The 115,343-nt window shown below is 42.8% G+C and carries 109 protein-coding genes, 13 tRNA genes and 7 rRNA genes (1 of these 129 cut by a window edge); 26 read left to right on the forward strand and 103 right to left on the reverse strand.

Translation table 11 applies throughout. The features are described from left to right. From EL244_RS16680 to prfH, 4 genes are all read left to right on the forward strand, one after another. Positions 1-288: the 3' portion of an APC family permease gene (locus EL244_RS16680; RefSeq protein ID WP_006814583.1), read on the forward strand. 1,086 nt of this gene lie to the left of the window's left edge; 288 of the gene's 1,374 nt are visible here — the last part of the coding sequence; its start codon lies beyond the left edge, outside the window; the stop codon is at positions 286-288. 98 nt (positions 289-386) lie between these two features. Beyond that, complete coding sequence (locus EL244_RS16685; protein WP_126462403.1) at positions 387-2,108, forward strand: amidohydrolase; 1,722 nt, start codon at positions 387-389, stop codon at positions 2,106-2,108. A gap of 878 nt (positions 2,109-2,986) precedes the next feature. After that, positions 2,987-4,120 (forward strand): RNA ligase RtcB family protein, encoded by a 1,134-nt coding sequence (locus tag EL244_RS16695; RefSeq protein WP_126462406.1) that lies wholly within the window; start codon positions 2,987-2,989, stop codon positions 4,118-4,120. Continuing rightward, a complete protein-coding gene (gene prfH, locus EL244_RS16700) occupies positions 4,120-4,731 on the forward strand; it encodes a peptide chain release factor H (RefSeq protein WP_126462409.1) in 612 nt (203 codons plus the stop codon). The genes EL244_RS16695 and prfH overlap by 1 nt, the downstream gene beginning before the upstream one ends. A gap of 198 nt (positions 4,732-4,929) precedes the next feature. Here prfH and EL244_RS16705 read toward each other — a convergent pair whose 3' ends face one another. From EL244_RS16705 to lptM, 8 genes are all read right to left on the reverse strand, one after another. After that, a complete protein-coding gene (locus tag EL244_RS16705) occupies positions 4,930-5,514 on the reverse strand; it encodes a 2OG-Fe(II) oxygenase (RefSeq protein WP_126462412.1) in 585 nt (194 codons plus the stop codon). A 236-nt stretch (positions 5,515-5,750) separates the two neighbouring features. Continuing rightward, positions 5,751-6,524, reverse strand: coding sequence for a hypothetical protein (locus EL244_RS16710; RefSeq protein WP_126462415.1), 774 nt, complete (start codon positions 6,522-6,524; stop codon positions 5,751-5,753). Positions 6,525-6,730: 206 nt separating this feature from the next. Further along, complete coding sequence (gene uvrD, locus EL244_RS16715; protein ID WP_039854886.1) at positions 6,731-8,893, reverse strand: DNA helicase II; 2,163 nt, start codon at positions 8,891-8,893, stop codon at positions 6,731-6,733. 219 nt (positions 8,894-9,112) lie between these two features. Beyond that, positions 9,113-9,829 carry a 5-amino-6-(5-phospho-D-ribitylamino)uracil phosphatase YigB gene (gene yigB, locus EL244_RS16720; RefSeq protein WP_006814591.1) on the reverse strand — a complete coding sequence of 239 codons (717 nt, stop codon included), beginning with the start codon at positions 9,827-9,829 and terminating at the stop codon, positions 9,113-9,115. After that, a complete protein-coding gene (gene xerC / locus EL244_RS16725; protein ID WP_269471767.1) occupies positions 9,829-10,764 on the reverse strand; it encodes a tyrosine recombinase XerC in 936 nt (311 codons plus the stop codon). Before xerC ends, yigB begins: the two co-directional genes overlap by 1 nt. Then, positions 10,740-11,444 (reverse strand): DUF484 domain-containing protein, encoded by a 705-nt coding sequence (locus tag EL244_RS16730; protein WP_126462418.1) that lies wholly within the window; start codon positions 11,442-11,444, stop codon positions 10,740-10,742. The genes xerC and EL244_RS16730 overlap by 25 nt, the downstream gene beginning before the upstream one ends. A 25-nt stretch (positions 11,445-11,469) precedes the next feature. After that, the gene (dapF, locus tag EL244_RS16735; protein ID WP_039854887.1) at positions 11,470-12,294 is read right to left on the reverse strand and encodes a diaminopimelate epimerase; all 825 of its coding nucleotides are present in this window, start codon (positions 12,292-12,294) and stop codon (positions 11,470-11,472) included. A 21-nt stretch (positions 12,295-12,315) separates the two neighbouring features. After that, complete coding sequence (gene lptM, locus EL244_RS16740; RefSeq protein WP_006814595.1) at positions 12,316-12,501, reverse strand: LPS translocon maturation chaperone LptM; 186 nt, start codon at positions 12,499-12,501, stop codon at positions 12,316-12,318. 214 nt (positions 12,502-12,715) lie between these two features. Between lptM and cyaY the strand changes: the two genes are divergently transcribed. Further along, positions 12,716-13,033 carry an iron donor protein CyaY gene (gene cyaY / locus EL244_RS16745; protein ID WP_006814596.1) on the forward strand — a complete coding sequence of 106 codons (318 nt, stop codon included), beginning with the start codon at positions 12,716-12,718 and terminating at the stop codon, positions 13,031-13,033. A 55-nt stretch (positions 13,034-13,088) separates the two neighbouring features. Here the strand turns inward: cyaY and EL244_RS16750 are convergent, their stop codons facing one another. Next, the gene (locus EL244_RS16750) at positions 13,089-15,662 is read right to left on the reverse strand and encodes a class I adenylate cyclase (protein WP_115164777.1); all 2,574 of its coding nucleotides are present in this window, start codon (positions 15,660-15,662) and stop codon (positions 13,089-13,091) included. A 617-nt stretch (positions 15,663-16,279) separates the two neighbouring features. Here EL244_RS16750 and hemC point away from each other — a divergent pair. From hemC to EL244_RS16775, 5 genes are all read left to right on the forward strand, one after another. After that, positions 16,280-17,224 (forward strand): hydroxymethylbilane synthase, encoded by a 945-nt coding sequence (gene hemC / locus EL244_RS16755; protein ID WP_126462421.1) that lies wholly within the window; start codon positions 16,280-16,282, stop codon positions 17,222-17,224. Then, on the forward strand, positions 17,221-17,976 hold the full coding sequence (locus EL244_RS16760; protein ID WP_126462423.1) for a uroporphyrinogen-III synthase: 756 nt from the start codon (positions 17,221-17,223) through the stop codon (positions 17,974-17,976). The genes hemC and EL244_RS16760 overlap by 4 nt, the downstream gene beginning before the upstream one ends. Before the next feature lie 3 nt (positions 17,977-17,979). Beyond that, positions 17,980-19,254, forward strand: coding sequence for a uroporphyrinogen-III C-methyltransferase (hemX, locus tag EL244_RS16765; RefSeq protein WP_126462426.1), 1,275 nt, complete (start codon positions 17,980-17,982; stop codon positions 19,252-19,254). A gap of 2 nt (positions 19,255-19,256) precedes the next feature. Next, on the forward strand, positions 19,257-20,456 hold the full coding sequence (gene hemY / locus EL244_RS16770; RefSeq protein WP_126462429.1) for a protoheme IX biogenesis protein HemY: 1,200 nt from the start codon (positions 19,257-19,259) through the stop codon (positions 20,454-20,456). Positions 20,457-20,711: 255 nt separating this feature from the next. Beyond that, positions 20,712-20,942, forward strand: a complete 231-nt coding sequence (locus tag EL244_RS16775) for a DUF4014 domain-containing protein (protein ID WP_006814603.1) — start codon at positions 20,712-20,714, stop codon at positions 20,940-20,942. A gap of 269 nt (positions 20,943-21,211) precedes the next feature. Here the strand turns inward: EL244_RS16775 and EL244_RS18355 are convergent, their stop codons facing one another. From EL244_RS18355 to trxA, 20 genes are all read right to left on the reverse strand, one after another. After that, positions 21,212-21,346, reverse strand: a complete 135-nt coding sequence (locus EL244_RS18355; RefSeq protein ID WP_265497414.1) for a hypothetical protein — start codon at positions 21,344-21,346, stop codon at positions 21,212-21,214. A 356-nt stretch (positions 21,347-21,702) separates the two neighbouring features. Next, positions 21,703-21,779, reverse strand: a tRNA-Pro gene (locus EL244_RS16780). A 42-nt stretch (positions 21,780-21,821) separates the two neighbouring features. Then, positions 21,822-21,907 (reverse strand) — tRNA-Leu (locus EL244_RS16785). Between the two features lie 16 nt (positions 21,908-21,923). Further along, positions 21,924-21,999, reverse strand: a tRNA-His gene (locus EL244_RS16790). A 79-nt stretch (positions 22,000-22,078) separates the two neighbouring features. Then, positions 22,079-22,155: transfer RNA gene (locus EL244_RS16795), tRNA-Arg, on the reverse strand. 162 nt (positions 22,156-22,317) lie between these two features. Beyond that, positions 22,318-23,697 (reverse strand): bifunctional threonine/serine APC transporter ThrP, encoded by a 1,380-nt coding sequence (gene thrP / locus EL244_RS16800; RefSeq protein ID WP_039854890.1) that lies wholly within the window; start codon positions 23,695-23,697, stop codon positions 22,318-22,320. A gap of 238 nt (positions 23,698-23,935) precedes the next feature. Then, on the reverse strand, positions 23,936-24,673 hold the full coding sequence (wecG, locus tag EL244_RS16805; protein ID WP_006814606.1) for a lipopolysaccharide N-acetylmannosaminouronosyltransferase: 738 nt from the start codon (positions 24,671-24,673) through the stop codon (positions 23,936-23,938). 9 nt (positions 24,674-24,682) lie between these two features. After that, positions 24,683-26,038 (reverse strand): ECA oligosaccharide polymerase, encoded by a 1,356-nt coding sequence (gene wzyE / locus EL244_RS16810; RefSeq protein ID WP_112837585.1) that lies wholly within the window; start codon positions 26,036-26,038, stop codon positions 24,683-24,685. 8 nt (positions 26,039-26,046) lie between these two features. After that, positions 26,047-27,129 carry a TDP-N-acetylfucosamine:lipid II N-acetylfucosaminyltransferase gene (locus EL244_RS16815; protein WP_126462432.1) on the reverse strand — a complete coding sequence of 361 codons (1,083 nt, stop codon included), beginning with the start codon at positions 27,127-27,129 and terminating at the stop codon, positions 26,047-26,049. Beyond that, positions 27,126-28,376: a lipid III flippase WzxE gene (wzxE, locus tag EL244_RS16820; RefSeq protein ID WP_006814609.1), complete on the reverse strand. Its 1,251-nt coding sequence runs from the start codon at positions 28,374-28,376 to the stop codon at positions 27,126-27,128. Before wzxE ends, EL244_RS16815 begins: the two co-directional genes overlap by 4 nt. Further along, complete coding sequence (gene rffA, locus EL244_RS16825; RefSeq protein ID WP_126462435.1) at positions 28,376-29,506, reverse strand: dTDP-4-amino-4,6-dideoxygalactose transaminase; 1,131 nt, start codon at positions 29,504-29,506, stop codon at positions 28,376-28,378. Before rffA ends, wzxE begins: the two co-directional genes overlap by 1 nt. Beyond that, on the reverse strand, positions 29,493-30,233 hold the full coding sequence (gene rffC, locus EL244_RS16830) for a dTDP-4-amino-4,6-dideoxy-D-galactose acyltransferase (RefSeq protein WP_126462438.1): 741 nt from the start codon (positions 30,231-30,233) through the stop codon (positions 29,493-29,495). The genes rffA and rffC overlap by 14 nt, the downstream gene beginning before the upstream one ends. Beyond that, a complete protein-coding gene (gene rfbA, locus EL244_RS16835; RefSeq protein WP_006814612.1) occupies positions 30,211-31,092 on the reverse strand; it encodes a glucose-1-phosphate thymidylyltransferase RfbA in 882 nt (293 codons plus the stop codon). The genes rffC and rfbA overlap by 23 nt, the downstream gene beginning before the upstream one ends. An 8-nt stretch (positions 31,093-31,100) precedes the next feature. Then, complete coding sequence (rffG, locus tag EL244_RS16840) at positions 31,101-32,174, reverse strand: dTDP-glucose 4,6-dehydratase (protein ID WP_172597532.1); 1,074 nt, start codon at positions 32,172-32,174, stop codon at positions 31,101-31,103. Next, positions 32,165-33,427, reverse strand: coding sequence for a UDP-N-acetyl-D-mannosamine dehydrogenase (gene wecC, locus EL244_RS16845; RefSeq protein ID WP_006814614.1), 1,263 nt, complete (start codon positions 33,425-33,427; stop codon positions 32,165-32,167). Before wecC ends, rffG begins: the two co-directional genes overlap by 10 nt. Then, positions 33,424-34,554 (reverse strand): non-hydrolyzing UDP-N-acetylglucosamine 2-epimerase, encoded by a 1,131-nt coding sequence (gene wecB / locus EL244_RS16850; protein WP_039854893.1) that lies wholly within the window; start codon positions 34,552-34,554, stop codon positions 33,424-33,426. The genes wecC and wecB overlap by 4 nt, the downstream gene beginning before the upstream one ends. 97 nt (positions 34,555-34,651) lie before the next feature. Continuing rightward, positions 34,652-35,710 carry an ECA polysaccharide chain length modulation protein gene (wzzE, locus tag EL244_RS16855; RefSeq protein WP_126462444.1) on the reverse strand — a complete coding sequence of 353 codons (1,059 nt, stop codon included), beginning with the start codon at positions 35,708-35,710 and terminating at the stop codon, positions 34,652-34,654. Positions 35,711-35,738: 28 nt separating this feature from the next. Then, the gene (wecA, locus tag EL244_RS16860) at positions 35,739-36,824 is read right to left on the reverse strand and encodes a UDP-N-acetylglucosamine--undecaprenyl-phosphate N-acetylglucosaminephosphotransferase (RefSeq protein ID WP_006814617.1); all 1,086 of its coding nucleotides are present in this window, start codon (positions 36,822-36,824) and stop codon (positions 35,739-35,741) included. 625 nt (positions 36,825-37,449) lie between these two features. After that, positions 37,450-38,709 (reverse strand): transcription termination factor Rho, encoded by a 1,260-nt coding sequence (gene rho / locus EL244_RS16865; RefSeq protein ID WP_006814618.1) that lies wholly within the window; start codon positions 38,707-38,709, stop codon positions 37,450-37,452. A gap of 569 nt (positions 38,710-39,278) precedes the next feature. Beyond that, positions 39,279-39,605, reverse strand: coding sequence for a thioredoxin TrxA (gene trxA, locus EL244_RS16870; RefSeq protein ID WP_039854894.1), 327 nt, complete (start codon positions 39,603-39,605; stop codon positions 39,279-39,281). Positions 39,606-39,722: 117 nt separating this feature from the next. Between trxA and rhlB the strand changes: the two genes are divergently transcribed. Both rhlB and gppA read left to right on the forward strand, forming a co-directional pair. Beyond that, the gene (rhlB, locus tag EL244_RS16875; RefSeq protein ID WP_126462447.1) at positions 39,723-41,009 is read left to right on the forward strand and encodes an ATP-dependent RNA helicase RhlB; all 1,287 of its coding nucleotides are present in this window, start codon (positions 39,723-39,725) and stop codon (positions 41,007-41,009) included. An 11-nt stretch (positions 41,010-41,020) separates the two neighbouring features. Then, on the forward strand, positions 41,021-42,523 hold the full coding sequence (gene gppA, locus EL244_RS16880; RefSeq protein WP_006814622.1) for a guanosine-5'-triphosphate,3'-diphosphate diphosphatase: 1,503 nt from the start codon (positions 41,021-41,023) through the stop codon (positions 42,521-42,523). Positions 42,524-42,562: 39 nt separating this feature from the next. Here the strand turns inward: gppA and rep are convergent, their stop codons facing one another. Then, the gene (gene rep, locus EL244_RS16885) at positions 42,563-44,590 is read right to left on the reverse strand and encodes a DNA helicase Rep (protein ID WP_126462450.1); all 2,028 of its coding nucleotides are present in this window, start codon (positions 44,588-44,590) and stop codon (positions 42,563-42,565) included. Between the two features lie 308 nt (positions 44,591-44,898). Further along, positions 44,899-46,374, reverse strand: a complete 1,476-nt coding sequence (gene ilvC, locus EL244_RS16890; protein WP_126462453.1) for a ketol-acid reductoisomerase — start codon at positions 46,372-46,374, stop codon at positions 44,899-44,901. Positions 46,375-46,562: 188 nt separating this feature from the next. On the opposite strand from ilvC, the gene ilvY reads away from it, so the two are divergent. After that, a complete protein-coding gene (ilvY, locus tag EL244_RS16895) occupies positions 46,563-47,459 on the forward strand; it encodes an HTH-type transcriptional activator IlvY (RefSeq protein ID WP_126462456.1) in 897 nt (298 codons plus the stop codon). On the opposite strand, the gene ilvA is transcribed toward ilvY, so the two are convergent. The 6 genes from ilvA to ilvL form a co-directional block, all read right to left on the reverse strand. Further along, positions 47,451-49,025: a threonine ammonia-lyase, biosynthetic gene (gene ilvA, locus EL244_RS16900; RefSeq protein ID WP_039854897.1), complete on the reverse strand. Its 1,575-nt coding sequence runs from the start codon at positions 49,023-49,025 to the stop codon at positions 47,451-47,453. The genes ilvY and ilvA overlap by 9 nt on opposite strands. 2 nt (positions 49,026-49,027) lie before the next feature. Continuing rightward, on the reverse strand, positions 49,028-50,878 hold the full coding sequence (ilvD, locus tag EL244_RS16905; RefSeq protein ID WP_126462459.1) for a dihydroxy-acid dehydratase: 1,851 nt from the start codon (positions 50,876-50,878) through the stop codon (positions 49,028-49,030). 61 nt (positions 50,879-50,939) lie between these two features. Next, on the reverse strand, positions 50,940-51,869 hold the full coding sequence (locus EL244_RS16910; protein WP_006814628.1) for a branched-chain amino acid transaminase: 930 nt from the start codon (positions 51,867-51,869) through the stop codon (positions 50,940-50,942). A gap of 13 nt (positions 51,870-51,882) precedes the next feature. Next, positions 51,883-52,152, reverse strand: coding sequence for an acetolactate synthase 2 small subunit (gene ilvM / locus EL244_RS16915; protein WP_126462462.1), 270 nt, complete (start codon positions 52,150-52,152; stop codon positions 51,883-51,885). Then, a complete protein-coding gene (gene ilvG / locus EL244_RS16920; protein ID WP_126462466.1) occupies positions 52,149-53,795 on the reverse strand; it encodes an acetolactate synthase 2 catalytic subunit in 1,647 nt (548 codons plus the stop codon). The genes ilvM and ilvG overlap by 4 nt, the downstream gene beginning before the upstream one ends. A gap of 133 nt (positions 53,796-53,928) precedes the next feature. Further along, positions 53,929-54,027: an ilv operon leader peptide gene (gene ilvL / locus EL244_RS16925; RefSeq protein ID WP_112837475.1), complete on the reverse strand. Its 99-nt coding sequence runs from the start codon at positions 54,025-54,027 to the stop codon at positions 53,929-53,931. A 481-nt stretch (positions 54,028-54,508) separates the two neighbouring features. Here ilvL and EL244_RS16930 point away from each other — a divergent pair, with 481 nt between their 5' ends. After that, entirely contained in the window at positions 54,509-56,035 is a 1,527-nt protein-coding gene (locus EL244_RS16930) for a YifB family Mg chelatase-like AAA ATPase (RefSeq protein WP_126462469.1), read from the forward strand. A gap of 78 nt (positions 56,036-56,113) precedes the next feature. Here EL244_RS16930 and EL244_RS16935 read toward each other — a convergent pair whose 3' ends face one another. Next, complete coding sequence (locus EL244_RS16935) at positions 56,114-56,452, reverse strand: MaoP family protein (protein WP_006814634.1); 339 nt, start codon at positions 56,450-56,452, stop codon at positions 56,114-56,116. A gap of 111 nt (positions 56,453-56,563) precedes the next feature. Here EL244_RS16935 and hdfR point away from each other — a divergent pair, with 111 nt between their 5' ends. Then, positions 56,564-57,391 (forward strand): HTH-type transcriptional regulator HdfR, encoded by an 828-nt coding sequence (hdfR, locus tag EL244_RS16940; RefSeq protein WP_126462472.1) that lies wholly within the window; start codon positions 56,564-56,566, stop codon positions 57,389-57,391. 218 nt (positions 57,392-57,609) lie between these two features. On the opposite strand, the gene EL244_RS16945 is transcribed toward hdfR, so the two are convergent. The 6 genes from EL244_RS16945 to EL244_RS16970 all read right to left on the reverse strand — a co-directional run bounded on the left by EL244_RS16945 (position 57,610) and on the right by EL244_RS16970 (position 63,083). Further along, positions 57,610-57,685: transfer RNA gene (locus EL244_RS16945), tRNA-Trp, on the reverse strand. Between the two features lie 7 nt (positions 57,686-57,692). Next, positions 57,693-57,769, reverse strand: a tRNA-Asp gene (locus EL244_RS16950). Between the two features lie 59 nt (positions 57,770-57,828). Beyond that, positions 57,829-57,944 (reverse strand): 5S ribosomal RNA (rrf, locus tag EL244_RS16955). Positions 57,945-58,086: 142 nt separating this feature from the next. Beyond that, a 23S ribosomal RNA gene (locus tag EL244_RS16960) occupies positions 58,087-60,995 on the reverse strand. Positions 60,996-61,329: 334 nt separating this feature from the next. Further along, positions 61,330-61,405: transfer RNA gene (locus EL244_RS16965), tRNA-Glu, on the reverse strand. Positions 61,406-61,542: 137 nt separating this feature from the next. Next, a 16S ribosomal RNA gene (locus EL244_RS16970) occupies positions 61,543-63,083 on the reverse strand. The 16S, 23S and 5S rRNA genes sit together here with 3 tRNA genes alongside, the layout of an rRNA operon. A gap of 565 nt (positions 63,084-63,648) precedes the next feature. Between EL244_RS16970 and EL244_RS16975 the strand changes: the two genes are divergently transcribed. Then, positions 63,649-64,194: a gamma carbonic anhydrase family protein gene (locus EL244_RS16975; protein WP_126462475.1), complete on the forward strand. Its 546-nt coding sequence runs from the start codon at positions 63,649-63,651 to the stop codon at positions 64,192-64,194. On the opposite strand, the gene EL244_RS16980 is transcribed toward EL244_RS16975, so the two are convergent. The 5 genes from EL244_RS16980 to dprA are packed head-to-tail and all read right to left on the reverse strand — an operon-like array spanning position 64,170 to position 67,487. Then, complete coding sequence (locus EL244_RS16980; protein ID WP_006816308.1) at positions 64,170-64,430, reverse strand: DUF1488 family protein; 261 nt, start codon at positions 64,428-64,430, stop codon at positions 64,170-64,172. The two genes, EL244_RS16975 and EL244_RS16980, sit on opposite strands and share 25 nt — an antisense overlap. Beyond that, positions 64,430-65,245 (reverse strand): shikimate dehydrogenase, encoded by an 816-nt coding sequence (gene aroE, locus EL244_RS16985; protein WP_126462478.1) that lies wholly within the window; start codon positions 65,243-65,245, stop codon positions 64,430-64,432. Before aroE ends, EL244_RS16980 begins: the two co-directional genes overlap by 1 nt. A 6-nt stretch (positions 65,246-65,251) precedes the next feature. Continuing rightward, a complete protein-coding gene (tsaC, locus tag EL244_RS16990; RefSeq protein ID WP_126462481.1) occupies positions 65,252-65,821 on the reverse strand; it encodes an L-threonylcarbamoyladenylate synthase type 1 TsaC in 570 nt (189 codons plus the stop codon). Positions 65,822-65,834: 13 nt separating this feature from the next. Then, positions 65,835-66,374 (reverse strand): topoisomerase DNA-binding C4 zinc finger domain-containing protein, encoded by a 540-nt coding sequence (locus EL244_RS16995; RefSeq protein ID WP_126462484.1) that lies wholly within the window; start codon positions 66,372-66,374, stop codon positions 65,835-65,837. Positions 66,375-66,407: 33 nt separating this feature from the next. Further along, the gene (dprA, locus tag EL244_RS17000) at positions 66,408-67,487 is read right to left on the reverse strand and encodes a DNA-processing protein DprA (RefSeq protein ID WP_126462487.1); all 1,080 of its coding nucleotides are present in this window, start codon (positions 67,485-67,487) and stop codon (positions 66,408-66,410) included. Positions 67,488-67,617: 130 nt separating this feature from the next. On the opposite strand from dprA, the gene def reads away from it, so the two are divergent. From def to mscL, 5 genes are all read left to right on the forward strand, one after another. Beyond that, the gene (gene def, locus EL244_RS17005; RefSeq protein WP_126462490.1) at positions 67,618-68,139 is read left to right on the forward strand and encodes a peptide deformylase; all 522 of its coding nucleotides are present in this window, start codon (positions 67,618-67,620) and stop codon (positions 68,137-68,139) included. Positions 68,140-68,166: 27 nt separating this feature from the next. Then, entirely contained in the window at positions 68,167-69,114 is a 948-nt protein-coding gene (fmt, locus tag EL244_RS17010) for a methionyl-tRNA formyltransferase (RefSeq protein WP_126462493.1), read from the forward strand. Between the two features lie 74 nt (positions 69,115-69,188). Further along, on the forward strand, positions 69,189-70,475 hold the full coding sequence (gene rsmB, locus EL244_RS17015) for a 16S rRNA (cytosine(967)-C(5))-methyltransferase RsmB (RefSeq protein WP_126462495.1): 1,287 nt from the start codon (positions 69,189-69,191) through the stop codon (positions 70,473-70,475). A 33-nt stretch (positions 70,476-70,508) separates the two neighbouring features. Further along, positions 70,509-71,885 carry a Trk system potassium transporter TrkA gene (trkA, locus tag EL244_RS17020; protein ID WP_126462500.1) on the forward strand — a complete coding sequence of 459 codons (1,377 nt, stop codon included), beginning with the start codon at positions 70,509-70,511 and terminating at the stop codon, positions 71,883-71,885. Between the two features lie 114 nt (positions 71,886-71,999). Beyond that, positions 72,000-72,413, forward strand: a complete 414-nt coding sequence (mscL, locus tag EL244_RS17025) for a large-conductance mechanosensitive channel protein MscL (RefSeq protein WP_006816317.1) — start codon at positions 72,000-72,002, stop codon at positions 72,411-72,413. On the opposite strand, the gene EL244_RS17030 is transcribed toward mscL, so the two are convergent. From EL244_RS17030 to EL244_RS17210, 37 genes are all read right to left on the reverse strand, one after another. Continuing rightward, a complete protein-coding gene (locus tag EL244_RS17030) occupies positions 72,414-72,614 on the reverse strand; it encodes an alternative ribosome-rescue factor A (protein WP_126462503.1) in 201 nt (66 codons plus the stop codon). A 29-nt stretch (positions 72,615-72,643) separates the two neighbouring features. Beyond that, positions 72,644-73,060, reverse strand: coding sequence for a Zn(2+)-responsive transcriptional regulator (zntR, locus tag EL244_RS17035; RefSeq protein ID WP_126462911.1), 417 nt, complete (start codon positions 73,058-73,060; stop codon positions 72,644-72,646). A gap of 132 nt (positions 73,061-73,192) precedes the next feature. After that, positions 73,193-73,579 carry a 50S ribosomal protein L17 gene (rplQ, locus tag EL244_RS17040; RefSeq protein ID WP_004907152.1) on the reverse strand — a complete coding sequence of 129 codons (387 nt, stop codon included), beginning with the start codon at positions 73,577-73,579 and terminating at the stop codon, positions 73,193-73,195. A 37-nt stretch (positions 73,580-73,616) separates the two neighbouring features. After that, positions 73,617-74,606 (reverse strand): DNA-directed RNA polymerase subunit alpha, encoded by a 990-nt coding sequence (locus tag EL244_RS17045; RefSeq protein WP_006816321.1) that lies wholly within the window; start codon positions 74,604-74,606, stop codon positions 73,617-73,619. Between the two features lie 25 nt (positions 74,607-74,631). Continuing rightward, positions 74,632-75,252, reverse strand: coding sequence for a 30S ribosomal protein S4 (gene rpsD, locus EL244_RS17050; RefSeq protein WP_006816322.1), 621 nt, complete (start codon positions 75,250-75,252; stop codon positions 74,632-74,634). 37 nt (positions 75,253-75,289) lie between these two features. Next, complete coding sequence (gene rpsK / locus EL244_RS17055; RefSeq protein WP_004388621.1) at positions 75,290-75,679, reverse strand: 30S ribosomal protein S11; 390 nt, start codon at positions 75,677-75,679, stop codon at positions 75,290-75,292. 16 nt (positions 75,680-75,695) lie between these two features. Beyond that, positions 75,696-76,052 carry a 30S ribosomal protein S13 gene (gene rpsM / locus EL244_RS17060; protein ID WP_004907144.1) on the reverse strand — a complete coding sequence of 119 codons (357 nt, stop codon included), beginning with the start codon at positions 76,050-76,052 and terminating at the stop codon, positions 75,696-75,698. 144 nt (positions 76,053-76,196) lie between these two features. Continuing rightward, positions 76,197-76,313, reverse strand: coding sequence for a 50S ribosomal protein L36 (gene rpmJ, locus EL244_RS17065; RefSeq protein ID WP_006816323.1), 117 nt, complete (start codon positions 76,311-76,313; stop codon positions 76,197-76,199). Between the two features lie 45 nt (positions 76,314-76,358). Continuing rightward, the gene (secY, locus tag EL244_RS17070; RefSeq protein ID WP_006816324.1) at positions 76,359-77,684 is read right to left on the reverse strand and encodes a preprotein translocase subunit SecY; all 1,326 of its coding nucleotides are present in this window, start codon (positions 77,682-77,684) and stop codon (positions 76,359-76,361) included. Between the two features lie 7 nt (positions 77,685-77,691). Further along, entirely contained in the window at positions 77,692-78,126 is a 435-nt protein-coding gene (gene rplO, locus EL244_RS17075; RefSeq protein WP_006816325.1) for a 50S ribosomal protein L15, read from the reverse strand. A gap of 3 nt (positions 78,127-78,129) precedes the next feature. Then, complete coding sequence (gene rpmD, locus EL244_RS17080; protein ID WP_004265475.1) at positions 78,130-78,309, reverse strand: 50S ribosomal protein L30; 180 nt, start codon at positions 78,307-78,309, stop codon at positions 78,130-78,132. 6 nt (positions 78,310-78,315) lie between these two features. Continuing rightward, positions 78,316-78,816 (reverse strand): 30S ribosomal protein S5, encoded by a 501-nt coding sequence (rpsE, locus tag EL244_RS17085; protein ID WP_006657022.1) that lies wholly within the window; start codon positions 78,814-78,816, stop codon positions 78,316-78,318. A gap of 14 nt (positions 78,817-78,830) precedes the next feature. Continuing rightward, positions 78,831-79,184, reverse strand: coding sequence for a 50S ribosomal protein L18 (gene rplR / locus EL244_RS17090; RefSeq protein WP_006816326.1), 354 nt, complete (start codon positions 79,182-79,184; stop codon positions 78,831-78,833). 9 nt (positions 79,185-79,193) lie between these two features. Continuing rightward, positions 79,194-79,727 (reverse strand): 50S ribosomal protein L6, encoded by a 534-nt coding sequence (rplF, locus tag EL244_RS17095; RefSeq protein ID WP_006816327.1) that lies wholly within the window; start codon positions 79,725-79,727, stop codon positions 79,194-79,196. A 14-nt stretch (positions 79,728-79,741) separates the two neighbouring features. Beyond that, positions 79,742-80,134: a 30S ribosomal protein S8 gene (rpsH, locus tag EL244_RS17100; protein ID WP_004907134.1), complete on the reverse strand. Its 393-nt coding sequence runs from the start codon at positions 80,132-80,134 to the stop codon at positions 79,742-79,744. A 34-nt stretch (positions 80,135-80,168) separates the two neighbouring features. Next, on the reverse strand, positions 80,169-80,474 hold the full coding sequence (gene rpsN, locus EL244_RS17105) for a 30S ribosomal protein S14 (protein WP_004265458.1): 306 nt from the start codon (positions 80,472-80,474) through the stop codon (positions 80,169-80,171). Positions 80,475-80,486: 12 nt separating this feature from the next. Then, positions 80,487-81,026, reverse strand: coding sequence for a 50S ribosomal protein L5 (gene rplE, locus EL244_RS17110; RefSeq protein WP_006816328.1), 540 nt, complete (start codon positions 81,024-81,026; stop codon positions 80,487-80,489). Between the two features lie 15 nt (positions 81,027-81,041). Next, positions 81,042-81,356, reverse strand: coding sequence for a 50S ribosomal protein L24 (gene rplX / locus EL244_RS17115; protein ID WP_006816330.1), 315 nt, complete (start codon positions 81,354-81,356; stop codon positions 81,042-81,044). An 11-nt stretch (positions 81,357-81,367) separates the two neighbouring features. Continuing rightward, positions 81,368-81,739, reverse strand: a complete 372-nt coding sequence (gene rplN / locus EL244_RS17120) for a 50S ribosomal protein L14 (RefSeq protein WP_004265449.1) — start codon at positions 81,737-81,739, stop codon at positions 81,368-81,370. A 176-nt stretch (positions 81,740-81,915) separates the two neighbouring features. Next, positions 81,916-82,170, reverse strand: a complete 255-nt coding sequence (gene rpsQ / locus EL244_RS17125) for a 30S ribosomal protein S17 (RefSeq protein ID WP_006657018.1) — start codon at positions 82,168-82,170, stop codon at positions 81,916-81,918. Next, positions 82,170-82,361: a 50S ribosomal protein L29 gene (gene rpmC, locus EL244_RS17130; RefSeq protein WP_006816331.1), complete on the reverse strand. Its 192-nt coding sequence runs from the start codon at positions 82,359-82,361 to the stop codon at positions 82,170-82,172. Before rpmC ends, rpsQ begins: the two co-directional genes overlap by 1 nt. Then, on the reverse strand, positions 82,361-82,771 hold the full coding sequence (gene rplP / locus EL244_RS17135; RefSeq protein WP_004926449.1) for a 50S ribosomal protein L16: 411 nt from the start codon (positions 82,769-82,771) through the stop codon (positions 82,361-82,363). The genes rpmC and rplP overlap by 1 nt, the downstream gene beginning before the upstream one ends. A gap of 11 nt (positions 82,772-82,782) precedes the next feature. Further along, a complete protein-coding gene (rpsC, locus tag EL244_RS17140) occupies positions 82,783-83,484 on the reverse strand; it encodes a 30S ribosomal protein S3 (protein WP_004907131.1) in 702 nt (233 codons plus the stop codon). Between the two features lie 17 nt (positions 83,485-83,501). Further along, positions 83,502-83,834, reverse strand: a complete 333-nt coding sequence (rplV, locus tag EL244_RS17145; RefSeq protein WP_006816332.1) for a 50S ribosomal protein L22 — start codon at positions 83,832-83,834, stop codon at positions 83,502-83,504. A 15-nt stretch (positions 83,835-83,849) separates the two neighbouring features. Continuing rightward, positions 83,850-84,128, reverse strand: coding sequence for a 30S ribosomal protein S19 (gene rpsS, locus EL244_RS17150; RefSeq protein WP_004265426.1), 279 nt, complete (start codon positions 84,126-84,128; stop codon positions 83,850-83,852). A 14-nt stretch (positions 84,129-84,142) separates the two neighbouring features. Next, complete coding sequence (gene rplB / locus EL244_RS17155) at positions 84,143-84,967, reverse strand: 50S ribosomal protein L2 (protein ID WP_006816333.1); 825 nt, start codon at positions 84,965-84,967, stop codon at positions 84,143-84,145. Between the two features lie 19 nt (positions 84,968-84,986). Further along, on the reverse strand, positions 84,987-85,289 hold the full coding sequence (gene rplW / locus EL244_RS17160; protein ID WP_006657015.1) for a 50S ribosomal protein L23: 303 nt from the start codon (positions 85,287-85,289) through the stop codon (positions 84,987-84,989). Further along, positions 85,286-85,891, reverse strand: a complete 606-nt coding sequence (gene rplD, locus EL244_RS17165) for a 50S ribosomal protein L4 (protein ID WP_006816334.1) — start codon at positions 85,889-85,891, stop codon at positions 85,286-85,288. The genes rplW and rplD overlap by 4 nt, the downstream gene beginning before the upstream one ends. A gap of 16 nt (positions 85,892-85,907) precedes the next feature. Continuing rightward, on the reverse strand, positions 85,908-86,537 hold the full coding sequence (rplC, locus tag EL244_RS17170; RefSeq protein ID WP_006816335.1) for a 50S ribosomal protein L3: 630 nt from the start codon (positions 86,535-86,537) through the stop codon (positions 85,908-85,910). A 32-nt stretch (positions 86,538-86,569) separates the two neighbouring features. Beyond that, complete coding sequence (rpsJ, locus tag EL244_RS17175) at positions 86,570-86,881, reverse strand: 30S ribosomal protein S10 (protein ID WP_001181005.1); 312 nt, start codon at positions 86,879-86,881, stop codon at positions 86,570-86,572. A 322-nt stretch (positions 86,882-87,203) separates the two neighbouring features. Then, complete coding sequence (bfr, locus tag EL244_RS17180; RefSeq protein WP_006816336.1) at positions 87,204-87,677, reverse strand: bacterioferritin; 474 nt, start codon at positions 87,675-87,677, stop codon at positions 87,204-87,206. Between the two features lie 122 nt (positions 87,678-87,799). Then, positions 87,800-88,000 carry a bacterioferritin-associated ferredoxin gene (bfd, locus tag EL244_RS17185; RefSeq protein WP_112837477.1) on the reverse strand — a complete coding sequence of 67 codons (201 nt, stop codon included), beginning with the start codon at positions 87,998-88,000 and terminating at the stop codon, positions 87,800-87,802. 188 nt (positions 88,001-88,188) lie between these two features. Further along, on the reverse strand, positions 88,189-89,373 hold the full coding sequence (gene tuf, locus EL244_RS17190; RefSeq protein WP_112836004.1) for an elongation factor Tu: 1,185 nt from the start codon (positions 89,371-89,373) through the stop codon (positions 88,189-88,191). Between the two features lie 122 nt (positions 89,374-89,495). Beyond that, positions 89,496-89,571: transfer RNA gene (locus tag EL244_RS17195), tRNA-Thr, on the reverse strand. A 6-nt stretch (positions 89,572-89,577) separates the two neighbouring features. Then, positions 89,578-89,652 (reverse strand) — tRNA-Gly (locus EL244_RS17200). A gap of 72 nt (positions 89,653-89,724) precedes the next feature. Further along, a tRNA-Tyr gene (locus tag EL244_RS17205) sits at positions 89,725-89,809 on the reverse strand. A gap of 15 nt (positions 89,810-89,824) precedes the next feature. After that, a tRNA-Thr gene (locus EL244_RS17210) sits at positions 89,825-89,900 on the reverse strand. Between the two features lie 428 nt (positions 89,901-90,328). Here EL244_RS17210 and coaA point away from each other — a divergent pair. After that, positions 90,329-91,279 carry a type I pantothenate kinase gene (gene coaA / locus EL244_RS17220; protein ID WP_006816341.1) on the forward strand — a complete coding sequence of 317 codons (951 nt, stop codon included), beginning with the start codon at positions 90,329-90,331 and terminating at the stop codon, positions 91,277-91,279. Between the two features lie 31 nt (positions 91,280-91,310). Here coaA and birA read toward each other — a convergent pair whose 3' ends face one another. The 10 genes from birA to btuB all read right to left on the reverse strand — a co-directional run bounded on the left by birA (position 91,311) and on the right by btuB (position 102,215). Continuing rightward, positions 91,311-92,288 (reverse strand): bifunctional biotin--[acetyl-CoA-carboxylase] ligase/biotin operon repressor BirA, encoded by a 978-nt coding sequence (gene birA, locus EL244_RS17225; protein ID WP_126462506.1) that lies wholly within the window; start codon positions 92,286-92,288, stop codon positions 91,311-91,313. Further along, positions 92,285-93,319, reverse strand: coding sequence for a UDP-N-acetylmuramate dehydrogenase (gene murB, locus EL244_RS17230; RefSeq protein ID WP_126462509.1), 1,035 nt, complete (start codon positions 93,317-93,319; stop codon positions 92,285-92,287). Before murB ends, birA begins: the two co-directional genes overlap by 4 nt. A gap of 174 nt (positions 93,320-93,493) precedes the next feature. Beyond that, positions 93,494-93,609 (reverse strand): 5S ribosomal RNA (rrf, locus tag EL244_RS17235). Positions 93,610-93,635: 26 nt separating this feature from the next. Continuing rightward, positions 93,636-93,711: transfer RNA gene (locus EL244_RS17240), tRNA-Thr, on the reverse strand. 47 nt (positions 93,712-93,758) lie between these two features. Further along, positions 93,759-93,874 (reverse strand): 5S ribosomal RNA (rrf, locus tag EL244_RS17245). Between the two features lie 142 nt (positions 93,875-94,016). After that, positions 94,017-96,925 (reverse strand): 23S ribosomal RNA (locus EL244_RS17250). Between the two features lie 357 nt (positions 96,926-97,282). Continuing rightward, positions 97,283-97,358, reverse strand: a tRNA-Glu gene (locus EL244_RS17255). 137 nt (positions 97,359-97,495) lie between these two features. Further along, positions 97,496-99,036 (reverse strand): 16S ribosomal RNA (locus EL244_RS17260). Between the two features lie 445 nt (positions 99,037-99,481). Next, positions 99,482-100,345 (reverse strand): glutamate racemase, encoded by an 864-nt coding sequence (gene murI, locus EL244_RS17265; protein ID WP_126462512.1) that lies wholly within the window; start codon positions 100,343-100,345, stop codon positions 99,482-99,484. After that, the gene (gene btuB / locus EL244_RS17270; RefSeq protein ID WP_126462515.1) at positions 100,290-102,215 is read right to left on the reverse strand and encodes a TonB-dependent vitamin B12 receptor BtuB; all 1,926 of its coding nucleotides are present in this window, start codon (positions 102,213-102,215) and stop codon (positions 100,290-100,292) included. Before btuB ends, murI begins: the two co-directional genes overlap by 56 nt. Positions 102,216-102,698: 483 nt before the next feature. Here btuB and trmA point away from each other — a divergent pair, with 483 nt between their 5' ends. Next, on the forward strand, positions 102,699-103,796 hold the full coding sequence (gene trmA / locus EL244_RS17275; RefSeq protein ID WP_126462518.1) for a tRNA (uridine(54)-C5)-methyltransferase TrmA: 1,098 nt from the start codon (positions 102,699-102,701) through the stop codon (positions 103,794-103,796). A 71-nt stretch (positions 103,797-103,867) separates the two neighbouring features. Here the strand turns inward: trmA and EL244_RS17280 are convergent, their stop codons facing one another. Both EL244_RS17280 and fabR read right to left on the reverse strand, forming a co-directional pair. Beyond that, entirely contained in the window at positions 103,868-104,257 is a 390-nt protein-coding gene (locus EL244_RS17280; RefSeq protein ID WP_126462521.1) for a YijD family membrane protein, read from the reverse strand. Between the two features lie 13 nt (positions 104,258-104,270). Continuing rightward, positions 104,271-104,927, reverse strand: a complete 657-nt coding sequence (gene fabR / locus EL244_RS17285) for an HTH-type transcriptional repressor FabR (protein ID WP_006816241.1) — start codon at positions 104,925-104,927, stop codon at positions 104,271-104,273. A gap of 336 nt (positions 104,928-105,263) precedes the next feature. Here fabR and sthA point away from each other — a divergent pair, with 336 nt between their 5' ends. After that, positions 105,264-106,661 (forward strand): Si-specific NAD(P)(+) transhydrogenase, encoded by a 1,398-nt coding sequence (sthA, locus tag EL244_RS17290; RefSeq protein ID WP_006816242.1) that lies wholly within the window; start codon positions 105,264-105,266, stop codon positions 106,659-106,661. A gap of 89 nt (positions 106,662-106,750) precedes the next feature. Here the strand turns inward: sthA and oxyR are convergent, their stop codons facing one another. Next, the gene (oxyR, locus tag EL244_RS17295; RefSeq protein ID WP_006816243.1) at positions 106,751-107,656 is read right to left on the reverse strand and encodes a DNA-binding transcriptional regulator OxyR; all 906 of its coding nucleotides are present in this window, start codon (positions 107,654-107,656) and stop codon (positions 106,751-106,753) included. A 1,329-nt stretch (positions 107,657-108,985) separates the two neighbouring features. On the opposite strand from oxyR, the gene EL244_RS17300 reads away from it, so the two are divergent. After that, a complete protein-coding gene (locus EL244_RS17300; RefSeq protein ID WP_126462524.1) occupies positions 108,986-109,339 on the forward strand; it encodes a hypothetical protein in 354 nt (117 codons plus the stop codon). A 48-nt stretch (positions 109,340-109,387) separates the two neighbouring features. Here the strand turns inward: EL244_RS17300 and argH are convergent, their stop codons facing one another. The 4 genes from argH to argC form a co-directional block, all read right to left on the reverse strand. After that, complete coding sequence (gene argH, locus EL244_RS17305; RefSeq protein WP_126462527.1) at positions 109,388-110,764, reverse strand: argininosuccinate lyase; 1,377 nt, start codon at positions 110,762-110,764, stop codon at positions 109,388-109,390. An 80-nt stretch (positions 110,765-110,844) separates the two neighbouring features. After that, on the reverse strand, positions 110,845-112,065 hold the full coding sequence (locus tag EL244_RS17310; RefSeq protein ID WP_006816250.1) for an argininosuccinate synthase: 1,221 nt from the start codon (positions 112,063-112,065) through the stop codon (positions 110,845-110,847). A gap of 68 nt (positions 112,066-112,133) precedes the next feature. Next, a complete protein-coding gene (gene argB, locus EL244_RS17315; protein WP_006816251.1) occupies positions 112,134-112,910 on the reverse strand; it encodes an acetylglutamate kinase in 777 nt (258 codons plus the stop codon). A 34-nt stretch (positions 112,911-112,944) separates the two neighbouring features. Next, positions 112,945-113,949, reverse strand: coding sequence for an N-acetyl-gamma-glutamyl-phosphate reductase (argC, locus tag EL244_RS17320; protein WP_126462530.1), 1,005 nt, complete (start codon positions 113,947-113,949; stop codon positions 112,945-112,947). Positions 113,950-114,051: 102 nt separating this feature from the next. Between argC and argE the strand changes: the two genes are divergently transcribed. Continuing rightward, positions 114,052-115,206, forward strand: coding sequence for an acetylornithine deacetylase (argE, locus tag EL244_RS17325; RefSeq protein ID WP_006816253.1), 1,155 nt, complete (start codon positions 114,052-114,054; stop codon positions 115,204-115,206). The last annotated feature ends 137 nt before the right edge of the window (positions 115,207-115,343 follow it).

Below are 115,343 nucleotides of genomic sequence, written 5' to 3' on the forward strand. Positions count from 1 at the left end.
TTTGGGGCATTAATCGCATTCACCTTTGTGAATTTGTCGGTGATTAAACATTTTTATATCGACCGCAAAGCCCCTCTTGATAGCACCAAATTGCTGACCTGCTTAGTCATGCCATCCATTGGTGTCATACTCACTTTATGGTTATGGACAAGTCTAGATGCAGAAGCCTTCACTGTTGGCTTATGCTGGCTAGCAGCAGGGGCAGGTTACCTCACGCTTCTGACTCATGGTTTTACTCGTCGTCCTCCGGCTATTTCTGACGCCGAAACCGAGATGATTATTAATTAATTTTTACTATTCGACTTAATGATTACGGGGAAGCTAAGCCTTCCCCGTTATTTTTTTAATTCTGGCTCCTAACGAGCCCTTGATACAGACGGTTTACGATGAATAATAAAATTGCTGATGTTATTTATTTCAACGGTTATATCTATACCGCAGACAGTCAGAATAGTGTTGTCGACGCTATCGCCTTAAAAGAAGGTTATATTCTTGCAACAGGGACTTCAGACGAATTACATCAATATGTTGGTCCAGAAACCGAGAGCATCGACCTTGAAGGTAATATGATGATGCCGGGGATTATTGATGGACATATGCACCCGTTTTGGGGCGGTATCCAGCTGTTCGGTTGTCACCTAAATTATGAATCCCTGACTATCGACCAAATTTTACAGCGCGTGCAAGATCACCTCGATAAAGATCCTCGTACCGGCGAAAATGACTGGCTAAAAGTCACTGCATGGTTACGCCAAGGCATGTTACCAGCAGGTATTGATATGTACCGTGAAGATATGGACAAGCTCAATACAAAGCGCCCAGTGGTACTATTTTCCAATGACTGCCATACCTTATTAGCCAATAGCCGTGCCTTAAAATTATTTGGCATCACTAAAGAAACCCCCGATCCAGCAGATGGCAAAATCGGTAAATATGAAAATGGTGAACTTAACGGTATTTTGGAAGATGCTCCTGCAATGCGTGCTGCCGATAGCATCCCTTCAATTCGTGCAGATCAGGCTGTCGAAGTCGCCGAATTAGTCCAAAAAGTTCTCAATCAACAAGGCGTTACCATGGTGATGGATGCGCGAGTTTCTGAACAGCAACTTGAAGCTTTTGCACAGTTACAGCAACGTGGCGATCTCACTTTACGCTTTCAAGCTGCCCGTGAAATTACTCCAGATAATACGCCAAATGTCGCTGCTGTTGCAGCTGCAGTCGATGAAGCCGTCGCATTTGCGAAGAAATGGCACCAAGCACAATGGACTCCTGAACCGGGAATTGGTCTGCGTAATATCAAAATGTTCGTGGACGGCGTGCTGCAATATCCAACCATGACCGCATCATTATTACAGCCATACCGTGTGAATAAAGGGACAGATAGCGCACCTAATTGGGTAGAAACTGATAACTACGGTGACCTGTATTTTACGGCTGAAATTCTTGATGAACTTCTCGAAAAAATTGCTGCTGCGGGCTACGATCCTCACTTACATACCGTAGGTGAAGGCGCGGTTTCCATCGTCTTAGATGCCATTGAAAAAATGCGTGCCGCCCATCCTGAAAAAGATATCCGTCCAGGATTAGCACATAATGAATTAGTTGATGCAAAAGATTATGAGCGCTTTGCGCGTTTAAAAACTATTGCTTGCCTCTCATTCCAATGGGCTGCACCAACACCAGAGTTAGCAATTTTTGAAAAAAATATGCTGGGTGAAACTCGCTTTGAACAACTTGAACCTATCGCAAAATTCATTGATGCGGGTGCCGTTGTTGCTTTTGGTAGCGACTGGCCAATTGATGATTTCGATGAATGGTATGATTTGAAAGTCGCAGCAACCCGCCGTGGCCGTGATATTAATGGCCAGCCAGCCCCAAGACTGGATAACGACCGTGATATGACCGTAGTCGAGGTTTTACGTTCAGCGACCATTGATTCAGCCTATGCGCAACATCGTGAAGACGTTTTAGGCTCACTTGAGGCGGGTAAATTTGCAGATATGATCGTTCTAGACCGCAACGTGTTTGAGATCCCTGCTGACGATATAGAGAATGTAAAAGTATTACGTACTATTGTGGGTGGAAAAACCGTTCATATCGCTTCGTAGTTTTTTAATTAGTTAAAATAGTAAAAGTGCCCCAATTATATTGGGGCACTTTAGTTTGGGTGCTTGATATCCCAACCGGTAATAAAAAAGAAGAAAGAGTGGGAAATTAACTGTCATTAAACTGAATTAATTTAGGTTAAATCGATTTAATTTCCCTACTCGATGATTAATTGATTTCGTAATCCAATTTCACCTGAACAACTGTATTGTCATTATCAATATGCAAATAGCTTAATCTATCCTTTATTAAAAATGAGCAACCCAATATTGTTACGCAAATAGAAACTACCGCTATCATTGCGTACTTTGTCATTTCTCCTTGACCTCTTTTTTATTAAGAGGCACACTCCCGATTGTCTGGTTGGGAGTGCAGCCTCGTTGGTGAATATCACTAACGGGGCTTTTTCTTTCCCAGACCAAAAATAAATGCTTGAACTGAGCAAGATCAAGCACCCAGCAAAAGAGTAGCAAAGTTAAAATAGTGAAAATATACCTATTTGCGCTTATCTTAATGAAATATTTTTATAATATTCAAATCTAGAATTAAATATAAATTTGAGTTTTTCATTATTATTTATCATGAAAATAATTAATTTCTCATTTATTAATTACGTTAGGATAAAGATTAATTTTACACTTTTTTTCCCTTCCCTCTTGCAAAAGAAAAATGTTCTCGTTACTATCCGCCGCGTTTTCATTCATTCAATCAATTCACTGCAAGGAGGTTCATCATGACAACAATTAATCAAACTCTTTGCGGGCAGAACCAGAAATAGTCTTAGACGTTAAAAATCGTTTTAAACGTTAGTTCAGCTATCGTCTCAAAATTTGCCTGCTAATCACCTTATTTTTCACATTAAAAATGAGTTTAATAGCTTATGGGCAATACCCTTCATTCTGTGGGCGAACATATCCGTTATATCGCGACAGAATCTACATGGATTGAAAGTAAAGCAATCCAGCAATTACAAATAACCGCTAATTTACCCGACATGGTTTCTGTGGTCGGCATGCCTGACTTACACCCTGGGCGTGGCTACCCAATTGGTGCTGCATTTTTCTCTGCTAAACGCTTCTATCCGGCGTTGGTGGGTAACGATATCGGCTGTGGCATGAGCCTGTTCCAAACCGATATTAAGCGTGCCAAAGTTAACTTGGATAAGCTGGAAAAACAGCTGTCTGAAATGACGGATCATGCACCATTGGAGTGGCTAGATGAGCTCGTTCCTGAGTTCATGAAGTCCCATGATTTTATGGCATCCCTCAGTTCCATTGGGGGCGGTAACCACTTTGCGGAATTCCAGTCCGTCGATAAAATCGTAAACCAAGCGCTGTTTGAGCAAAGCGGTCTTGATAAACAAAAATTATTGTTGCTCGTACACAGTGGCTCGCGTGGTTTAGGGCAATCCATTCTACGTCAACATGTTGAACAACATAGTCATAATGGGCTGGATGAGCAATCTGATGATGCTGAAATTTACCTCAACGCACACCAAGACGCACTACAGTTCGCACAAATCAACCGCCAATTAATTGGACTGAGGATGATGCAACAAGTTAAGACATCTGGAGAGCAGCGTTTCAGTCTCAATCATAATCTTGTAGAGCCATGTCGTATCGACGGTATTGACGGCTGGCTACACCGCAAAGGTGCCACGCCATCAGATAGAGGTTTCGTGGTTATCCCCGGCTCTCGAGGTGATTACAGCTATTTAGTCGCACCGATTGCCAGTGATTTAAGCTTAAATTCCCTTGCCCATGGCGCAGGACGAAAATGGATGCGAGCAGAATGTAAAGGTCGTTTATCTCATCGTTATACGCCGTTACAGCTATCTCGCACCGCCTTGGGCAGTCGCGTTATTTGTGCAAACAAACAATTGATTTATGAAGAAGCACCGCAATCCTATAAATCCATTGAGTCCGTTATCGAAAGCATGGTAAACGTCGGCATCATTCAGGTTATTGCCCGCTTAGCGCCGGTGATCACCTATAAAACGAGCGGAGATTGCTAATGACATTATTACAATTTTCCTCAGCTCAAGGGCCGGATGAATGTTGCATCGCCGTGGAAAAAGCTTTTTCCTACTTTTTAAAAGAGGCCGCTTTGTTAGATGTTCAAATTGATGTGTTGGAATCTTTTCCCTCAAAACAGGGGTTAAAGTCCTTGTTAGTCTCCTTAGAGGGGAAACAGAGCGAGCAACTGGTCAACGTGTGGAGTGGAACCGTTCAATGGCAATGCCAAAGCCCCTTACGACCACGTCATAAACGCAAAAACTGGTTTATCAGCGTGATTGCGTTTTCGCCTATCCAGCCTTTAGAAGAGAGTGAAATCGAATATGAATTTACGAAATCTCAAGGTGCTGGTGGCCAGCATGTGAATAAAACCTGTTCTGCGGTACGTGCCAAGCATGTCTCAACAGGGATTAGTGTGAAAGTCCAATCAGAGCGTAGCCAACATGCAAATAAGAGGCTAGCGAAAGAGTTAATCCATTGGAAGCTCAGTGAATTTCAATCTCAACAGAGAACGGATCTCGATAAACAACGTCATCATTCTCACTATCAGATTGAGCGTGGAAATGCATCAATAACGTTTGTTGGGAATGAGTTTAAACGAGTTAACTAAGTTATGGGGAACCACAATATATCTGTGGTTCTCCAATTAACTACCTAGCAGCAGTACTGAGTACCAAGATAATAACTTTAAAATAACGGAATTAATTTAAAAAAATAAACTCATAATTCATATACAACTTTTAGTTTTATTATTGGGATTATTAATTACAGCCCGCCCCTTTGCAGAGGCGGCATAGACGAGAAAGGGTTACAGTATTTTTTCGGTTAGGAACCAACCGGCAATACTTTCACGCTTTTGTTGGGTAGGCAGAACTTCATGGGGAAAATCTTCTGATAAGAAAAACACCATACGACCCGCTAGTGGTTCTAGCTTAAATAGCGCTTTATCTTGTAAATCATACATCACTAGCTCACCACCATCACCCAGTTGCCATGACTCATTCATATAGAGTACCGTGGTGATTTTACGACGCCCTTGCCCTTTAAAATTATCCACATGTTTCTTATAAAACCCGCCATTTGGATATCGACAAAAATGAGTCTCAAAATCACGCAATCCTAAAAATAACTGATAATTCAGCTCCTGACGCAGGCTTCCCATTTTATCCAGATAGCGAACAATTGGTGCCCCCATATTCGATTCGAGCCAAACAGTTTGGTCTCCACGTATCCCTTTATTGTCTTGTAATGTACTTTGATAGCCAATGCGTGCATCTTGCAACGTTTCGGGAATACATTTTTTAATAGCCTGTACGTCTGATAAATCAAGAAAATCATCCCACACATACCAACCTTGTGAGGCAAGTGAATCAATAAGTTTATCGATGGACATGATGAATCTAAGAGTGGTTATTAGGTAATATTTTATACTTTATTATCAGAAAAAATTAAAATTAAAAACGTGAATCTTGATGATTCAACAAATATATCGATAATTAATACTAAGAATAAGCTTTGATAAAATAATATTTATCACTTTGATATAAAAGTAAATATATACCATTATAGATATTAAAAGGGCTCACCATAGCAGGAGAGCCACCTAGTCCAATCTACAAAATTATAGGGTTAGTGTGTCGCTCCACACATAGCCGTTCTACCCAAGCATACTCGATGACTATTTAGTTTTTGATCCTGTATCGGAGTGTCTATACTTATCAATGAACTGCTTTCATCACTAGGTTTAAATTCTGAAATTTGTTCACTAATCAATGAATCCCCACTATGGGTAGTATTCCTTAGTGCCAACACTTCACTATTCAACGCATTTTGTTTTTTCTGAATATAATCATTGATTATCTCTTTTTTTAACTCTGCAATTTCAGCTAATGCATTATTAATATGCTCAGACTCATTGTTTAGCTTAACAATGTTTCTTCTTATTGCGTTCGGCAATGTATATTTATAATTATTCGACATTTTTTGTGACACTTTTGCAGCTAAAATTCGTTCCTTCCTTGCATCTAAAGCAATGTCATATTGATTTTCATTAATCGCATTATCTTGGTTATTAAACTCTTGATTATTTTTTCCATTATTAAATAATGCCTTATCTTTGAATATGGTACTTTTCATTTCTGAAATAGAATTTAACGTAAGATCATATTTTTCTTTAAACGAATAAAATTTTGCACCTACAATAAACATTTTCATTTGATAGGCATTTATTACCCCATCTGATGCAATAGAAGTATCAAATTGATATTTAGATATTTCCCTTCCCATCTGTTTATCTAAGGAAGACCTTAATTTATTAATTTTATCAATTCTATTTTCGACTGAGTTTAATAGACTACTTAATCTTTCATATTTTGAATAATTCAAATCAAAATCAATTTTCATGTATAAAAATCCCTTTAAAATAAAAGAACATGAATTTTATTTTAATAATATAAAAATAACTAATTTATATTTAATATATTAGATAATAAAAATATAAATAAAATGAACATTAGTTTTAGTCACAATGATTTAATTTAAATTTTTATTTATATGAAAGGATGAAGCAGAAATTAAACATTATTTCTGCTTCATTTTACTCACAATAGCTAGATATTTTCTAGCCGTGCATAAGATGCCACCAGCCATTTAATCCCTTGCCCTTGAAAAGCAATTTGTAGGCGGCAATGCTCCCCACTACCTTCAAGATTGATAATGGTGCCTTCCCCAAATTTAGGGTGCATCACTCGCTGCCCTAATGCATAGCCAGAATCATTTTGGCTAATTGGCGTACCTAAACGTTGATGGCTAACAGGACGAGAAATTGTGGCTCTTAAGCGAACTTCTTCCACGCACTCCGTCGGCAGCTCACCAATAAACCGTGAAGGACGATGGTAAACTTCTTTGCCATATAAGCGGCGGCTTTCTGCGTAAGTGATGGTCAATTTTTCCATCGCACGGGTAATTCCCACATAAGCAAGGCGACGCTCTTCTTCAAGGCGACCACTTTCATCCATCGACATTTGGCTTGGGAACATGCCTTCTTCCACGCCCACCATAAATACAACAGGGAATTCCAGCCCTTTTGCTGAGTGAAGCGTCATTAGCTGTACGGCATCTTGGCTCACATCCGCCTGACTTTCACCAGATTCCAACGCAGCGTGAGATAAAAATGCCTGTAGTGGCATTAAGTCTTGGTCTTCATCTTGATAACTAAAATCACGGGTGGCGTTAACCAGCTCTTCCAAGTTTTCGATACGCGCTTGGGCTTTTTCCCCTTTTTCTTGCTCATACATCGCTCGCAGGCCTGAGTCCTTAATCACGCGATCAGCCTGAACATGCAGCGGCATATCTTGGGTTTCTTTAGCGAGGGCATCGATTAATTCAAGGAAACGTTCAATAGAACTTGCAGCTCTTCCGCCGAGGACTTGCTCACGAAGTAAATATTCACAAGCTTCCCAGAGGGTTAACTGCTGGTCCCGTGCCGTTTGGCGAACCGTATCTAGCGTACGCTCACCAATTCCACGAGTTGGAGTATTCACAACGCGCTCGAAAGAGGCATCATCGTTACGGTTAGCAATTAATCTTAAATAAGATAATGCATCCTTAATTTCTTGGCGTTCAAAGAACCGTTGGCCACCATAAATCCGGTATGCCATAGCACTTTGAATTAACGCCTCTTCCAGCACACGGGATTGGGCGTTACTGCGATAAAGAATGGCGCAATCTTGCAATGCACCACCATTTTCATGCCACTGCTTGATGCGTCCAACCACATAGCGAGCTTCATCTAATTCATTAAATGCACAATAGAGAGAAATTGGCTCACCATCACCGTCTTCCGTCCATAAATTCTTACCTAGACGGTCGCTGTTATTGGCGATCAGTGTGTTTGCTGCTTTCAAAATATTATTGGTAGAACGGTAATTTTGCTCAAGACGGATCGTTTCTGCGCCGGGGAAATCATTCAAGAAGCGCTGAATATTTTCCACTTGAGCGCCACGCCAACCATAAATAGATTGGTCATCATCCCCAACAATCATCACTTTACCCGTATCACCTGCCAATATGCGGATCCAAGCATATTGGATACTATTGGTATCTTGGAACTCATCCACTAAGATATTGGTAAAACGTTCACGATAATGTTGTAAAACATGAGGCTTATTCAACCAGAGTTCATGTGCTCTTAGCAGTAATTCGGCAAAATCCACCAGCCCTGCACGGTCGCAAGCTTCTTGATAAGCTTGATACACTTTCTGCCAAGTTGCCTCAACTGGATTACCGTAACTTTCAATATGTTGAGGTCGTAATCCTTCATCTTTCTTACCGTTGATGTACCACATCCCTTGGCGGGGTGGCCATTGTTTTTCATCCAAATTCATGGCTTTGAGCAAACGGCGGATCAAGCGATATTGGTCATCACTGTCCAAAATTTGGAAGTCTTGTGGAAGATTCGCATCTAAATAATGCTGACGTAGCAGACGGTGAGCTAAACCATGGAAAGTACCAATCCACATCCCACCTTCACTAGTTCCGATTAAATGATTGATACGATGACGCATTTCTGCGGCAGCTTTATTGGTAAATGTGACGGCCATAATCGAAAATGGAGATGCATTTTCCACCGACATTAGCCAAGCAATACGGTGTACTAATACGCGCGTTTTACCACTACCCGCACCCGCAAGTACCAGTAAATTAGTGCGCGGAGCAGCAACCGCTTCACGCTGTTTGTCATTAAGACCTTCGAGCAGATATGAGACGTCCATAGTTACCATCAAAGCAAAACAGTGGCTTACACCACTGTGAGGTTGCTGACAAAGAGGGATAAAAGCGTGGTTTTTCCCTCTTTGTGTTATCAGTCGAAAATCAATAAATTGATTTTCCTCGTTTATTTTCACACCCAAAAAGATCTGTTTCCAAGCCCTATAGGTCTGGAAACGATCTAACAGTGGCTTACACCACTGTGTTTTTATACAGAAAAAGGATTATACCAATGACAAGAGAGAAACCAACTTAGAAATTTCAACATGAGGTAATAAACGAACCTCTTTTTCTTCCATCAGGGTCTTATCGCCAGTATTAATCCAGCATGCTTGCATCCCGCTATTAATTGCACCTTCAACATCTGTCAGTAAATTATCACCCACATGTAAAATGGCATTAGGCTCAAGATTTAAGCGTTGAGCAGCAAGGTGATACATATCGCAGAAAGGTTTTGAGCGCCCATCAGGACCCGCTTTTAACACAAATTCAAAATAGTCGCCCAACCCACAAGCTTGGGGTTCTGCATTTCCATTAGTGATCGCCACTAATGGTAGCTTTTGTGCTAACTGAGCCAATATTTGATGCGTGGATTCAGGGACATGGATTTGATTACGCCAATAATTAAAATGCGCCATAATGTCATCCGCCCCTTTTAAAGCATCCTCTCTGCTATAGCCATAATGGCACAGCATCATTTTAGCGGATAACCAACGCCAGCGCGTAATATCATGGCAAATACTGGGTTCTTGTTCTTCCACTAAATAGCGAAATGCATAAATGTCATCATTAGTGAAATGATGAAAGCGTGGGTCATATTCGCGAATAAAGCGTAAAACTTCAGCTTCTGTTTTATCAATCACCGGATGGTTATCGTATAAAGTGTCATCCAAATCAAAAGTGATGGCTTTGATCGGTGATAAAGGACGGTAAAAATGCATTACGATTTCTCCCTCTTTGCTCGCGGATGAGCCACATCATAAACACTGGCAAGATGTTGGAAATCAAGATGGGTGTATATCTGCGTCGTGGAGAGGTTAGCATGACCTAATAGCTCCTGTACCCCACGTAAATTACCACTTGATTCGAGAATATGAGTAGCAAAAGAGTGGCGCAATTTATGGGGGTTAATATGGCTATTCACCCCTTGCTTAATTCCCCACTGTTCAAAACGCTTTTGCACGTTACGGTTAGAAATTCGTTTACCACTTTGTGTCGAAATAAAAACAGCACCGTCTTCAGGATCATAAAGTTCACGCATCTCTAACCAGCGCTTTAACCAGTTGACCGCCGTTTTTCCCATGGGGATCCGACGTTCTTTACTGCCTTTACCCATGACCCAAACCTCACCAGAATTCAGATCCAGATGCTTCACATCCAGCCCAACAAGTTCGGAAAGACGTAACCCCGCACCATACATCACCTCTAACATGGTTCTATCACGAACGACGAGAGGGTCACCGCTATCCATATTCAGCAATTGGGAAACCTCGTCCACATCCATATTTTTGGGGAGACGCTTTTTGCCTTTCGGTGCATGAATAGTTTTAACAGGATTTGCGGGGAGTTCACCTTGCTCTACCATCCAATCGCAAAAACTACGCAGTGCAGACAAGCGAAGTGCCATACTTGCCGCTTGCAAACCTGTACGGCGACTTTTTGCGGCGATATTACGTCCGATCGCAATATCTAATTGTTGCCACTGGCTGACTTTAAGCTCATCAAGGATTTGGCAGACTGCGCTCAACTGTCGGCGATAATTAGTGATAGTCACAGGGCTTAGTCTACGTTCAACACGTAAATAACGTAAAAAGGCTTCCACTTGGGTCATCAGCCCTTCAGGCTGAGACTCTACAGACGTTCTATCCACTGGCATAATAACCTCGGTAGAATTTGAGCCACTTTCTCCAGCATCACGGTTCCCATTCCTTGTTGATAATGATCACGGTCACGGCTCGTGAAAATCACCATGCCAGACTCTCCGTGATGACCAAACAGTGAAATAGCGACCGACCCGACATTATGGGCATCTGGGAGTAATAACTGGATTTCTGGACCGTTTAAGCGCCCAAGATAATTAAGATCGCTACCAAACCGTTGAATTCTGACTGGCTCAAATACCCGTCGAGTTATCATCAAATCACATGCATCTAACGGGGCTGATAACCGCCAGCAATCGTTAAATAAGCGCACGGTTGCACCTGACAGCCCAAGTTTCTTCGCCCAACGATTTAACGAAAATAGCATTTCTCGCAAGCTACTTGCAGATGACATTTCAATGACTAAATAGAGAAGTTCATCGAACAGTTGTCCATTTTCATGGGCTTGTTCCACCATAAAACGGATATCTTGTTCAAGATTTTTGATTTTTTGACGCTGTGTACTCATCACCAATTCAGGCAGCGAAATGGCTTCCTGAACGGCATGAGGAACCTTGAGTTGTTCAGCAAGAGCCGCATTGCGGATAAAGAAATAAGGGTTTTGTTTTAAATATTGCACCACATCCTGCTCATCTATTCCATGAGCGATGTCTGGTACGCTTTCACTCTTCTCCATTATTTCCCTCTTTACTCGATCAAGATTAAATTTGGATCACTCCATCATAAACATGGGTTGCAGGACCAGTCATATATAACGGCGTACCTGGGCCATCCCAACTAATATCGAGAGAACCACCCGGTAAGTCGACACGAACTCGTTTCGATAGTAAACCTTGCCCAATACCGACTGCTACCGCAGCACACGCACCACTACCGCAGGCTTGTGTTTCCCCAGCGCCACGCTCATACACACGTAAACGAATATGTTCAGCACTCACGATTTCCATAAAACCGATATTTGCGCGCTCTGGGAATCTTTCGTGGCTTTCAAGTGCAGGACCTAATACCTCAACTTCTGCGGTCTGCACACTTTCCACTTGGACAACGCAATGGGGATTTCCCATTGAAACAACACCACATAACACTGTACGTTCTTGCGCACGAATAATATAGGTCTTTTCTTCTTTTACCGCGCGAAATGGGACTTTTTGAGGCTCAAATTCTGGCTCCCCCATATTGACACACACGTCATCATTTTCATTAATAGTGAGGGTCATTCGTCCGGATTGTGTGCTAACTTTAATTTTTTGTTTATTCGTTAACCCTTTCAGGCGAACAAAGCGAGCGAAACAACGCGCACCATTTCCACACTGCGCAACTTCGCTTCCATCAGCGTTAAAAATACGATAATGAAAGTCGAGATCCGGGTCATAAGGCGCTTCGACTAATAAAAGCTGGTCAAAACCGACTCCAGTATGCCTATCAGCAAGACGGCAAATCAGTTCTGGTGAGAAATAGACATTCTGAGTAACGCCATCGACCACCATAAAATCATTGCCTAAACCATGCATTTTTGAGAACTGCATTTCTCGTTCCATAACAGCGGCTTACTGTTTATTCGTAGCCGCAGCAGGCTCTTGGGTCGAGCTGCTTGGCGCTTTAGCTTGAGGTGCTGATTTTGCTGGAGTCTCAACGCTTTCTTCAGGCGGAAAATACAGAGGGCCCTTTAAGCCACAGCCAGTTAGGGTGAATAAAACGATCAGTGCACTAAGCCCAAATAAACTTTTTTTCATTGTGTTTCGCCTGTAAGACTAAATTTTGAGATCTGATATTTCACACAGTAACAGGTGTCGCTTTTCAAATCACGCCTGTTTATCAAACATATTAATATTATATACGTTAAATAATTCAAATGGCATCTCGGCATTCGAGAATGACGAGTTTGACCCTTGAACCTATTCAACCCTATAATTTCGGCTAAATAAAAATATAAACAGGAAACAGACTATGAACGATAGTGAATTTCATCAGTTAGCAGAGCAATTACTGAGTTCAATTGAAGAGCATATTGATAATTATGATGGCGATGCCGATATTGATAGCGAAATCAATGGTGGCGTTATGACGCTAAGCTTCGAAGATGGCAGTAAAATTATCATCAACAAACAAGAAGCTTTTCACCAAATCTGGTTAGCGACTAAACAAGGCGGCTATCACTATAATTATCAAGATGGTAAGTGGATTTGCGACCGTTCTGGTCAAGAATTTCTCTCGATGCTAGGTAATGCGATTACCTTCCAAAGCCACACTCCATTTTCTTTTTAATTACACAGACAGAGGCTAATTAATCCGCTCTGTCTGCGGTTAAAATAATAGAAAATTAGTAATATTGTGCGTGCTGAGGCTGAGTTTGATTCTGCTGAGGCGCATGATCTATCTCATGTTCATCTTCTGGCGTAAATGGCCATGTGGCGCCCGAAAAAGCCGTTACTTGGCTTTTGCCATCCTGGACGACAATTTGGTAAAACTGAGGTAGATTGAAGTTGATAAAATTCGCCCCATAAGTAAAACGGTCATGGGAAGACGAGTAGAATTTGCTGACATCGCGAACTAAATCTTCTTTTGAGCCTTCACAATGGGAATAAATCTCCACGCGATTGGCCTCATCCAGTACATAAATATTAAAGCCGGTATTATCAGGGGTATTTTCAAAGAAAAATTGGACAATACCTTCACTGGCATAACCATCCACAACCGCAGGTAGAGAGTTATCCCCTTTGGCTTGTAACTTCACTGGCCAGCCATGCAATTTGTTATGGGAAATAGCACCATAGAATTCCACTGCATTTTCCAATTTTTGCACAGAGACATTCAAACGCTCAAAGAATAGCCCCCATGTTTGCCCAGCAATTCGTAATGCTTTGAAGCGACCAGGCTCATTACGGTTACTGGATAAACGCAATTCAACACACTCAGAAACTAATTGTTGTACACGAGTACGAATCAACCCACGCAAATGCTCGCTATAGCAGAAGACTTCTACGGCTTCTGGTGGCGCTGCATCCTGATGCATTTTGCCTAAAATCGTTTTAAGCGCTTCGAGCATGCACTGTTCACCACTGAAATGCAGGGTACGCACTTCATTCCATGAATTGCGGTACAACAAGTCAATGCTACCAATTAAGCAATTTTGAGATTCACCAAAACTAAAAATATCCAGCTTTCTGAAATCCACATGTACTACTTGCTCAGAATAAACCTGTGTAGGATCTTTTTCTAAGTTAACAATAATGGCTAAATGGCGGATTTCACAAGGGCTATACAGCGCTTTAGGGGTCGGTGCTGGCAATCTAATTGGGAAGTGGCTAGAAACGTCATGCATTAACTCAAGTAGCTTACGTTCATCACACTGTGATTTACCGTGGTGCATATACACTTGGGTATTTTCAGTCAGTAACCCATTAAAATACGCCCACGCCACCAGTTTATTCAGATAGCGGTTATATTCTAATGGTTGATGCCCAATAATCGCATCGACCTGTGGAGCTTGATTGTATAAGTACCATCCACTACGATTTGCACGCCCTTCGGGTACATAAATAAACGTCAGGTGCTGTTCACTAAGATCTGGAGAAATTTGAGGATTCACCAGTGTTACTTTACCTGGCAGTGCTTCAAATGCAGCATATAACTTACGGGTTAATACCCCAATATCCTGAGGGCTAGCACTAACACTTAAATTATTACGGCGAGCAAAGCGGATCAAGTTACGATAGCTTTGCATCATGGTATCGAGTAGCTCATTGTGAGCTTCACGAACACGCTCAATTTTCCATTGATTACGGCTGTCTAATACCGCTAAACGCTCTGCACTCCATCCCCACGATTCCACTAATTGGGAAAGCACATCACGACGCCAGCCTGAGCATTGATCTCCGTCATCTTCAGAAAGTTTTTCGCAGACTTTCAGATAAAAGCAGCGGCGAATTAAATCTAAACGCGTTAAATCGTTAATTTCCGTTAGATAACGAGTCACACGCTCTAACATCAAACAATAGGAATCTAGCCCATAACAGACAATTTCACCGGCATGTAAGTGGCGCTTGAACTCCATTGCCAATAATTTACCGTTGGGATAATCCCATGAGTAAGACTCTAAAAGGATACTTTTTAATACCGCTTTATAGGGGGAATCGACACTTTTATACAGTTGCCATAAACTCGCACCAAAGTACTCAGCCGCAGAAAGCTCACCCAAACCACCTAAATCTAGCCACTCATTAGGCGTGAGAACCCCTTGCGCATACAATCCCATGACATATTCATCGTAGTGAGGCTCTTCTTCAACAGGAACCATCGTCCATAACAGACGTTTTCCCGCCATACGAACTGCGGTACGATAAAACTCATCCAATAACAGGATATGCTGGGTTGAACCGCAATCTTCACCACCAATATGCCCGCTGGCATTATGGCGAAAACGGTTTTCATCGATTAAAAAGACTGTAACATCAATCCCTAAAGATGCAGCCCACTGCTCGATAAGCGTACATTTTTTCTGTAGAAGGCGTTTTTCATCATGGTCTAACCACGATGGATGGCAAACCCAAACATCGATATCAGAACAGTGACTTTGTCCTATAGATGAAGTGCTCCCCATAGAATAAATGCCTGTAATAGGCAGTTCACCGTTGGCTTGGTTGTCTATTGGGAGGAAGCGTTCGAATTGTTCCAGCCATTTAAGCTGATCGGAATCTGGAGAGAAAAAACACACGCCATGAGGGACATTGCCTTCAATATAACCTGGCATCATTGGATGATGATAATGAAACAAAACAGGCAATAGGCTATAAACCTTCGAAAAGGTTTCGCTCATAGATGCCGTCGCACGCTCCAACCGAAGCTGGTTTATCGCATCAAGTCTTTGTTTTAAAGTTTCAATATAGAGGTACAAAGGTTACGCCTGACTGAATGAATGTAATGACATACCTGGGATTTTTCCCAGCACCCAACAGATAGAGAAAAACTTAAATTACTTTTCAAATGAATTGTCGGAAACGTGATCAATTTAACACCTTGCAGCAAAAGGGTAAAGTAGATCACATTATTTTTCCCGCTGATTTTTAGTACAAATAATTTTTCAACATATTGTATAAAAAGACTTTTTATTTTTGTAATGGTGAAATATCCCTTGTTTTTCAATGGAATAATATCATCCTTTGATATTGTACAATTCAAAATCAATTTTATAGGGCATTAAGTTCAATGCGCACAGGGTCTACGCTTGCACGCTTCAACAAAACGTTGAGAAAATTCGGACTGGTAAGACCTAATAAATAGCACAAATAGCTAAATGAATTTGCTAGATAGATCCTTTTTTTATCTGTTTTTTCCTTTTTCGAGTATCGAAATCCCCCTTTTAAAGAAAATTTAACTCGCCACGCACATCAAAGAATGATGCCCTAAAAATGCTTATCCAGTGAGCAACTGGAAAAATGACCGCTAACATGTTAAAACTAACGCCAAATATATGGTTAATCTGCGGCAATATTCGCCAGAGAAAACAGTGAAATGACTTCAACAAATATCGTACGTATCGCGACACGCAAGAGCCCTCTCGCCTTATGGCAAGCCTATTTTGTGAAAGCAAAATTAGAGCAGCTGCATCCTAATTTACAGGTTGAGCTTGTGCCGATGGTCACCAAAGGCGATATCATTTTAGATACTCCACTAGCCAAAGTGGGTGGAAAAGGCTTATTTGTCAAAGAATTAGAGCTTTCATTATTAGAAGGTCGTGCTGATATTGCCGTGCATTCCATGAAGGATGTGCCTGTTGAATTTCCTGAGGGTTTAGGCTTAGTAACCATTTGTGAGCGAGAAGACCCTCGGGATGCTTTCGTATCAAATCACTACGCCAATATTGACGAATTACCCGCCGGTAGCATTGTGGGTACTTCGAGCCTACGCCGCCAGTGCCAACTGAAAGAACTACGCCCAGACTTAGTCATTCGTGACTTACGAGGTAATGTCGGCACTCGCCTATCAAAATTGGATAACGGCGAATATGATGCAATTATCTTGGCCGTTGCAGGGTTAAAACGCTTAGAGCTTGACGAAAGAATTAAAACCGCCTTAGAACCAGAGCTGTCTCTTCCTGCAGTCGGTCAGGGTGCTGTCGGTATCGAATGCCGTCTTGATGACCAGCGTACTCGCGATTTGCTCGCTAAACTTAATCATGATGAAACATCTATTTGTGTTTTAGCGGAACGCGCAATGAATATGCGCCTAGAAGGTGGCTGCCAAGTTCCCATCGGTAGCTATGCCATTTGGCAAGATAACAAAATTTGGTTACGTGCATTAGTCGGCGCGCCAGATGGTAGCACCGTAATACGAGGCGAACGTCTCGTCGAACCTGAACACGCGACTCAAGCGGGCATCGCCTTAGCCGAAGAATTACTGGATAAAGGTGCCCGTGAAATTCTTGCAGAAGTCTATAAAGGGAATCCACCTGCATGAGAGTCCTTGTTACTCGCCCCGAGCCATCCGGTTCGGAGCTAATAACAGCAATCAATGCAACAGGGAACGAAGCCTATGCCTCCCCTCTGATTAAAATCGGTGCGGGTGCAGAGTTAAATTTACTATCACAGCACCTTGATGGATTATCAGAAAATGACCTCGTTTTTCTTTTATCCAAAAATGCAGTCTGGTATGCGAATTTAAGATTGCAACAAACAGGACGGAACTGGTCAGATAAGTTATCCTATTATGGTATAGGTCGCTCAACAGGGCACTATTTTCAGCAAATTACAGGTAAACCAATCCGCTGGGCTGAAAGTGGAGAAACCAGTGAAGTGTTACTGACACATCCTGATCTCCAATGTTTAGCAGGAAAACGCGCTTTGCTACTGCGCGGGAATGGGGGACGAGAACTGCTCGCCTCAACATTAAAAGCCCGGGGTGCTGAAGTCGAGTATTGCGAATGCTATGCAAGACACCCAGTGCAATACGACAAGATAGAATTCAACCAAAAATGGTTTCACGCTGATATCACTGACATCGTGATTACCAGTGGTCAAATGTTAGCTTTACTTAACGAATTACTCGCTGAAAACATGAAACAATGGTGGTTTTCCCGCCGACTGCTGGTTGTCAGCGAACGAATTGCAGAGCAGGCTCGCCAAAATGGCTGGCGCAGAGTTTGCGTATCCAATAGCGCAGATAATTCTGCTTTGCTTGAAGCATTAATTTCAACCGACATGGGATGCTAATTTATGACGGAACAAGACAAAACAGCCGACAAGGTTAACGATGAAGAAGTGAGCACGGAGAAACAGGATACTCACCAAACCTCCACATCCTCAAAGCAAAAACGTTCTGGTCTTGCAGTCAGTGCGATCGCCATTGCGATCCTCGTCGTTATAGGCGGCGGAATGTACTATTTTACTCAACAAAGTAATTCGCAATTAGTCCATGATAATAACCAACTCAAGCAGCAAATTAGTGAGTTAATCGAACAGCAAAATGCAGACCGGCAGCGTGTCGATGCGCTGATTTCAACAAATACAGAATTGAAAAATCATGCGCGCGACTATGAAGAGCAACTCAATCGTCGGATGCAAGAACTGCAAGCCCACGTGACTTCCCTCTCCAGTTCTGATGTCAAAAATTGGCTGATCGCGCAAGCAGATTTCATGGTAAAAATGGCCGGTCGTAAACTGTGGAATGACCATGATCCTGTAACCGCAGCGGTGCTATTAAAAAGTGCCGATACCAGCCTTGCAGAAATGAATGACCCAAGTTTGCTGGATGTTCGTAAAGCCATTTCTAGTGATATGGCTCGCTTAGCTGCCATCAACCAAATCGATTACGATGGGATTATCCTACGTTTAAATCAACTCAGTAATGAGGTGGATAATCTGCGTCTTGCCGATCTCAATAATGGTGATGCCCCAGAAGAAGCGAATACGGATATCAGTGAAGATATTTCAGATTGGCAACAAAATTTAGCACGCAGCTGGAAAAGTTTTACCAGTGACTTTATTACCGTACGTGCCCGTGATGGTTCTGAAGCTCCATTACTCGCGCCCAACCAAGATATTTATCTGCGTGAAAATATCCGCTCTCAGCTATTAATTGCGGCTCAAGCTGTACCTCGCTACCAAGAAGAAACGTACAAACAATCTCTTGAACAAGCATCAACATGGGTACGCGCTTACTTTGATGTCGAAGCACCTGCAACCAAAGCATTTTTAACGGAATTGGATGACCTAATCAATCAACCAATAGATGTAGACATGCCTGAATCATTAGAGAGCCAAGCGAAACTCGAAAAACTGATGCAAACCCGTGTACGCAATTTACTCTCACAGTCGGATAATCCTGCGGGTGAAGCTGTCGATGCCGCAGCGCAAGCAGTAAAAAAAGAGAGTGACATCGCCGCTGATACCGCCATTCCAGCTGACGCTCAAACTCACACCGAAACACCGGAAGTTGCCGCAGCAGCGCCAGTTACTGACGCGGCGAAATCCCCTGAGAATAAGGGGTAATTATGATTAAAGTATTTATTCTCTTTATCGTCTTAATTGCGGGAGTGATCTTAGGTCCACTACTTGCTGGGCATCAGGGTTACGTATTTATTCGCACTGACGATTACGACATCACAACCAGTGTGACTAGCCTAGTCCTCTGTTTTATCCTGCTACAGTTTGTGCTGCTATTCCTTGGATGGTGTTACCGCCGTTTTATGAGTACAACATCCCGCACTAAAGGTTGGTTAACTGGCCATAAATACCATAAAGCACATACTCAAACCCAAAAAGCATTATTGAAGCTTGCTGAAGGGGACTTAGAGCAAGTTGAGAAATTAATGAGTAAGCACGCTGACTATTCTCAACAGCCCGTAATTAACTACCTGATGGCCGCAGAAGCAGCTCAACAGCGCGGTGACAGCTACCGCACTCACCAATACTTAGATCGTGCTGCGGAAGCGGCAGGCCGAGACCAACTGCCCGTGGATATTAGCCGAGTACGAATTCAGCTTGCTGAAGGTGAAATTTATGCGGCACGTAATGGTATCGACCGACTCCTTGAGCAAGCACCACGCCACCCTGCCATTTTACGTTTAGCAGAACAAGCCTACTTAAGTTCAGGTGCCTATCAAGCGTTAATAGAATTACTGCCTATTATGGCAAAGGTTCAGTTACACAGTGAAGATGAACTAGAGTCACTAAAACTTAAAGCTTACAAAGGGTTAATGAACCAATTTATGGCTGAAAGTGGCAGTGATGGCTTGAAAAAATGGTGGAAAACTCAGCCACGAAAAGTGCGCCATGAAATTCCTCTGCAAGCTTTTTTAGCGGAACATTTAATTGAATGTGGCGATACAGTTAGCGCAGAAAAAATAATCGTAGATGGCTTGAAGCAGCAATATGATGAGCGTCTGTTGCTGTTAGTTCCAAAACTCAACAGTGAACAACCAGAAGTCATAGAAAAAATATTGCTGGGCTTAGTTAAGCATGCTGGAGCCACTGCACTATTAAATAGCACGTTAGGGCAGATTGCCCTACAACATGCTCAGTGGGAAAAAGCAGAAAGCTACTTTAAAGCTGCATTAGCACAGCGCTTCGATGCATACGATGCTGCATGGCTGGCAGATGCCTATGATAAACTTCATAAACCAAATGAAGCTGCGAAAATCCGTCAGGAAGCGCTCACCCACTCATTAAAAAGTGATCGAACCAAATCCTAGCATCCCACATAACTCTATTTTCGCACCAAGCTCCTCCTAATAAGAGGAGCTTTTTTATCGCTTATGTTCCATTCTTCACACTTAGCTATCTTGATTAGATAATTAAAATAAGCATCTTTTTATTAGTATGCTCTATGATAATTAAGTAATCATTCAATAGTCGCAGCAAACCATTTATTGCTATGTTATAAAAGAGATACATCGTGTATAAATGATCGTATACATTTCCGCTTTGAATAAATTCAGGATAGAGACATGAATGTAGTTAAAACTCTCTGGCATTGGATTGTGGCGAGCCAAAATCGCTTACAGATCTTTTTTGACCTGCTGCTACTGATTTTGTCCCCATTTATTTTTATTTCGATAATTGGCTTCAATACCGCAGATCTCAACAAAGATATCTTTATTATTACCTTCATTATTATCGCCTATACCTACGTGACCCGCTGGATCAGTAAATGGTTAAGCAAAGAGAAGAGCGCGTAATATTAGAATGGTGAATCTTCCCTAACCAATTTAAAAATTGTTAGGGAAGTCAATCCGTACTGAAAGCAAAAAAAACACCTGCCGAAGCAGGTGTAAATATACAATCAGGTCTACAGACGGATGGTGCCTCACTCAACGTTTCGCCCGTTCGCTGATGGTAAGAGGATTAGCTCTTGATCATCTAAATTGGACAATAGGCACCGTATAATCGGCTTTGCGTCATCCCTTGGTTTATGAAGCTAGGCTGTCATAATAAGTGGGATGAGCATCTACAAAGTTAATAATGCAGAATGCATGCCAACTTCATTAAAATTCATAATTTTTCTTTTTTTCATCCGTATCTCTGTAGTTTTAAACATAATTTTTCTTTTATACTCTTTATGATTTTTTAATACCCATTTCATACCCACCCCCCTTCAGTTCGATTCAGCTATTCCGTCTCAATTTAGAGACAGCTTATAATAACTATCATTTTATTTATATAAATCAATGGGTAATATGTCTCTTTTTGGAGACAACAAAAGGTGGGTTTGTATCAGATCTGAGACAATATTTTTTTCATATATAAATCAATATATTATCTATACACATGAATAGTAATGATTCTTGTTAAACTGTAATCCATTGGGGTCACTGTAGACATGAAAAAATCAAATAATAAATAAAAAGGGATAAATAAAAAGCTAGAAAGGAAAAGGAAAAGGAAAATTTTTGGCGTATAAAACAAAAACCCCGCTCAATTGAGCGGGGTTCTCTAAATTGGTCGGCGAGAGAGGATTCGAACCTCCGACCCACTGGTCCCAAACCAGTTGCGCTACCAAGCTGCGCTACTCGCCGAAATTTTACTGCGCTAGGCAGTGACTCCATACATTCTTTTCGTGGTGCGAAAGGGGGGACTTGAACCCCCACGTCCATAGGACACTAACACCTGAAGCTAGCGCGTCTACCAATTCCGCCACCCTCGCAATATCACAAAAAAAATGGGGTGGCTAATGGGACTCGAACCCACGACAACTGGAATCACAATCCAGGGCTCTACCAACTGAGCTATAGCCACCATAACTTCACTTATTTCAAAGCGTTGTCATAGTACAACATGCAACTTCATTTTGCCACCGTAGCTTGTCACCATTTGATGGTGCGCCCGACAGGATTCGAACCTGAGACCTCTGCCTCCGGAGGGCAGCGCTCTATCCAGCTGAGCTACGGGCGCTTAACGCCGTTGCGGGAGAGGATAGTACGGATTTATCCTCCTGCTGTCTAGTCCTTTTTGCAATAAAAATATCGATTGCTTGCCTTTTATTCATTTTGTCGAGAAAGAGAGCATTTTTTCTCTCTTCCCCTCCAAATAACCCATTTTTGTGAATAAAATATTTTACGACTGCTGACTATTTGTTCGATTTAAAAACCGAATTAAAAAATACAGCACCGAAACCGTTAATAAAAAGATAGCGCCCACAATTAGCGATAAACGAGTTTCTGGATTAATTGCCATTCCGACTAATACACAGCCTAAAAATAGCAATGTCGCATAGTTAACCCATGGGAATAGAATCGATTTAAAGGTATGTCCCGCCATGTGCTGTTGGTTTTGTTTACGAAAACGTAGCTGGCTGGTCAGTATGACCAACCAAGGAACCATTCCTGGCAACACACTGGCACTATACACATACACAAACACTTTCTCTGGATTCGGAATCAGGTAATTCAAGCTAGAGCCTGCAACCAAACATAAGATGGTGAAACCGACACAGCGGGCAGGAACCCCACTTTTCGTCAATTTCAGCAGCGAACTCGGTAACTGCTTATTCTGCGCCAACGCATACAGCATTCTCCCACCGCTATACATGCCGCTATTACAGCCCGAAAGTGCCGCAGTCAGCACTACAAAGTTAATCACCGCTGCCGCAGAGACAATCCCCACCTTAGCAAACGTCATCACAAATGGGCTACCTTGCTGCCCGACCTCTGTCCACGGAAATAAAGTCACCACAATAAAAATTGCGCCGACATAAAAAATCAAAATACGCCACAGAATATTATTGATGGCTTTTTTCAATGTGACTTGCGGATTTTTAGCTTCACCCGCAGTAATCCCCACCAGCTCGACACCTTGATACGACGCCACCACAATACACAGAGCAAACAAGAAACCTTGCCACCCCCCAGCGAAGAAACCGCCATGTTCTGTAAGGTTGCCTAAGCCAATCGGCTGAAAATTATTACCCAGACCAAAGAAAATCAACCCAAGCCCAATCAGTATCATCACCACGATGGTCGTCACTTTGATCATGGCAAACCAAAATTCCAGCTCCCCATAGAGCCTAACCGCTGCTAAATTAGCTAAAGCCACTAATACGACGGCGACCATGGCAAATATCCATTGAGGGACATCAGGGAACCAATATTTGGCATATTCCCCTATCGCGGTGATCTCTGAGATACCCACAGCCACCCACATAAACCAGTAGCCCCAAGCCGTTAAGCAACCCCAAAATGGACTTAAATATTTATACCCAAATGAAGCAAATGAGCCAGTGACGGGCTCAAGAAACAACATTTCCCCCATCGAACGCATAATAAAAAAGACAAATAGCCCAGCAATAATATAGGCTAACAAAACCGATGGGCCAGCCCATTTCAACGTACTTGCAGAGCCCATAAACAGCCCTACACCAATCGTTCCACCAAGTGCAATTAACTCAATATGACGAGCCTCAAGCCCCCGTTGCAAGCCTTGCTGCGGCTTCTCCATAAATTCCCCTGTCATTAATAGTGATTCAATATCCGTAGCTTTAATGGCAATTGCCTTATTAGAAATCGCTACTTACAATCGAAAATGTCATAAAAACACATGATCGCCCCAAGATACCGTGAGATCTCTTAGGCTGCATCTATTTTTGAAGGATTATAGAAATATTTGAAAAAAGAGACCAGCAATTACGCCAGTCTCATTTATTGGAGGGCTTGTACAGCTTATCGCCAGAAGGTTTTTATAGCTTACCGCCATAGTAATAGCCCAAGAATTTGAGCAATTTAAACTGGCGTTTAATTCGGGTTGGTTGGGATAGAAGACGATACAGCCACTCTAGCCCTAAATTCTGCCATACCTTTGGTGCTCGCTTAACATGCCCAGTAAAGACATCGTAAGTCCCGCCGACGCCCATATATAAGGCGTCTGGATGCACTTTGCGACAATCACGCATAAAGATTTCTTGCTTAGGCGATCCCATGGCAACCGTGACAATTTTTGCGCCACTCCCACGGATACGTTCAAATAATGCATCCCGATCTTCCGCAGTGAAATATCCATCTTGGGAACCCACAATATTCACATTCCACTGAGAACGTAATTTACTGGTTGTTTGTTCCAAAATATCCGGTTTACCACCCACTAAAAAAACGGGCGTGCCCTCTTTTCCTGCGCGTTCCATTAAGCCTTCCCATAGGTCAGCTCCAGCAACACGAGAGACTTCTGCTTGCGGGTATTTACGGCGAATAGCCCGTACAATGCTGATCCCATCTGCATACAGATATTCAGCCTGACCCAATAAGGTATTCAAGGCGGAATCTTGTTCAGCAATCATCACTTTTTCAGCGTTGATCGCCACTAATGTACCGGTCTTGGTCTCACCGCCAGCAAACAGATAATCTAAAAAATGGGCCATGTTTTTGAAGCCCCAAATATTATGACCTCTGATGCTATATTGAGGAATTGATGACTGTTCCATGCTGCTCCTTTAACGGCTTTCCCGTTGCCCACTTCGTAGATAAGAAGAGGCTTTAATACGAATAAGACCCGCACTTTCAAATAACCAGTACAGTAATTTTGCTAATACCAGACAGAGTCCGAATACTAAACAGAAAAAGACCACTCGCGACACAAAGGAATCAACACCTTCGCGCGCTAAAACAATCATATTGAAAATCGCACCAAAGCAAAATGCCTGCATAATCGCCGCTTTATAACGATTTGGCTCTTTCAAACTCATGCCATAAATCCAGTCAAACCACTTGATAATCAGCCCAACCACAATGGCGCCGAGAGGAATAAATAACAATCCGCCCATCACGACTAATGACCCAATTAAAGTGGGTGAAATAGCTAAGCCTGAGTGATTATTCAGAACTTCCCACGTAAAGTAGTTCGCTGAGTTCAGCACGGTATCAGGACGTTCTGGCCATACCCATGATGGAATAAATACATAGAAATCCCGAACAATGGGCGCTAAACCTTGGAATTCCATCTGGTCATAATAACTGAGTAATAACGCTAAGTTTTCCCACGGTGAGAACGTATCGCGAGTTAGGTACAGGAAGGTATAAAATGCCTCCGCCCCGCTCACATCCAGCCCATAACGTTTTAGGGCTAACCAGAACATGCCCACAATACTTGCAACACCCGCAGCCGCCAGCATCCATAACGTAATCCAGCCTCTCACAATTCCAATAAACAGGAACAAGGCAAATGCCAGAATGATGTTAGCGCGCGTTCCACCCACAATCACATAGGTTAAGAAGCCAAATGCTACCGTACTAATCAGGAAGAAAAACCAGCGTTTTTGCGTCGGATTTAAGAAATAAACGATCAACATGGCAGGGATAAAAAAGTAGAAAAAGCGTTTTAGTGCAACACCAGAAACCTGACTAGAAAATATCTGACTGTAAGACTTCAGCTTAAATAGCAAGAAGCCATTTTCCATGAAGAAAATGCCGACCGTGACAACCGCGACCGAGATTAATAATAGGCAGGTTAAGTTGGTTTCAACTTTATTCATGCTAAATAGTGCACGCCGCTGGGTATCTACCTGTTTTGTTAGCCTTGTTTTGTATGCCACATAATAAATTGCATAAAAACTCGTCGACGCTAACATCGCATACATTAAATAATCAGCGGGAACCACTGCAACATCAAACTGGAACACTAAGGCGCAAGTTAACGGAAAACCGAAGTAAAACGTCAACAAATACAACATTGAGAAGAAAATATTAAAGTTAAAACGCACGCGTAAAAATTCTTTATACAGCAGCGTGCCAATAAAAATAATTGATATCAGGTAAATCAGCGCTAAGCCACCTAATTCTAAAAGTGTCATGCTCGATGTCATGCTCGCTCCTCCGCAACGCTAAGGATCTGTTTCCAGCCTTCAGTAAAGTTAGGAGCAAAAAATTCAATCTGTTGTTTATCCAACATGTTCATTTGGCGCTGGGCTTCCGATACCAAAGGCAGAGTCAGTTCATCACCATAGAAAAAGACCGGAACATTCTGGGCAGTAAGGTCTTGCCAGAAAGTATTTTGTCGGCTGATAACAAATGGAATACCGAATTGAATCAGTAAACACACCGTTCCCACCCCTTGTTGGCGATTAAAAATGAAATAGCCGAGGTCACAGGTTTTCAGCAAATTCAAATAATCGCTAAATTCCATACGTTGCTTCAAGATCTCAACCTGTCCCGCTGCAAACTGGCTGTTTGCTGCCTGCTGCACTTGATCAATATAACTTTGATTGTTTGCAGGGTATCCCATTGGGACGATAATCTTAACCTGATCCCCAAACTGCTGTTTAATCGCGCCCAGTGCCTCTATATGACGATTTGAACGATCACCTGAGTTACCGAGAAGAATGGTGAGTTGCTCATCTTCCCGTGGCTCACGCTCGCTTACCGTCAATGTAGGATCCATTCTGGTTGGAAAATAGAGTACAGATGCAGGCACATTGGGGTTGAACTGGTGGAAATAGCACAAATCTCCCCGCGTAGCACAGACATGCCCCACCTTTTTCTGCGCTAAACGACGCAGAATATAAAACAGTTTAAATTTCAGAGAGCTCGATTCTTCATACAGGTCTGCCCCCCAAATATGCCACCAAAATTGGTGAGATTTTATTTGGCCAAACAATAATGCAAGCCAGATTGGGGCGTTAAATTGTCCATGGAAGAAAAAACGTGCACGGCGATCCGCTTTCGCGCGACGGATCACCTCATTTGCGATTGTTTTTTTGCTATTAAAAACTTCAATTTCCAGCTCAGGATAAGCATCAGCAAGCTGCGCATCTTGGCTAACCACCATAAAATGTGGTTTTTGTGACGGTGCTGCTTCTTTGCAAATAACGCGATTAAAAAACGTTAAAACCGTCTGATTATGATGCGGGAGATCAGATCCCAGTACATGTATTAAGGTTGTCATGCTCGCCTACGGTAGATCAAAAATACGCAACAACAGAGAGTAAAATATACGATATATGTCGCCATATAGGCTTGTGTGGCTCCGACTGCGCCATGTTCAGGAATAAGCCAATGAGCAAAGCCCGTTAATAACACAAATTGACTGATTTCCGTTAGAACATAAAAACGTAGTGCGGCTTTTGCAATGACTAAATAGCCAAATACGTAAGCGCCCACTTTCAATACATCACCCACCAGCTGCCAAGCAAACAGGTTTCTCATCCCAGTAAATTCTTCAGAAAATAGTAACCAAATAGCAAAGTCTCGTAGCAACCAAACCGTGAAACTCACCGCGGCAACTACAGGTAAAACAAATTTCAGTGCTTTAATGATCTCTGCGGAGATTTCACTCTTATGCTGTAAACGGGATAATGTAGGCAACAAATACACTGAAAATGTTGCCGTAATAAACTGTAAATAGGCATCTGAAATTGTCGTCACACCCGTCCACAAACCGACTTCATCCCAACTGTATTTTTGGGCGAGCAAGTTACGCATCATGATATAAGCAACAGGCAAGGTCACCGCCGTTAACATCGCCATGATCGTGAATTTGCCTAAATTGCTGGCAATCGCTTTGTCCCATGCAGGTTTTAGCGATGACAACGCAAATTGCTTGCGCTTAAATACCATTCCAGCCGCAGGAAGTACCACTAATGCAGGGACCAGAGCCAGACCCGCTAATGCCCCTTCATAGCCACCCACTCGATAGCATAAATAATAGGCGACAACGCCAATTATGCTACCAAAAATGATAGCTAAGGCATTTCCTGGCGCATCTCGATACCCTTTGAGAATTGCCAAAAAATAGTTCGCATACGCGATACCCATTTGAATCAAGGCAACCATGCGGATCACTGAACTGTATTGCGCAGTATCAAATAACGCAGCACTTATTGGTGCACTGCATAGTAAAAAGATAATGGCTAATAGTGTCGAAAACCCGAGGATAATCGTCGAAGAGGTACCAAGCACTGCACGTAATTTTTGCGGATCTTGGTGATGTTCTGCCACATATTTAGTGACACCATTAAAGATCCCTGCGCCAGAGAGCACCCCTAGCACAGTAATTAATTGGCGGAAGTTACCCGCTAGTCCCACACCGCTGGGACCAAAAGAGACTGCAAATAATTTAACAATTAACAGGCCCACCCCGATTTTTATCAGGGTAGACCCAGCAGTCCAAACCGATGCTTTAGCTAATGACATTAGGCAAAGAACGCTTTGATTTTCTCGATAACACTTTGTTGTTCGTCATCCGTCATGTTGTAGAACATCGGTAAACGAACCAAACGGTCACTTTCAACTGTCGTGTATTTATCTTCACCGTGGAAATAACCAAATTCCATACCCGCAGGGCTGGTATGCAGTGGTACATAATGGAAAACCGTCAGAATGCCATGAGATTTCATATAGTCATTAAATGCTGTGCGTTCTTCTACATTTTCAAGTTTGATATAGAACATATGCGCATTATGTTTTAACCCTTCAGGCACGGTTGCTAACACTAAACGTTTCGCAGCGACTAATGGCTGTAATGCTTGATAATAGCGATCCCACAACAGTAAACGGCGATCGTTAATTTTGTCAGCCTGTTCTAGCTGAGCCCACAAATACGCAGCTTGTAAGTCAGATAACAGATAGCTTGAACCAATGTCGCGCCATGTGTATTTATCTACTTGCCCACGGAAAAATTGACTACGGTTAGTGCCTTTTTCTCGGATCACTTCTGCACGGTTAATCAATGATTTGTCATTGATTAAGGTCGCTCCACCTTCGCCACCAGAAGAGTAGTTTTTGGTTTCGTGGAAGCTATAGCATCCGATATGCCCAATCGTTCCAAGCGCTTTGCCCTTGTAAGTCGACATCACACCTTGTGCAGCATCTTCAATTACAAATAAATTGTGTTTTTTCGCGATAGCCATGATGGTGTCCATTTCGCAAGCTACGCCAGCATAATGAACAGGTACAATGGCACGAGTGCGGTCTGTAATTGCCGATTCAATTTTAGTTTCATCGATGTTCATGGTATCTGGGCGGATATCCACGAATACAATTTTTGCGCCACGTAAAACAAATGCGTTTGATGTAGAAACGAAGGTAAAGCTTGGCATGATGACTTCATCACCCGGCTTGATATCAATCAGAATAGCAGCCATTTCTAACGAAGCGGTACAAGACGGCGTTAACTGAACTTTCGGGCAGTTAAAACGTTTCTCCATCCACTCTTCACAAAGTTTTGTGAAACCACCATCCCCGCAAAGTTTGCCACTTGCCATGGCTTGTTTCATATACTCAACTTCAGTACCTACAACGGGTGGTTTATTAAATGGAATCATGTTGTCCCCTGTATAACCAATATGCTGTGCTGGCAATCGCCGCACCGCTACGTGAATAAAGATTTAATGCCGCAACATTACTCATTTGAGTGGCAACATTTAACTGTCTTTTTTGGTGTTGCACACACCACTGATAAGCCGCTGACATTAACTTCCGACCAATACCGCGCCCTTGTGCATTTGGCATTGATGCTAACAGCCCGACTCTTGCAGTATCTGCATCAAGGCTGCGTAGGCTAACAAAACCTAAAATTGCACCCGCACTATCTTTAACCAGTAAACAGGTATGGTCGAATGTGCCTAAAACGGCTTTTTCAATCCATAATCCATAAAACCGACCGCTATCACCTTCATGATACCAAGGCGTTCTAAAACGGCTGTTGCTAAATACTGACTCCGCTGTTGTGCGCAGTTGAACAATGTCGCTGACTTGTGCAGCAACGACATGATCCGTCTCGGCCAATGCCGTATTTAGATAAGCATTTTCTGTGCCAATCGTTAAAGCAAAGTCAATTTCACCCTCGACAAAGCTGAATCCCATTCCCGCTAAATCATCAATTAATGCAGTTTCAGATGCAGAAACTTTTGCCTGCACAATGTCATACTTATCCATTTGATAAGCGAGGATGGTTTCGGCATCAGTCTGCATAAAATTCAGTTTTGCCGTTGAGCGTCTGAAAAAATCAGACTCCCAATCGAGTGGCTCAATACTGGCGCGGACGGACACGGAGTAAATCCTCTAAGTATTTGCCATAGCCTGTTTTATTCAGTTTAGCTGCCGCTTCTTTCACTTGTTCATCGCTCAACCAGCCATTGCGCCATGCAATTTCTTCTAAGCATGCCACTTTGAAGCCTTGACGTTTTTCCACAGTTTGAACAAATGTACCGGCTTCAATCAGGCTGTCATGAGTCCCAGTATCCAACCAAGCAAAGCCACGACCCAATAGCTCAACATTTAGCTCGCCGCGCTCTAAATACATTTGGTTGATAGAGGTAATTTCCAGTTCACCACGTTCTGATGGCTTGACTTGTTTTGCAAAATCAACCACTTGGTTATCGTAGAAATATAATCCCGTTACCGCCCAATTAGATTTTGGCTGTTTGGGTTTCTCTTCAATAGACAGTGCTTTAAAGTCGTCATCGAACGCCACAACACCGAAACGTTCAGGATCCATAACTTGATAGCCGAACACAGTCGCGCCTTTTTGACGTGCTGCCACAGACATCAGTTTTGGGCTAAATGAATGGCCAAAGAAGATATTATCGCCGAGCACTAAGCAACAAGCATCACCATTGATAAACTCTTCACCAATAATGAAAGCTTGAGCCAATCCATCTGGGGATGGTTGCTCGGCATAACTCAGTTCAATACCAAACTCATGACCATCACCCAATAAACGCTTAAACATCGGTAAGTCATCAGGTGTAGAAATCACGAGGATTTCACGGATCCCTGCCAGCATAAGTACGGACAGCGGATAATAAATCATTGGCTTATCGTAGATAGGCAGCAGCTGTTTTGAGATGCCGCGAGTGATTGGGTGTAAACGTGTTCCCGAACCACCAGCCAAAATAATACCTTTCATACGACCTCCTAGCTGCCTAAGCCCAAGCGCTCACCGGCATAAGAGCCATCTTGAACACGGCGCCACCAAGTTTCATTATTCAAATACCATTGCACGGTTTTACGAATGCCGGATTCAAAAGTTTCTTGTGGTGTCCACCCTAATTCACGCTCAATTTTTGCAGCATCAATGGCATAACGCATGTCATGACCCGGTCGGTCTTTCACGTAAGTGATCAAGTCACGATAGTGAGCAACGCCTTGAGGTTTCTGTGGATACAGCTCTTCCAGCAGCTCACAAATCGTTTCAACGACTTCAATATTGCGGCGCTCGTTGTGCCCGCCAATATTATAAGTAGAGCCCGGTTGAGCCTGAGTTGCCACTAAATGCAAGGCACGCGCATGGTCTTCAACAAATAGCCAGTCACGGATCTGCTCACCTTTGCCATACACTGGCAATGGTTTACCCGAAATCGCGTTCAGAATAATCAGAGGGATCAGCTTCTCAGGGAAGTGATACGGCCCATAGTTATTCGAGCAGTTAGTGATCATGGTTGGTAAACCATACGTTCTCTGCCATGCACGAACTAAGTGGTCGCTAGATGCTTTTGACGCAGAATATGGGCTGCTTGGTGCATACGGTGTCGTTTCAGTAAAGAAACCGTCAGGACCGTCTAAATCGCCATACACTTCATCAGTAGAAATATGGTGGAAACGGAAAGCTAATTTTTTACTTTCATCAAGAGCAGACCAATAGTGGCGAGCTGCCTCTAACAGGGTGTAAGTGCCCACTATGTTAGTTTCGATAAATTCGGCTGGACCATCAATTGAACGGTCTACATGGCTTTCTGCCGCCAAATGCATGACGACATCCGGTTGATATTCAGCAAACACACGATCTAGCGCCGTGCGGTCACAAATATTAACGTGTTCAAAAGCATAGCGTTCATTGTTCGCCACTTCAGCGAGTGATTCCAAATTGCCAGCATAGGTCAAACAATCCACCACAACTGCACTATCATTTGTGTTTTCAATCACATGACGAACAACAGCAGAGCCGATAAAACCGGCCCCACCAGTAATTAAAATACGTTTCAACGCCATACTCCTTTCGTATCCACCACCCATTTTTGTGGGATTGCTGAACCTTGGATACCTTTAAACAGGTTATGGTCAACCAACATTAAAACCACATCCGCTTCGCTAACTGCTTGTTCAATAGACACTAGCTCAGCGATACCTTTCAAGGATGTTGGTAGTTCATGGATATGAGGCTCAACAGCAAATGTTTTACCTGGGTTCCACTCTGCAACCATTTTAGTGATGTGCATTGCAGGGCTTTCACGTAAGTCATCGATATTTGGTTTGAAAGATAAACCGAAACAGGCGATTTTGATTTCGTTCGCTTTTTTACCTGTTTCAACTAAGCAATCAGCAACCGCAGCTTTGACTTGGTCAACAACCCAAATTGGTTTGCCATCGTTAACTAAACGCGCAGTGTGGATTAAGCGAGATTGTTTTGGACTTTGTGCCACGATAAACCATGGGTCAACAGCGATACAGTGGCCACCAACACCTGGTCCCGGTTGCAGAATATTCACACGTGGGTGGCGATTTGCAAGGCTAATCAGTTCCCATACGTTGATATCTTGGTCTGCACAAATCAATGACAATTCGTTCGCAAATGCGATGTTAACATCACGGAAACTGTTTTCTGTTAACTTACACATTTCTGCGGTTCTAGAGTTAGTGATTACACACTCACCTTCTAGGAAAATATTATACAGCTCACTAGCACGCAGAGAGGATTTTGGCGTCATACCACCAACAACACGGTCATTTTTAATCAGCTCAATCATGACTTGACCCGGCAGTACGCGCTCAGGGCAGTAAGCAACATCGATATCCGCATCTTCACCCACTTGGTGAGGAAACGTTAAGTCTGGGCGAGCAGCAGCTAACCACTGCGCCATTTGTTCAGTCGTACCCACTGGAGAGGTAGACTCAAGGATCACTAAGTCACCTTTTTTCAGCACTGGCGCAATAGATTCCGCAGCGGCTTTCACATAGACCAAATCAGGCTCATGTTCACCTTTGAATGGCGTTGGAACTGCAATCAGAAATGCATCCGCGGGTTGTGGTTTAGTGAAGGCTTTTAAGTGGCCTTCTTCAACCGCTTTTTTTACCACAACATCCAGCTCAGGTTCCACGATGTGGATTTTACCTTGATTGATAGTATCAACCGCATGTTGGTTAACATCTACGCCGACAACTTGCTTTTTACGAGATGCGAAGGCTGCCGCTGTTGGTAAACCGATGTAACCAAGGCCAATAACAGAAATAGTTTCAAAACTCATAATTTCACCTGATTGCTTTTTAATGCTGCAAGAATACGCTGACAAGCATGACCATCACCATAAGGGTTATGTGCGCGGCTCATTTCATGATATTCCGCTTCATCTGTCAGTAACCGATTAACTTCATTTACAATGGTTTGTGTATCTGTACCAACTAAACGTACTGTTCCTGCATCCACAGCTTCAGGACGTTCAGTGGTATCTCTCATGACTAAAACAGGCTTGCCTAGTGATGGAGCTTCCTCTTGAATACCGCCAGAATCCGTTAAAATGAGATATGCATGGTTCATCAAATAAACGAATGGCAAATACTCTTGAGGACTAATGAGAATAATATTATCAATATTATGTAGAATTCTTTGTACTGGCTCACTCACATTTGGATTCAGATGAACAGGGTAAACCACTTGGACATCAGGATGTGTTTGAGCAATTTCAGCTAACGCATGACAAATACGTTCAAAACCACCACCAAAGCTCTCACGACGATGCCCTGTGACAAGAACCATCTTTTTGTTTGGGTCGATAAATGGGTAATTTTCGGCTAATTGCGCCATCATGTCTGATTTACCCATCACTTTTTCTTTGACCCACAACAACGCATCAATGACTGTATTGCCAGTCACAAAAATATGGCTATCTGGAATGGATTCGTTGAGCAGATTTTGACGAGAATTTTCTGTCGGTGCGAAATGATATTGAGCAAGATGCCCGGCAATCTTACGGTTACCTTCTTCTGGCCATGGCGAGTACAGATTTCCCGTGCGTAACCCTGCTTCTACGTGCCCAACAGGAATACGGTGGTAGAACGCCGCAAGACTGGTTGCCATCGTTGTGGCGGTATCCCCATGAACGAGGACAACATCGGGCTGAAAATCGGCAAATACCGCTTTTAATCCTTCAAGGATGCGGCATGTAATATCAGTTAAATCCTGGCCTTGTTTCATAATATTGAGATCATAATCAGGCGTGATCTCAAATAAGTTCAGTACTTGATCTAGCATTTCACGATGCTGAGCGGTAACACAAACTTTAGCTTCAAAATCTGCATCACCCGCAAGAGCATGAACCAATGGCGCCATTTTAATGGCTTCTGGCCGTGTGCCGAATACAGTCAATACTTTCACAGTGACTCTCTTATCTTTATCTTCGCAGTTTACTGCTTTTTTTTGTTTTATGACTTGACCTAGCCACTAACGCTTAGCGCCAGTGGCTAGTGCTACATCATGAAGGGCGACGGCGAGACAGTACCACTCCGGCACCTACTAACATCCCTATGGCTCCCCACAGAACAGCAATAAAGGCTCTGCGTGGACTATCACGTTTGATTGGATCTTCAGGAGTTCGCAGGAAGCGATAAGCCTGAAAATTTTCTTGAAGAACGGGTTCAACATTCAGTGTCGATAACATCGCGACATTCTGATCATAATCGGAATCATAATCAGGACCTGTTGCTTTCAGTGTTTCAATCTGTGCTTGTAATAATGGAACACCTAACATAAACATTTTTGAGTCCGGAATTTCATCCACTGGCGCGGTCATTTGATTACGTGAAATACCTTGTTTTTCAGCAACTTTTAACGCTTGTTCAAGGACATTTAAACGACGGTCATATGCCGCGGTTGCTACCATACCTTCACGCTTAACTAAGGCTTTCATTGATTGAGTCTTCGTTGCCCAAGTCCCTTTCAATTCATCATTCAGATTAGTCGTTGCGCGTTTGTTGGCAAACTCAATATATTCACGTAATAGCTGGTTAGCATCAGTTGCTGTTTCAGCCACTAACTTCACGTTATCGGTTGGATTTTTTAACTCATCCGCTGGCGTATATTCGATGTTGTTAATTAATTCATCAAGTAATGCCGCGTCAGCTTTTGGATCATTTTCCAGACGTTGCTTGTAATACTCTGTTCCTAACCAAAATTGGCGACGAGTATCATAAGCACCTAATTGCTTGGTAAACTCTTCATAAGCTTCTTTCGCAATTGTGGGTAACTGGCCTTCTTGCCCCATAACATTAATACGGGAATCAAGATTACGCAGGAATTGTTGCTGAGAGTAGTAACTTCCCAGATTATTCACCGTGGGTAAATCTGTGATCGCAGTAGTACTCCACTTAGGCTGCATAAAATAAGATGCGCCTAAAGCGATGGCTGAAAAAATGACTGCACATGCCACGATCCAAACTTTACCTTTCCATAATGAGAGGCATAACGCTCGGATATCCAACTCCCCTTCAACCGGAGATTGGTGCTGGCTAGGTTGTGTTTCTGAGTTATTCACTGCGCAGAACCTCTATGTTCGTTTGTCGTTACCGGACCGCACTCTTGCGCACACGACGTCTAATTCGTTTGATAAAACGGGCGACTTTCCATGCACGTTTGATGCAATAGCCATACATCATAAATACAAGCAAAAACAATGCCAACATTACCCACTCAGGGACAAATGTTAAGCGTTCGCCAATGATACCAATGCTCGCAAGTACTGCTGCAGCCAATGTGATGATTACAAATGCCCCTTTTGGGGAAAAGCCTGAACGCATAATCAGGTGATGAATATGCTGACGATCCGGTGAAAATGGACTCATTCCTTTACGAATACGGCGATACATAATTGCCACCATATCCATTAATGGAATCGCAATAATCCATAATGCAGTCACAGGGTTAATGGGATGCACTTTTTCTTGCGTTGATGCTACGAGAATCCAAATAATCGTAAAACCAATCAGTGTGCTCCCCGCATCTCCCATAAATACTTTAAAGCGACGACCTAACACGCCTAAGTTAAGGAGAATATAAGGTAGGATAGCCGCTATAAAGGCAAAACACCAAAATGCGAGAGCATAGTTGCCATTTTGATAAAGTAGAAATCCAAGAGCACCAAATGAAACTGAGGATAAGCCGCCTAACAGGCCATCAATACCATCGACCATGTTAAATGCATTAATCGCAGCCCATACCGCAAATAGCGTCACAATATAGCCAAATGGTCCAAGCACCAGCTCCCATGGTCCAAATGCATGACCCAGTGATTTCAGCGAAAGTCCCGCTGCGGTCATCATCACAACCGCGACAATAGCTTGAACTCCAGCCCTTAATTTTACGCTGATATCAAATCTATCATCGAGGGCACCCACGAAGACTAATAAGCCTGCACAAGCGATATATAACCATTTATGTGGAATGTATTCCTCTGTGATCGCAAATGCGAAACAGACTCCAAAGAAAACAGAGATTCCTCCAACTAGAGGAACCAATCCTACGTGTTTTTTCCTAAAGTTAGGTTTATCGACTAAACCAACTTTTGTCGCAACAATCCGCGCGACAAAAATAAAGGCTAAAGTAAATAAAAAAACGTAGAAGAGATTACTGGCAAAGTGTGTACTGTCCACTGTTCAACTCTCTTATTATTTCTATCTGACTTTTAAAAACTACAATTCTTGGTTGTGATGAAAAACCTAAAGTACCGCATTATCATCTGTGCAGAAATTCACACGTTCAAACGAGTCTTCACTGTTGATGGTACCCATAAAATATGCTGATAAATAAAGTACGGTATATATAGCTTCATTTAGTTGATCCTATCCGCCCAATACTATCCTTTAATCTTGCAAGATGCATGCCATAAAAGATAATCTTCGACCGATTGATTTTTCGATTTCTTACCCATTTAAGTTGAAAAATATCTCGCATAAAATCATAGAGGTAAAAAAATATCAAAATTCGATATGGATGTACTTAAATATTAAAAATAATATCAGTACGTTACATTAAAGTATAACAGGAAGAGCATCAGCAATTGATAGTCTTTAAGTATAAAAAAGAATGTAGAAAATACCACCTTCAGATTAATAATCTAGCGTTCATTTATTATTTTTTTTACTTAAAAAATAGAGTAATTAATACTCCATTTTCTCTGAAGCGGAGATTATTATTTCACTTATACCGTGTGGAATTAGATAAAAAAATAGGCGCCCTAATAAGAGCGCCTATTCGATGTACAGATAATCCTAACGATTAAGCTCTTTTCATGAAATCAAAGAATTCTTCGTTGGTTTTTGTCATGGCCAGTTTACTGATGAGGAATTCCATTGCATCGATTTCACCCATTGGGTGAATAATCTTACGTAGGATCCACATTTTCTGTAGCTCATCTTGGGATGTCAGTAATTCTTCTTTACGTGTACCAGAACGATTGTAATCAATCGCAGGGAAAACACGTTTTTCAGCAATTTTACGGGACAGGTGTAATTCCATGTTACCTGTTCCTTTAAATTCTTCGTAAATCACTTCATCCATTTTCGAACCGGTATCAACTAATGCAGTTGCAATGATAGTCAGGCTTCCACCTTCCTCAACATTACGTGCCGCACCGAAGAAACGTTTTGGACGATGTAATGCGTTCGCATCAACACCACCGGTCAAAACTTTACCGGAAGAAGGAACGACTGTGTTATATGCACGAGCAAGACGAGTGATAGAGTCGAGCAAAATAATAACGTCTTTTTTATGTTCAACAAGACGCTTGGCTTTCTCAATAACCATCTCAGCTACTTGAACGTGCCGTGCAGCTGGCTCATCAAATGTCGAAGCAATAACTTCACCTTTAACTAAGCGCTGCATCTCGGTCACTTCTTCTGGACGTTCGTCAATCAGTAGGACCATCAATACGCAGTCTGGATAGTTATGCGCAATGTTAGCCGCAATATTTTGCAGCAACATTGTTTTACCCGCTTTAGGTGGCGCGACAATCAGTCCACGCTGCCCACGACCAATCGGTGCCGCTAAATCCAAAACTCGTGCAGTCAAATCTTCAGTCGAGCCGTTACCGCGCTCCATGCGAAGACGATTATTTGCATGTAATGGCGTTAAGTTTTCAAAAAGGATTTTGTTACGGGCGTTTTCAGGTTTATCAAAGTTAACTTCATTAACTTTTAACAGGGCAAAATAACGTTCACCTTCTTTAGGAGGACGAATTTTTCCTGAAATAGTGTCGCCAGTGCGTAGGTTAAAACGGCGAATTTGGCTAGGAGATACGTAAATGTCATCCGGACCTGCGAGGTAGGAACTGTCACCTGAACGGAGGAAACCAAATCCATCCTGTAAGATTTCTAGTACGCCATCGCCGAAAATATCTTCCCCACTTTTAGCATGCTGCTTCAAAATGGAAAAAATAATATCCTGCTTTCTCATACGGGCTAAATTCTCTAGCCCCATGTTTTCGCCTAACGTAATCAGTTCTGATACTGGCGTATTTTTTAATTCGGTAAGATTCATAATGGTGGGTTCTTTAACTCGGGGTAATTCTCGAACTATGAACGTAAATTGGAGGCAACTTATATAGTAACAATAATGACCTATTAAGTGCCAGTTTAACTTTATAGTGCCCTGTTGGAAGCTATCAACTAACAACAATGCATAAAAATTTGTGCTCGCTACAACTAATATTGCAATGAATAAGGTTGTGACTAACAGGTGCGTTTTTAATCATCAAGATGACATTTCGCATATTATTAGAAACGTAATCAATATTAGCAATAGTTTTTTGTACATTTAGGACAACATCTTATCCTAGTACCACCCATTTTATTCACTCAGAGCTTAACATCACAGTTATGCAACGATGGATTCATCAACTTTAAATTAATAATAAGCAACGTTAACATTGTTACTAAACAGAACTGTAAGCTAGACGTATCAGAAAAGAGCAAAGGAAAACAAGGTAATTCTTATGGGCGCTATACGAGGAATGCTGTTAACTTATCATGCTTAAATGGGGACGTCTAGCGGCTCTCTACATAAAATAAATACACCGCTAAACGTTTTCGCTTATATAAAGCTATAACTTACAGATTTTCGTCTAAAAATTCTTTCAGTTGAGTTTTAGATAATGCGCCAACTTTAGTTGCAGCAACACTGCCATTTTTGAATAATAGAAGTGTTGGGATACCGCGAATACCAAATTTTGGAGCCGTTGCTGGGTTATCATCAATATTCAGTTTTGCGATGGTCACTTTGCCTGTATATTCTTCAGCAACTTCATCAAGAATAGGCGCGATCATTTTACAAGGACCACACCATGCAGCCCAGAAATCGACAAGAACAGGTGAATTTGCATTTAGAACGTCAGATGCAAAACTTGCATCTGTAATATGTTTAATTTTGTCGCTCATGTTGTACTCCAAAGGATCATTTTTACCGACATAGTGTAGCATTAATTGGCATCAGTATGCTTTATTTCAAAAGATACACTTTCGTAAACCAACCGTTAACTGATATTCTAACATACTATGAGTAAAGCACACTTGACAGAACAGAAGTTTTCCGACTTCGCATTGCACCCAAAAGTCATTGAAGCACTTAATAAAAAAGGCTTCAACTTTTGCACGCCTATCCAGGCGGCTACCCTGCCTTTCACTGTCGAAGGCAAAGATGTTGCGGGGCAAGCGCAAACAGGTACAGGTAAAACGTTAGCATTCCTAACGTCTACATTTCATTTTCTTTTAACTCACCCTGCTATGGATGGGAAAAAAACCAATCAGCCTCGTGCGCTGATTATGGCTCCCACTCGCGAACTAGCAGTGCAAATTTACTCAGATTCTAAAGAGCTGGCAGAGTACACTGGTTTGAAAATGGGTCTAGCCTATGGTGGTGATGGCTATGACGAGCAGCTCAAAGTCTTGCAAAACGGTGTTGATATCCTCGTCGGTACAACAGGTCGTTTAATTGACTATGCAAAACAAGGTCACGTTGATTTAGCTGCTATCCAAGTCGTCGTATTAGATGAAGCTGACCGTATGTATGACCTCGGCTTTATCAAAGACATCCGCTGGATCTTCCGTCGTATGCCTTCCGCAGCCGATAGACTCAACTTACTGTTCTCTGCAACATTATCTTACCGCGTAAGAGAATTAGCTTTTGAGCAAATGAATAACCCGGAATATATTGAAGTTGAGCCACTGCAAAAAACCGGTCACCGCATTAAGGAAGAGTTATTTTACCCTTCTAACGAAGAAAAAATGCGTTTACTGCAAACGTTACTCGAAGAAGAGTGGCCTGAACGCTGTATTATTTTCGCCAATACCAAACATCGCTGTGACGATATCTGGGCTCACTTAGCCGCGGATGGACACCGTGTTGGTTTATTGACTGGTGATGTAGCACAGAAAAAGCGCTTACGTATTTTAGAACAGTTTACCCAAGGCCATATTGATATCTTAGTGGCGACTGACGTGGCTGCCCGTGGATTACATATTCCATCTGTAACTCATGTCTTTAACTATGATTTACCCGATGACTGCGAAGACTATGTACACCGTATTGGGCGTACTGGTCGTGCCGGTGAGAGTGGAAACTCCATTAGCCTCGCGTGTGAAGAATACTCATTAAATTTGCCTGCAATTGAAGAATATATTCAGCATTCAATTCCAGTTAGCAAATATAACAGTGAAGCACTCTTGAGTGAGCTCCCAGCACCAAAACGTCGTCACCGTCCGCGCCCAACAGGTCCTCGTCGCAATTCCAATGCACCACGTCGACATAATGGTCCACGCCACAACCATAAACGCGCAGACTGAGTAAATAACTTATGCTGAAATCTTCTTCTCTGTATGCGGCTATCGACCTAGGTTCTAACAGCTTTCATATGCTGGTTGTACGTGAAACCGCAGGAAGCATTCAGATCATTTCTCGAGTCAAACGCAAAGTCCGACTTGCGGCAGGGTTAGATAAAGATAATATCTTATCCGAACAAGCGATGGAGCGAGGCTGGCAGTGTCTGCGCCTTTTTTCGGAACATCTGCAAGATATTCCGAACTCGCAAATTCGTGTTGTGGCAACCGCAACACTGCGTTTAGCCAAAAATGCTGATATTTTTATCGAGAAAGCCAGTGAGATCCTAGGAAATCCAGTCAAAGTTATCCAAGGAGAAGAAGAGGCCCGCCTGATTTATCAAGGTGTTGCTCACACTACCGGGGGCCCAGAACAGCGTTTAGTTGTCGATATTGGCGGAGGTAGTACCGAGTTAGTCACCGGAACCGGTGCCCAAGCTCAGCAGTTATATAGTCTTGAAATGGGGTGTGTCACTTGGCTCGAACGTTATTTCAGTGACAGAACCTTAACTGAAGAAAATTTTGCCCAAGCCGAAGCCGCAGCACAACAGGTTATCACCCCCATCGCGGATACACTCAAAGCCCATGGTTGGAAAATTTGTGTCGGCGCATCAGGAACTGTGCAAGCTATTCAGGAAATTATGATTGCCCAAGGGATGGATGAGCTAATCACCCTTGGGAAATTACAGCAACTGAAACATAAAGCTATTCAATGCCATAAATTGGAAGAGTTGGAAATTGATGGGCTAACTTTTGAGCGCGCTCTCGTATTCCCAAGCGGTTTATCTATTTTAATCGCCATCTTCAAAGCGTTAAATATTGAAAATATGACGCTAGCAGGTGGGGCTCTGCGTGAAGGTTTAGTCTACGGGATGCTGGAACTACCTATCGAGCAAGATATTCGAGCTAGAACTTTGCGTAATATCCAACGCCGATTCCTTGTTGATATCGAACAAGCTAGCCGCGTTCGCCAGCTCGCTGAATATTTTTATCTGCAAGTTGCTAAAGAGTGGGAACTCGATAACCGTTGTCGAGACCTTCTATCAAGTGCATGTGCTTTACATGAAATCGGGCTAAGTGTTGATTTCAGAAAAGCGCCCGAGCATGCAAGCTACTTAATTACCCATCTAGATTTACCTGGATATACACCAGCACAAAAACGCTTACTTGCTGCCCTTCTTAAAAATCAACAAGGCCAAATTGATTTAGCGTCTTTAAGCCAACAAAATGCATTACCAATGCAACAAACTTACTATTTATGTCGCTTGCTACGCTTGGCGATCATCTTCGCTAGCCGCCGACGCGATGATACTTTGCCTGCATTAAGGCTGAATGCGAATACGCAAAATTTAACCATTATGCTGCCATATCGCTGGTTAGAAGAGCACCCTCTACGTGCGGAAAATTTACAGCAAGAAATTCAATGGCAAAGTTACGTGAATTGGTCATTAGCATTAGAAGAACGTAATAGTTCCAACTAGTTATTCTGAGTTCCCACTGTATCGTGGGAACTTATCTCATTACTTTTCAGTTTTTTTATTTAATCCCAATCGAGCCTTAATATCTGCTAGCGCAAATTGCCCTTTCTGCATACGTTCTTCCGCACTCACCACTTTTCGCTGCTGTTCCCACTCGATATCATCTTGAGGTAATTCAAGTAAAAAGCGGCTAAGTTCAGGGCGAATTAACTCCCCATACTGGCGACGCTCTCGGCTATGACTGAAGAATAATTCTCGTTGGGCTCGCGTGATCCCAACGTAAGCTAATCGACGTTCCTCATCAATATTATTTTCATCGATACTGCTTTGATGTGGTAATAACCCCTCTTCCATTCCCACAAGAAAAACATAAGGAAACTCAAGACCTTTTGAGGCATGCAGTGTCATTAATTGTACTTGGTCAGAATCTTCATCATCTTCACCACGCTCCATCATATCGCGCAAAGTAAAACGGGTAACAACCTGATTCAGCGTCATCGGCTCATTTAGCTCATCGCCCTCAATCATTTCACTCATCCAAGTAAATAATTGGTTGACGTTTTTCATGCGCATTTCTGCTGCTTTGGTGCTTGGTGAGGTTTCATATAACCAACTTTCGTAATCCATTTCCCTCAACAAATCTCGTACAGCTATCAGAGGCTCTCGCTCTGAAACTCTCACAATATCGTCCATCCAACGAGTGAAGCGCTGCAAGGCTTCTAATCCTTTCCCTGTTAACGTTTGTTCTAATCCCAAGTCAAAACTTGCTTGATATAAACTCTTTCCTCGTTGGTTAGCCCATTCACCCAATTTTTGAATAGTTTTAGGCCCAATTTCACGACGCGGCGTATTCACGATACGCAAAAATGCACTGTCATCTTCAGGGTTAGTAAGTACTCGCAAATACGCCAATAAATCTTTAATTTCAGGGCGGGAAAAAAATGAGGTTCCCCCTGAAATGCGGTAAGGAATCCGATTTTGCATCAATATTTTTTCAAAAATACGCGATTGATGATTACCTCGATATAAAATAGCGTAATCTTTATACTGTGTTTTATTAATAAAGTGATGCGCTATCAATTCACCAATTACACGTTCTGCTTCATGGTCTTCATTATTTGCCGTAAGTACTTTTAGTGGCGCCCCATAACCCAATTCTGAAAACAGCTTTTTCTCAAAAATATGGGGGTTATTGGCAATCAAAATATTGGCAGCTTTCAAGATACGTTCCGATGAACGATAGTTTTGTTCTAGCTTAATCACATTCAATTTTGGAAAGTCTTGGTTAAGCAGAATTAAATTTTGTGGCCTAGCCCCACGCCATGAATAAATGGATTGGTCATCGTCACCCACCACCGTAAAGCGCGCTCTATTCCCAACCAGAAATTTAACCAATTGGTACTGGCTGGTATTGGTATCTTGATATTCATCCACCAGCAAATAACGGATTTTTTGTTGCCACCGCTCACGTACTTCTTCATTTTGAGATAAAAGCAGCGTTGGCTTACTAATCAAATCGTCAAAATCCAGTACGTTGCAGCTTTTTAAGTGTAATTCATAGCGACGATAGCATTCGGCAAAATGGTGTTCTTTTTCAGTTCTAGCTTGTCCAATGACTTGCTGTGGGGAGATCAGATCATTTTTCCAATTTGAGATCGTCGAGATCAGCTGCTTAAGAAGATCTTTATCTTCCTCAAGAAGATCAAATGTCAGTTCTTTCAATAATGCGATTTGGTCTTGATCATCAAACAGAGAGAAGTTGGACTTAATACCCAACGCTTTATACTCGCGTTTGATAATTTCCAAACCCAAAGTATGAAACGTGGAAATAATTAATCCTCGCGCCTCTTTTTTACCTAATGTTTGCCCAACACGCTCTTTCATTTCGCGTGCAGCTTTATTGGTAAATGTTACTGCCGCAATTTGTCGTGGTTGATAACCACAGTGGCGGATCAGGTGGGCTATTTTATTGGTAATAACCCGTGTTTTACCTGAACCGGCCCCCGCCAATACAAGGCACGGACCATCCACATATTCAACAGCTTGCTGCTGGCTCGGATTTAATCGCATGGTTTCTCTACATCACTTAATTATTCAAAATGGAACTCGCTACAGATTGTAGCAGAAACCTAACCAACTCTTGAGCAACGATCCTTTCTATTTATAAAAAACAAAAAACCACATCATTCATCAGAACGATATGGCTTTGCTTTGTTTTTTGCTTTGCTCTTTTTCTTTTATTACAACGATGTATTTTTCTAAACTATTCGCGTTAGAGGAAGGCGGCAAAGGAGGTTATCCCAAGGAGCATACATTAGTATGTGACTTGGGTAACCGAGTGTAGCCAACGCACCTATCACGCGAAGAGTGACGAAAAATTAGTGAGCGACGGCGATCTTCTTCATATCCGTCATATACCCACGTAAAGTCTTACCGATTTTTTCAATAGGATGGTTACGAATCGCTTCGTTGATATCACGCAGCTGCGCATTATCAGTGCCGTTATCAGCCACTGGTTTTGCTAAATCACCCGCTTGCAATTTGGTCATAAACTCTTTCAACATTGGCACTGCCGCAAATGAGAATAAATAGTTACCGTACTCCGCGGTATCAGAAATAACCACGTTCATCTCATATAAACGCTTACGGGCAATAGTATTCGCAATCAGTGGTAATTCATGCAGTGATTCATAATATGCAGACTCTTCAAGGATCCCTGCTTCTAACATGGTATCAAAAGCTAATTCAACACCCGCTTTAACCATTGCAACCAACAGAACACCATGGTCAAAGTACTCTTGCTCTGAAATTTTAGCCGCAGATTCTGGGTAATTTTCAAATGATGATTGACCCGTTTCTTCACGCCATGTCAGCAAGTTTTTATCATTATTTGCCCAGTCTGCCATCATCGTTGATGAGAACTCACCAGAAATAATGTCATCCATATGTTTTTGAAACAGTGGCGCTAAAATAGTTTTTAATTGTTCAGAAAGTGCATAAGCGCGTACTTTTGCTGGATTAGACAGACGGTCCATCATCAGGGTGATACCACCTTGCTTCAGCGCTTCAGTAATCGTTTCCCAACCAAATTGAATTAATTTTCCTGCATAGCCCGGTTCTACACCATCCGCGACCATTTTATCATAGCTCAGTAATGCGCCCGCTTGCAGCATACCGCACAGAATCGTTTGCTCGCCCATCAAGTCAGACTTAACTTCTGCAACAAATGACGATTCCAGAACCCCAGCACGGTGACCCCCTGTCGCTGCTGCCCACGCTTTCGCGATTGCCATACCTTCGCCTTTCGGATCATTTTCTGGATGAACCGCGATCAAGGTTGGAACACCAAAGCCACGCTTATACTCTTCACGAACTTCCGTTCCTGGGCATTTTGGTGCAACCATCACAACAGTGATGTCTTTACGAATTTCCTCACCAACTTCAACAATGTTGAAGCCATGGGAATAGCCTAACGCAGCGCCTTGCTTCATCATTGGCTGAACAGCACGAACAACCGTAGAGTGTTGCTTGTCTGGCGTTAAGTTAATAACTAAATCAGCTTCAGGGATCAACTCTTCATAGGTGCCAACTTTGAAACCATTTTCTGTTGCTTTACGCCATGATGCACGTTTTTCACTGATCGCTTCTGGACGCAGCGCATAAGCGATATCTAAACCAGAATCACGCATATTCAGACCTTGGTTCAGACCTTGAGCTCCACAACCGACGATGACGATTTTTTTACCTTTCAGATATCCTGCTTCATCCGCAAATTCATCGCGGTTCATAAAGCGGCATTTGCCTAATTGAGCTAACTGCTCACGCAAGTTCAATGTATTAAAATAATTCGCCATGGTCTTACTCCATTACTCGGTCAGTGTTCTGTTGTGTTTGTATTATCAGACAACCTCGTTGTCTGTTGCTCATTATTGAGCAGTTATGGATTTACTATATGCGATGATTCACATTGCTTAAATTGATATATTAACAATATAATGTTGCAATATTTGCAACGTGATAAATTATCCGATACGAGGGTCAAATGGATATCCGTGATCTACGATTATTTCTGCATTTAGCAGAAAGCTGCCACTTTGGGCGCACATCAAAGGCAATGCATGTCAGCCCTTCAACACTATCAAGGCAGATACAGCGTTTAGAGGACCAGCTTGGGCATCCCTTATTTATTCGAGATAATCGCTCCGTGAAACTCACCCAAGCAGGCGAGCATTTAAAACAGTTCGCTCAGCAAACACTATTGCAATATCAGCAGCTACAGTATGCCCTTAATCATCAAAGTCCATCATTGAGCGGTGAATTACGTCTGTTTTGTTCTGTCACGGCGGCGTACAGCCACCTACCCCAAGTTCTGGATAAATTTCGAGCCTTGCATCCACTGGTAGAAATCAAATTAACGACAGGTGATGCTGCCGATGCTGTTGAAAAAGTTGAAACTAAAGAGGCCGATTTAGGTATCGCAGGAAAACCAGAGCGCCTACCTGATAATGTGCGTTTTGCAAAGATTGGTGAAATTCCGTTAGTACTGATTGCCCCGTCATTACCATGTGCAGTCAGAAGTATGGTGATTGAAGATAAATCTGATTGGTCTTCAGTTCCCTTTATATTGCCGGAGCATGGCCCTTCACGTAAACGAATTGAACTCTGGTTTAAACGTCATCAAATTCATAATCCCGTGATTTATGCGACAGTATCGGGACACGAGGCGATTGTTTCTATGGTTGCCTTGGGCTGTGGAATTGCGTTGATCCCGAGTGTTGTCGTGGATAACAGCCCTGAGCCTGTTCGTAGTCGTGTTTCCCAACTCGATAATATTTCGATGGTCGAACCCTTTGAACTCGGCGTTTGCCTGTTAAGCAAACGCCTAAGCGACCCTTTGGTGAAAGCATTCTGGGAATTGCTCCCAGAACATTCAGTCTAATGTCGTTTGTCTATCTTGTGGCGCTAAGAAAAAACGGAAGGATGGATTGCCTGTTTCATCGTGATATTCATAGCCTAATGCATCAAGATGACGATCAAAGCGTACTTCTGGGCCTGACAGTTCAAATGCCGCCAGCACACGCCCGTAGTCAGTACCATGGCTACGGTAATGGAACAGCGTAATATTCCAGTGGGTTCCCAAGGTTTCTAAAAATTTTAATAGTGCGCCCGGCGATTCAGGGAATTCAAAGCTATACAATTTTTCATCTAATGGCTTCGATGGGCGGCCACCAATCATATAACGAACATGTAATTTTGCCATTTCATCATCGGAAAGGTCGGCAACTTCATAACCATTCCCTTGTAGCTCCTGAATGATATCAACGCGTTCACGCTCGCCACCATTGAGCCGAACACCAACAAAAATACACGCGCGATCAGGGTCTGCATCGGTGTAGCGATAATTAAATTCGGTGATAGAGCGGTTACCCAGTAGCTGGCAAAAACGTAAAAAGCTACCTTTCTGCTCAGGAATTGTTACCGCGAGTAATGCTTCTCGCTGCTCACCCAGCTCACAGCGCTCGGAAACATAGCGTAGCCCGTGGAAATTCATATTGGCGCCAGATAAGACATGCGCCAACCGTTCTCCACGAATGTTGTGTTGCTGAACATATTTTTTCAGACCCGCTAAGGCTAAAGCCCCCGATGGTTCTGCAATTGCTCTAACATCTTCAAAAATATCCTTCAATGCTGCACAAATTGCATCACTATCGACGGTGATCACATCATCAACATACTGCTGGCATAACCGAAAGGTTTCATCGCCGATACGCTTTACCGCTACGCCTTCGGCAAATAATCCCACACGAGGAAGATCAACGGGATGACCTGCTTCTAATGCCGCTTTTAAACAAGCCGCATCTTCCGCTTCTACACCAATGATCTGAATTTCAGGCATTAATTGTTTAATTAACACCGCGACACCAGCAATAAGCCCGCCACCGCCTACAGGAACAAAAATACGATCTAAATGTGCGTCTTGTTGAAGTAACTCCAAAGCTATCGTGGCTTGCCCTGCTATCACCGATGGGTGATCAAATGGTGGAACAAAGGTATAGCCTTCTTTTTCTGCCATTGCGATAGCATAGGTTTTGGCTTCATCAAAGTTTGCGCCATATAAAATAGCCTCTCCGCCAAAACTACGAACCGCATCAACTTTGATGTCTGCCGTTGCAACAGGCATAACAATTTTAGCTTTGACGCCAACACGACTCGCCGATAGCGCGACGCCTTGTGCATGGTTACCCGCTGATGCAGTCACCACACCTTTCTTTTTTTGCTCTTCCGTCAGAGTTGCAATCATCGCATAGGCACCGCGCAGCTTAAAGCTATGAACCGGCTGCCTATCCTCTCTCTTCACTAAAATCGTATTACCCATACGTGATGAAAGCTTGCTCATTTCTTGAAGCGGCGTAACTTGCGCCACTTCATAAACAGGAGCACTGAGTGCTGCTTTTAAGTAATCAGCTCCAGAGGGCATTGTAGGTAACGGTTTTGCAGCTGCCACAATCAACCCCCTAGCTTAGATTTATCACGTACTGCGCCTTTATCTGCGCTCGTTGCAAGGGAAGCATAAGCACGTAAAGCAAATGAAACTTCACGTTGGCGATTTCGTGGCGTATATGCTTTATCTCCACGCGCGAGTTCTGCTTCACGGCGTTTTGCCAATTCATCCTCACTAACATCCAGCACCATGGTGCGATTTGGAATGTTAATATCGATAATATCGCCATTTTGTACCAGTGCTAATAAACCGCCACTCGCCGCCTCTGGGGAGATATGTCCAATAGACAGACCAGAGCTTCCCCCTGAAAATCGTCCATCGGTAATCAAAGCACAGCTTTTTCCTAATCCCATGGATTTCAGATAAGAGGTTGGGTACAGCATCTCTTGCATACCCGGCCCACCTTTAGGACCTTCATAGCGAATCACAACCACATCCCCAGCCACCACTTTCCCACCCAAAACGGCTTCTACAGCATCGTCTTGGCTTTCGTACACTTTAGCTGGGCCACGGAATATTAAACTACCTTCATCAACGCCGGCCGTTTTAACAATACAGCCATTCTCCGCGATATTACCCGACAGAACCGCCAAACCACCATCCAAGCTATAAGCATGCTCGATACTACGGATACACCCATTTTCACGGTCAGTATCCAGTGATGGCCAACGGCAGCTTTGTGAAAATGCTTGGGTTGTACGAATACCTGCAGGACCCGCAGAAAACATTGATTTTACAGATTCATCTTTAGTCAGCATAACATCGTACTGAGCTAATGTTTCTTGGAAGGAAAGCCCGAGAATATTCGTCACATTCTCTTGAAGTAAACCAGCGCGGCTTAGTTCACCCAAGATCCCAAGAACACCACCAGCACGATGGACATCTTCCATATGATATTTCTGGGTACTTGGGGCAACTTTACACAAGTGAGGTACTTGGCGAGATAAGCGATCAATATCATCCATCGTAAAGTCAATTTCTGCTTCTTGTGCCGCCGCAAGTAAATGTAAAACGGTGTTAGTTGAGCCACCCATCGCAATATCTAATGTCATCGCGTTTTCAAATGCAGCTTTATTCGCGATATTACGAGGTAATGCACTTTCATCATCTTGTTCGTAATAGCGCTTTGTCAGTTCAACAATACGTTTGCCTGCATTAATAAATAATGTTTTACGGTCTGAATGAGTCGCCAGTAATGAGCCATTTCCCGGTTGAGAAAGCCCTAATGCTTCCGTTAAACAGTTCATGGAGTTCGCAGTGAACATACCGGAGCATGACCCACATGTTGGGCACGCTGAACGCTCAATTTGCTCACTTTCTTCATCACTGACATTGGGATTCGCGCCTTGGATCATCGCATCCACAAGGTCAAGTTTGATAATTTGGTCTGAAAGCTTGGTTTTTCCGGCTTCCATTGGACCGCCAGAAACAAAAATGACCGGGATATTCAGGCGTAGAGACGCCATTAACATTCCGGGAGTAATTTTATCGCAGTTAGAAATGCACACCATTGCATCCGCACAATGGGCATTTACCATATATTCAACGGAGTCAGCAATTAATTCACGGGAAGGTAAGGAATACAACATTCCTCCATGCCCCATCGCAATCCCATCATCTACCGCGATAGTGTTAAACTCTTTCGCCACGCCGCCTGCTAGTTCGATTTGTTCTGCAACGAGTTTCCCTAAATCACGTAAATGTACGTGACCAGGAACAAACTGAGTGAATGAGTTAACAACCGCAATAATCGGTTTTCCAAAGTCAGCATCGGTCATACCTGTTGCACGCCATAAGGCGCGTGCTCCTGCCATATTACGACCATGGGTGGTTGTTGCTGAACGGTACTTAGGCATATCTTGACTCCCGTGTATTAAAACAGGCGGGGAACGACCGCCTGTAATCGATATAATTTAGTTATTGAGGGTTTACTGGATCTAACCAGCCCCATTTGTCTTCTGTTGTACCGTCAAACAAGCCAAAGAATGCTTGTTGAATTTTCTTAGTGATAGGGCCACAACGACCAATACCCACTTGGATACCATCAACACTACGTACTGGCGTGATCTCTGCCGCTGTACCCGTCATAAATACTTCATCCGCAAGATAGAGAGACTCTCGAGATAGTGTTTGTTCGCGAACTTCGATACCCATATCTTTTGCTAACGTTAGAATCGCATCACGCGTGATCCCAGGTAAAGCTGAGGATGTAAATGGCGGTGTATACAGAATGCCATCCTTCACTTCAAAAATATTTTCACCAGCCCCTTCAGATAGGTAACCATGTACATCTAATGCGATTCCCTCTTGGTAGCCATGGCGACGAGCCTCACTACCAACCAGTAATGACGATAGATAGTTACCACCTGCCTTAGCACCTGTAGGAATAGTATTTGGAGCTACACGGTTCCATGAAGAAACCATGGCATCAATACCTTGATCTAGAGCTTCTTCCCCTAAATAAGCGCCCCATGGAAACGCAGCTAAAATCACATCGGTACTATAACCATCTGGCGGGTTAACACCCATTCCCACATCACCGATAAAAACTAATGGACGAATATACGCACTGACTAAGTTATTTTTACGCAAAGTTGCACGGCAGGCTTCCATTAACTCATCAACACTATAGCTGACAGGCATACGGTAAATTTTTGCGGAGTCATGCAAACGTTGCATGTGCTCACGATGACGGAATACCACAGGTCCTTTGTGAGAGTCATAGCAACGAACGCCTTCAAATACTGAAGTTCCATAATGCAGAGCATGAGACATAACGTGAACTTTTGCATCTGCCCAAGGCGTCATTTCACCGTTAAACCAAATAAAGTCAGCTTTCTTAGTCATTTTAATTTATTCCTTACATTGCACTTTGTGTGCGTAATAGTCGTGATTCTTGTTGTCTTATTTCAACTGCGGTGATGTCAGATAGCTTAGTTAACTGCGCGCACAATTGTGCTAATGGTCGTTGGCTACTGACAGTCAATTCAATACTTACATTATCACCATCTGATAATTGATCCATATTCATGGAGTTAATTCGAAATCCACGATGGCGAGTGACTCGTAAAATACGCTCTAAAACCTCTGGACGAAAGCGAGCCAATATTGAGAGTTGATGTTGCATCATAACGGTTTCTCCATCATTTTTTCATTGCTTGCCCCTGGTGGAACCAATGGCCAGACGTTTTCTAATTCATTAATTGATACCTGTAATAAAAATGCGCCTTCACTAGTCAGTAATTCATCAAGTGCGGCATCCACTTCAGATTTGCGGGTAATACGACGACCTTGAATACCAAAAGCGCCCGCTAATGCAACAAAATCTGGGTTATCAGTCAAAATAGTTTCGCTATAGCGCTGCTCAAAGAACAGTTCTTGCCACTGACGTACCATACCTAACCGCTGGTTATCTAATAATAAAATCTTCACAGGTAGCTGTTTACGTTTGATAGTACCCAGCTCTTGAACGTTCATCATGAAAGAACCATCACCAGAGACACATACCACGGTGTCATTAGGGCGAGCAACCTGAGCACCAATTGCAGCTGGAACACCAAATCCCATAGTTCCGAGACCACTGGACGTCAAAAAGTTTTCAGGCGCATCCACAGAGATGTGCTGAGCAGACCACATTTGATGTTGCCCAACATCCGTCGTCACTACCGTATTAGGTTTCATTTTTTCTGATAACTGCTTCAACAACAGAGGAGCATAGATTGGTTCCCCTGGATGATCATAGCGCCAGCCGCACTCTTGCTTTAGTTGCTGAACTTCATGCTGCCAATTTGTAATGGATTTCTTCACCATCAATTTAGGTAATAACGCTTTCGCATCCCCTAATAGAGCAACATGAGTTTGACGTAATTTATCTAACTCTACATGGTCAATGTCGATATGAATGACTTTTGCATTCGGTGCAAAAGTATTTAATTTTCCGGTGACCCTATCATCAAAGCGAGCGCCAACTGCAATTAATAAATCACAACGTTGCACCGAGATATTAGCGGCTTTAGTTCCATGCATGCCAAGCATACCTAAGTAGTTTTTATCCAATGGCGAAACTGAACCCAATCCTTTTAACGTCACAACTGATGGAATGCCGGTGTATTCAATAAAAGCTCTCAGCTCATTCACTGCTCCAGACATTCCTACTCCCCCACCAACATATAACATGGGTTTTTCTGACTGTTCCAGTAATGCTCTTGCTTGTTGAATCTCATCTTGCGGAGTGACATCGTCTTGTTCAACTGGCATCAAATATGGCGCTAATTCTGCATGTTGTAGCTGAATATCTTTCGGAATATCAATCAGTACAGGTCCGGGACGTCCACTATTTGCGATTGCGAAAGCTTCAGCGAGAATACGCGGTAACTCTTCTATCGATTCCACTAAAAAACTGTGTTTTGTACAGGCGAGGGATAACCCTAAAACATCAATCTCCTGAAAAGCATCAGTACCAATAAACGCAGATGCGACTTGCCCCGTGATCGCGACTACAGGTACAGAGTCAAGTAAAGCGTCTGCTAAACCCGTGATAACATTGGTTGCTCCAGGTCCAGAAGTCGCGATACAAACACCCGTTTTACCCGTTGAACGAGCGTAACCAATTGCTGCAATCACGGCCCCTTGCTCGTGGCGGCACAGTAAATGTTCAACACCGCCATCATATAGGGCATCGTAAACCGGCATGATTGCCCCTCCGGGATATCCAAAAACAGTATCAACACCTTGTGTTCGTAATGCCTGAACTAACCATTGTGCTCCGTTCATGATTGTCTCCTGTCTGTCTATTATTTTATTTAGTTGTATTTATTATGTTTTTATTTATTTGTTGGTTTGCTAAAGATTCAGGTGAAAAAAAACCCCGCGCCTTTCGGTGCGGGGTTCTCGTGAGATTTGGCCACTATTTCAGCCTTCGTCGTCCAAGTGCAGCCCCGCACGGTGGGATAATAATCACCACCACGCTAATAATTAGGCTAATCACTTGGATGAATTTGTTCATGAGTTTAATCTTTTCAACATTTATCGTTTGCTTTATTAAAGAGGTATCATTTTAAAATTGTTTTGACAACTCTTATTTGATTTTTTAAACATGATGTTTTTTATTTGATTAAAATTCAATTAGTTATAGCTTATTTGGGACAATCAACTGAATTTAACACTAAAAATCAGTCATTATCATTATCTATTACAAGAGAGTCAGCGTTATTCACCAAATTAATCCAATGCAAGTTAACCTCAATAAAATCTAAAACAGCGGCCAGTTATCCTAATTAATTTCACAACAAAACTATTTCTATCACAAAATAAAATACCACCACCATCCCTTAATTATTAGTATTCGAGCCTTTTCAAAGAAAAATGTAGTGATAAAGAAACCTGATGATTTAATTATCGAGCCTCTTCGCAAAAATAGAAGTAATCACAATAAAAATCACTTTTTTTAAACAGCATATAACTCTGTTAACCTAAAAGAGAAATTTATGGCTCTAGCAATTGTTTATACTCGCGCATCAATTGGCATGGATGCACCATTAGTCACGGTGGAAGCTCATATTAGTAACGGGCTTCCCGGATTAACCTTAGTAGGCTTACCTGAAACTGCCGTAAAGGAAGCAAGGGATCGCGTGAGAAGCGCAATAATAAATAGTGGTTTTGAATATCCAGTCAAAAAAATGACAATAAACTTAGCGCCAGCTGATCTACCTAAAGAAAGTGGGCGCTACGATCTGGCGATAGCTGTTGCCATTTTGGCGTCATCCGGACAAATTCCATATGACTTATTAGAACAGCACGAATTTCTTGGTGAACTCGCACTATCGGGAACCATACGTTATATCAACGGCGCCATTCCTGCGGCTCAAGCCGCAATAACCGAAAATAGACGCTTAATTTTACCTCTAGACAATCAACATCAACTCCGCTTACTACCAAGTGATAGTTCAAATTTTTCATCATCCTTACTCGAACTTTGCCAATATCTTCATGGAAAAAATACACTTATTAGCAACCAACACATTACTAAGGCACCGCATCCTCCAGACCATGAAAATGATATCAGCGACATTATTGGTCAAGAGCATGGAAAACGTGCTTTGGAGATTTGTGCCGCTGGAGGACATAATCTTTTATTACTCGGCCCCCCGGGTACAGGAAAAACAATGTTGGCCAGCCGTCTTATCACTATTATCCCCTCTTTAACGCCCCAAGAAGCACTAGAGGTCGCAGCACTAAAAAGCCTAAGCCAAACAATAAGAATAGAGGAAAACTGGCCAGAAAGACCATTCAGAGCACCTCATCATAGTGCTTCAACGGCAGCATTAATTGGAGGAGGAACTCTACCAAAGCCAGGGGAAATATCCCTCGCTCATCATGGAATTCTATTTCTTGATGAATTACCTGAGTTTACACGAGCCGCTCTTGACTCATTAAGAGAGCCACTAGAATCTCATCAGGTTATAATTTCGCGAGCTAAAGCTAAAGTTTGCTTTCCTGCTAATTTCCAACTTATTGCTGCGTTAAATCCAAGTCCTACAGGACACTATCAAGGTGAAATGAACCGCTCATCGCCCACAAAGATCCTACGATATTTATCTCGTATTTCAGGGCCTTTTTTAGATAGATTTGATTTATCGATAGAAATTCCATTATTACCATTAGGTATGCTTAGTCATCAAAATAGCCAAGGAGAAACCAGCGAAAAAGTTCGTTCTAGAGTGATGAAGGCAAGAGAAAAGCAGTTTGAGAGGGCGGGAAAAATTAATAGTCAACTCTCATCAAGAGAAACAACAAAGATATGTCAGGTTAATAATGAGGATGCTTTATTCTTAGAGAATGCACTCAATAAATTAGGGCTATCTATTCGTGCTTGGCATCGAATCCTACGCGTTTCTCGAACAATTGCAGACCTAGACTCATCTTCAGATATTCAAAAAAAGCATTTACTAGAAGCATTGGGATATCGAGCTATGGATAAGTTATTGCTTCATTTGCAAAAACAAGTAAGCTGAAAGTATGTAGATGAAAATAATATTACACTAAAAAATAAAAGGGACCGAAGTCCCTTATTATTTTACCATTTAATGAACTTAATCATCTGAATCGGTATAGTCTTCCGATGGATCTATCTGCGGTTTACCACCTGATAGGGTATGGAAGCGTTTTGGACGATTAATACGGCTAGAATATTTCGTCCATACCTTTTCTTCTAGGGTAACAGGTTCCCGTTCACCACGACAAACAGCAACGAATAACTCTTCTTCTTCTGTTTGTGGCGCGCGCTTACCTGTATCAAGCTCATTAAAAGCTTGGCCGTGACGTTCTAGCAACTGAGCTTCTTTTATGGTGAAGTCACCATGACGGGAAAAGCCACGTGGATAATGTTTATTGTCAAAAAAACGATTAGTCGTGATGAAGCTATCTGCCATCTGACACACTCCTAACTGATTACGGTCAACTCTATATGGCGCGGAGTATTAGACAGCATTGACAATCTGTAAAACAAAACATTTAAATCATCACGACAAAAATTATTGGAGATGTATGTGGACAGCGAGTTATTAAGAACTTTTTTAGAAGTCAGTAGAACCAGACACTTCGGCAGAGCCGCAGAATCTCTCTACTTAACGCAGTCTGCCGTTAGCTTTCGTATCAGACAGTTAGAGACTCAACTCGGTACCAATTTATTTACAAGACACCGTAATAATATTCGATTAACGCCAGCGGGTGAACGATTAGTTCCTTACGCTGAATCTCTAATGAATACTTGGTTACAAGCTAAAAAAGAAATTTCACATGCATCCCAACATACTGAATTATCTATTGGTGCAACAGCATCATTATGGGAGGGCTACTTAACTGATTGGGTTGAAAACCTGTATAGCCAACATGATGAGTTACGCTTAGAAGCCCGAATCTCTACTCGCCAATCTCTTGTTAAACAACTTCATTCTAGAGAATTGGATCTACTTATTGCGATAGAACCTCCAAAAATGGATGAGTTTGAAAGCACTATTATTGGATCAGCTGAGATCCAGTTAATGGCTTCACAAAAGAATATATCTCTCACTCAATATAATTTTATCAAACTAGAATGGGGAGCTGATTTTCATCCTAAGAATGAACCAGCTATTGCTCAAGACGACTCACCTGTAATGATCACGACATCGGCTAATATTACACGCCAATTATTGTCTGTATCGCTTTCAGCTGCGTTTTTACCTTCTCATTGGCTTCAGCATTATCCTGGGCTAAAAGCGCTCTCAGAGAACGTTATTACTAAGCCTTTATACGCTATCTGGCTGAAAAAAAATGATCAACAAGCGCTAATTAACCAGCTAATTAAAACGCCAATTAACCATATTTAATCTTGCTGAAATCTGCAAAAATGAGTGATGGCTCCATCGCTCATTTTTCACTCCTGAAATAATGAATTAAAAATAAATAAGCTGATTTTGAAATAGATTTTTTGGTGGGCAGTTAGGGGGGTTATAGTAAGAATTAACAAAATCTAGATAAAGAAAAACCCGATTAAAGTAATCGGGTTATCAATAGATACTTCTTTTATTATTACTTAATTGGTAACTGGCAGGGGCGGAGAGACTCGAACTCCCAACACCCGGTTTTGGAGACCGGTGCTCTACCAATTGAACTACGCCCCTAATTAAGTGGCGGAACGGACGGGACTCGAACCCGCGACCCCCTGCGTGACAGGCAGGTATTCTAACCAACTGAACTACCGCTCCACTTATTCTTCTTTGCCTTTCGGCGACTCATTGCATGTTGCAATCAATCTTAATTTAATGTCTGGCAGTTCCCTACTCTCACATGGGGAGACCCCACACTACCATCGGCGCTACGGCGTTTCACTTCTGAGTTCGGCATGGGGTCAGGTGGGACCACCGCGCTATTGCCGCCAGACAAATTCTGTTTATTCCCGTTTAAGTCTTTTATCCTTAAACCAGAACATCAATCCTGAACAAGCTGCTGTGTCCTTCACCTTTCGGCTTCTCACTCGCTATTGAAAATCAACTTCATCTCTCTAAAACACCTTCGGTGTTGTCAGGTTAAGCCTCACGGTTCATTAGTATTGGTTAGCTCAACGTATCGCTACGCTTACACACCCAACCTATCAACGTCTTAGTCTTAAACGTTCCTTTAGGACCCTTAAAGGGTCAGGGAAGACTCATCTCAAGGCAAGTTTCCCGCTTAGATGCTTTCAGCGGTTATCTCTTCCGCACTTAGCTACCGGGCAATGCCATTGGCATGACAACCCGAACACCAGTGGTGCGTCCACTCCGGTCCTCTCGTACTAGGAGCAGCCCCTTTCAATCTTCCAACGCCCACGGCAGATAGGGACCGAACTGTCTCACGACGTTCTAAACCCAGCTCGCGTACCACTTTAAACGGCGAACAGCCGTACCCTTGGGACCTACTTCAGCCCCAGGATGTGATGAGCCGACATCGAGGTGCCAAACACCGCCGTCGATATGAACTCTTGGGCGGTATCAGCCTGTTATCCCCGGAGTACCTTTTATCCGTTGAGCGATGGCCCTTCCATTCAGAACCACCGGATCACTAAGACCTACTTTCGTACCTGCTCGAGCTGTCACTCTCGCAGTCAAGCTGGCTTATGCCTTTGCACTAACCGCATGATGTCCGACCATGCTTAGCCAACCTTCGTGCTCCTCCGTTACTCTTTGGGAGGAGACCGCCCCAGTCAAACTACCCACCAGACACTGTCCGCACCCCAGATAATGGGGCCACGTTAGAACATCAAACATTAAAGGGTGGTATTTCAAGGTTGGCTCCATGCAGACTGGCGTCCACACTTCAAAGCCTCCCACCTATCCTACACATCAAGGCTCAATGTTCAGTGTCAAGCTATAGTAAAGGTTCACGGGGTCTTTCCGTCTTGCCGCGGGTACACTGCATCTTCACAGCGAGTTCAATTTCACTGAGTCTCGGGTGGAGACAGCCTGGCCATCATTACGCCATTCGTGCAGGTCGGAACTTACCCGACAAGGAATTTCGCTACCTTAGGACCGTTATAGTTACGGCCGCCGTTTACTGGGGCTTCGATCAAGAGCTTCTCCTTACGGATAACCCCATCAATTAACCTTCCAGCACCGGGCAGGCGTCACACCGTATACGTCCACTTTCGTGTTTGCACAGTGCTGTGTTTTTAATAAACAGTTGCAGCCAGCTGGTATCTTCGACTGGCTTCAGCTCCATCCGCAAGGGACTTCACCTAATGCCAGCGTGCCTTCTCCCGAAGTTACGGCACCATTTTGCCTAGTTCCTTCACCCGAGTTCTCTCAAGCGCCTGAGTATTCTCTACCTGACCACCTGTGTCGGTTTGGGGTACGATTAATGATAATCTAGAGCTTAGAGGCTTTTCCTGGAAGCGGGGCATGAGCTACTTCGCCACCGTAGTGACTCGTCATCAGACCTCAGTGTATAGTGAACCGGATTTGCCTAATTCACCCACCTACATCCTTAAACCGGGACAACCGTCGCCCGGCCAGCCTAGCCTTCTCCGTCCCCCCATCGCAATTATCACCAGTACGGGAATATTAACCCGTTGCCCATCGACTACGCATTTCTGCCTCGCCTTAGGGGTCGACTCACCCTGCCCCGATTAACGTTGGACAGGAACCCTTGGTCTTCCGGCGTGCGGGTTTTTCACCCGCATTATCGTTACTTATGTCAGCATTCGCACTTCTGATACCTCCAGCATGCCTCACAGCACACCTTCGCAGGCTTACAGAACGCTCCCCTACCCAACAATATTTACATATCGCTGCCGCAGCTTCGGTGCATGGTTTAGCCCCGTTACATCTTCCGCGCAGGCCGACTCGACCAGTGAGCTATTACGCTTTCTTTAAATGATGGCTGCTTCTAAGCCAACATCCTGGCTGTCTGAGCCTTCCCACTTCGTTTCCCACTTAACCATGACTTTGGGACCTTAGCTGGCGGTCTGGGTTGTTTCCCTCTTCACGACGAACGTTAGCACCCGCCGTGTGTCTCCCGTGATAACATTCTTCGGTATTCGTAGTTTGCATCGAGTTGGTAAGTCGGGATGACCCCCTAGTCGAAACAGTGCTCTACCCCCGAAGATGAGTTCACGAGGCGCTACCTAAATAGCTTTCGGGGAGAACCAGCTATCTCCCGGTTTGATTGGCCTTTCACCCCCAGCCACAAGTCATCCGCTAATTTTTCAACATTAGTCGGTTCGGTCCTCCAGTTAGTGTTACCCAACCTTCAACCTGCCCATGGCTAGATCACCGGGTTTCGGGTCTATACCCTGCAACTCATTCGCCCAGTTAAGACTCGGTTTCCCTACGGCTCCCCTATACGGTTAACCTTGCTACAGAATATAAGTCGCTGACCCATTATACAAAAGGTACGCAGTCACCCTGATAAATCAAGGCTCCCACTGCTTGTACGTACACGGTTTCAGGTTCTATTTCACTCCCCTCGCCGGGGTTCTTTTCGCCTTTCCCTCACGGTACTGGTTCACTATCGGTCAATCAGGAGTATTTAGCCTTGGAGGATGGTCCCCCCATATTCAGACAGGATAACACGTGTCCCGCCCTACTCGTCGAGTTCACAACACTAACACCTTCGGATACGGGGCTATCACCCTATACTGCCGGCCTTTCCAGACCGTTCTCCTGATGCTAATGCTGATTAAGACTCTGGGCTGTTCCCCGTTCGCTCGCCGCTACTAGGGGAATCTCGGTTGATTTCTTTTCCTCGAGGTACTGAGATGTTTCAGTTCCCTCGGTTCGCTTCGTTTGACTATGTATTCATCAAACGATAGTGCAACGGATTGCACTGGGTTTCCCCATTCGGATATCGTCGGTTATAACGGTTCATATCACCTTACCGACGCTTTTCGCAGATTAGCACGTCCTTCATCGCCTCTGATTGCCTAGGCATCCACCGTGTACGCTTAGTCGCTTAACCTCACAACCCGAAGGTGTCTTCTTACAACGAGTGACTGTGCTTCATGATTTCGGCGTTAGTCAGTGCTCGCAATGCTCACGTACCTTAAGTACGCTGCGCTTGCTGTGCGCTGTCTGCCTTGAACTCATGTCGCTCGTCGACTCGAATGTTCAGAGAACATCTTCAAGTTGAGATTTTTTGAGAGACTCTCACATTGTTTAAGCAAAACAATGTGCGTTGTTTTCAATTTTCAGCTTGTTCCAGATTGTTAAAGAGCATAATTGTTAAACCAACTACATCGTAATTGGCTTAATCATTATTGGGGACATCGTCTTTCACTCGATATCGGCGCAATTGGCGTCCCCTAGGGGATTCGAACCCCTGTTACCGCCGTGAAAGGGCGGTGTCCTAGGCCTCTAGACGAAGGGGACACGAAATACTGCACAAATTGCTTTGTTGCATATCTCGTGTAAGACCCACTCTTTCGAATAGCTCTCCCACGTATAGCCTATTGCTCTACTTTCTATCAGACAATCTGTGTGAGCACTTCACAAAAACACTTCAATGGTAAGGAGGTGATCCAACCGCAGGTTCCCCTACGGTTACCTTGTTACGACTTCACCCCAGTCATGAATCACAAAGTGGTAAGCGCCCTCCCGAAGGTTAAGCTACCTACTTCTTTTGCAACCCACTCCCATGGTGTGACGGGCGGTGTGTACAAGGCCCGGGAACGTATTCACCGTAGCATTCTGATCTACGATTACTAGCGATTCCGACTTCATGGAGTCGAGTTGCAGACTCCAATCCGGACTACGACGTACTTTATGAGTTCCGCTTGCTCTCGCGAGGTCGCTTCTCTTTGTATACGCCATTGTAGCACGTGTGTAGCCCTACTCGTAAGGGCCATGATGACTTGACGTCATCCCCACCTTCCTCCGGTTTATCACCGGCAGTCTCCTTTGAGTTCCCACCATTACGTGCTGGCAACAAAGGATAAGGGTTGCGCTCGTTGCGGGACTTAACCCAACATTTCACAACACGAGCTGACGACAGCCATGCAGCACCTGTCTCAGAGTTCCCGAAGGCACTAAAGCATCTCTGCTAAATTCTCTGGATGTCAAGAGTAGGTAAGGTTCTTCGCGTTGCATCGAATTAAACCACATGCTCCACCGCTTGTGCGGGCCCCCGTCAATTCATTTGAGTTTTAACCTTGCGGCCGTACTCCCCAGGCGGTCGATTTAACGCGTTAGCTCCGGAAGCCACTCCTCAAGGGAACAACCTCCAAATCGACATCGTTTACAGCGTGGACTACCAGGGTATCTAATCCTGTTTGCTCCCCACGCTTTCGCACCTGAGCGTCAGTCTTTGTCCAGGGGGCCGCCTTCGCCACCGGTATTCCTCCACATCTCTACGCATTTCACCGCTACACATGGAATTCTACCCCCCTCTACAAGACTCTAGCTGACCAGTCTTAGATGCCATTCCCAGGTTAAGCCCGGGGATTTCACATCTAACTTAATCAACCGCCTGCGTGCGCTTTACGCCCAGTAATTCCGATTAACGCTTGCACCCTCCGTATTACCGCGGCTGCTGGCACGGAGTTAGCCGGTGCTTCTTCTGTTGGTAACGTCAATCGTTGATGATATTAGCATCAACGCCTTCCTCCCAACTGAAAGTACTTTACAACCCTAAGGCCTTCTTCATACACGCGGCATGGCTGCATCAGGCTTGCGCCCATTGTGCAATATTCCCCACTGCTGCCTCCCGTAGGAGTCTGGGCCGTGTCTCAGTCCCAGTGTGGCTGATCATCCTCTCAGACCAGCTAGGGATCGTCGCCTTGGTGAGCCATTACCCCACCAACTAGCTAATCCCATATGGGTTCATCCGATAGCGCAAGGACCGAAGTTCCCCTGCTTTGCTCCTGAGAGATTATGCGGTATTAGCTACCGTTTCCAGTAGTTATCCCCCTCTATCGGGCAGATCCCCATACATTACTCACCCGTCCGCCGCTCGTCAGCGAGAAGCAAGCTTCCCCTGTTACCGCTCGACTTGCATGTGTTAGGCCTGCCGCCAGCGTTCAATCTGAGCCATGATCAAACTCTTCAATTAAAAGTGTCTGATGCTCAAAGAATGTTTACTGTCGTTTGATTTCCGAAGAAACCAAATTACCTATTAGTTCATATATATGAATTAACGTGTTAGTCACTCTTCAAGACTTTAAAATCAAATATTTTTTGATAGTGTCTTGTGAGTGCCCACACAGATTGTCTGATAAATTGTTAAAGAGCGGTGCGACTTAATCTTTCGATTTTCGACGTCTAGGTCGTTATCGCGAGGTGTTGTATACTACGTTTTTTATTTAGAAAGTCAAGTGATTATTTTCAACTATTTTCTTTCTCACCTCTGTTATCACGCGGGCTTCGAGGTTTTCTTCGAACCGGTTTATCGTGACAACGGATGCGCATTATAGGGAGCTCGAAAAATTACACAACCTTTTTTTTCAAAAAAAATACTGATTGAGGATAATTTCATCATTGTGCTTTTTTTACTATCACTATGATTATAAAAACGTCATCTTTTGTCTTATAATTCTATTTTTGTACTCTGCTCTTACTTCGCTAACTCTTAATTAAGAGCTTACCTTAATATCCACCTACGTTTTGTGGCCACACATATGAACACATTCTTAAGACCTTATTTAGATACGTACCCTACTGTAGCAGCGAATGTCTTTATTGATCCCTCTTCTGTTGTCATTGGTGACGTCCGATTAGCTGAAGATGTTAGCATCTGGCCTTTATCTGTTTTACGCGGCGATGTGAATTACATATCAATCGGAGCTCGAACTAATATTCAAGACGGTTCGATTCTCCATGTAACCCATAAATCGGCAACTAATCCCGAAGGGAATCCATTAATTATTGGAGATAATGTCACTGTTGGGCATAAAGTCATGCTACATGGGTGCACAATTGGTAATCGTGTTCTCGTGGGAATGGGGTCTATAGTAATTGATGGAGCGATTATTGAGGATGATGTTGTCATTGGTGCAAACAGTTTGGTCACACAAGGAAAACGGCTAGAGTCAGGCTACTTATATATGGGCAGTCCTGCTAAGCCAATTAGAAAACTTACAGAGTCAGAGCTTAATCACCTACGCTATTCAGCCAATAACTATGTTGAATGGAAAAATAATTATTTATCTTCTAATAATTCATAAAAGTTATTGCCATTATCAAGACCTTGTTCAATCAAGGTCTCAAACTCTTCTTCTATATCCCAGCGATAAGTCTGAAATAGCATTAAAGACGTTTCTTTATTGCCATAGCGATTAAATAATAAAGTATCCGATATGATACATTCAGCAAGCATGCCATTAACAAGAACAGGAAATCGTACTTTATTAAGTAAAGGATCCCATTCCTCTCTATCCGGAAATTGAATCGCTTGATTCATTACTTTAGCCCCTGTTTTAATAACTTCAATACAGGCTCAATTTCAGGGGTAACCCCATGCCATAACTTAAAAGAGAAAGCCGCTTGTCCTACCAACATCCCTAAGCCATCAGCTAATCTTTTAACTTTCCGTTGCTTTGCGAATGATAAAAAAGGCGTCAAGCCTCGTTGATAAAACATGTCATAGCAAGCAATCTGTTCATGAAATAATGCTGAACTTATTTGAGGAATTTCACCGTTTACCCCTGATGAGGTTGCATTGATAATCAAATCATATTCTGAAGATAAACACTCATCCATGGGTTTAGCCTTTATTTTTCCCGCTGATGAGAACAGATTAACTAACGTTTCTGCTTTAGAGAAAGTCCTATTCGTTAACGTAATATCACAACCAAATTCAAGCAGAGGCAATAAAGCCCCCCGAGTCGCACCACCCGCACCAATAATTAATGCCTTACTATTGGATGATATAAACTCTAATCGTTGCAAATCTAACAATAACCCAACTCCATCAGTGTTATCACCAAGTAAACGATTACCATCGAGCTTCATGATAGTATTTACAGCGCCACAAATTTGAGCTCTATCTGTTAATTCACTGACAAATTTAAAAGCCCTTTCTTTAAATGGCAATGTTATGTTTGCACCTTGTCCGCCCTGTTCAAAAAAAGCAGATAAACACGATTCAAAATCCTCAATAGGTGCAAGAATTCGATCGTATTTAAGCTCGACTCCTATTTGTTCCGCAAACATTTGATGTATTACCGGAGACTTACTGTGTTGAATTGGGTTTCCAAAGACTGCAAACATTTTCATTGATAATTATCCTTTGCGATATAATTGCCCAGTCATAGCATCTCTAATTTCTGATGGATTCAACCTTCCACCGACTTCGCCATCTAAAATGGGGATAGTATCTTGGAACTGTTCAACAACTTCTTCCGTAGTTCTGCATGGCTCTAAACCGCTTAGGTTGGCGCTTGTTGATACAATAGGTTTTCCATACTGGCTACATAACTCTTTCACTAACTCATGATTAGTGACACGTACCGCTAAAGTATCAAATTTACCCGTTAACCATTTTGGTGTTGTTTTTTTTGCGGGGACCACCCACGTAACCGGACCTGGCCAAGTAGCAAACATGGTTTGTCTCTGTTGATCTGTTAATTGGCTATCATCAACATAATTCTTTAATTGTTCGTAGCTATCAGCGATCAAAATAAGTCCTTTCTCCCATGGACGTTGCTTTAATTCGAGTAATTTATTCACCGCTGTCTCGCTGTCAGGATCACAACCGAGCCCAAAAACAGCTTCAGTTGGATAAGCAATGACTTGTTGTTGCTGGAGTGCATTAATAATATTTTTAATTGCAGGTGTAAATTGATTTTGCATAGTTTTTAACTCTTTATTCTTCTTGTGGCTTACCACAACGTTTGCTGGCACACAACAATCTTACTCCTTGTCCTACCCTTTTTTCCATAAGTAGTGGGTATTCACAAAACTGACATTCCCCAACCACAGGTTTATTATTAATAATAAATTGGCAGTTAGGGTAGTTATCACAAGCATAGAAAGTTTTGCCAAAACGGGATTTTCTTTGTAATAAATTACCTGTTTGGCATTGTGGGCATGGCACCTTAGTTTCGTCAGGTTTATCAATAAGCTCAGTATGCCCACACTCAGGATAATTACTACAACCTATAAACATGCCAAAGCGCCCCTGCTTTAATACTAAATTATGGTTACATATGGGGCAGCATTGACCTTCTAACACTTTTACAATATGACTTTCTATCACTGGTTTTAGCGGTCGAGTATAATGACATTGGGGGTATTCAGAACAAGCCAGAAATGGCCCATGAGTGCTATTGCGAATAACCAACAAAGAATCACATTCAGGACAATATTCATTTTTTTCAGTTTCAAAAGGCAATTGCTTCGACATATTTTATTTTAACTCACCTTAATTATTCAAAAACTAACTTACCCTGATATATCCACCAGCAGTGGACAAAATATCGCCACTAATTTCCAATTCTGTAAGTATTGAAATTACTCTAGAAATGGGTAACTGCAATTGATCTGCAATTACATCCACGGGAGTCACTTGATACCCCACCATACCCAAAATTCTATTTTCTGTCAGGTTAAACTCTGAGTTAGGTGTACTTTCTATTGATAATTCTGGCTGAATCCAATTTAGTGAACATTCTAAATGCAATAAAATATCATCAGGCTCAGATAATAAATAAGCACCTTGCTGCACCAACCAATGATTTCCACTAAATGCAGGATTCCCCAACGGGGCTGGTAGTGTGAATAAATCTCGATTTTGTTCAATAGCGTATCTTGCTGTAATTAATGAACCACTTTTCATTCCAGCCTCAATGACTACAACAGCTTTACTTAATCCACTAATAATACGATTTCGTCTAGGAAACTGCTTCGGTAGTGGAGGTGTATCAGGCAAATACTCCGAGACTAACAAGCCGTTTTCCTTAATTTCATCCGCTAAATTATAATGTTGCTTCGGGTAAACATTTGCTAACCCACTACCTAACACTGCCACTGTTTTACCGCCATGTTCTAATGCTGTTTTATGGCTTGCTCCATCAATGCCAAGTGCCAGCCCACTAGTTATAGTCAAACCATAGCTTATAAATTTTTTAACAAAGTTTTTAGTCCACGTTTTGCCATATTCGGTCATTTGGCGGCTACCAACGATAGCAATTTGGCGGTCTGATAATAATTCGCTATTACCTATCACAAATAATAACAATGGAGGGTTGTAAGTCTGCTTCAATAAAAAAGGATATTGGGGGGCTGAAACTGTAATCATTTGATTTTCTTTATTTTGCAACCACCGAGTCGTTATTTCTATTCTTTGCTGAGGAACATGAAGAAATTGCAATCTTTGCATTTCGTTTAAGCCACACTCTTTTAAAATTGAATGCGTCACTTTATTCCTTTGTTTTAAATACGAAATTATTTCTATTACTTTCTCTAAAGCAACCTTATTTACCAATGAAAGTCTTATCCATACTTCCTGTTCATTCATGTTGTCATCCTGACTATAAGTTAGCTCATCCCCTACGAACAAATCATCACCAATACTGTCAATATGATGGATAAATGTCTAGAATAGTCATTAATTACCTTTCAAATTTTGGAAACTACTCGAAAAATTTATGTCAGTATTAAACATATTACATTATCCAGACGAGCGTCTTCGTACGATTGCAAAACCAGTCGAAAAAGTTGATGCGTCCATTCAACGTATTGTCGATGATATGTTCGAAACAATGTATGACGAAGAAGGCATCGGGCTCGCAGCAACGCAAGTGGATATCCACCAGCGAATTATTGTTATCGATGTCTCAGAATCTCGGAGTGAGCGACTTGTTCTTATCAATCCAGAACTTCTTGATAAAAAAGGTGAAACAGGCATTGAAGAGGGCTGCCTATCCATCCCTGAACAACAAGGATTTGTCGCAAGAGCAGAGCAAGTGAAGGTTCGAGCCCTTAACTATAATGGTGAATTATTTGAGCTTGAAGCTGATGGTTTATTAGCCATCTGTATTCAACATGAAATGGACCATTTAGTTGGCAAACTATTTGTTGATTATCTATCTCCCTTGAAACGTCAGCGCATTCGCCAGAAAGTAGAAAAATTAGATAGACAGAGAGCTAAAGACGCTAAAAATCGCTAATTTTATGAATATAAACGGGGAAATAACGTGTCAGAATCATTAAAAATTATCTTTGCAGGTACACCAGATTTTGCAGCAAAACATTTAGCTGCCTTACTTGAAACCAAACATCAAATTGTTGGTGTACTCACTCGACATGATAAACCAGCGGGAAGAGGTAAAAAACTGACGCCAAGCCCAGTGAAAATTCTTGCTGAAGAGCACCATATACCCATATTTCAACCTGTCACTCTAAAAGATCCCAACAATCAGCAGTGGATCAAAGAACAAAATGCAGATCTCATGATTGTCGTCGCTTATGGTTTAATCCTGCCTCAAGCAGTTTTAGATATCCCTCGCCTTGGCTGCCTAAATGTTCATGGATCTTTATTACCACGTTGGCGTGGTGCGGCACCAATTCAACGTTCAATTTGGGCTGGAGACCATGAAACAGGTGTTACTATCATGCAAATGGATGCAGGTCTTGATACTGGGGATATGCTATATAAAGCTACTTGCCCTATCACTCCTGAAGATACAAGTGCTACATTATACGAAAAACTAGCAATTACGGGACCTCAAGCTCTTATACATACAGTTAACCTGTTATCTATTGGAAAATGCACTCCAGAAAAACAAGACGATACATTGGCTAACTATGCGGAAAAGCTGTCAAAAGAAGAAGCCCGTATTGATTGGCAACAATCGGCAAAACAAATTGAACGCTGTATTCGCGCTTTCAATCCTTGGCCTATGAGTTATTTCATGGTCCAAGAACAACTGATTAAAGTCTGGCAAGCCGAAGTTATTGATCAGGTGCATAACCATCTTCCGGGAACCATTATCAGTGCGGATAAAAAAGGTATCTGTGTAGCAACAGGAATGGGAATATTAAATATCACCCAATTGCAGCCTCCTGGTAAAAAAGCAATGAGCGTACAGGATATCCTCAATTCTCGCCGTGAATGGTTCATTCCAGAACAGATACTAGACTAAAATCTTAATAAAATTGCCTGCCAACATAAAGTCAGGCAATTTTATTTCAGTAACTAATAGACTCATCTTCACTTATGAAAAATAAATATAATTTACGTAGTATAGCAGCAACGGCCATTGGTCAGGTTCTCGATAAGGGGCAATCATTAAGTACTGTTTTGCCTGAATTACAACGTAATATCAATGAGAAAGACAAAGCATTGCTACAAGAAATTTGCTTTGGAGTTCTACGATATTTACCAAAACTCGAATGGTTTATCAGCCAATTAATGGAAAAACCGCTTACAGGTAAACAAAGAATATTACATTACCTAATCATGGTGGGCATTTATCAACTACTATACACCCGTATCCCTGCTCATGCTGCTTTAGCAGAAACCGTTGACGGTGCTGTTGCTCTGAAACGCCCACAATTGAAAGGGCTGATAAATGGTGTTTTACGTTCTTTCTTACGCCAACAAATACAATTAGAAGAGCGTAATCATAATAATAACAGCCAATACTTACATCCAAGCTGGTTATTAAAACGCTTACAAATTGCTTACCCCGATCAATGGCAAGATATTGTGGATGCGAATAACCAGCACCCACCAATGTGGCTAAGAGTAAACCCTCAACATAATACAACTGATCAATACTTAACCTTACTAGAACAAGCTGGGATTACTGCCCATTTACACCCAACTCATCCAAATGCTGTTCGCCTGGAAGATGCCACTTCGGTAAATAGGCTTCCAGGCTTTGATGAAGGTTGGTCGACTGTTCAAGATGTGTCAGCACAGGGTTGTGCAGAATTACTGTCTCCCGTAGATGGCGATAGTATTCTAGATTTATGTGCTGCACCTGGAGGGAAAACAACACATATATTGGAATTAGCCCCTAAAGCTCACGTTCTTGCTGTTGATATTGATGACTCTCGACTCAAGCGCGTGAAAGAAAATTTACAACGCCTCAAGCAACAAGCGATAGTTATACAAGGGGATGGAACTAAGCCCGAAGAGTGGGCTCATGGTCAACAATTTGACCGAATCCTATTGGATGCACCATGCTCAGCGACGGGAGTAATTCGACGTCATCCCGATATTAAATGGCTAAGACGTGATTCCGATATCAATGAATTATCACAGTTACAATTTCAAATATTAGAAGCTATATGGCCTTATTTGAAACCAGGTGGAACTCTAGTTTATGCCACATGCTCTATAATACCAGAAGAAAATAGTCTACAAATCCAACGTTTTCTTACTAAACATGTAGATGCGAGCATAACTGATGGCACCGAGTTTGGCTTGCAAATATTACCGAGTACCACTGGTGGTGATGGATTCTTCTACGCCCGATTACTCAAACAGGCACAATAGCATTTAATTGATTATCTGAGATAGGAAGATGCAATGAAAATCATTATTCTAGGTGCCGGGCAAGTGGGTGGCACCCTAGCTGAAAATTTAGTTGATGAGAACAATGATATTACCGTTGTTGACACTAATGCAGATCGCTTACGTCAACTCCAAGATCAGTTTGATCTAAGAGTTGTTAATGGCCATGGCTCTCACCCTCGCGTATTACGAGATGCAGGAGCTGAAGATGCCGATATGTTAGTTGCAGTGACTAACTCAGATGAAACAAATATGGTTGCATGTCAAATTGCATATAGCCTATTTAATACCCCAAACAAAATTGCCCGCATTCGAGCCACGGAGTACATCCGTGAAGCAGATAAGCTTTTTGCTGCAGAGCAAATCCCTATTGATTATTTAATATCTCCAGAACAACTAGTTATCGAATATATCTATAAGCTTATTCAGTACCCAGGTGCTCTACAAGTTGTAAATTTTGCAGAGGGAAAAGTCAGCATTGTCGCAGTAAAAGCTTATTACGGCGGTTCATTAGTTGGAAATGCTCTTTCAAGTTTACGTGAGCACATGCCTCATATTGATACGCGAGTCGTCGCAATATTCCGTCAAGACCGGCCAATCAGACCTCAAGGTTCAACGATTATTGAAGCTGGAGATGAGGTATTTTTTGTCGCCTCAACTCAGCATATCCGCGCTGTTATGAGTGAACTTCAAAGATTAGAAAAACCTTATAAACGATTGATGATTGTCGGTGGAGGTAACGTTGGTGCCGGCTTAGCGAAGCGATTAGAAAAAGACTATAGCGTTAAGCTCATTGAGCGAAATCAGCAAAGAGCAACTGAACTAGCAGAATTACTTCACGATACTATCGTTTTCTATGGTGATGCCTCAGACCAGGAATTATTAACTGAGGAACATATTGAGCAAATGGACGTTTTTATTGCTCTTACTAATGATGATGAAGCAAATATTATGTCTGCGATGTTAGCTAAAAAAATGGGTGCAAAAAAAGCCATGGTTCTAATTCAACGTTCAGCTTACGTTGAATTAGTTCAAGGTGGCGTTATCGATATTGCAGTATCACCTCAGCAAGCAACAATATCTGCATTACTTGGTCATGTCAGAAAAGCCGATATTGTTAGTGTTTCTTCATTACGTCGAGGTGTTGCAGAAGCAATCGAGGCGATTGCTCATGGAGATGAAAATACATCTAAAGTCGTTGGTAAAAAAATTTCTGATATTAAGCTTCCTCCTGGCACAATTATTGGTGCAATTGTGCGCGAAGAAGAAGTCATCATTGCCAGCGATTACAATATTATTGAGCAAGGTGATCACGTGATTATGTTCATCACTGATAAAAAGTATGTACCTGATGTTGAAAAATTATTCCAACCTAGCCCATTCTTTTTATAATCATCTAAAATTAATAGTAAAAATTTGCAGGTTAAGATTTTTAGATACTATAATTTGTTATGTAAATATACAGGTCATAAATACTTGGTCAATTATTAAGGGAAGGGGTCATACATGAGTTTTTTAAAAGAGTTCCGCGAGTTTGCCATGAAAGGCAATGTGGTAGATATGGCTGTGGGTATAATCATCGGTGCTGCATTTGGTAAAATTGTTTCATCATTAGTTGCTGACGTGATTATGCCACCACTCGGATTGCTCATTGGAGGGGTAGATTTTAAACAATTCAGTATTGTGCTTAGAGAAGCACAAGATGGTATCCCTGCAGTTGTCATGAATTATGGTATGTTTATTCAAACTATTTTTGATTTCGTGATTGTAGCTTTTGCTATTTTTATGGCGATTAAAGTTATGAATAAGGTACGTCGTGAAAAAGAAGAGACTACTCCATCGGAGCCTGCAGCACCGTCAACAGAAGAAGTTTTATTGACTCAAATTCGTGATCTATTAAAAGAACAGAATAAAAAATAACTAAAAAACCAGTGGTAATATGTTTATTAACCCATTACCACTGGCCTCCCAGTTACTGGTTTTACAATTTTTCCCTTTTCTAATGTAGCTTCCCTTACCTTTTTTGTTTTTCTCAATACGCTGACGAAACAATGGGTCATGTAATAATGCTTCAAGTGCATTATCTTTAATTTCACCGCGCTTATGCTGATATTTACTCATAATATTACCTTCATAATAATTACATTTAGCTAATAAATTTTTGATGCACCTTTCTCTAAAATTTCCATAATCGAACAATATGTTGATGCATGCTCATCACCACAACATGCTGAGCTCAACATTTTTAATGAGTCTCGCATTATGATCAATTCTTGAATCTTCCTTTCAACCTCAAGAAGTCTAATATCCACAATATTCTTTGATTCCTGACAGGTATGATGCTCAGGATCAACTCGAATTGATAATAATTCGGTAATAGCTTCTAAAGTAAAACCAAGCTGCTTAGCATAACGAATAAAACGTAGCCGTTGTAAATCATGCTCGGTAAATAATCGATATCCACCTTCAGTTCTTACTTTATGCCCCATCAGTCCCTGTTTTTCATAAAAACGAATGGTATCTGGGGTCACATCTGCAAGTTTAGCTATTTGACCTATCTTATACATGCTCATAAAGCTCTACCTATAAATATGGATCGAAATAGGAAATTCAAGGAAAAAGAGTCAAACAGAAAGGATAGAATAGCAGGTACAAAAAAACCGGGCAATACGCCCGGTTTTCTTGAAAGCAATTACAGATTACTCTGCAGCCGCTTCTTGAGACTCAACAGCACGGTCAACAAGCTCGATGTAAGCCATCGGAGCGTTGTCGCCTGTACGGTAACCACACTTAAGAATACGAGTGTAACCACCTGCACGAGCTGCGAAACGAGGTCCCAGTTCATTAAATAGTTTTGCAACGATCTCGTTATCACGAGTACGTGCGAATGCCAGACGACGATTAGCTACGCTGTCGGTCTTGGCAAGAGTAATCAGCGGCTCAACGACGCGACGCAGTTCTTTCGCTTTAGGCAGAGTCGTCTTGATGATTTCATGACGAACTAAAGAACCTGCCATGTTACGGAACATAGCTTGGCGGTGGCTGCTGTTGCGGTTCAATTGACGACCACTCTTACGATGGCGCATGACCTTATCCTTCTCAGTAAAACCTTAACCTGTGATCCTAATCATCAGCAATACTTGCTGGTGGCCAATTTTCTAAGCGCATACCTAGAGAAAGGCCACGAGATGCCAAGACGTCCTTAATTTCAGTAAGAGACTTCTTACCGAGGTTAGGCGTTTTCAGCAACTCAACTTCTGTACGCTGTACCAGATCACCGATGTAGTGGATAGCTTCTGCTTTGAGGCAGTTAGCAGAGCGGACAGTCAATTCCAGATCGTCAACTGGGCGCAGTAAGATAGGATCGAATTCTGGTTTCTCTTCTTTAACTTCTGGCTGACGTACATCACGTAAGTCAACAAAAGCTTCAAGTTGTTCAGCCAGGATGGTAGCTGCACGGCGAATTGCCTCTTCAGGATCAATTGTACCGTTAGTTTCCATTTCAATTACTAACTTATCCAAATCCGTACGTTGCTCAACACGAGCTGCTTCAACATTGTAGGCAATACGCTCTACAGGGCTATAGCAAGCATCGACTAACAAACGACCGATTGGGCGCTCATCTTCTTCCGAATGAACTCGGGCAGAAGCCGGCACATAACCACGACCACGCTGAACTTTAATACGCATATTTACAGATGCGTTTTCGTCAGTGAGGTGGCAGATAACATGCTGTGGCTTGACGATTTCGACATCACCATCATGGATGATGTCGGCTGCAGTCACAGGGCCAATGCCAGATTTATTCAAGGTTAAAATAACTTCATCTTTCCCCTGAACTTTTACCGCCAGCCCTTTCAGGTTGAGGAGAATCTCCAGGATATCTTCCTGTACACCTTCTTTGGTGCTGTACTCATGCAGTACACCATCAATCTCAACCTCTGTCACCGCACAACCCGGCATAGACGAAAGCAGAATACGGCGCAGTGCGTTACCTAGAGTGTGGCCGAAGCCGCGCTCTAAAGGCTCAAGGGTCACCTTAGCGTGCGTCGAACTGACTTGCTCGATATCTACCAGGCGCGGTTTTAGAAACTCTGTCACAGAACCCTGCATTGTGTCCTCTCTTTGGTGCTAAGCTTTACTTGGAGTAAAGCTCGACGATCAGGTGTTCGTTAATGTCCGCAGACAAGTCAGTACGTTCAGGCATACGCTTGAACACACCTTCCATTTTAGCAGCATCAACTTCCAGCCAAGTTGGCTTCTCACGCTGTTCAGCCAGCTCTAAAGCAGCCTTGATACGAGACTGTTTTTTAGCTTTCTCACGAACGCTGATAACGTCATTCGGGGAAACCTGATAAGAAGCGATATTGACTACGCGACCATTTACCATGATAGCTTTATGGCTAACCATTTGACGTGCTTCTGCGCGAGTTGCGCCAAAGCCCATACGGTAAACGACGTTATCAAGACGACCTTCCAGCAGAGTCAGCAGGTTTTCACCTGTGTTTCCTTTCAGGCGTGTTGCTTCTTTATAATAGTTACGGAATTGACGTTCCAGAACACCGTAAATACGACGAACTTTTTGTTTTTCACGTAACTGAACACCATAGTCAGACAGACGCGGTTTACGCGCTCCGTGCTGGCCAGGTGCCTGTTCTAATTTACACTTGGTGTCAATCGCGCGAACACCAGACTTCAGGAAGAGGTCTGTTCCTTCGCGACGGCTCAGCTTGAGCTTAGGACCCAAATATCTAGCCATTTTCTTTCTCCAACAGTCCTAAAAAAAACGATACGTATTAAACGCGACGTTTTTTCGGTGGGCGACAACCGTTATGAGGGATAGGAGTCACATCAGTAATATTAGTGATGCGAAAACCAGCGGCGTTCAGAGCACGAATTGTTGATTCGCGACCCGGACCCGGTCCCTTAACCATAACTTCCAGGTTTTTGATTCCGTATTCTTTCACAGCTTCTGCGCAACGCTCTGCTGCAACCTGAGCTGCGAACGGAGTAGATTTGCGAGAACCACGGAAACCGGAACCACCGGCAGTTGCCCAACCTAATGCGTTACCCTGACGGTCAGTAATGGTAACGATTGTGTTGTTGAAAGAAGCATGGATATGAGCCACACCGTCTGAGACTTGTTTTCTTACACGCTTACGTGCACGAACTGGTGCTTTTGCCATTATTCAATACCCCGACTTATTTCTTGATCGGCTTACGCGGACCCTTGCGGGTACGAGCGTTAGTCTTAGTACGCTGTCCGCGCACAGGAAGACCACGACGATGACGTAAACCACGGTAACATCCAAGGTCCATCAGACGCTTGATGCTCAGGGTAATTTCACGACGTAAGTCACCTTCTACAACGTATTTAGCAACTTCGTCACGCAGCTTGTCGATTTGTTCTTCAGACAGCTCACTGATCTTAACATTTTCAGCAATACCAGTTGCTTCACAGATAGCCTGTGAACGAGTTTTGCCGATGCCGAAAATCGATGTTAAAGCGATTACGGTATGTTTATGATCAGGAATGTTAATGCCTGCTATACGGGCCACTATGCACTCCTAAGTTAAAATATACATTACTATGCTGAAAAGCCCGTTTTCAGGATACTCAAATAATAATGTATCTTAGATAAAAAGATTGGCTGGCTAATTTAGCCAGCTCAACCCAACTTTGCAAGAAAAAAATGCTTTTTCTTAGCCTTGACGTTGTTTATGTCTTGGCTCAACACTGCAAATCACACGAACGCTACCATGGCGACGAATAATTTTGCAGTTACGGCATAATTTCTTGACGGAAGCACGAACTTTCATTTTTACTCTCCGTAACTTCTAAGCAAACCATAATCACGAAAATGACTATTTACCTTTTAGATTTGCTTTTTTCAATGCAGACTCATACTGACTTGACATCATTAGAGTTTGCACTTGAGCCATAAAGTCCATGATAACGACAACCACGATTAAGAGGGAAGTACCACCAAAGTAAAAAGGTACTTTCATTGCGTCACGCATGAACTCCGGGATTAGGCAGATAAAGGTAATATAAAGAGCACCAACCAATGTCAGTCGGGTCATTACCTTATCGATGTACTTGGCCGTTTGCTCTCCCGGACGAATTCCTGGTACAAATGCACCGGACTTCTTCAGGTTATCTGCTGTTTCTCTTGGGTTGAAAACCAACGCAGTATAGAAGAAACAGAAGAAGATGATCGCAGATGCATAAAGTAATACATATAACGGTTGTCCAGGCTGCAGATACATAGATACTGTAGTCAGCCAGTCCCAGCCAGTTCCATCGCCAAACCAAGATGCTATTGTACCCGGGAATAGTATGATACTGGAAGCGAAAATTGCAGGAATTACACCCGCCATATTCACTTTCAACGGTAAATGTGTACTTTGTGCTGCGTAAACACGGCGACCTTGCTGACGTTTGGCATAGTTTACAACAATACGACGTTGACCACGTTCCATAAATACAACAAAGAAAGTAACCGCGAATACTAATACCGCAACCAACAGCAACAGGAGGAAGTGCAGATCGCCTTGCCGAGCTTGCTCGATGGTATGGCCAATAGCCGGCGGTAGACCCGCAACAATACCAGCGAAGATAATTATTGAAATACCGTTTCCGATACCTCTTTCAGTTATCTGCTCACCTAACCACATAAGGAACATAGTTCCTGTGACTAAGCTAACAACTGCCGTGAAGTAGAATGGGAGACCTGGATCAATAACTAATCCTTGCATCCCTGGCATATTCGGTAGACCCATTGCAATACCAATAGATTGAAATATTGCTAATACCAGAGTACCCCAGCGAGTATATTGGCTTATCTTCCGACGACCTGCTTCTCCTTCCTTCTTGATCTCTGCTAATCGTGGATTAACCACAGATAATAACTGGACAATAATCGATGCCGAAATATACGGCATGATACCCAGAGCAAAGATAGAAGCACGGCTGAGAGCACCACCAGAGAACATGTTAAACATTTCAATGATGGTGCCTTGTTGCTGTTCGAGCAATTTGGCAAGCACAGTGGCATCAATACCAGGGATTGGAATAAAAGAACCAATTCGGAAAACAATTAGCGCCCCTATTACAAACAAAAGTCTGCGTTTCAGTTCGCCAGCTCCACCTTTGGCACTTTGGAAATCTAATCCTGGTTGTTTAGCCATCTGTCACTTATTCCTCAATTTTACCGCCGGCAGCTTCGATTGCAGCGCGAGCACCTTTAGTAACACGAAGACCACGTACAGTAACTGCACGATTTACTTCGCCAGAAAGAATAACTTTTGCGTATTCAATCTGGATGTCAATAACGTTCGCGGCTTTCAGTGCGTTCAGATCAATAACATCGCCTTCAACAGCAGCAAAATCAGAGAGACGAATCTCTGCAGTGATCATTGCTTTACGTGAAGTAAAACCGAATTTCGGTAAACGACGGTATAAAGGCATCTGGCCACCTTCAAAACCACGACGTACGCCACCGCCAGAACGAGATTTCTGACCCTTGTGACCACGGCCGCCGGTTTTACCGAGACCAGAACCGATACCACGACCTACGCGTTTAGGCGCGTGCTTGGCACCTTCAGCCGGAGACAGAGTATTTAAACGCATCTCTTACTCCTCAACTTTAACCATGTAGGAAACCAAGTTGACCATACCACGAACTGCAGGAGTATCCTCGCGCTCTACTGTATGACCAATGCGACGCAGACCTAAACCGACCAGTGTTGCCTTATGCTTAGGCAGACGACCGATTGAACTGCGAACTTGTGTAATTTTAATAGTCTTAGCCATGGCTGATTACCCCAGAATTTCTTCGACGGATTTTCCACGCTTAGCTGCGACCATTTCTGGAGACTTCATGCTGTCTAAAGCATCCAGTGTTGCACGAACCACGTTGATTGGGTTTGTGGAACCATAGGTTTTAGCCAGTACGTTTCGAACTCCAGCTACCTCTAAAACAGCACGCATTGCACCACCTGCAATGATACCTGTACCTTCGTGAGCAGGCTGCATAAACACACGAGAACCTGTGTGAGTACCTTTCACTGGGTGGAATAATGTGCCGTTGTTTAGAGCAACGGTTTTCATACTGCGACGGGCTTTTTCCATCGCTTTCTGGATTGCTGCCGGAACTTCGCGCGCTTTGCCGTAACCAAAACCAACGCGACCGTTACCATCACCAACTACAGTCAGTGCGGTAAAGCTGAAAATACGGCCACCTTTAACGGTTTTAGCTACGCGGTTTACCGCGATCAGCTTTTCCTGCAGTTCGCCAGCTTGTTTTTCGATGTGAGACATCTTACACCTCTACCTTAGAACTGAAGGCCAGCTTCACGGGCAGCATCTGCCAGTGCCTGGACTCTACCATGATATTGGAAACCAGAACGGTCAAAAGCAACAACAGTGATGCCTTTTTCCAGTGCACGCTCAGCAATTAATTTACCAACTGCTGCTGCTGCATCTTTGTTTCCAGTGAATTTCACTTGCTCATTGATAGCTTTTTCTGTTGTAGAAGCGGCAACCAATGTTTCAGAACCGTTAGGTGCAATAACCTGCGCATAAATATGGCGTGGAGTACGATGTACCACCAGGCGAGTCGCACCCAACTCTTGGATCTTGCGGCGTGCGCGGGTCGCACGACGGATACGAGCTGCTTTCTTATCCATAGTGTTACCTTACTTCTTCTTAGCCTCTTTAGTACGCACGATTTCATCGGCGTAACGAACACCCTTGCCTTTATAAGGCTCAGGACGACGGTAAGCACGCAATTCTGCCGCGACTTGACCAATCACTTGCTTATCCGCACCTTTCAGTACGATTTCAGTTTGTGTTGGACATTCAGCAGTAATGCCTGCTGGCAGTGCGTGTTCAACCGGATGCGAGAAACCTAAAGACAAGCTTACTGCATTGCCTTTGATTGCTGCACGGTAACCAACACCGACCAGTTGAAGCTTTTTAGTGAAGCCTTCGGTAACACCGATAACCATAGCATTCAGCAGTGAGCGAGAAGTACCCGCTTGTGCCCATGCATCTGCAAAACCTTCGCGTGGACCGAAAGTTAAGTGGCCATCTTCATGTTTAACTTCAACTGCATTATGGATAGTACGAGTAAGCTCGCCGTTTTTACCCTTGATCGAAATAACCTGACCGTTGAGTTTTACCTCTACGCCGGCAGGAATGACGACGGGTGCTTTTGCCACACGAGACATTCTTTCCTCCCGAATTAAGCTACGTAGCAGAGAATCTCGCCACCAAGACCAGCTTGGCGAGCTGCACGATCAGTCATGACACCTTTAGAGGTAGAAACAACAGCGATACCTAAGCCAGCCATAACTTGTGGCAGCTCATCTTTTTTCTTATAGATGCGCAGACTTGGGCGGCTTACACGCTGGATGCTTTCTACGACAGCCTTACCTTGGAAATAACGTAAAGTCAGTTCCAGTTCTGGCTTGATGTCGCCTTCAATTTTAAAATCTTCAATATAGCCTTCTTCCTTCAGCACTTTGGCAATCGCCACTTTCAGCTTGGAGGAAGGCATGGTGACCGCAACTTTATTCGCGGCCTGACCGTTACGGATACGGGTCAGCATATCCGCGATGGGATCTTGCATGCTCATCTGTCTTTACTCCCGTGATTCAATATGGTGACAATTACCAACTAGCCTTTTTAAGGCCCGGGATTTCACCGCGCATAGCGGCTTCACGGACTTTAATACGGCTCAGACCAAATTTCCGCAGAAAACCATGCGGACGCCCAGTTTGACGGCAGCGGTTACGCTGACGAGAAGGACTTGAATCACGTGGCAGTGTTTGCAGCTTGAGAACAGCGTCCCAGCGATCTTCATCAGATGCTTTAACATCAGAGATGATAGCTTTCAGTTCTACGCGTTTCGCGAAGAATTTCTCAGCTAATTTAGCACGCTTAACATCACGCGCTTTCATAGATTTCTTAGCCATGAGTACCCTGCCTTACTTGCGGAACGGGAAGTTGAACGCTGCTAATAGTGCGCGACCTTCGTCATCTGATTTCGCAGTAGTGGTGATAGTAATATCTAAACCACGTACACGATCCACTTTATCGTAATCGATTTCAGGGAAGATGATTTGTTCACGTACACCCATGCTGTAGTTACCACGACCATCGAAAGACTTAGCAGGCAAGCCGCGGAAGTCACGAATACGTGGAACAGCAATAGAAATCAGTCGCTCGAGGAACTCCCACATGCGTTCGCCACGCAGAGTTACTTTACAGCCGATTGGATAGCCCTGACGGATTTTGAAGCCTGCAACAGATTTGCGTGCTTTGGTGATCAGTGGTTTTTGACCAGAGATTGCTGTTAAGTCAGCTGCTGCATTATCCAGCAGTTTTTTATCAGCGATCGCTTCACCAACACCCATATTCAGGGTGATCTTCTCGACCCGAGGGACTTGCATGACAGAAGTGTAGTTAAACTCAGTCATGAGCTTATTAACTACTTCGTCTTTATAGTAATCATGCAGTTTCGCCATCGTATACTCCAAAAATTACTTGATAGTTTCACTGTTAGATTTAAAGAAACGGACTTTTTTCCCGTCTTCAAATCTAAAGCCTACACGGTCAGCCTTACCAGTTGCCGTGTTAAAGATTGCAACGTTAGAAACTTGAATAGCCGCTTCTTTTTCAACGATGCCACCTGGTTGATTCAGAGCCGGTACAGGCTTCTGATGTTTTTTAACCAGATTGATACCTTCAACAATAACTTTACTAGAAGAAATAACCTGTTTTACTTTACCGCGCTTACCTTTGTCTTTCCCAGTTAGCACGATAACTTCGTCATCACGACGGATTTTCGCTGCCATAGTTTCGCTCCTTAGAGTACTTCAGGTGCCAGAGAGATAATTTTCATAAACTTCTCGTTACGAAGTTCACGAGTTACCGGCCCAAAAATACGCGTACCGATTACTTGCTCGCTGTTATTATTTAATAACACACAAGCATTACCATCGAAGCGAATGACAGAACCGTCAGGGCGACGTACACCCTTCTTGGTGCGCACCACTACCGCTTTCAGGACATCACCCTTTTTAACTTTACCGCGTGGAATTGCTTCTTTGACAGTAATTTTAATGATGTCGCCTACATGTGCATAGCGACGGTGCGAGCCACCTAGAACCTTGATACACATTACGCGACGTGCACCGGAGTTGTCGGCCACGTTCAGCATAGTCTGTTCTTGGATCATTTTAGTGCTCCGCTAAATGTCAACTACTACTGAGCCACCTCATTATGAAGAGGCCGTTCAAATATACCCATACTACGAGGGCGCGGCATTATAACACCACATCTTCGTGTTGGACAGAAAAAAATAAACGGCCCGAACAAAAAGAGCCGTTTATTTATCACGAAAAATCTATTCTATTACAGAACAGCTTTTTCTACAACGCGAACTAAGGCCCAAGACTTAGTCTTAGACAGTGGACGAGTTTCGCGGATTTCTACCACGTCACCAATTCCACATTCATTGTTCTCGTCATGTACGTGCAATTTAGTCGTACGACGGATGAATTTACCATACAGAGGGTGTTTCACCATACGCTCGATAGCAACAACAATAGATTTCTCCATTTTGTCACTAACTACACGACCTTGCAGAGTACGGATTTTATCGTTCATTACGCACCTGCCTTCTCAGTTAGTAAAGTCTTCACACGTGCGATATCACGACGCACTTGTTTCATTAGATGAGACTGTTGCAGCTGACCACTTGCAACTTGCATACGTAAATTAAATTGTTCACGTAACAGGTTCAAAAGTTCAGCGTTCAGCTCTTCTACGCTTTTTTCGCGCAGCTCTTGTGCTTTCATTACATCACCGTCTTAGTTACAAAGGTGGTTTTGATAGGCAGTTTCGCTGCTGCCAGAGAGAATGCTTCACGAGCCAGCTCTTCAGGCACACCGTCCATTTCATACAGGACTTTACCAGGCTGAATTAAGGCAACCCAATATTCTACGTTACCTTTACCTTTACCCATACGAACTTCGAGTGGCTTTTCAGTGATTGGCTTGTCTGGGAATACTCGGATCCAGATTTTACCTTGACGCTTAACAGCACGGGTCATAGCACGACGTGCCGCTTCGATCTGACGTGCAGTCAGACGACCACGGCCAACAGCTTTAAGACCGAAAGTGCCGAAGCTAACATCCGTACCTTGCGCCAGACCACGGTTGCGGCCTTTATGCACCTTACGGAATTTTGTACGCTTTGGTTGTAACATAGCGACGCTCCTTACTTGCGGCCTTTACGCTGCTGCTTTTTAGGTTGAGCAGCTGGTTTCTCAGCTTGTTCAACCGCAGCCATACCACCCAGAATCTCACCTTTGAAGATCCATACCTTAACGCCGAGAACACCATAAGTGGTGTGCGCTTCTGAAGTGTTGTAATCGATATCAGCACGTAATGTGTGCAGTGGCACACGGCCTTCACGATACCACTCGGTACGAGCGATTTCAGCACCGCCTAAACGGCCACTGACTTCAACTTTAATACCTTTAGCGCCCAGACGCATTGCATTCTGTACAGCACGCTTCATAGCACGACGGAACATAACACGACGTTCCAGCTGAGAAGAGATGCTGTCAGCAACTAATTTTGCGTCCAGTTCTGGTTTACGAACTTCGGCGATATTGATTTGCGCAGGAACACCAGCGATATCCGCTACTGTTTTACGCAGTTTTTCAACGTCTTCACCTTTCTTACCGATAACGATACCTGGGCGAGCAGTGTGAATAGTCACACGGATGCTTTTAGCAGGACGCTCGATTACGATGCGTGAAATTGACGCTTTTGCCAATTCTTTATTCAAGTACTGGCGTACTTTAAAATCGCTGTCTAGGTTGTCAGCGAATTCATTAGTATTCGCATACCAAGTAGAGTTCCAAGGTTTGACAATACCCAGGCGAATACCATTAGGATGTACTTTCTGACCCATTGCTAGTCTCCAGAGTCTCAGCGATCGGACACAACCACAGTGATGTGGCTGGTGCGCTTAAGAATACGATCTGCACGGCCTTTCGCACGCGGCATGATGCGTTTCATAGTTGGACCTTCGTCTACGAAAATTTTCGCAACTTTCAGATCATCAATGTCAGCGCCATCGTTTTGCTCTGCGTTAGCAATTGCAGACTCAAGTACTTTCTTTACTAAACCAGCAGCTTTCTTGTTGGTGTAGGCCAGAATTTCCAGAGCTTGCGACACTTTCTTACCGCGAATCAGGTCGGCAACTAAGCGAACCTTCTGGGCAGAAGAACGAGCGTGGCGATGCATAGCTAAAGTTTCCATCTCTTCCTCCTATCCTTAACGTTTCTTAGCTTTCTTATCTGCCGCATGGCCGCGATAAGTGCGAGTCGGTGCGAATTCACCCAGTTTGTGACCAACCATTTCGTCGGTTACGAATACTGGAACATGCTGACGACCATTATGGACAGCGATGGTCAATCCGATCATATTAGGAAAGATCGTTGAACGACGGGACCAAGTCTTGAGAGGCTTCTTGTCTCCGCTTTCCACCGCTTTCTCTACCTTCTTCAGCAAGTGCAGGTCAATAAAAGGACCTTTCTTGAGAGAACGTGGCATGGCTTATCCTCTAATTATTTTTTAGAACGATGACGTACGATGAATTGATCAGTACGCTTGTTGCTACGAGTTTTCTTACCTTTGGTCTGAACGCCCCATGGTGTTACAGGGTGTTTACCAAAGTTACGGCCTTCACCACCACCATGTGGATGGTCTACTGGGTTCATCGCAGTACCGCGAACGGTAGGACGAATACCACGCCAGCGACTAGCACCAGCTTTACCGAGAACACGTAACATATGTTCAGCGTTACCGACTTCACCTAAGGTTGCACGGCAATCCGCTAAAACTTTACGCATTTCACCAGAACGCAAACGCAGGGTGACATAAGCACCATCACGAGCAACGATCTGAGCGTAAGTACCTGCTGAACGCGCTAACTGTCCACCTTTACCTGGTTTCAGTTCGATATTATGAACTGTAGAACCAACGGGGATGTTGCGCATTGGCAGTGCGTTACCTGCTTTGATTGCTGAATCAACACCAGATTGAATCTGGTCACCAGCTTTCAAGCCTTTTGGTGCAAGAATATAACGACGTTCACCGTCTTTATATAAAACCAGTGCGATGTTCGCAGAACGGTTTGGATCATATTCCAAACGCTCAACAACTGCAGGGATACCATCTTTGTTGCGTTTAAAATCAACTAAACGGTAATGCTGCTTGTGACCACCACCGATATGGCGGGTAGTGATACGACCATTGTTGTTACGACCACCAGACTTGCTCATTTTTTCTAACAGTGGTGCATAAGGTTTTCCCTTATGCAGCTCTGGGTTAACCACTTTAACAACGTGGCGACGGCCCGGAGACGTAGGTTTACATTTAACAACTGCCATTGTTCTTTACTCCTCCGACTTACTCTGCGCCGCTAACGAAGTCCAGATTCTGGCCTTCTTTCAGCGTAACGTAAGCTTTTTTCCAGTCACTACGACGACCAGAACGCTGACCGTGGCGTTTAGTTTTGCCTTTAACCAGCAAAGTGTTAACACCTTCAACTTCAACTTCAAACAGTTTCTGTACAGCAGCTTTGATTTCTGCTTTAGTCGCGTCTTTCGCAACTTTGAGAACGATGGTATTACTTTTTTCCATCGCTGTAGAAGCTTTTTCAGATACATGCGGCGCGCGCAGTACTTGTAGCAGACGTTCTTCACGGATCATGCCAGCATCTCCTCAACTTGCTTCACAGCATCAGCAGTCATAACCACTTTGTCGAAAGCAATCAGGCTAACTGGGTCAATACCAGCTGCATCACGTACGTCAACCTTGTACAGGTTACGTGCTGCTAAAAACAGATTTTCATCTAATTCAGCAGTGATGATCAGTACATCTTCCAGAGCCATATCTTTCAGTTTCTGTGCTAGCAGCTTAGTTTTAGGCGCTTCTACAGAAAACTTCTCGACAACGATCAGACGATCTTGACGTACCAATTCAGATAAGATGCTTTTTAAAGCACCACGGTACATCTTTTTATTAACTTTTTGACTGTGGTCCTGTGGTTTAGCTGCAAAGCTAACACCACCAGAGCGCCAAATTGGGCTCTTGGCTGAACCAGCACGAGCACGACCAGTACCCTTTTGACGCCATGGTTTTTTACCTGAACCAGAAACTTCAGCACGAGTTTTCTGAGCACGAGTACCTTGACGAGCACCAGCTGCATATGCAACCACTACTTGGTGAACAAGCGCTTCATTGAAATCACGCCCGAAGGTAGTTTCGGAAACAGTCAGCGCGCTTTGCGCGTCTTTCATTACCAATTCCATTCCTATCTCCTCGACGTTAAGCCTTGACAGCCGGTTTTACGATCAGGTTGCTACCAGTTGCTCCTGGAACAGCACCTTTGACCAGCAGCAGGTTGCGCTCAGCGTCAACACGTACTACATCTAAGCTTTGAACGGTTACACGCTCATTACCTAGTTGGCCTGCCATTTTCTTGCCTTTGAACACTTTGCCCGGAGTCTGGTTCTGACCGATAGAACCCGGAACACGGTGAGACAAGGAGTTACCGTGAGTAGCATCTTGAGTACGGAAATTCCAGCGCTTAACTGTGCCGGCAAAACCTTTACCTTTAGATGTACCAGTAACGTCGACTTTTTTAACGTCAGCGAAAATTTCAACGCTAATGCTTTCACCTGCTTTAAACTCAGTACCTTCTTCAGTACGGAATTCACGCAGTATACGGCCAGCTTCAACGCCAGCTTTAGCGAAATGACCTGCTTCAGGCTTAGTTACACGGTTAGCTTTTTTGCTACCAGTAGTAACCTGAATTGCATTGTAACCGTCAGTTTCTGCAGTTTTGACCTGAGTAACGCGGTTATTTTCAATTTCGATAACAGTTACGGGAATAGAAACGCCATCTTCAGTGAAGATACGAGTCATACCTACTTTCTTACCGACTAAACCAATCATTGTTTCAACCTCTCAATCGTTCGACGACCTGATTAACCCAGGCTGATCTGCACGTCAACACCGGCAGCCAGATCCAGACGCATCAGAGCATCAACGGTCTTTTCGGTTGGCTCAACGATGTCAACCAGACGCTTGTGAGTGCGAATTTCGTACTGATCACGCGCATCTTTATTAACGTGCGGAGAAATCAGAACGGTAAAACGCTCTTTACGTGTCGGTAGCGGGATAGGACCACGAACTTGCGCACCAGTGCGCTTAGCAGTCTCTACGATTTCCGCAGTTGATTGATCGATTAAACGATGATCAAAAGCTTTAAGGCGGATACGGATTCTTTGGTTCTGCATGAGACCAGAGCTCCAACTATTTTATAAACGTAAATGACTACTCCTCACACCCATTTCGATTGATGGGGGAGTGTAATCGTTCTTGATGTAACTCCCATATCGGAAGTATTGTCTAAATGAGCAACAAATCGTTAACTCAATACTGAGCTTTCAGTCCTAAAGTCTAGGGCCTACTCATCAGTAAGCCCGCGTATTATACGTATTTTATAATGAAACGCAAGTAATCGGAGAAAATATGTGCGAATTTTCTGATGGTCATCCGTAGATAGAAAAAAGGCTCATCTCTGAGCCTTTTTCCATTTATCTGAATATCTGATAACAATTATTCTTCAGTGACTTGAGCTTGGAGATAATTTTGTATACCTAAACGTTTTATTAGTTCCACTTGTGTTTCAATCCAATCTATATGATTTTCTTCATCAGCAAGTATATCTATCATTAAATCACGACTAACATAATCATGAATAGAATCGGCATAGCTAATGGCCTCTTTTAAATTTTTAGCGCCATCAAGTTCAAGTTTTAAATCTGAAGCAAGCATCTCTTCCACATCTTCACCAATATTTAACTTTCCTAGATCTTGAAGATTTGGAATACCTTCAAGAAAAAGGATTCGCTCAATGTATTTATCTGCATGTTTCATTTCATCGATGGATTCGTGATATTCCATCTCATTCAATTTAGTTAGACCCCAATTTTTAAACATACGAGCGTGTAAAAAGTATTGGTTGATTGCAACTAGCTCATTGCCCAATAATTTATTTAAATGGGCTATCATTTTTTTATCGCCTTTCATTTTTATTCTCCATCGCTTCCAGTTCTTTAAGTGTAGTACTGAAATCGATGATTTGAATATTATTTACACAGCAACCGTAGTAAATGCAATTTGATTTAGTTGAAACAGATAATCGGATAGCTCTATGCTACGTGTTCAACACAGAGTTCATTGAGGCGGGTTAATTCTTCTTGTAGAATTTCACAAGTTTGTCGAAGACATTTTCCACATTCTCGACCAACAGGTAAAATTTGGCGTAAACCTTTTAGAGAGGTGACTTGATTTTTTCTCACCGTATTTCTAATTTGTTTATCAGTGATCGCTTCACAAAGGCATACATACATGATCATTTACCTGCATAAATAACATACAGCAAGTTTAAATGAAAATGATTGGCATTTCAATTGGCATTATTAATAAGACTTCTATTCTAAAAAATATAAGTAAAAATAAAAATCAAATACTCAAAAACAAAAAGGACGCCCTAGGACGTCCTTTTTTAGTGGTTCTTTCTTATTCAGAAAGAGCGGTATTATGCAATGATTTTTGCAACAACACCCGCACCTACAGTACGACCACCTTCACGGATTGCGAAACGTAAACCATCATCCATCGCGATTGGGTGAATCAGTGTCACGATCATGTTGATGTTGTCGCCTGGCATTACCATCTCTACGCCTTCTGGCAGTTCGATAGTACCGGTTACGTCAGTTGTACGGAAGTAGAACTGTGGACGGTAGCCTTTGAAGAATGGAGTATGACGACCACCTTCATCTTTGCTCAGAATATAAACTTCTGATTCAAAAGTAGTGTGTGGCTTGATTGAACCTGGTTTAGCCAGTACTTGACCACGTTGAATTTCTTCACGCTTAGTACCACGCAGTAAAACACCAACGTTCTCACCAGCACGACCTTCGTCAAGCAGTTTACGGAACATTTCAACGCCAGTACACGTTGTTTTAACTGTGTCTTGGATACCAACGATTTCAACTTCTTCACCAACTTTAACGATACCACGCTCAACACGGCCTGTTACTACTGTACCACGACCAGAGATTGAGAATACGTCTTCGATTGGCAGCAGGAATGGGCGGTCAATTGCGCGCTCTGGTTCTGGGATGTAGCTGTCCAGGTAACCGGCTAATTCAACAATTTTCGCTTCCCACTCAGGGATACCTTCCAGCGCTTTCAGTGCTGAACCACGAACAACTGGAGTGTCGTCGCCTGGGAAATCGTACTGAGACAGAAGTTCACGAACTTCCATTTCAACTAATTCTAACAGTTCTTCGTCGTCAACCATGTCACATTTGTTCAGGAAAACGATGATGTAAGGAACACCTACTTGGCGACCTAACAGGATGTGCTCACGAGTTTGTGGCATTGGGCCATCAGTCGCAGCAACAACCAGGATTGCACCGTCCATCTGAGCAGCACCAGTGATCATGTTTTTAACATAATCGGCGTGTCCTGGGCAGTCTACGTGTGCGTAGTGGCGAGTAGGAGTATCATATTCTACGTGAGAAGTAGAGATGGTGATACCACGCGCTTTTTCTTCTGGTGCGTTATCGATTTGATCGAATGCACGAGCGTTACCGCCGTAAGTTTTTGCCAGAACAGTAGTGATAGCTGCTGTCAGAGTAGTTTTACCGTGGTCAACGTGGCCGATTGTACCAACGTTAACGTGCGGTTTTGAACGTTCAAATTTTTCTTTAGACATTAGATTGTCCCTCTAAGACACGGAATCGGTGGTTAAACCACATCAACCAAGCATAAATTCGCTTGTATTCTTAACAGGAGAACAGAAGAAACATCAGGAGATAATTGAGAACATAGGGGAAGTGGTGCTGATAGGCAGATTCGAACTGCCGACCTCACCCTTACCAAGGGTGTGCTCTACCAACTGAGCTATATCAGCACATCTTGGAGCGGGCAGCGGGAATCGAACCCGCATCATCAGCTTGGAAGGCTGAGGTAATAGCCATTATACGATGCCCGCAATGAACTCGGCTACCTGAGTTATCAGCTGTTAAACTGGGTTTCCTCAAAGCTTATTAAAGCTTGTTGGAGATGGTGGTGGGAGAAGGATTCGAACCTTCGAAGTCTGTGACGGCAGATTTACAGTCTGCTCCCTTTGGCCGCTTGGGTATCCCACCTATCCAAATTTTTAATGGTGCCGGCACCAAGAGTCGAACTCGGGACCTACTGATTACAAGTCAGTTGCTCTACCAACTGAGCTATGCCGGCATCAAGTGCTGCGCATTCTAGGAAGAGTGAGCGCAGGTTGCAACAAAAAAATTTATTTTTTTGTTCGTTTGCTCATATTTTATTCGCTTTTCGCATTTTTGCTGTTTTTATAACTACTTTAAGATTAAAACATCAGCAGCATTCATTAACTATAATCCATTATGATCTAGCGAGTAAAGAACACTTATTGACCTCATCTTACTTAAATACAGATTTTTTATTCACCATTATGATTTGGTCTTACTTTTTACTAGTATGTTTTTCGAACAATCAATGCTATTTTTCTCGTATACGTCAAAAAAAATTCACATAAAACATAAAAAATCCTACGCCTCCACTTCCTCAATCGCTATGATGCTATCAAATTTTATGGATACGGATGTTTAGGCAACCTGTCCAACCTGCACACAATAGGCAGATGTTGGTTTATGAAACAGAAAGAAAATTTTATCACTACACCATACTTAGAATTTGATAGAGAGCATTGGGCCACATTACGTGATTCGGTTCCTCTGACGCTATCATCTAGTGAGCTTTTTGAATTAAAGGGAATTAATGAAGAGCTCTCAATGGACGATGTCATTGAAATTTATCTACCTCTATCTCGCTTACTTAATTTTTATATAAGCTCTAATTTACGTCGCCAAGCCGTTCTAGAACAATTTTTAGGGACAAATGAAGCTAAAGTTCCTTATATTATCGGTATTGCAGGCAGTGTTGCGGTAGGTAAAAGTACAACAGCACGTTTGCTACAAGCATTATTAACCCGTTGGCCTGAACACAGAAAAGTCGATTTAGTGACTACTGATGGTTTTCTGCATCCCAACCAAGTATTGCGGGATAGGAATATCATGAAGAAAAAAGGTTTCCCACAATCTTACGATATGAGAAAACTTGTTAACTTTGTTTCACAGATAAAATCAGGGGCTCGCAATGTAGCAGCTCCAGTTTATTCACATTTGACCTACGATATTGTGCCTGACCAACAACAAATAGTTGATCAACCAGATATTTTAATTCTTGAAGGATTAAATGTACTACAAAGTGACATGGATTATCCGCAAGATCCTCACCATGTTTTTGTCTCTGACTTTGTAGATTTTTCTATTTATGTCGATGCAGATCCACAATTATTGAAAGAGTGGTATATCGGGCGCTTTTTAAAATTTAGGCAAGGTGCATTTTCTGATCCTGATTCTTACTTCCATAATTATTCTAAACTAAGTGAAGAAGAAGCTATTAATATAGCAAGCTCTATTTGGGATGAAATTAATGGCCTAAACCTTGAAGAGAATATTTTACCTACTAAAGAAAGAGCTAGTTTAATTATGACTAAAGGTAAAAATCATTCTATTCAAAATGTTCGTTTACGAAAATAATTAATAAGGCCGGAATTACCCGGCCTATTTTTTATTTTTCATTTCCTCTTAATGATATTTCACCACCAATATAAGGAATTATTTCACCATTCTCTTTTTGTAACAGCAGTGCGCCCTGCTCATTAATACCTTTTTCTATTCCGGTTATAACGTCATTACCAATCAATAACTTAACGCTTCTCCCTAAGAAATTATCTAGATCAAACCATTTTGCCAAAAACGGTTTCAAACCTTCTTTTTCAAATAAAAGTAGCGATTGCCTTAATGCGTTAATAATATTTCCAGCTAACTTATTTCTTTCAATATTCTCAACTTCATCAGTTAAAGATGACCATGCTTGATTAATTGGCTTTTCTTTTTGAAGTATATTTTCATTCATTCCGATATTAATACCAATACCAATAATAATATGTGCAGCATCACCTGTCTTACCGGTTAATTCAACCAAAATGCCTGCAAGTTTTTTATCATTCATATACAGGTCATTCGGCCATTTTACTTTTACTTTATTGCCACATACCTTATTAAGTGTCTCAGCTATAACAATACCGACCACTAAACTCAAGCCGATCGCAGCCGCTGGGCCTTGTTCTAGCCTCCAGTAAGTCGATAAATAAAGATTACATCCGAATGGTGATATCCATTGTCGTCCTCTACGTCCCCTGCCAGCACTTTGGTATTCTGCCAGACATGTATCTCCCGAATTCAAATTAGGTATACGCTCCAACATATATTGATTTGTAGAATCAATCACTGGCTCAACAATAATCTTTACAGCATCTACATATTTTTCTATATCTGATTTATTCAATAAATTAATTTTATTAGGAACTTGATAGCCTTTGCCAGTAACCGTTTGTATATCTAAACCCCAGGAACGTAATGTTTTAATATGCTTATTGATCGCTGCACGCGTCATTCCTAACCGTTCACCAAGCTGCTCACCTGAATGAATTTTTCCATCTGCTAAGATATCAATGACCTGTAAGGGAATACTTGTTTCTCTCATTTCATATAATCCATCGCATTTACCTCACCTTGTTTACCAATGAATCGGACTTCAGGCTCTAGATAAATATTAAATCGTGCCGCAACTGTTTGACTAATAAATTTTGCCAGATCAACGATATCTTGCCCGGTAGCACCATACTTATTAATTAGTACTAGCGCTTGCTGAGTATGTACAGCAGCACCTCCTAGCTGATGACCTTTCAGTCCACATTGGTCTATTAACCAACCTGCAGCAAGCTTTACTGTGCCATCAGGCTGAATATACTGAGGACAATTAGGATAATTATCTTTAATTTTCTGAGCCAATGCTGTAGATACCAATGGATTTTTAAAAAAGCTACCCGCATTTCCAACAACATTCGGATCAGGTAATTTACTTTTACGAGTTTCACAGACGGATTCAAATACTTGTCGCGGGGTGGCTACCGCCGGATCTAATTTGGATAAATCCCCATAAGCTAACTTGGGAGCCCATTCTTTAGAAAAGATCAAACCAACACTAACAATTACATGAGAATGCTGGTATTCATGCTTAAAGATGCTATCTCGGTAACCAAATCGACATTCATTAGCGAGAATTCGAGTGATTTTTCCAGTAATAAGGGAAAGAATATCCACATATTCACAGATATCTTTTAACTCTAAGCCATAAGCTCCAATATTTTGTATCGGTGCAGAACCCACGCAACCAGGAATCAGCGCTAAATTCTCAGCACCATATATACCTTTATTCAATAAAGTTTCAATCAGCTGATGCCAGTTCTCCCCTGCTTGAGCATGAACATGCCAAGCATCTTGTGACTCACTTATTTCAATACCTTTAATTCTATTAATAATGACCATACCATCAAAGTCTTCGACAAATAGGACATTACTACCACCACCTAATAATAAGACTGGTAATTTATCATTCTTTGCCTGAGTCCATCGCTCATATAGGTCATCGACACTCTGCACAATATGTACAGACAGTGCTTTTGCATCAATAGCAAAACTATTAAATGTTTTAAGTTCGGAGGTCAGGTTCATTGCAGCCTTCAGTACAAATAGGATCTAAGATGTGATAAGTCTATCAGCCAGACCTAGCAGTGAATAGCATGTATGTAGAAATAATGAGGCTAGGGGAAAATTTATTAGCATTAAATAAATTATAAATCGTAGATAGCAAAAAGCCACCCTTATGGGTGGCTTCTTATATTTAAAACCTAGCAGTTCCCTACTCTCACATGGGGAGACCCCACACTACCATCGGCGCTACGGCGTTTCACTTCTGAGTTCGGCATGGGGTCAGGTGGGACCACCGCGCTATTGCCGCTAGGTAAATTCTTTTAAATTTTTATACTTCTGGTGCTGATACCCAGATTCGAACTGGGGACCTCACCCTTACCAAGGGTGTGCTCTACCAACTGAGCCATATCAGCAAATATGGTGCGGTCAGTCAGTACTGACACAACCTTTAAAATTTAATGTCTGGCAGTTCCCTACTCTCACATGGGGAGACCCCACACTACCATCGGCGCTACGGCGTTTCACTTCTGAGTTCGGCATGGGGTCAGGTGGGACCACCGCGCTATTGCCGCCAGACAAATTCTGTTTATTCCCGTTTAAGTCTTTTATCCTTAAACCAGAATATCAATCCTGAACAAGCTGCTGTGTCCTTCACCTTTCGGCTTCTCACTCGCTATTGAAAATCAACTTTATCTCTCTAAAACACCTTCGGTGTTGTCAGGTTAAGCCTCACGGTTCATTAGTATTGGTTAGCTCAACGTATCGCTACGCTTACACACCCAACCTATCAACGTCTTAGTCTTAAACGTTCCTTTAGGACCCTTAAAGGGTCAGGGAAGACTCATCTCAAGGCAAGTTTCCCGCTTAGATGCTTTCAGCGGTTATCTCTTCCGCACTTAGCTACCGGGCAATGCCATTGGCATGACAACCCGAACACCAGTGGTGCGTCCACTCCGGTCCTCTCGTACTAGGAGCAGCCCCTTTCAATCTTCCAACGCCCACGGCAGATAGGGACCGAACTGTCTCACGACGTTCTAAACCCAGCTCGCGTACCACTTTAAACGGCGAACAGCCGTACCCTTGGGACCTACTTCAGCCCCAGGATGTGATGAGCCGACATCGAGGTGCCAAACACCGCCGTCGATATGAACTCTTGGGCGGTATCAGCCTGTTATCCCCGGAGTACCTTTTATCCGTTGAGCGATGGCCCTTCCATTCAGAACCACCGGATCACTAAGACCTACTTTCGTACCTGCTCGAGCTGTCACTCTCGCAGTCAAGCTGGCTTATGCCTTTGCACTAACCGCATGATGTCCGACCATGCTTAGCCAACCTTCGTGCTCCTCCGTTACTCTTTGGGAGGAGACCGCCCCAGTCAAACTACCCACCAGACACTGTCCGCACCCCAGATAATGGGGCCACGTTAGAACATCAAACATTAAAGGGTGGTATTTCAAGGTTGGCTCCACGCAGACTGGCGTCCACGCTTCAAAGCCTCCCACCTATCCTACACATCAAGGCTCAATGTTCAGTGTCAAGCTATAGTAAAGGTTCACGGGGTCTTTCCGTCTTGCCGCGGGTACACTGCATCTTCACAGCGAGTTCAATTTCACTGAGTCTCGGGTGGAGACAGCCTGGCCATCATTACGCCATTCGTGCAGGTCGGAACTTACCCGACAAGGAATTTCGCTACCTTAGGACCGTTATAGTTACGGCCGCCGTTTACTGGGGCTTCGATCAAGAGCTTCTCCTTACGGATAACCCCATCAATTAACCTTCCAGCACCGGGCAGGCGTCACACCGTATACGTCCACTTTCGTGTTTGCACAGTGCTGTGTTTTTAATAAACAGTTGCAGCCAGCTGGTATCTTCGACTGGCTTCAGCTCCATCCGCAAGGGACTTCACCTAATGCCAGCGTGCCTTCTCCCGAAGTTACGGCACCATTTTGCCTAGTTCCTTCACCCGAGTTCTCTCAAGCGCCTGAGTATTCTCTACCTGACCACCTGTGTCGGTTTGGGGTACGATTAATGATAATCTAGAGCTTAGAGGCTTTTCCTGGAAGCGGGGCATGAGCTACTTCGCCACCGTAGTGACTCGTCATCAGACCTCAGTGTATAGTGAACCGGATTTGCCTAATTCACCCACCTACATCCTTAAACCGGGACAACCGTCGCCCGGCCAGCCTAGCCTTCTCCGTCCCCCCATCGCAATTATCACCAGTACGGGAATATTAACCCGTTGCCCATCGACTACGCATTTCTGCCTCGCCTTAGGGGTCGACTCACCCTGCCCCGATTAACGTTGGACAGGAACCCTTGGTCTTCCGGCGTGCGGGTTTTTCACCCGCATTATCGTTACTTATGTCAGCATTCGCACTTCTGATACCTCCAGCATGCCTCACAGCACACCTTCGCAGGCTTACAGAACGCTCCCCTACCCAACAATATTTACATATCGCTGCCGCAGCTTCGGTGCATGGTTTAGCCCCGTTACATCTTCCGCGCAGGCCGACTCGACCAGTGAGCTATTACGCTTTCTTTAAATGATGGCTGCTTCTAAGCCAACATCCTGGCTGTCTGAGCCTTCCCACTTCGTTTCCCACTTAACCATGACTTTGGGACCTTAGCTGGCGGTCTGGGTTGTTTCCCTCTTCACGACGAACGTTAGCACCCGCCGTGTGTCTCCCGTGATAACATTCTTCGGTATTCGTAGTTTGCATCGAGTTGGTAAGTCGGGATGACCCCCTAGTCGAAACAGTGCTCTACCCCCGAAGATGAGTTCACGAGGCGCTACCTAAATAGCTTTCGGGGAGAACCAGCTATCTCCCGGTTTGATTGGCCTTTCACCCCCAGCCACAAGTCATCCGCTAATTTTTCAACATTAGTCGGTTCGGTCCTCCAGTTAGTGTTACCCAACCTTCAACCTGCCCATGGCTAGATCACCGGGTTTCGGGTCTATACCCTGCAACTCATTCGCCCAGTTAAGACTCGGTTTCCCTACGGCTCCCCTATACGGTTAACCTTGCTACAGAATATAAGTCGCTGACCCATTATACAAAAGGTACGCAGTCACCCTGATAAATCAAGGCTCCCACTGCTTGTACGTACACGGTTTCAGGTTCTATTTCACTCCCCTCGCCGGGGTTCTTTTCGCCTTTCCCTCACGGTACTGGTTCACTATCGGTCAATCAGGAGTATTTAGCCTTGGAGGATGGTCCCCCCATATTCAGACAGGATAACACGTGTCCCGCCCTACTCGTCGAGTTCACAACACTAACACCTTCGGATACGGGGCTATCACCCTATACTGCCGGCCTTTCCAGACCGTTCTCCTGATGCTAATGCTGATTAAGACTCTGGGCTGTTCCCCGTTCGCTCGCCGCTACTAGGGGAATCTCGGTTGATTTCTTTTCCTCGAGGTACTGAGATGTTTCAGTTCCCTCGGTTCGCTTCGTTTGACTATGTATTCATCAAACGATAGTGCAACGGATTGCACTGGGTTTCCCCATTCGGATATCGTCGGTTATAACGGTTCATATCACCTTACCGACGCTTTTCGCAGATTAGCACGTCCTTCATCGCCTCTGATTGCCTAGGCATCCACCGTGTACGCTTAGTCGCTTAACCTCACAACCCGAAGGTGTCTTCTTATCAGACGACACGAAACGTCATGGCTGTGCGTGGTGAAGTTCTTCGTTGGGCAGGGTTCGCAATGCTCACGTACTTATGTACGCTGCGCTTGCTGCACGCTGTCCGCCTTGAATTTCACACTGCTCGCTCATGCCACTCGCTTGTGTGTTTGAAAAACACGTTCAAGTTGAGATTTTTTGAGAGACTCTCACATTGTTTAAGCAAAACAATGTGCGTTGTTTTCAATTTTCAGCTTGTTCCAGATTGTTAAAGAGCATAATTGTTAAACCAACTACATCGTAATTGGCTTAATCATTATTGGGGACATCGTCTTTCACTCGATATCGGCGCAATTGGCGTCCCCTAGGGGATTCGAACCCCTGTTACCGCCGTGAAAGGGCGGTGTCCTAGGCCTCTAGACGAAGGGGACACGAAATACTGCACAAATTGCTTTGTTGCATATCTCGTGTAAGACCCACTCTTTCGAATAGCTCTCCCACGTATAGCCTATTGCTCTACTTTCTATCAGACAATCTGTGTGAGCACTTCACAAAAACACTTCAATGGTAAGGAGGTGATCCAACCGCAGGTTCCCCTACGGTTACCTTGTTACGACTTCACCCCAGTCATGAATCACAAAGTGGTAAGCGCCCTCCCGAAGGTTAAGCTACCTACTTCTTTTGCAACCCACTCCCATGGTGTGACGGGCGGTGTGTACAAGGCCCGGGAACGTATTCACCGTAGCATTCTGATCTACGATTACTAGCGATTCCGACTTCATGGAGTCGAGTTGCAGACTCCAATCCGGACTACGACGTACTTTATGAGTTCCGCTTGCTCTCGCGAGGTCGCTTCTCTTTGTATACGCCATTGTAGCACGTGTGTAGCCCTACTCGTAAGGGCCATGATGACTTGACGTCATCCCCACCTTCCTCCGGTTTATCACCGGCAGTCTCCTTTGAGTTCCCACCATTACGTGCTGGCAACAAAGGATAAGGGTTGCGCTCGTTGCGGGACTTAACCCAACATTTCACAACACGAGCTGACGACAGCCATGCAGCACCTGTCTCAGAGTTCCCGAAGGCACTAAAGCATCTCTGCTAAATTCTCTGGATGTCAAGAGTAGGTAAGGTTCTTCGCGTTGCATCGAATTAAACCACATGCTCCACCGCTTGTGCGGGCCCCCGTCAATTCATTTGAGTTTTAACCTTGCGGCCGTACTCCCCAGGCGGTCGATTTAACGCGTTAGCTCCGGAAGCCACTCCTCAAGGGAACAACCTCCAAATCGACATCGTTTACAGCGTGGACTACCAGGGTATCTAATCCTGTTTGCTCCCCACGCTTTCGCACCTGAGCGTCAGTCTTTGTCCAGGGGGCCGCCTTCGCCACCGGTATTCCTCCACATCTCTACGCATTTCACCGCTACACATGGAATTCTACCCCCCTCTACAAGACTCTAGCTGACCAGTCTTAGATGCCATTCCCAGGTTAAGCCCGGGGATTTCACATCTAACTTAATCAACCGCCTGCGTGCGCTTTACGCCCAGTAATTCCGATTAACGCTTGCACCCTCCGTATTACCGCGGCTGCTGGCACGGAGTTAGCCGGTGCTTCTTCTGTTGGTAACGTCAATCGTTGATGATATTAGCATCAACGCCTTCCTCCCAACTGAAAGTACTTTACAACCCTAAGGCCTTCTTCATACACGCGGCATGGCTGCATCAGGCTTGCGCCCATTGTGCAATATTCCCCACTGCTGCCTCCCGTAGGAGTCTGGGCCGTGTCTCAGTCCCAGTGTGGCTGATCATCCTCTCAGACCAGCTAGGGATCGTCGCCTTGGTGAGCCATTACCCCACCAACTAGCTAATCCCATATGGGTTCATCCGATAGCGCAAGGACCGAAGTTCCCCTGCTTTGCTCCTGAGAGATTATGCGGTATTAGCTACCGTTTCCAGTAGTTATCCCCCTCTATCGGGCAGATCCCCATACATTACTCACCCGTCCGCCGCTCGTCAGCGAGAAGCAAGCTTCCCCTGTTACCGCTCGACTTGCATGTGTTAGGCCTGCCGCCAGCGTTCAATCTGAGCCATGATCAAACTCTTCAATTAAAAGTGTCTGATGCTCAAAGAATGTTTACTGTCGTTTGATTTCCGAAGAAACCAAATTACCTATTAGTTCATATATATGAATTAACGTGTTAGTCACTCTTCAAGACTTTAAAATCAAATATTTTTTGATAGTGTCTTGTGAGTGCCCACACAGATTGTCTGATAAATTGTTAAAGAGCGGTGCGACATTTCTTTTGGAAATCGACTCAGTTTTTATCAACTTAGGTCGTTGTCGCGAGGTGGCGTATATTACGCTTTCCTCAGTGAGAGTCAAGCATTTTTTTGCTTAATCTTTTCAGATTCTCTCGCTGCCGGTTCAGTGTCCATCGCGCTTTGCGTTGGCTTGTTCCCGGTCAGTGGATGCGCATTATAGGGAGTCAGAAAAATCTGGCAACCCTTTTTTTAAAGTTTTTTTCTGATTGGTCACACATCCATCAAATTCGACTTAAATAGCTAGTTTTTTCAGCGATTTAAAGCCCTCAGACTCCAAAACTGGACGTAATTCCTGTAAAGCGTCATTTATTAGCATGCAATATGCAAAGTCTTCTTCATTTGAATTAGCGATTTCAGCCTGATTATTGATCAGCCAAACCGTTCTTCTCGCAATGGCAGCTCCTGAATCAATAAATCGAGTGCCGTTTGGAAGTACTTTTTCGAGCTCTTCTACTATAAGAGGGAAATGGGTACATCCAAGGATCACAGTATCAGGCGCTTCTTTCATTTTGATCCACGGTCTTATCGCTTGAGCAACTTCATCTAATGGCAACGTTTCACCATGTAATTTTCTTTCGGCTAACTGCACTAACTCTGCTGAGCCTAATAAAATGACTTTGCAGTCTGTTGCAAAACGCTCTATCAACTCTTTAGTGTATTCTCGATTAACAGTGCCTTTTGTCGCTAATAACCCCACGATACCATTACGAGTTAGTTTGGTTGCGGGCTTAATCGCCGGAACAACCCCAACAATCGGAAATGTAAAGTGCGCGCGGAGGTTAGGTAGGCTCACCGTGCTTGCTGTATTACACGCAATGACGGCGATTGTTAGCGGATGTTTTTTAGCAACGGCATTAACAATTTGATAAACCCGCTCAATAATAAACTCTTCCGTTTTTTCACCATAAGGGAAGGCTTCATTATCAAATGCATATATATAGTGTGCATTTGGGAGCATTTTTTTAACTTCACGGTAGACAGATAACCCGCCCACTCCAGAGTCAAACACCAGAATGGTCGGGCGAACAGATAGGTCGTTCTTAGAAGTTGTAGCTTCCTGTGAGGAAATATTCTCTTCCAGCGGTGCGATAACCATACGCGGTCTCATAGTCTTTATCGAACATATTAGCTATTTTACCACGAATTGTGAGATGTGAAGTGATTGGATATGCAGCAGTGATATCCCAAAGGCTAATACCGCCAAGCTTTAAATGCTTATAGCCCCCATTATCATAATATTCCGTATCATGTCTGGCACCAATGTATTGATACGTTAGACCCATATCAAGTTTTTCAACATTCCAGTCGAGCTGATATTTTATTTGCTGTTGAGCTCGACGTTCTAGCACCTTATTTGTTTCTTTATTTCTAGGATCTATATATTGATATGTTAATTGATGATGGAAAATACCAGTCTCTAACTCTCCAACCCACTCGATTCCTTTAATTTCGGCTTTACCTATATTTTCATACGTATTAAATAGAGAGCCTGATTTATATGCTATCAAGTTATCAATATCATTATGGTAAGCATTCACTTGCCAGAACAATGGGCCTGATATGCCCTCTAAGCCAATTTCCCATTGCTGACTTTCTTCAGGTTTTAAGTTTGGATTTCCTTTCATTTTCCATTCAGGGTTATCTACATATAACTGACCTAAATTAGGTGCTTTATAGGCAGTAGCATAAGAGCCAACAAGTTTATAACCTTCATAAAATTCCCAGCTCAGTCCAGATTGCCATGTCGTATGCCAATCAAATTCTGAATGATGGTCAGCACGTACAGCAGCCTCAGCAATCACTGCATCTATTAATGCATATTGCCCTGTAATATAGATACCCGTGTTGTTGATAGTTTCTGTCTTACTTGTCTTTGTATAACCACCTGGCTCAACACTTTGGCGTTGATAATCAACACCAGCACTGAGATTACCTTTGTCTAATTGGTAGTTATTGCCCCATTGCAGGTTATATTGTTTAGATTCATCCAGATTCGAATACATACCGTATTGGCCATATCTCGGGTCATAGTTATAATCTTTTGAATGGCTATAGCTACCCATTAGTGATGCCGAGTAATTATTTTGATGATACTTAAGGCCTGTCTCATACGTACGACTTGAAAATTTACGAGTATCGACAAGGTACTTCTGCATGTTATTTAAATAATCTGTACTGTAGCTACCATCATAATCTGTGCGGTTATCATATCCATAGCCGCGCGCATATGCGGAAACACTCGAAGAAAATTGATGCTCAATTCCCAACCACAATGTTTTATTAAGAAAACCATCTTTATCTGGCTGAGAATACCCATTGGGATAATTTCCTGTACTTCCTCTCGCCTCTACGTCAAACCCCGTTGTATGTGTATAAGCTGCCGCCCCTGTTACCGTTGTATTCTCACCAATTTTTTGCTGTGTTGAACCGTTATAGTTTTGATATCCATAAGAACCGATACCCGCATTCAATGTTGTCCCATCGTTATCACGACGAGTAATAATATTGATAACACCACCAATAGCATCCGAACCGTAGACCGCAGATCGCGCTCCACGAATATATTCAATACGTTGAACCAACGAAATCGGAATTTGGCTCATATCAGAAGAACCAGAAATTCCCGCTTGATTTAAACGAACACCATCAATCAAGACCAAAACATGACGAGATTCAGTTCCTCTAATAAAGAGGGAACTTAGTTGCCCCATTCCACCACTCTGAGCAACGTCCACGCCCGGTAACCGCCTTAATACATCAATCACTGAATTTGATTGCCAATGATCAATATCTTCACGAGTCACAACGGTAACAGGTGCTAATATAGAAGAAAGAGGTTGTTCGAAACGATTGGCAGATACCACCATTTCATCAGAAGAGTTTGAATTCGCACTTGCCAAAGAGGAAATACCGCACAACACTGTCAGAGTTACCACCGAAAGCGGTAGCGACTTATTATTATTCATTTTTTTATACTCGGAAAATCAATAAAATTAAGATTCCGCGACGTTGAATATAAGGTTCGCGCTAATATTCAACAAAGCGATAAGGAGCGTGGTAGGTATCGGACTTATAAAGTGACAAGTTGAGTTTCTATATATGAAGTAAAAACGATATATAAAATGACAATTTAACCTGTTATATCCCCTAAATAATTCAAGTGACATGTAGGCGGCAAGCGAAGATATCCCTAGGAGCATACTGAAGTATGTGACTAGGGTAGCTGAGCGATGCCAACACCCATGTAGCTTGAAGAATGACGGGGATACCTTAATTACCGTTGCGCGTCAGTTCTGGACTCTCACCAAATTCCCTAAAACCACAGCCAATCATCCTAAGTTGAATAGTTGTCAGTGTCTATGAATCGATAATGAAAACTGGACATCTTCGCCACTTGCCCTACAATTTCGCCCCTGATGTAAATATTGACTGTTTTATGGGGCCATATAATGCAAAACACCTTGCACACCGAAGATTACGAGCTGCAACTTGCAGAAAAAATTAACCGTCTAAAGAGTTTGATGGCCCCTTATGCCGCGCCTGAACCTGAAGTTTTTTCATCTAGTAAATCTCACTACCGCATGCGTGCAGAGTTTAGAATTTGGCATGATGGTGATGATCTCTTCCATATTATGTTTGATAAAGAGACAAAAGAACGTATCCGAATTGAGTCTTTTCCTGTCGCTAGCCAGCTTATCAACGACATGATGGTCGAACTTTTACCTTTACTGAAAAAAAGTGAATTATTGCGTCATAAATTATTTCAGATCGACTATTTATCGACTCTAAGTAATAAACTGATTATTTCCCTGCTTTATCATAAAAAATTAGGGGATGAGTGGATTACTGAAGCTAAGCAATTAAAAGCTGATTTAATCGCAAAAGGTTTTGACGTTCAGGTTATTGGGCGTGCATCAAAAACAAAAATCATGCTAGACCATGATTATGTGGATGAAATTCTGCCTGTAAATGGCAAAGAGATGATTTACCGCCAAGTAGAGAATAGCTTCACGCAGCCTAATGCACAGGTGAATATAAAAATGTTAGAGTGGGCAATTAACGCGACTCAAAACTCTACGGGTGATCTTCTAGAGCTCTATTGTGGAAATGGAAATTTCTCTTTAGCACTAGCTCAAAATTTTAATAAAGTTTTAGCCACTGAAATTGCCAAACCATCAGTGCTGGCCGCCCAGTACAATATTGAAGCAAATAAAATTGATAATGTGCAGATCATCCGAATGTCAGCTGAAGATTTTACTCAAGCGATGAAGGGTGTTCGAGAATTTAGACGGTTAGACGGTATTAATTTGGCAGATTACCAATGTAATACTATTTTTGTGGATCCACCTCGTAGTGGTTTAGATGATAAAACAGTACAGTTAGTACAGGAATATGACCATATTTTATATATTTCCTGTAACCCAGAAACCCTATGTGACAATTTGGCCGAGCTAACCAAAACCCATAAAGTTGAAAAGTTGGCACTGTTTGATCAATTCCCATACACCCATCATATGGAAAGTGGTGTATTACTCACTCGACGTTAAGTCACGTCCATAAAAAAACACCGGATTCTAGCTGAGAATACGGTGTTTTTTATTTCTAACCCACGGAATAATTAGTGGTCAGTTTCTTCTTCTAATTCAATTTGCTGTTGCTCTCTTTTACGAGCTTTCCAACTGGTATACATCCACAGTGCAATAATCACGATAACAGTAGCAGGAATAAAATTAGAACCCACTTCAGGATGTTGGACTCGTAAAATTGCCGCGTAACCAAACATACCTAAAAAAAGGCTACCTACGACAAACTTTGGCAAACCCATCGGCATTGCATGATGTAAATAACGCTGGTGTAAGCAATAAACAGCTAAAATTAAAGTAATAATAGGGAAAATAGAAAATTCAACTGAAGAGTTGAACAACGCAGAGAACGTTCCATGAGTCGATAAGCCAACTACTAGAGACAATAGTAATGTGCTTCTTTCATAATTTTTGTGGTCCGTCATTGTGTCTCCTTTATTATTTGTTTAAATCAGGGTCTGTTTCATTCTGTTTTTCTTGTTCACGGCGATACCAGTAATAAGCGCCTTTAGCTATCATTCGTAGCTGTAATACCAACCGCTCTTCGAGATGACGACGTTTGTCTTCATCAATATCCAGTGCTTCAGCACCCGCACTAAATACAATAGTCACCATCGCCTCGGCTTGCATTTCCGTAAAATAACGGGGCATACGATTTTCTAGTTCAAGATAATCTGCTAATTCTGCAATAAAATGCTGGATTTCTCGCGCCACTGCAGCACGAAACTCAGCAGAGGTTCCTGAACGCTCACGCAATAATAACCTAAACGCATTAGGGTTATTACCAATAAACTCCATAAAAGTGGAGACTGATGTACGGATCACACTCCCGCCTTTTGCGATACGCTGCCGCGCTTGTCGCATTAATTGGCGTAGCATCAGACCGCTTTCATCAACCATGGTCAGCCCGAGTTCATCTACATCTTTGAAATGACGATAAAACGAAGTTGGTGCGATACCTGCCTCACGAGCTACTTCACGTAAGCTGAGACTAGTAAAACTACGCTCTGCACTTAATTGGCTAAATGCCGCTTCGACCAGCGAACGACGAGTTTTTTCTTTTTGTTTTGCTCTAACGCCAATAGTGTTGCTCACGATATTCCTAATTTCTATGCAATTAAACGTCGTTAATATATCAAAATATAACTTTCCAACGCGCCCATACCTTAAGCATACCTGAAATTTATTAATCTAGTTCAATGAAAAAATGACTCTATCTGCAATTTAACTATTTTCAGAATTTCACCCAACTCATTTTTTCTACGCTGTGTCTTTTATCGACTTTTTTTCTATAAACTTTTTATATACTTTGCTCGCTTTGATTTTCATCTGCTTTCTTTACTTATTTGTCTTTAGGATTTCGAATTGAGACAAGATGGCAAACGAATGTTACTATCACAACGTCCCTAGAATTAAAACAGGTCTTACCTCATGCAACATACCCATTTTGATGCAATTGTCATTGGTTCAGGTCCTGGTGGTGAAGGTGCCGCTATGGGGCTGGTCAAACAAGGAAAAAACGTTGCTGTTATAGAACGTTATAACAGTGTCGGCGGTGGCTGTACCCACTGGGGAACCATTCCCTCTAAAGCCCTTCGTCATGCTGTCAGTAGAATTATCGAATTCAACCAAAACCCACTTTATAGTGATAATTCCCGCAGTTTACGCTCCTCATTTTCTGAAATTCTCAAACATGCCGAAACCGTTATTAGTCAGCAAACACGCATGCGTGAAGGCTTCTATGAACGCAATGGTTGCCAGATGTTTTCTGGTGAAGCAACGTTTGTTGATGATCAGCATGTTAGTGTTCGCTATGCTGATGGAAGTTGTGATGTACTGAGTGCTGATAAAATTATTATCGCCACAGGCTCCCGCCCTTATTGCCCTTCAGATGTCGACTTTACCCATTCCCGAATTTATAACAGTGATACAATTCTTAACCTGTCACATGAACCTCGCCATGTCATTATCTACGGTGCTGGTGTGATCGGTTGCGAATACGCATCTATATTTCGAGGATTAGGCGTCAAAGTTGATTTAATCAATACCCGAGATCATTTATTGGCATTCCTTGATCAGGAAATGTCAGATGCACTGTCTTACCATTTTTGGAATAGCGGCGTAGTTATTCGCCATAATGAAGAATATGAAAAGATTGAAGGCTTAGATGATGGAGTCATTGTTCACCTGAAATCAGGTAAAAAAGTTAAAGCGGATTGCCTGCTATTTGCCAACGGACGTACTGGTAATACCGATAATATTGGATTAGCAAATGTAGGTATTGATGCTGATGGTCGGGGCTTAGTAAAAGTTGACCATGCGTATCGTACCAGTAATGAGCATATTTACGCAGTAGGTGATGTTATTGGTTACCCAAGTCTAGCCTCTGCAGCTTATGACCAAGGACGTATTGCAGCTCGAGCAATCACTTCTGGTTTAGGTAATGCCCATTTAGTTGAAAATATTCCGACCGGTATTTATACCATCCCTGAAATCAGCTCTGTTGGTAAAACAGAACAAGAATTGACAGCGATGAAAATACCGTATGAAGTGGGTCGTGCTCAATTTAAACATTTAGCACGCGCACAGATTGCAGGAATGAATGTGGGTAGTTTGAAGATCCTCTTCCACAGAGAAACGCTTCAGATTCTAGGTATTCACTGTTTTGGTGAGAGGGCGGCTGAAATTATTCATATCGGTCAAGCTATCATGGAACAGAAAGGTGAAGGTAATACCATCGAGTACTTTATCAATACCACATTTAATTACCCAACTATGGCAGAAGCCTTCCGCGTTGCCGCATTAAATGGTCTCAATCGACTATTTTAATTTCTCAAGTGATTGTCTGGTGCACTCAATAGGCTCCAGCAATCACTCTTCGATTTTTCTTCTTTAATTACTCTCTATTTACTAAATGCTTACTTTTTGTTTTTATAATAATTATCCATTGAATTATAAATAGTTTCAGCAAGCTGCTCATAGCGACCGCGAAGTGGGGAACCTGGGCGATAAACTAAAACAATCCTACGTTTTGGTTCTGGTTCAATACAGTTCAAGTAACATACCCCATCACGACAAGCTTCATGTGGTACCGCCAAATCAGGTAATAATGTAATCCCACTACCTGCAGCGACCATATTTCTCAGGGTTTCTAAGCTGGTAGCTCTAAAGTGGGTATCTTCCTTCGCCCCTGCTTGGAAACAAAACCCCATTGCTTGGTCACGTAGACAATGCCCATCTTCTAACATCAATAACTTCTCACCCGCAAGCTCGCTCATTTCAACCGTATCACGATCATGCCATGGATGATTCTCATAGATTGCAAGCTTCATCGGCTCTTCAAATAATGGAACTGCAATGAATGGTTCCGTTTCTTTTACATCAGCTAAAATCGCACAGTCTAATTTCCCGCTATCTAATTGAGCAAGTAACTGCTGGGTTTGAGCTTCATGTAAATAAATTTCGAGTTTTGGATGGACACGATGTAGTTCAGGAATAATATGCGGCAATAAATAAGGTGCAACCGTTGGAATAAGTCCAATATGCAATGGCCCCGACATACTTTCGCCCTGCAACGCAGCCATTTCTTGCAATAATTTTATTTCTCTTAGAATTGTTCGGGCCTGCTCTACCAGCAATAAACCTTGCTGAGTAAATAGAACTTTTCGGCTTGTTCGCTCTAAAAGCATCACCCCTAATTCTTCTTCTAGCTTACGAATCTGTCCACTTAATGTAGGTTGACTTACGTGGCAAGAATCCGCAGCGCGTCGAAAATGCTTATGCTCTGCGAGTGCAACTAGATACTCCAGATCACGAATATTCATCTGTCTTTTTCCTTTCGTTAGCCTTACCTACATAGGTAATACCAATCATTATAATGAAATTATAATGTTTCATCTATTGATATAATTAATCGAAAAAATTTGTTTGATTTTTTAGGAATCTTCTCATTAAATATGAAACAGAATGTAATACAAAGAAACCAAATATGTTGCAGGCCATTACGCTAAAGCATCAATTATATATAAAAACATCAAATTAAACTTAACATTTTTAAATACGCTACAAATAACCAACAACTTGACTAGTTTGAGGCTACAAGTTTTTGATTAAAGATTCTTATATGCAAGAAGAACCTACAAACTAGTACGATAGATCAATTTTACTGTTGAGTAAAAATAAATTTTGATATCGAGAAAGATAATCACTTCAAGTCAAGACAAACTTTATAATTACCATTGAAAAAATAACAAAAATAACTAACTCACTGTTTTTTATGTAATATTTATTAATACATTCAAAGTTGAATTATCAATGTCTCAGGCGAATAATTAGCCCGCTCGAATATGACGTAAAAATGTAATAAACATTGTAGGTGACCATTAGATTTCTCAACATCAGAAAGATAAATTACTTTAATAACTAAGGAATGTTTCAACGCTAATTAATACACAATGTACAACATACATTACTTATTAAAAAAGTCTGTAATTCCAGCACTTAGCTATCGAGGTAATCACCCAAAACTCATCTAGCTCAGATTGACTATAAAAATACTTTGATATGATGTAAGTAATAAAGACTTTATAACTAAAAATAAAACCTAAAGACATTTAAATAGCCTATATATTTAATATTAGATTAACATGTGGTTACTATAATAATATAAAAGCTATATTCATCAATCAGAAACACTTTGTTATATTTACTTTCAAATTCAATCAAAGTTTGTAAACACATATTAAATAATATATTAAAAATATTAGTGATAAATTTAATATACGCATGGATATACCGATAAAGACAATCATCTTCGGAAGTGCGAATTTAGTTAATTAGTCTTATTTTTAAGTTTAAAATAGTTAATATAACCACCAGATTGTAAAAAACAAATAAATTTCAGTTTTTTATGATTAAGTATTTACACCTAACCTATACTGATATTATGCAAAACACTTTAGTTTTAATTTAAAATTTCCATACATTTCAATTTTAATATTTACACCTTAAACGTGTTTTTTACTTTATCATTCACTACATCAAACGCAGTTATGTAATTAAAAATAAAATAGTCTTAATTACATAAAATTATATTAATTTACTAACAAACCAAAAATACTGATTAAATCAAAAATCAGTTAGGGGATACTATTATGCAAAAATCAATCTCAATGACTAAAAGAACATTTTCTCGTACATTAATGGCATTACTGCTAATTCCTACATTAAACTCAATTAATGCATACGCTGAAAGTAATGAACATAATGGTACAGTTCAATTCTCTGGAGCTATCGTACATACCCCATGCTTGAACGAAGTAAGTAGCAAACATGTCACTCTAAATTGTTTAGATGATAATGCAGACATGACCACAAGCAATATTGATTTAAATAAATTAGTTAAAACTGAAGGCTGGAAAAAACTGAATGGTGGTAGAAGTTTATATTCTTATGATTGGCTGAATGAAGACAAGCAATTAGGTATGTTAACCATTAAATATAGCTAAAATTATTGTTATGGAAATTGGGGTAGTTATGCTACCCCCCATTTTTAGCTACATTTCTAAGCGAGCTTTCGCATCCTCAATGGCTTTCGCTACTTGCATTTGAGAAACCCCGCCTTTTGCTAAACGCTTATCAAGACATGATTGTAGCGATAAAATTTCATATACATCCAATTGGATAACTGAACTGAATTTCTGCAAATCACTCAATGCCATCTCTTCTAGCGCTTTTCCTTGTGCAATAGCTGTAACCACGGCTTCACCCACAATATGGTGTGCTTCACGGAATGGAACCCCTTTGGCGACTAAATAGTCCGCCAGCTCAGTGGCATTTGCATAACCTTGTTTTGCTGCGTCTTCACAACGTGCACGACGGATTTGAATACCATCCAGAACCAACACCGCCATATGCATGCAATCCAACCAAGTATCTAACGCATCAAATAACCCTTCTTTATCTTCCTGCATATCTTTGTTATATGCCAATGGTAAACCTTTGAGTGTCATCATCATACCCGTTAATGCACCTTGTACACGCCCACATTTACCGCGGATCAGCTCTAGGGCATCAGGATTTTTCTTTTGAGGCATTAATGATGAACCTGAAGTCACTTTATCAGAGAGCTCAACGAACCCAGCTTCACCACTATTGAAGAAAATTAAATCTTCAGCAAAACGAGATAGATGCACCATACCGATACTTGCATCCGATAATAATTCCAATACATGGTCTCTATCAGATACTGTATCCAAACTGTTACGGGTTGCCGATGAGAAACCTAACCATGATGCAAGTTGCTCTCGATCGATGTCATAAGCCGTTCCTGCTAATGCACCGCAACCTAATGGACTGACATCCAAACGCTTTAAGGTATCTTGTAAACGACTTTCATCACGCGCCAACATTTCACTGTAAGCTAAACACCAATGGGCAAAAGTTACTGGCTGTGCACGTTGTAGATGGGTATAGCCCGGCATCACTGCATCTTGATTATTTTCTGCGGTGATCACCAACGCTTTTTGTAACTCCGTCACCGCCTCCAGTAGCAGCGCCACTTGGTCTTTACACCAAAGTTTTAAGTCTGTAGCAACTTGATCATTACGGCTACGACCTGTATGCAGTTTTTTGCCTAAATCACCCACTTTATCAATCAGCTTACTTTCTACCCAACTGTGGATATCTTCTGCGTCACTTTGCAAAATAACTTCAGGGTCTGCTTGGACTTCCGCCAATAATTCATTCAGTGCTTGTTCAAGAGATTTTTGTTCGCTATCAGACAGAATGCCGACCGTAACTAATGCTTTTGACCATGCTACAGATCCCACGATATCTTGCTGCGCTAAGCGATAATCGAAACGCAGTGAATCATTGAATAGTTTAAACCGTTGATCTGCCTGTTGACTAAAACGTCCACCCCAAAGTGCCATAACGAATCCCTACCTGATTGATAAAATAAGTGTTTCACCCGACGACACATTAATGCCGCCGGGGTAATGCATATTAACGATTATTTGGCTTTATTCTGCTCTTTCAGCGCACGAATACGTGAAGAGAGTGAATATAGACGAATGAAGCCACCAGCATGGCTTTGATCGTAAACTTCATCTTCACCAAAGGTTGCAAACTCTTCAGAGTACAGGCTCTTATCCGCTTTTTTCTGGATAGCCATCACTTGGCCTTTGTACAACTTCAGAACGACCTCACCGGTCACATCCTGTGCTAATGATTCAGCTGCTGCTTGCAGAGAGTGACGCAGTGGTGCAAACCAGCGACCGTCATAGACGACATAGGACATTTCCAGACCTAACTGTTCACGCCATTTGTAGCTATCACGATCTAATACCAGTTGCTCGATGCCACGCAGTGCTGCCATCATGATGGTGCCCCCCGGCGTTTCATAGCAACCACGAGACTTCATTCCCACTAAGCGGTTTTCCACGATATCAATACGACCCACACCGTGTTTCGCACCTAACGTATTCAACGTTTCTAAACAACCCAATGGAGATAGCTCTTTACCATTCACTGAAACGACTTCACCGTGTTTCACACCTACGGTCACTAATTCAGCTTCATCCGGTGCATCTTTCGGATCGACAGTCCATACCCAGCAATCTTGGTTAGCTGCATTCCACGTGCTTTCTAATACACCACCTTCAGTAGAGATATGCCATGCGTTCTCATCACGACTATAGATTTTTTCTAAGCTAGCGGTCGTTGGGATATTACGTACTTTTAAGTAATCCAACAGCGCTTCACGGGAACGTAAATCCCACTCACGCCATGGCGCAATCACTTTCAGCTGTGGAGCCAACGCAGTATAAGTGCTTTCGAAACGAACTTGGTCGTTACCTTTACCTGTTGCGCCATGAGCAACAGCATCCGCACCGACTTTCAGGGCAATTTCAACTTGCGCTTTAGCGATAATAGGACGCGCCATTGAAGTCCCTAGCAGGTAGCTACCTTCATACAGTGCACCTGTTTTCAGAACGGGGTAAATGTACTCTTTGATGAACTCTTCACGCAGGTCAACCACGTAGCACTCAGATGCCCCCGATTGCAGCGCTTTTTTCTCAACGCCAACGAGGTCTTCTCTGTCCTGACCCACATCCGCGACGAAAGCGACAACTTCACAACCTTCGTAGTTTTCTTTCAACCATGGAATGATCGCCGAAGTATCTAAGCCGCCAGAGTATGCTAAAACAATTTTCTTGATGCCGTTTTTCATAACTTACCTATCCCAATTCTGTTTAATTAAATGTGTTATTTATTTTTTGCTCGCAATAAGTTAGGTACTTACGACGCAATAATTCGTGTACCAATGGCGGTACCATTAAATAAGGCGGGTAACTGTTCCGCATGGCGCCAGCTAGCGATATCTACAGGGCGTTTTAATGTGGTAGCCGCATCTAAGGCCGCATTAACCTTAACAATCATGCCATCGGTAATAATGCCTTGGTCAATCAGCTTTTGAGCTTTATCCGTGGTCATTTCATCAATTTTTTGACCTTTACCATCCAGAATGCCGCTAACATCAGAAAGCAAGACTAAGTCTGCATCTAAGGCTTGTGCGATAGCGGTTGCCGCTTGGTCAGCATTCACATTCATAAGTTGCCCCTCATCGGTAATTCCAATGGAGCTAATAATCGGTAAATAACCACCAGATAAAAGTAATTTCAATAACTTAGCGTCACCAGGTTTTGCGCTTCCTACATGACCCAACTCATCATTAATTTGGGTAACAACCGCACTATGACCATCACCAAGGGATAAACCCACAGCCGGTTGTTGGTGTTTAATCGCCCAGGCTAACAATGTCTTGTTCGCTGTTCCCGCTAACGCCCCTGTAATAATATCGATTTGGTCCGCAGGAGTTACTCGCAGGCCTTGTTTCTTCACAACCGGCAATTGCAGTTTTTGCATTAATTCATCAACCAAGCATCCCCCACCATGCACAATCACCAGTTCACGCTGATGAGCCTGACGGTAGGTTTGGATAGCCGTAAATAATCTTTCGAGAGCTTCTTCGCTATCAAGTAGCACGCCGCCCAATTTAATCACTAAAGGTTGCATGGAGATTTATCCTTAATAAATTGCCATAAAAGCATTAAAGTAATGACTGCGTTTCGTCGAAACCAAACCGAATATTCATGCACTGAACGGCTTGCGCTGCTGCACCTTTTAATAGGTTATCTTCTGTCCCCACTAAAATCAGGTGCTCACCTTTCAATACAAAACCAATGTCACAAAATGGCGTTCCCACAACGGATTTTAGTGCAGGAACCCCGTTGTCATATAAACGGACTAATGGTTTATTTTGATACGCATCTTTAAATGTTTGGCTAATTTGCTTCGCTGTAACGCCGGCTTTCACCTTACAAGTGATTGTTGCCAGTATGCCCCGTGCAAAGTTGCCTAAATGAGGCGTGAAAATCACCTCTCTTCCTAAATGTGTAGCAATTTCCGGTTGATGGCGATGAGTAAAAATACCGTATGGCTGTAAGCTTACTTCGCAAAAACTGTTAGTCATTGAGGCTTTACGTCCTGCTCCTGAGACACCGCTGGTAGCGTTGATCACCGGCCACATGTTTTCATCCAGCAGATCAGCTTCAATCAATGGCTTTAGCGATAACTGAGAAACTGTTGGGTAGCATCCAGGCACAGCAATCAGCTGCGCCTGACGGATTTTATCGGCTTGCCATTCTGCTAAACCGTAAACTGCTTGCATTAACCATTGGGTATTTGTATGTTCAAAACCGTAGTATTGTGGGTAGAACGCAGCATCTTGAACCCGATAAGCTCCTGAAAGGTCAAACACCACACAACCGGCTTCTAGAAATTGAGGTGCAATATCATGGCTAACTTCATGGGCAGTCGCGAGAAAAACAATATCAATGCCTTGTGCCGCTGCAGCCACATCCGTTAATGGCTGTACAGGAAGGTCAATAATACCTTTATACTGAGGATGTAAATCAGAGAAGCATTTACCCGCATCAGCACTTTGTGCGGATACCATCAGACCGGAAAGATGAATTTCAGAATGACGCTGTAAATATGCTGCTAATTCCGCTCCAGTATAGCCACTGGCCCCGATAATGAGTGTGTTCAACATGTGTATTCTACCTTGTACTCGTGACCCAAACAGTTTAATGTGTATTTTTATTCAAATAAAGTGCATGAATATTGATACTATTATGGATAAAGGCTGTCAACAGTGAATATTAAATTACCTGCATTTATTGAGATTTATCGTCAATTAATAGCAACTCCATCGATTAGTGCGACCGATTCTCATTTGGATCAGAGCAACAAAGCGCTTGTTGAGCTATTAGGCGGATGGCTAGAAACTTTAGGCTTCTCGGTGAATATCCAACCTGTTCCCGATACCCGAGACAAATATAACTTGTTAGCCAGCATTGGTGAGGGCAACGGAGGATTGATGCTGTGTGGTCATACCGATACCGTACCTTTCGACGATGGCCGCTGGAGTAGAGATCCATTCAAACTCACCGAACACGATGGCAAGCTGTATGGCCTCGGTACCGCAGATATGAAAGGCTTTTTTGCCTTTATTATCGATGCATTAAGGGATGTCGACCTCACTACGCTCAAACGCCCGCTACATATATTAGCAACCGCGGATGAAGAAACTTCAATGGCAGGTGCGCGCTACTTTGCAGCGAATACGGCATTGCGCCCTGATTTTGCCATCATCGGTGAGCCAACATCATTGCAGCCAATACGAGCGCATAAAGGTCATCTTTCTAATGCAATTCGTATTACAGGCCAATCTGGGCATTCTAGTGATCCTGCTCGTGGGGTGAATGCCATCGAGTTAATGCATGAATCTATTTCCCACTTAATGACATTGAGAAATACATTAAAAGAACGCTATAACAATCCAGCATTTGTCATTCCATATCCAACCATGAATTTTGGTCATATTAATGGCGGAGATGCAGCAAACCGTATTTGTGGCTGCTGTGAATTACATATGGATATCCGCCCTCTTCCTGGATTGACACTGCAAGATCTCGATGAATTGCTAAATGAAGCTTTAGAACCCGTTCGCGCCAAATGGCCAGGGCGTTTAGCCATTGAAGAAATGCACCCTCCGATTCCAGGATACGAATGCCCGACTGACCATAAAATGGTGGCAGTCATTGAACAATTACTGGGTCAAAAAGCGGCAACGGTCAACTACTGTACTGAAGCACCGTTTATCCAAGAACTGTGCCCAACCTTAGTGTTAGGTCCCGGCTCCATTGAGCAAGCCCATCAGCCTGATGAGTTTATTGATATGAATTTCATTGAACCGACACGTCAGTTAATCAGCCAAATGGTCGAACACTTCTGTTTTACTGAATAATTTTCACCTCACGCGGAGTAACTCTACTCCGCGCATTTCCCCATCATGAATTTTTTTCCTGTTGCGACTGAAAAAACATCAGTGCCAAATTTGATTTAAGAGTTGACTCTCATTGAATATCAAGTAATCTCTATTTA

Source organism: Providencia rustigianii (assembly GCF_900637755.1).
Taxonomy (GTDB): Bacteria; Pseudomonadota; Gammaproteobacteria; order Enterobacterales; family Enterobacteriaceae; genus Providencia; species Providencia rustigianii.

Bases quoted from the DNA above. Each gene is read 5' to 3' on its own strand.
- rplQ (WP_004907152.1), bottom strand. From the start codon at position 73,579: ATGCGCCATCGTAAGAGTGGTCGTCAATTGAACCGCAACAGCAGCCAC.
- secY (WP_006816324.1), bottom strand. From the start codon at position 77,684: ATGGCTAAACAACCAGGATTAGATTTCCAAAGTGCCAAAGGTGGAGCT.
- EL244_RS17030 (WP_126462503.1), bottom strand. From the start codon at position 72,614: ATGAGTAAATATCAGCATAAGCGCGGTGAAATTAAAGATAATGCACTT.
- argC (WP_126462530.1), bottom strand. From the start codon at position 113,949: ATGTTGAACACACTCATTATCGGGGCCAGTGGCTATACTGGAGCGGAA.
- murI (WP_126462512.1), bottom strand. From the start codon at position 100,345: ATGGTTATCGCACCGCTGGAAGAGAATATTTCCTCACAGGAAGCTACA.
- rsmB (WP_126462495.1), top strand. From the start codon at position 69,189: ATGAAAAATAAATATAATTTACGTAGTATAGCAGCAACGGCCATTGGT.
- hemX (WP_126462426.1), top strand. From the start codon at position 17,980: ATGACGGAACAAGACAAAACAGCCGACAAGGTTAACGATGAAGAAGTG.
- rfbA (WP_006814612.1), bottom strand. From the start codon at position 31,092: ATGAAAGGTATTATTTTGGCTGGTGGTTCGGGAACACGTTTACACCCA.
- ilvC (WP_126462453.1), bottom strand. From the start codon at position 46,374: ATGGCGAATTATTTTAATACATTGAACTTGCGTGAGCAGTTAGCTCAA.
- ilvY (WP_126462456.1), top strand. From the start codon at position 46,563: ATGGATATCCGTGATCTACGATTATTTCTGCATTTAGCAGAAAGCTGC.
- rpsE (WP_006657022.1), bottom strand. From the start codon at position 78,816: ATGTCTCACATCGAAAAACAAGCTGGCGAACTGCAGGAAAAGCTGATC.
- trxA (WP_039854894.1), bottom strand. From the start codon at position 39,605: ATGAGCGACAAAATTAAACATATTACAGATGCAAGTTTTGCATCTGAC.
- EL244_RS16685 (WP_126462403.1), top strand. From the start codon at position 387: ATGAATAATAAAATTGCTGATGTTATTTATTTCAACGGTTATATCTAT.
- rplD (WP_006816334.1), bottom strand. From the start codon at position 85,891: ATGGAATTGGTAATGAAAGACGCGCAAAGCGCGCTGACTGTTTCCGAA.
- trmA (WP_126462518.1), top strand. From the start codon at position 102,699: ATGCAAAACACCTTGCACACCGAAGATTACGAGCTGCAACTTGCAGAA.
- xerC (WP_269471767.1), bottom strand. From the start codon at position 10,764: ATGCCAGTGGATAGAACGTCTGTAGAGTCTCAGCCTGAAGGGCTGATG.
- rplO (WP_006816325.1), bottom strand. From the start codon at position 78,126: ATGCGTTTAAATACTCTGTCTCCGGCTGAAGGTGCCAAGCACGCGCCT.
- EL244_RS17300 (WP_126462524.1), top strand. From the start codon at position 108,986: ATGCAAAAATCAATCTCAATGACTAAAAGAACATTTTCTCGTACATTA.
- rpsD (WP_006816322.1), bottom strand. From the start codon at position 75,252: ATGGCTAGATATTTGGGTCCTAAGCTCAAGCTGAGCCGTCGCGAAGGA.
- rpmD (WP_004265475.1), bottom strand. From the start codon at position 78,309: ATGGCTAAGACTATTAAAATTACACAAGTTCGCAGTTCAATCGGTCGT.
- lptM (WP_006814595.1), bottom strand. From the start codon at position 12,501: ATGAAAAAAAGTTTATTTGGGCTTAGTGCACTGATCGTTTTATTCACC.
- rpmJ (WP_006816323.1), bottom strand. From the start codon at position 76,313: ATGAAAGTTCGTGCTTCCGTCAAGAAATTATGCCGTAACTGCAAAATT.
- rplC (WP_006816335.1), bottom strand. From the start codon at position 86,537: ATGATTGGTTTAGTCGGTAAGAAAGTAGGTATGACTCGTATCTTCACT.
- rplB (WP_006816333.1), bottom strand. From the start codon at position 84,967: ATGGCAGTTGTTAAATGTAAACCTACGTCTCCGGGCCGTCGCCACGTT.
- EL244_RS16705 (WP_126462412.1), bottom strand. From the start codon at position 5,514: ATGTCCATCGATAAACTTATTGATTCACTTGCCTCACAAGGTTGGTAT.
- bfr (WP_006816336.1), bottom strand. From the start codon at position 87,677: ATGAAAGGCGATAAAAAAATGATAGCCCATTTAAATAAATTATTGGGC.
- rplN (WP_004265449.1), bottom strand. From the start codon at position 81,739: ATGATCCAAGAACAGACTATGCTGAACGTGGCCGACAACTCCGGTGCA.
- wecC (WP_006814614.1), bottom strand. From the start codon at position 33,427: ATGAGTTTTGAAACTATTTCTGTTATTGGCCTTGGTTACATCGGTTTA.
- EL244_RS17310 (WP_006816250.1), bottom strand. From the start codon at position 112,065: ATGAAAAACGGCATCAAGAAAATTGTTTTAGCATACTCTGGCGGCTTA.
- aroE (WP_126462478.1), bottom strand. From the start codon at position 65,245: ATGAAAATGTTTGCAGTCTTTGGAAACCCAATTCAACACAGTAAGTCT.
- thrP (WP_039854890.1), bottom strand. From the start codon at position 23,697: ATGGAGAAGCCGCAGCAAGGCTTGCAACGGGGGCTTGAGGCTCGTCAT.
- argH (WP_126462527.1), bottom strand. From the start codon at position 110,764: ATGGCACTTTGGGGTGGACGTTTTAGTCAACAGGCAGATCAACGGTTT.
- hemC (WP_126462421.1), top strand. From the start codon at position 16,280: ATGACTTCAACAAATATCGTACGTATCGCGACACGCAAGAGCCCTCTC.
- EL244_RS16980 (WP_006816308.1), bottom strand. From the start codon at position 64,430: ATGAATCAAGCGATTCAATTTCCGGATAGAGAGGAATGGGATCCTTTA.
- trkA (WP_126462500.1), top strand. From the start codon at position 70,509: ATGAAAATCATTATTCTAGGTGCCGGGCAAGTGGGTGGCACCCTAGCT.
- EL244_RS16975 (WP_126462475.1), top strand. From the start codon at position 63,649: ATGAACACATTCTTAAGACCTTATTTAGATACGTACCCTACTGTAGCA.
- rpsJ (WP_001181005.1), bottom strand. From the start codon at position 86,881: ATGCAGAACCAAAGAATCCGTATCCGCCTTAAAGCTTTTGATCATCGT.
- rpsK (WP_004388621.1), bottom strand. From the start codon at position 75,679: ATGGCAAAAGCACCAGTTCGTGCACGTAAGCGTGTAAGAAAACAAGTC.
- hdfR (WP_126462472.1), top strand. From the start codon at position 56,564: ATGTATGTGGACAGCGAGTTATTAAGAACTTTTTTAGAAGTCAGTAGA.
- hemY (WP_126462429.1), top strand. From the start codon at position 19,257: ATGATTAAAGTATTTATTCTCTTTATCGTCTTAATTGCGGGAGTGATC.
- ilvL (WP_112837475.1), bottom strand. From the start codon at position 54,027: ATGAACAAATTCATCCAAGTGATTAGCCTAATTATTAGCGTGGTGGTG.
- rffA (WP_126462435.1), bottom strand. From the start codon at position 29,506: ATGATTCCATTTAATAAACCACCCGTTGTAGGTACTGAAGTTGAGTAT.
- rplV (WP_006816332.1), bottom strand. From the start codon at position 83,834: ATGGAAACTTTAGCTATGCATCGCCACGCTCGTTCTTCTGCCCAGAAG.
- zntR (WP_126462911.1), bottom strand. From the start codon at position 73,060: ATGTATAAGATAGGTCAAATAGCTAAACTTGCAGATGTGACCCCAGAT.
- rplW (WP_006657015.1), bottom strand. From the start codon at position 85,289: ATGATCCGTGAAGAACGTCTGCTACAAGTACTGCGCGCGCCGCATGTA.
- bfd (WP_112837477.1), bottom strand. From the start codon at position 88,000: ATGTATGTATGCCTTTGTGAAGCGATCACTGATAAACAAATTAGAAAT.
- yigB (WP_006814591.1), bottom strand. From the start codon at position 9,829: ATGCATTTTTACCGTCCTTTATCACCGATCAAAGCCATCACTTTTGAT.
- dapF (WP_039854887.1), bottom strand. From the start codon at position 12,294: ATGCAGTTCTCAAAAATGCATGGTTTAGGCAATGATTTTATGGTGGTC.
- wecG (WP_006814606.1), bottom strand. From the start codon at position 24,673: ATGGAACAGTCATCAATTCCTCAATATAGCATCAGAGGTCATAATATT.
- EL244_RS16695 (WP_126462406.1), top strand. From the start codon at position 2,987: ATGGGCAATACCCTTCATTCTGTGGGCGAACATATCCGTTATATCGCG.
- mscL (WP_006816317.1), top strand. From the start codon at position 72,000: ATGAGTTTTTTAAAAGAGTTCCGCGAGTTTGCCATGAAAGGCAATGTG.
- rffG (WP_172597532.1), bottom strand. From the start codon at position 32,174: ATGGCGTTGAAACGTATTTTAATTACTGGTGGGGCCGGTTTTATCGGC.
- rpsC (WP_004907131.1), bottom strand. From the start codon at position 83,484: ATGGGTCAGAAAGTACATCCTAATGGTATTCGCCTGGGTATTGTCAAA.
- EL244_RS16775 (WP_006814603.1), top strand. From the start codon at position 20,712: ATGAATGTAGTTAAAACTCTCTGGCATTGGATTGTGGCGAGCCAAAAT.
- wzxE (WP_006814609.1), bottom strand. From the start codon at position 28,376: ATGTCATTAGCTAAAGCATCGGTTTGGACTGCTGGGTCTACCCTGATA.
- EL244_RS16935 (WP_006814634.1), bottom strand. From the start codon at position 56,452: ATGGCAGATAGCTTCATCACGACTAATCGTTTTTTTGACAATAAACAT.
- wzyE (WP_112837585.1), bottom strand. From the start codon at position 26,038: ATGACACTTTTAGAATTAGGTGGCTTAGCGCTGATTTACCTGATATCA.
- tuf (WP_112836004.1), bottom strand. From the start codon at position 89,373: ATGTCTAAAGAAAAATTTGAACGTTCAAAACCGCACGTTAACGTTGGT.
- gppA (WP_006814622.1), top strand. From the start codon at position 41,021: ATGCTGAAATCTTCTTCTCTGTATGCGGCTATCGACCTAGGTTCTAAC.
- EL244_RS16760 (WP_126462423.1), top strand. From the start codon at position 17,221: ATGAGAGTCCTTGTTACTCGCCCCGAGCCATCCGGTTCGGAGCTAATA.
- rpsQ (WP_006657018.1), bottom strand. From the start codon at position 82,170: ATGAACGATAAAATCCGTACTCTGCAAGGTCGTGTAGTTAGTGACAAA.
- birA (WP_126462506.1), bottom strand. From the start codon at position 92,288: ATGAGAGAAACAAGTATTCCCTTACAGGTCATTGATATCTTAGCAGAT.
- rpsN (WP_004265458.1), bottom strand. From the start codon at position 80,474: ATGGCTAAGAAATCTATGAAAGCGCGTGATGTTAAGCGTGCTAAATTA.
- EL244_RS17045 (WP_006816321.1), bottom strand. From the start codon at position 74,606: ATGCAGGGTTCTGTGACAGAGTTTCTAAAACCGCGCCTGGTAGATATC.
- rplP (WP_004926449.1), bottom strand. From the start codon at position 82,771: ATGTTACAACCAAAGCGTACAAAATTCCGTAAGGTGCATAAAGGCCGC.
- EL244_RS16930 (WP_126462469.1), top strand. From the start codon at position 54,509: ATGGCTCTAGCAATTGTTTATACTCGCGCATCAATTGGCATGGATGCA.
- rhlB (WP_126462447.1), top strand. From the start codon at position 39,723: ATGAGTAAAGCACACTTGACAGAACAGAAGTTTTCCGACTTCGCATTG.
- EL244_RS16710 (WP_126462415.1), bottom strand. From the start codon at position 6,524: ATGAAAATTGATTTTGATTTGAATTATTCAAAATATGAAAGATTAAGT.
- rho (WP_006814618.1), bottom strand. From the start codon at position 38,709: ATGAATCTTACCGAATTAAAAAATACGCCAGTATCAGAACTGATTACG.
- rplR (WP_006816326.1), bottom strand. From the start codon at position 79,184: ATGGATAAGAAAGCAGCTCGTATCCGTCGTGCGACCCGCGCACGCCGC.
- EL244_RS17280 (WP_126462521.1), bottom strand. From the start codon at position 104,257: ATGACGGACCACAAAAATTATGAAAGAAGCACATTACTATTGTCTCTA.
- rplE (WP_006816328.1), bottom strand. From the start codon at position 81,026: ATGGCGAAACTGCATGATTACTATAAAGACGAAGTAGTTAATAAGCTC.
- murB (WP_126462509.1), bottom strand. From the start codon at position 93,319: ATGAACCTGACCTCCGAACTTAAAACATTTAATAGTTTTGCTATTGAT.
- rplX (WP_006816330.1), bottom strand. From the start codon at position 81,356: ATGGCAGCGAAAATCCGTCGTGATGACGAAGTTATCGTGCTAACTGGG.
- tsaC (WP_126462481.1), bottom strand. From the start codon at position 65,821: ATGCAAAATCAATTTACACCTGCAATTAAAAATATTATTAATGCACTC.
- def (WP_126462490.1), top strand. From the start codon at position 67,618: ATGTCAGTATTAAACATATTACATTATCCAGACGAGCGTCTTCGTACG.
- rpmC (WP_006816331.1), bottom strand. From the start codon at position 82,361: ATGAAAGCACAAGAGCTGCGCGAAAAAAGCGTAGAAGAGCTGAACGCT.
- ilvG (WP_126462466.1), bottom strand. From the start codon at position 53,795: ATGAACGGAGCACAATGGTTAGTTCAGGCATTACGAACACAAGGTGTT.
- argB (WP_006816251.1), bottom strand. From the start codon at position 112,910: ATGCAACCTTTAGTGATTAAATTGGGCGGCGTGCTACTTGATAGCGAA.
- EL244_RS18355 (WP_265497414.1), bottom strand. From the start codon at position 21,346: ATGAAATGGGTATTAAAAAATCATAAAGAGTATAAAAGAAAAATTATG.
- ilvM (WP_126462462.1), bottom strand. From the start codon at position 52,152: ATGATGCAACATCAACTCTCAATATTGGCTCGCTTTCGTCCAGAGGTT.
- ilvD (WP_126462459.1), bottom strand. From the start codon at position 50,878: ATGCCTAAGTACCGTTCAGCAACAACCACCCATGGTCGTAATATGGCA.
- prfH (WP_126462409.1), top strand. From the start codon at position 4,120: ATGACATTATTACAATTTTCCTCAGCTCAAGGGCCGGATGAATGTTGC.
- sthA (WP_006816242.1), top strand. From the start codon at position 105,264: ATGCAACATACCCATTTTGATGCAATTGTCATTGGTTCAGGTCCTGGT.
- coaA (WP_006816341.1), top strand. From the start codon at position 90,329: ATGAAACAGAAAGAAAATTTTATCACTACACCATACTTAGAATTTGAT.
- EL244_RS16910 (WP_006814628.1), bottom strand. From the start codon at position 51,869: ATGACTAAGAAAGCTGACTTTATTTGGTTTAACGGTGAAATGACGCCT.
- EL244_RS16730 (WP_126462418.1), bottom strand. From the start codon at position 11,444: ATGGAGAAGAGTGAAAGCGTACCAGACATCGCTCATGGAATAGATGAG.
- EL244_RS16815 (WP_126462432.1), bottom strand. From the start codon at position 27,129: ATGACAACCTTAATACATGTACTGGGATCTGATCTCCCGCATCATAAT.
- uvrD (WP_039854886.1), bottom strand. From the start codon at position 8,893: ATGGACGTCTCATATCTGCTCGAAGGTCTTAATGACAAACAGCGTGAA.
- rep (WP_126462450.1), bottom strand. From the start codon at position 44,590: ATGCGATTAAATCCGAGCCAGCAGCAAGCTGTTGAATATGTGGATGGT.
- rpsS (WP_004265426.1), bottom strand. From the start codon at position 84,128: ATGCCACGTTCTCTCAAGAAAGGTCCTTTTATTGACCTGCACTTGCTG.
- cyaY (WP_006814596.1), top strand. From the start codon at position 12,716: ATGAACGATAGTGAATTTCATCAGTTAGCAGAGCAATTACTGAGTTCA.
- rpsH (WP_004907134.1), bottom strand. From the start codon at position 80,134: ATGAGCATGCAAGATCCCATCGCGGATATGCTGACCCGTATCCGTAAC.
- EL244_RS16995 (WP_126462484.1), bottom strand. From the start codon at position 66,374: ATGTCGAAGCAATTGCCTTTTGAAACTGAAAAAAATGAATATTGTCCT.
- oxyR (WP_006816243.1), bottom strand. From the start codon at position 107,656: ATGAATATTCGTGATCTGGAGTATCTAGTTGCACTCGCAGAGCATAAG.
- btuB (WP_126462515.1), bottom strand. From the start codon at position 102,215: ATGAATAATAATAAGTCGCTACCGCTTTCGGTGGTAACTCTGACAGTG.
- dprA (WP_126462487.1), bottom strand. From the start codon at position 67,487: ATGAATGAACAGGAAGTATGGATAAGACTTTCATTGGTAAATAAGGTT.
- rplF (WP_006816327.1), bottom strand. From the start codon at position 79,727: ATGTCTCGTGTGGCAAAAGCACCCGTCGTCATTCCTGCCGGCGTAGAG.